Below are 115,343 nucleotides of genomic sequence, written 5' to 3'. Positions count from 1 at the left end.
GTGCAGCGCGGGAAGCATGCGGTCGGCGACTGATCCGTCGGACGCGTGCACGTGGGTCCTGCCGTAACCACTCGAGCACCGAAGATCATCGAATGCTGGCGAGCGGATGTGGTCTGTACCACACTGGTGGCAGAGTAAGGAGAGACCACCATGGGCACAACATCGACCGGCCGGGGAATCGTGGCGGGGATCGACGGCTCCGACAGCGCGCTCGGCGCGGCGCGCTGGGCCGCATCGATCGCGCATCGCCTCGGCGAACCCCTTCACCTGACACACGTCGTCCCGGAGCGACCGTCGAGCAACGGCACTGCCACAGCCACCGACGGGGAGGCCGCCCTCGATGCGGCGGAGGCCGCAGTACGTGCCGCACAACCCGAGGTCGTCGTCGAACGCCACATCGAGGTGGGTAAGCCCGCCCAGACCCTCGTGGAACTGTCGAACACCGCACGCATGATCGTGCTCGGCCACACGACGACGAGCGAGTTGCAGTCCATGTTCGCGCGATCCGATGTCGTGCACACCGCCAACCACGCGCGCTGTCCGGTCGTGTCGTGGCGCGGCGAGCCCGGCCCGTCCGAACTCGATGGCCAACCCATCGTCGTCGGGGTCGACGGCAGCTCTTTGAGCACGAATGCCATCGACCACGCCTTCGAGATCGCGGACAAGGTCGGCGCACCCCTGACCGCAGTGCACACCTGGACCGAGCAGTCCACCCTCACCTACGGGGAAGGGTCACGGTTCACCGACTGGGAGGCCTACCAGCAGCACCGGACCGCGGAACTCGCGGAGAGTCTGGCAGGCCACCGCGAGAAGCATCCCGACGTGGACATCTCGTACAGCGTCGAGCGCGGCAAACCCGACGTGCTACTCCTCGAGCATTCCGCACACGCGCAGCTCGTGGTCGTCGGCAGTCACGGCCGCAGCACCATCGCGTCCGCGCTGATCGGATCGACGAGTCAGAATCTGATCCACCACTCGATGTGCCCGGTGCTCATCTGCCGGAGCTGAGCCTTCCGCCTAGTCTGCGCTCACTCCGACGGGCTCCCCCGGCGCCGCGATGACCTGCGCGTACACCGTGTCGCCGGCCTTCATGTCCAGCGCACGCGCATCGCCGCGCGTGATCTGCGCGATGAACGACTCGCCGGTTGCGGCGTTCGTCAACTCGACGCGCACTTCGAATCCGAGGTGCACCACCCGCTCGACAGTGGCGCGGGCGACACCGAGAGCTTCCGTGCCGGACGCCCGCGCGATCTCGAGTCCGGGTTCGTGACCGAGCCTGATGTCGTGCGGCCGTACGAGCCTGCCGTTGAACTTCGAGACGTTCCCGAGGAACGACATCACGAACTCGTTCTCCGGCCGGTCGTAGAGATCCTCGGGGGTGCCGACCTGTTCGATCCTGCCACGGTTCATCACGGCAATGCGGTCGGCGACGTCCAGTGCCTCCTCCTGGTCGTGCGTGACCAGCACAGTGGTCACGTGAACCTCGTCATGGAGTCGGCGCAGCCAGGTCCGCAGGTCGGCACGTACTTTCGCGTCGAGCGCACCGAACGGCTCGTCGAGCAGAAGCACCTGGGGGTCCACCGCCAGAGCACGGGCGAGCGCCATGCGCTGCCGCTGCCCACCCGACAGCTGAGCGGGGTACCGATGCTGGAATCCATCGAGTCCGACAACCTCGAGGAGTTCGTCGACCTTCGCCGCGATCTGCTGCTTCGGGAGCTTGCGGATCTTCGGACCGAACGCGACGTTCTCCCGTACCGTCATGTGTTTGAAGGCGGCGTAATGCTGGAACACGAAGCCGATTCCGCGTTTCTGCGGCGACACGTGGGTGACGTCGTTGCCCGCGATGTGGACGGTGCCGCCGTCGAGGGACTCGAGCCCGGCGATCGACCGCAGCAGCGTCGACTTGCCCGAACCGGACGGGCCGAGCAGTGCCGTCAACGAGCCGGGCGGAATGTCGAGTGAGACGTCGTCGAGCGCGGAGAAGTCGCCGTAATTCTTGAACGCCCCGGTAACCGTGATCATGCTTTGGTGCTCCTCTTGCGGTCGAGCAAAGTCATCAGCAGCAGGACCACCACTGCGATGGCCATGAGCAGGGTGGCCGCGCTGTACGCGCCGAAGGTGTTGTGGTCGTCGATGTAGCGCGCGTGGACGAGCAACGTGAGGGTCTGGGATACCCCGGGGAACCCGGAAGAAACCATGATGACCGCACCGAACTCTCCGAGCGCGCGGGCGACGGTGAGCACGATGCCGTACGTCAATCCCCAGCGGATTGCCGGCAGGGTGATCCGCTGGAACGTCTGCCACGTGCCGGCGCCGAGTGTCGCGGCGGCCTGTTCCTGTTCCTCCCCGATCTCGTAGAGGACCGGTTCGACCTCACGCACCACGAACGGCAGGGTCACGAAGATGGTCGCGATGACCATGCCCGGCAGTCCGAAGATCACCCTGAATCCCAAGGATTCGAGTCCACCGAACCAGCCGCCCGCGCCCCACAGCATGATCAGTGCGACACCGACCACGATCGGCGACACCGCGAACGGCAGATCCACGACGGACTGCAGAAGTCCCCGACCCGGGAATCGTCCGCGCACCAGCGCGAGCGCAACGACGATGCCGAACACGACATTGACGGGGACGACGATCGCAACGATCAGCAACGACAGATTGAGCGCGGAGATCGCCGCGGGCGTCGTGATCGAGTCGACGAACGCCATCACACCGTTCTCGAAGGTGCGGTAGAGGATGATGCCGATCGGCACGAGCAGCAGGATCACCAGGTAGCCGAGCGCGATCACACGCAGCGAGATGCGCGAAAGCGGAGAAAGTTTCACGCGTCGTTCTCCTCACGGACACGGCCGCGATTCGCGACGAGCCGCAGCACGAACAGAGCCACGAACGCGATGAGCAGCAATGCCACCGAGACCGCCGCGGCGTTGACCGGCCGGTCGATCTCGATCTGCTGCTGGATGTACTGCGATGCCACCTGCGTCCGGCCGGGAATGTTCCCGCCGATCAGCACGATCGATCCGTACTCCCCGATGGCGCGGGCGAACGCGAGCCCGACGCCGCCGAGGATCGCGGGAGCGAGGGTCGGCAGCACCACGGTCCGGAAGATCGTGAAGTTGTCGGCACCGAGTGATGCCGCAGCCTCCTCGACCTCCCGATCCACTTCGATCAGGACGGGTTGAACCGACCGCACCACGAACGGCAGGGTGACGAACGCAAGCGCAACAACCAGACCCGGTTGTGTCGCATTGAGTTGGATACCGATCGGGCTCTGTGGTCCGTACAGCGCGAGCAGGACGATGCTCGCCACGATCGTGGGCAACGCGAACGGCAGGTCGATCAGCGCGTTGACGATCCGCTTACCCGGAAATTCGTCGCGTACGAGCACCCATGCAATCAACGTTCCCATCACTGCATTGATCAACGCCACGACGATCGACACGGTCACCGTGATGCGAAGGGTCGCCAGAGCGTTCGGTGCGGTGATGGCGTCCCAGAAGCCGCCGAGTCCTTCCGAGAAGGCCTCGGTCGCCAAGGCCGCGAGTGGCAGCAGGACGATGATGCTCAGCCACAGGGTGGCGACGCCGATACCGAGTGGGCCTACAGCACCTGTCACCCTCGCAGTGCGTCGACCGCGACTCCCCGGGGCTCGAGATCCCGACCCGGTGGTTAGTACGGGAGTACTCACAGTCGGTCTCTACTTCGTGGCGTTGTCGTAGATCACAGCGATGGCGCCGGTGCCTTCGGTGAAGAGCTCGTCATCGACGGTGCCCCATCCACCCAGGTCCTCGATCGTCCACAGCGTCTCGGGTTCAGGGAAATCCGCAGCGAACTCCTCGGCAACGGCCGGATCGACGGGACGGAAGCCGGCTTCACCCCACAGTCGCTGCGCTTCCTCGGTGTAGAGGAAGTCGAGGAACGCCTGGGCCTTCTCGGTGTTCGCCGAACCGCTGAGCACTGCAGCCGGGTTCTCGATCTTGAAAGTGGTCGGCGGTGTCACATGCTCGACGGGATCGCCGTTGCGCTCGATGAACAGTGCCTCGTTCTCGTAGCTGAGCAGCACGTCGCCGGTGCCCTGCAGGAAGGTTTCGGTAGCCTCACGACCGGATTTGGGCTGCACTTTCACGTGATCCTGGACGAGAGCCGTCACGTAGTCGAGACCCGCCTGCTTGTCCTGACCGCCATTGCTCTTCGCCGCATAGGGGGCGAGGAGGTTCCACTTCGCGGATCCCGAGCTGAACGGGTTCGGAGTGACGACCTCCACGCCGTCACGCAGCAGGTCGTCCCAGGTCTGGATGTTCTTGGGGTTGCCCTCACGCACGACGACCGTCACCACAGAACCGAACGGCAGGCCCTTGTCTGCCCCGGCGTTCCAGTCCTCGTCGACAAGACCCGCATCGACGAGTCGCGTGATGTCGGGTTCGACGGAGAAATTCACGAAATCGGCTTCGGCACCGTCGCGCACCTTCCGCGACTGGTCGCCCGAGGCGCCGTAGGACTGCTGGAAGACGACGCCTTCACCGGCCTCGGTCTCCTGGAATGCCGGGATCAGCAGGTCGAAACCGACCTTCGGCACCGCGTATGCGTACAGGTTGACGGTGCCGCCGGAACCGTCGGCGCCGGAATCACCGCCGACGGTGTCACTCGCCCCGCCGCCTGAGCAGGCAGTGAGAACGGTCGCGGTGGCAACGACGAGCGCTGCGGGTACGAGAAACTTGGAACGAATCTTCATCGAGGGGTGCCTTCTGCAAGCTGTTTCGGTCGGAACAGAGCGGATTGGTCTGGGATGCCGAAATGGATCGATGTCATAGCGCGACCGCAGTGGTGCCCGGCCGCAGAAGCGGCAGGGCATTCAGCGCCGTCCTGCAGAATTCCACTGGAGAGAGACTGCGGGCCGTACACCACGGAGACGCGGAACCCGGTTACCGGTGCGGTGAAACCGCTGACATCGGTGCGGGTGGATCAACGACAACAACAGTCGATGTCGGCAACAGACGGCATGCCGACAGCAATCAACGCCAATTCATGGCGGGCGCTGGGCAGTACGGTTGCAGACACGCGGGAGACTCTAGCAGAGCTCGGGCAGACGGCTGGCAGTGAGGACGCAGCAGCGAGATCTACAGAGTCAACAACCATGCGACGACGACGAGAACGAGCAGCGCGATGAGCGCCAGGGTCACCCGCGAGCGTGGCATGTCAACCGTCCTCCGTGTTCGGTACTGATGGCGCGGGTTTCCCGGTCGCTGCCGAGGGTACGGCTTCCCCGTTCCGCGGGGACGGTTCGGGTTCGTCCCGCCCCACCGCAGCGAAGCCGGTCGCGATGACGCGATCGAGCAGCCAGGCCACCGCACCACACAGTGGCACCATCACGATCAGCACCAACGCGGCCTGGGGTACGAACGACAGGCCCGTGAGCCACAGTTCGAACCCGTCCCACCACGATGCGACCCGTTCCATCCCGTCCACTGTAATGCGTCCCCTCATTTGCCCCTCGTCACACCCGGCCGGGGCCGATCATGGTGAGATGGCCCCCACCGAGCACCTACCGTCGTCCTCGCCGAGCCGTGCCCCCTTCCCACCGATCGGCGACTACGGGTTCCTGTCGGACTGCCAGACGTCATGTCTGGTCGCGCGCGACGGGTCCGTCGAATGGCTGTGTGTGCCGCGTCCCGACTCACCGAGTGTGTTCGGCGCACTTCTCGATCGCAGCGCCGGCCATTTCCGCATCGGACCGCACGACCGGACCGTGCCGGCCGCCCGCCGATACCTTCCGGGAGGGATCGTGCTGGAGACGACGTGGCAGACCGAAACGGGGTGGATCACTGTGCGTGACGCCCTGGTGATGGGACCGTGGTACGACCTCCACCAACGCTCCGCCACTCAACGGCGAACCCCGTCCGACTGGGAGGCCGAGCACATTCTCCTCCGTACGGTTCGGTGTGTGAACGGCACGGTCGAGTTGAACATGAGCTGCGAACCCGCGTTCGACTACCACCGCGGCGGCACTCGGTGGGCGTACACCGGCAAGGTGTACGAGGAGGCGACAGCCGTGTGCGCGGGCGCACCCGACGAGCATCCCCGGCTACGCCTGACCTCCAACATGCGCCTCGGTATCGAGGGCCGGGAAGCACGCGCCCGCACCCGGATGAAGAAGGGCGACAGCGTGTTCGTGGCCCTGTCGTGGGGTGAGTCGGCGCCGCCGCACACATTCGAGGAGGCCGCGGCGAAAATGCTCACGACGCAGGACTACTGGCGAGAGTGGGTCACGACCGGCCGGTTCCCCGATCACCCGTGGCGCAGCTATCTCGAACGCAGCGCACTGACCCTCAAAGGGCTGACGTACTCCCCGACCGGCGCGCTACTCGCCGCCGCCACCACATCGCTTCCGGAAACTCTTGGAGGCGAGCGTAATTGGGATTATCGATACGCGTGGGTCCGCGACTCCACCTTTGCATTGTGGGGTCTGTACACCCTGGGTCTCGACCGCGAGGCCGACGATTTCTTCTCGTTCATCCTCGACGTCTCGCAGGGCGCCGACGGCGAGGGCCCTCATCCCCTTCAGGTCATGTACGGCGTCGGGGGTGAACGTGTACTGAAGGAATCGACTCTCGACCATCTGTGCGGGTACGACAACGCCAGCCCTGTCCGCATCGGCAACGACGCGTACCGGCAACGCCAGCACGACGTGTGGGGAGCTCTGCTCGATTCGGTGTATCTGCACGTGAAGTCGCGGGAGCAGATCCCCGAATCGTTGTGGCCCCTGTTGAGCGGGCAGGTGGAACAGGCGGTCGAGCACTGGCGGGAACCCGATCGTGGATTGTGGGAAGTACGCGGTGAGCCGCAGCATTTCACGTCGTCGAAGGTGATGTGCTGGGTCGCCCTGGACCGCGGCGTCAAACTCGCCGTAATGCACGGTCAGCCCGACCACGCGGAGCGCTGGTCTGCGGTGGCCGACGAGATCAAGGCGGACATCCTCGAACACGGTGTCGACGAACGCGGCGTGTTCACACAGCGATACGGTCATCCGGCTCTCGACGCGTCGAACCTTCTGATCCCGTTGCTCCGATTCCTGCCGTCCGACGACCCCCGAGTGCGCGCAACGGTGCTCGCGATCGCGGACGAACTGACCGAACACGGTCTCGTCCTGCGCTACCGGGTCGAGGACACCGACGACGGACTCTCCGGAGAGGAAGGCGCATTCACGATATGCTCGTTCTGGCTGGTGTCCGCACTCGTCGAGATCGGCGAGGTGGAACGGGCATCCACTCTGTGCCGTCGGTTGCTCGATTTCGCCAGCCCGCTCAAGTTGTACGCCGAGGAGATCGACCCTGCGACCGGGCAGCATCTGGGAAACTTCCCCCAGGCCTTCACCCATCTCGCTCAGATCAATGCGGTCGTCCACGTCATCCGCGCCGAAGACCGCACCGAATCAGGTGAATTCAGGCCCGCGCACACGCGACACTGAGCTCGGTCACGAACCCGCGAGGGCCTCCAACTGCGGGCGGAGTTCGTCGAGCGCGTACCCGATCGACAACGACGAGGGAACATTGAATGCGACGACTGTGGGATAGTCGACCACGGCCAGCCCGCCGTTCGCCACCGACGGCAATCGATCGAACCCGGGCAGGGCCATCAGATCTTGCTCGGTCCCACCGTTGGGAAGGATGACCAGCAGGTCGGCGACGAGCGCATCGACACGTTCGGGACTGAGCATCACACGGCCGAATGCGACACCGGCCTCCTCGACCAGCGACTGCGGCAGGGTCATGCCCAGTTGTTCGAAGAGGGCCGACGCGCCGTCGGTGGGATCGGCGACGACGACGAACTGCTGATCGGCGAACATGAACTGCGAAAGAACCGCGGTCTTGCCCTCGAGCCCCGGGAGTGCGTACTCGTCGATCTCCGCGTTCCGCTCCGAGATGATCCGCTCGGCGTCGCCGGTGCGGTCGAGCAATGTTCCCAGGGCCCGGAGTTGGTCGTCCCAGTTGTCGACGCCCGTCTCGCCGAGCGGAGCGACCGTGGGCGCCACTTCGGTCAGGGTGCCGTACGAATCGGCGGAGGTGATCTGCCAGTTTCCGAGGATCAGATCGGGTTCGAGTGCCGCGATCGGTTCGACCGGAAGTGGCCCCTCCATCGTCGTGTCGTTTCCGGCCGTGAGGTCGACAGCGTCCGTCGATACGTCACTCTGCCACGGGTACAGGCCGCGCTCGTCGCCCGTCGACCCCGCGCTGATGTAACCGACGGGTTGGACACCGAGTTCGAGGAGTGCATCGACCCACTGACTCGACGTCGCGACGATGCGTTCCGGCGTCCCCTCGATCGTGGTCGTTCCGAAAACGTGCTCCACGGAGACGGACTCGGCGGTCCCGGCCGAGTCGATGTTCGCGTCGTCCGTGGTCGAACACCCGGCTACGCCGACACCGATCAGAACGACTGCGGCACACATCGACAGGAATCTCGCACGCATGAACAGGACCACCCCTCCACCTAAGGTGAGGCATACCTTAACCCTTGCGCGCCGCGAATGGAACAGCGTCAACGGAAGCGACCGAGCAGCTCCTCGGCCTGCACACCGATGGCGCGGATCACCTCACCTGCGGGGCGCTGCGCACGGACAAGGCCCGCCGCCTCACCCGCGTACACCACTCCGACGTCCGGATCGTCGGCGGTGTACTCGCCGGCGAGGGTCTGCTCGTCGGCTCCGCGACCGTGCCACTCCTCGGTGAACGAATTGACCAGGGCGCGGCCACCCCATCGTGCAGGCCACGGCTGGTGGCGGGCCTTGTCGAACACGTCGGTGTAGACGGTGTCGGCGCTCCCCGCGGCGATCAGCCGGTCTCGCGCATAGTCCGGTCCCACGGTTTCAGGGCTGGCCAACAGTGCCGTGCCCACCAGGGCACCGACTCCCCCCGCCGCGAGCACGGCGGCGAGCCCGCGGCCCGACGCGATACCACCCGCGGCGAGTACAGGAAGTTCGGTGCACTCGAGTACTTCCTGCAGCAGCGGCAGGGTCCCGATCCTCCCGGTGTGACCGCCTGCTTCGTGCCCCTGCGCCACCACCGCGTCTACGCCGGCCGCCTCGACGACCCGAAGATCCTCGAGGGTGTTGATCTGAGAGATCACGACGGCGCCGGCGTCGTGGACTCGCTGCACGTACGGAGCGGGGTCGCCGAACGACAACGCCACCACCTGCGGGCTGTGTTCGAGAACCGTGCGGAGAAGCGAGTCGTCGTCGTGCAGCGACCACGTCATGAGCCCGAATCCGAGAAGCCCGCCACCGATCTCACGCGCGGTGCGCGCTTGATCGTCGAGCCATTCGGCGGTGTTGTACCGGGCCGCCCCGATCAGGCCGAGCCCGCCGGCGCGGGTCACCTCACCGGCAAGCGAGCCACCGGCCCGGCCACCCATCGGCGCACCGACCAGTGGAATCGTGATTCCGAGTTCACGGGTCAACCAGGTCTCGAGCACAGGCGGGTCCTTTCGCCGAGCACTTACTTCTTGGGCTTGTCCGAGGCCGCATCCGACGACAGAGCTGCCACGAAAGCCTCTTGCGGCACATCGACGCGACCGATCGTCTTCATGCGCTTCTTACCTTCCTTCTGCTTCTCGAGCAGCTTGCGCTTACGACTGATGTCGCCGCCGTAGCACTTGGCAAGAACGTCCTTGCGGATAGCGCGGATGTTCTCGCGCGCAATGATCTTCGAGCCGATCGCGGCCTGCACCGGCACCTCGAACTGCTGACGCGGAATGAGTTCCTTGAGCTTGGTCGTCATCTTGTTGCCGTATGCAGCGGCGGCGTCCTTGTGCACGATCGCACTGAATGCATCGACCGCCTCACCCTGCAACAGGATGTCGACCTTGACCAGTGCCGCTTCCTGCTCGCCGGCCTCCTCGTAGTCCATGCTCGCGTATCCGCGAGTACGCGACTTGAGGGAGTCGAAGAAGTCGAAGATGATCTCGGCCATCGGCAGGGTGTAACGCAGTTCGACACGGGTCTCGGACAGATAATCCATCCCCCCGAGTTCACCGCGCCGCGACTGGCACAATTCCATGATCGAACCGATGAACTCGCTCGGCGCGATGATCGTGCACTTGACGATGGGCTCGTAGATCTCGCGCGCCTTGCCCTCCGGCCAGACCGACGGATTGGTGACGACGACCTCCTCTCCGCCCTCGAGCACGACGCGGTAGACGACGTTCGGGGCGGTGGAGATCAGGTTGAGCCCGAATTCGCGTTCGAGTCGCTCGCGGGAGATTTCCATGTGCAGGAGGCCGAGGAACCCGCACCGGAATCCGAAACCCAACGCGACCGAGGTCTCCGGTTCGTAGGTGAGTGCGGCGTCGTTGAGCTGAAGCTTGTCGAGGGCATCGCGCAACACCGGGTAGTCGGAACCGTCCACGGGGTACAGGCCGGAATAGACCATCGGTCGCGGTTCGCGGTAGCCGGTGAGCGGTTCTGTGGCTCCACCGCGCGCGAGCGTCACCGTGTCGCCGACCTTCGACTGGCGCACGTCCTTCACACCCGTGATCAGGTAGCCGACCTCCCCGACTCCGAGCCCTGCCGTCGCTTTCGGTTCGGGCGAGACGATCCCGACCTCGAGCAGTTCGTGGGTGGTGCCGGTCGACATCATCTTGATCTTCTCGCGCGGCATGACCTTGCCGTCGACGACGCGAACGTAGGTGACGACTCCGCGGTAGGTGTCGTACACCGAGTCGAAGATCATCGCGCGTGCCGGTGCGTCGGCATTGCCGACGGGCGCAGGAATCTGCCGGATGACCTCGTCGATCAGCGCGGGGACACCTTCGCCGGTCTTGCCCGAGACACGGAGGACGTCGGACGGCTCGCATCCGATGATGTTTGCGATCTCACCCGCGTATCGATCGGGGTCGGCCGCCGGCAGGTCGATCTTGTTGAGGACCGGGATGATCGTCAGATCCTTGTCGAGCGCGAGGTACAGGTTCGCCAGGGTCTGCGCCTCGATTCCCTGCGCGGCATCGACGAGAAGCACGGCGCCTTCGCATGCCTCGAGTGCGCGTGAGACCTCGTAGGTGAAGTCGACGTGGCCGGGGGTGTCGATCAGGTGCATGACGTAGTCTTCGCCGTCGAACTTCCACGGCAGCCGGACGTTCTGCGCCTTGATCGTGATGCCGCGCTCACGCTCGATGTCCATCCGGTCGAGGTATTGGGCGCGCATCTGCCGTTCCTCGACCACCCCGGTGAGCTGCAGCATGCGGTCCGCCAACGTCGACTTGCCGTGGTCGATGTGCGCGATGATGCAGAAGTTCCGGATCTTGGCGGGGTCCGTGAACGTGGTGTCGGCGAAACTGCTGATGTCGTGCTCCTGACTCGGGCCGGCAGCGGCCTGAGGCCGCGGTCACCTTGAAGAATATCCAAGACGCGCAACAACGGGGTCCTCGGCTGTGCCCACACGTGACTTGGACTACCTCGGGGCGTGGCTACACTGGCCGATCGTGGCTGGCAAGTGGATGCAGATGGGTAAGCAACTCGGACGACTCGCGGTCGAACACGGCCCGCGGTTGTACAAGCAACTACAGCAGTCGGGAGCCCTCGACCGCGCGAAGGGGGCCGCGAAGGGGGCACTGGCCCAGCAGTCCGGCCGACCTGCACCCGCACCTGTACCCGGACGTCCTGTCGCTTCTCGCACGACCCCGACGGCCCAGCGTGCGCGGACGATCGACTACTCCCCCGCCCTCGACGGTCGAGCCGATCCGGGCGAGATCGTGTGGACGTGGGTGGAATACGAGGACGACGCGAGCCAGGGCAAGGACAGGCCGGTGCTCGTCGTCGGACGTGAGGGGTCGACGTTGCTCGGTCTGATGCTCTCATCGAACGGCGACCGTGACGGTCACCGCGATTGGGTCGGTATCGGCACCGGGCCGTGGGACCGCCAGAACCGCCCGAGCTGGATTCGCCTGGACCGGGTCCTCGACGTGCCGGAGGACGGCATCCGTCGCGAAGGTGCGATCCTGGACCGCTCACGTTTCGATCAGGTCGCACAACGGCTGCGCAGCGAGTACGACTGGGCCTGACGATTACGGCCGGTCCGGCCCGTCCGCTACGACTGGGCCGGCCCGTCCGCTACGACTGGGCCGGTCCGTCCGTGCGGTACTCGGACGGTCGCAGGCCCTGGGTGCGCCCGAACAGCAACGAGTACACCAGCGCACCCAGCGCACCACCGATCAACGGGAACACGATGAACAACCACAGCTGCACGGGCGCGCCGTCCTGGAAGAACGCGACGCCGATGCTGCGAGCCGGGTTGACCGACGTGTTGTCGATCGGGATCGCGACAAGGTGGATCACCGCAAGGGTGAAGCCGATCGCGACACCGGCCATCAGGACGTCGGAGATCTGATCGGTCGCGGCGAGCACGACGAACACCAGCACACCGGTGAGCAGGATCTCGATGATCATCGCCGCCCCGATGCCGTATCCGTTCTCGAGTACTCCGCCCAGCGGTCCGGTGATGGCGGACGGACTGTGCTCGCCCCAACCGTTCGCCCCCAGGCCATCGGTAGCCCGGTCGTAGGACGGAAGCGACGACGCCACCGCGAAAATCGTGACGCCGGCGACGAGACCACCGATTATCTGGGCGATCCAATACCCGATTGCGCGTACAGGGGTGACATGCCCGACGATGAGCTGCCCCAGGGTGACAGCGGGGTTGACGTGACACCCCGAGATCGGGCCGATCGTATAGACCAGGAACAGCAACGTCAGGCCGAACGCGAGAGCCACCCCGAGGTTGCCGACTTTCGCACCGGCGAACACCGCGGTCCCGACCGCACAGAAGACGAGCAGGAAGGTCCCGATCGCTTCTGCGACGAACTTCTTCGCGTCGGAGAACTCGACTGCCTCGGCTGCTTCGAGAGATGTTTCGTATTCGGGCCGCTTGTCATGTTCGGACGTCATGCCGCTAGTCTCGCTAGTCAGCGCTTCGACGGGGCGGGATTGCCGGACCTCGTCCGGAATATCCCGTTCCACCGGAGCTACCTACAACGCAGTCCACTTCCCGGTTTGAGCTTTGTGCAACGACGCTGGTATCGTTGACCTTCGTGCCGTAGTCCGGCACCCAGAGCTTTCCTATCAACTACCAGCAAGACGACAGGATTTTACGCGTGGCCAACATCAAGTCCCAGGTGAAGCGGATTCGCACCAACGAGCGCAGCCGGCTCCGGAATCAGTCGGTGAAGTCCTCGCTGCGTACTGCGATCCGCACCTTCCGCGAGGCCGCGGCCGCTGGCGACAAGGACAAGGCCGGCGAGCTCCTCGTCTCCACCAGCCGTCAGCTCGACAAGGCAGTGAGCAAGGGCGTCATCCACGCCAACCAGGCTGCCAACAAGAAGTCTGCTCTCGCAAAGCTTGCCAACAAGCTCTGAGCTCTCAGCTCCGAGGTAGAGGACGCAAGCTCTGCTGACCGAAGGCCGCTCCCTTTCGAGGGCGCGGCCTTTCGTCGTGCAGACACACGATGCGACGAATCGTCAGGCGACGAGTTCGGCGATGGTGCGGACGGCGGATTCCACCGCATAGTCGGCATCGGCAGCCGCGCCCTTGACGTCGGCGTTGAGTGCCGCGACCACCCCGAGTGCGATTCCGATCGATTCCGGGGCCCAGCGACGCGCCTGCCCCTGCGCCTTCTTGACCTTCCACGGCGGCATGCCGAGACCTGACGCCATCGAGAACGGATCTCCCCGCCCGGCGGATCCCACCTTGGCGATAGTGTGCACGGCATCGGCGAGGGCATCGGCCAGGAGGACGTGCGCGACCCCACGGTGCATCGCCCATCGCAGTGCTTCCATCGCGCCGGCGAGATCTCCCGCGACAGCCTTCTCCGCAACGTCGAAGCCGGTGACCTCGGCTTTGCCCGAGTAGTAACGACGGACAGCGTTCGCGTCGATCTTGCCGCCGGTATCGGCCATGAGCTGGCTGCACGCCGCCGCGAGCTCGCGCAGGTCGGATCCGACGGCATCGATCACGAGTTGTTCGACGTCGCCGGCGACCCGCACGCCGGCCGCCTGGAATTCCTCGTGCACGAATACGCGCACCCACTTCGCGCGCTCCCCTGCTTTGTCGGGAGCCTGGCATGCATGCTCTTCGGCGTCACACTTCCGCAGTGCCCCCACCATTGCCTTCGTGCGTCCTCCACCGGTGTGCAGGATGACCAGAGTGACCCCGTCGGGGGGTGCTGCAGCCGCGTCGAGTATCAACGACACCGCGTCCTTACCTGCGTCTGCGGCGGATTCGAGGATCACGACGCGCTCTTCCGCGAACAACGACGGGCTCAGGAGTTCGGCCAACTCTGGGACGCCCGCATCCCCCGCGCGCAGCCGCGAGACCGGAAGATTGTTGCCGGCGCCGCTCCGGGCGCGTACGTCCGCGATGATCTTCGTGACAGCGCGGTCGACGAGGAGTTCTTCGTCGCCGAGAACGAGGTGCAGGGGTGTGTCGCTCACGGACCGATCGTGCCACGTGAGCCCGACACGACGGCCAGTGCCCCGGACCCGGCCCGCACCACCGCGACGTCTCCGTGCAGGTCGGTACGCAGTATCCGGGAACCCACGTCGTTCAATACCTCGACGATCTCCGGATGCGGATGCCCGAACATGTTGTCGCGTCCCGCGCTGATCACCGCAACCCTGGGTCGTACCGCAGCCAGGAAGGCTTCCGACGTCGTCCGCGAGCCGTGGTGGGGAACCTTGAGGACATCGGCGCGCACGTCGACCCCGCTGCGCATCAACGAGTCGAGGGCCGGTGCTTCCGCATCGCCCGGAAGCAGGATGCGCCCCACTGTCGTCTCCGCGACCATCACCAGAGAAAGATCGTTCTCCGAATCGCCGGACCGCTCGGCTGCAGGCCCGAGGACTCGGATCGTCACCGCCCCGACGCGCAGCACCTCCCCAGGCACCGTCTCCCGGATGCTCACCCCGAACTCGGCGGCCGCGTCGGTGAGCTCTCCCGCCGTGTCGCGGGACACCGCACCCGGACCCACGACCACCTCCCCCACCCGCCGACCCTGAAGGACTCCGCGCAATCCGCCCATGTGATCGGCATGCAGGTGCGAGACGATCACGACCGGCACCGAGTCGATACGTAACCCACGCAGGCACCGATCGACCGGTGTGTCCTCCGGCCCCGCGTCGACGACCACTGCGCTCCCGTCACCGGCCGCGAGGACCACTGCATCGCCCTGCCCGACATCGCACGCCGCGAATACCCAACCGCTCGACGGCCAGCCCGGTGCGAGCAGGCGTGCGGGAACCCAGACCACGAGGGTCGACACCAATGCGATACCGGCAACGGCCCGTATTCTCCTGTAGCGCAGCACGACGCAGCCCACGAGAGCTGCGCCGCCGATCATCGCTGCTCCCAGGATCCCGTCCGGCATCGAGAATTCCGCCGAGGGTACCGACGCGGCTCGGGCGGCAACGGTCACCAACCACCACAACATCGGTGCTGCGCCGCGCGCGAGGAACTCGGCAAACCCCGGAACCACCGATGCGGTCGACGCTACGACCGAGCCGAGGACGGTCAGCGGCGCGAGAACCGGAGTCACCAGAACATTCGCTGCCACCGCAACGACACTGACGGTTCCCGTCGCCGCCGCGAGGATGGGTGCGGTCACGATGTACGCCGCACTCGACACCGCACACACCTCGGCCACGGCACGTGGCCATCCACGCGACTGCAGCAGGGCGACCCACACCGGCGCGACGAGCACGAGACCGGCGGTGGCCGTTGCGGACAGCGCGAATCCCACATCCGCCGCGAGGTCCGGCCACACCAGGATCAGGATTCCGATCGCTGCGCAGAGCGCGGGGAGCGCCTGACGCTGCCTGCCGACGACGAGCGCGAGGAGTGCAACCGCTCCCATCGCGGCAGCCCGCAACACGCTCGGCGACGGACGGACGACGATCACGAACAGCACCAATGCCACACCCGCCAGAAGAGCGCCCGTCCGGGGGCCTATCCCGACGAACCTGACCAGCAGCAGGACCGCGCCGAGCAGGATGCTCACGTTCGCACCCGACACCGCCGTCAGATGTGTCAGGCCGGACACCCGGAAGTCCTCGCGCACGTCGTCCGGGAGCCGACTCGTATCACCGACGATCAGTCCGGGGAGCAATCCGGCCTCCGAGGGCCCGAGCGCCCGTGCGGACACCGCGGCGAGATCCTCGCGAATGCCTCCGGCCCAGTCGGCAAGGGCCGAGGGTGCTTCCGTCGCGCGCGGAGGCCCGTCGGCACGGACCACCGCCACCGTGGTCCCCGGGTCCGCGTCTCCCGAGGCCCGATTCTCGGAAACCCGCCCCCGCACGGTGACTCGTTGCCCCGGCAACAGATGCCGCCACCCGTCTGCGGGAGCGAACACGACCGCCCGGCCACCGACCGTCATCGACTCGCCGCCCAGCGTCACATGGTGCACAGCGACGGGAATGCGTACCTGTGGCTCACCTCCGAACGGTGAACTCCGCACTTCCCGTGGATCATCGGTCGGTTCCACCACTACGGTGGCCCACGCACCCGCCGGAGCCGTCGCGAGCGGATGATGCTCGACGAACCACATCCGCACCGCGACGGCTCCGCCGAATCCCGCGGTGACGACGAGAACGGCGAGCACCGCCCGCACTGCCCCGTCCCGTGGTCGCGAATGCCCCCTGCACTTTCGCGACCACGGGACGGCGGTCCTGGTTCCCGACAGCACGACGACCAGCGCCGCCGGCACCGCGATCGCGGTCACGAGGAGCGAGGCCCTCCAACCCGTGTACAGACCGACCAGGGTGACCGCCCAGGCCGCGACGGTGCACGGCAGAAGTCGGGCGTCGACACCGACCGGTGCGGTCACACGGTCACCAACTCACGTAGCCGGGCCAGCCTGGCGGGGCCTATCCCGTCCACCTCCGACAGTTGCTCGACGTCGGTGAACGGCCCGTTGTCGCGGCGCCACGCGACGATCGCCGATGCGGTGACCGGCCCCACTCCGGGCAGCGCATCCAGGGCAGCTTCATCGGACGTGTTGAGATTCAACTGATTCTGTCCCGGCTCCGAATCTCCTCCGACCTCCCCCGCATCGCCGGTTCCGGTCGCCGATACCGCACTGCCCTCCGGAACCGGGTGTGGCGGTGCGACACCGACGATGATCTGGTCACCGTCCGCGACCCGCCGAGCGAGGTTGAGGCCCAGCAGGTCTGCGCCCTCACCGGCCCCACCCGCCGCGTCGAGTGCGTCCGCGACTCGCGCACCCTGCCGCAGGTGTACCAGCCCCGGTTTCGCCACGAGCCCGACCACACTGACCACCACCTCCGCCGGCTGTTCCGGAACCGGAGCACGGGACGACGCCGCCACCACCTCGACGGCGGGCAACGGCGGAACGGCTTCGGGCACGGGTCGATCTCGCCACACGACGACCACTGCGACGAGAACCGCCACGACGGCCACCCCGGCAAGCGCCATACTGCCGCCGCGTCCGGTGTCCCAGCGTGCGGAGCGCATCCGTTCGATCACGCTCTGCGCCCCGGCCTCGCCGTGTCCGGCGCGGTCCGGGATCAGGTCGTCGTACTCGTCCGCTTCGACGTTCCCGACTCGTCCGATCGTGTCGGATCGCACGATCGCATCCAGCCGCGTTCTCGCGAGGTCCCCGTCGCTGCCCATGCCGCGACGCTAATGCCGTCACGAACGCAGAAAGGCTCGGAGACGGCTGTGACGGCTGATCTGGGGATGAATGGGACGGCTGTGGATAACCGTCCGCTCAGCGGCGCGCGACGACGATCCCGATCGCCCCAGGACCTACGTGGGCCCCGAGCACTCCGTCGATCTCGCAGGTGAGGAGTTCGGCCGCGTCGGGGATCCGCTCGGCGAGTTGCTCTGCGAGCAGGTGCGCGCGCTCGGGTGCTCCGCGATGATGCACCGCGAGGAGCGGGGCGGGTCCGGCCTCGGAGACGACGCCGTCGACCAGTTTCGCCAGCGCCTTGGTCATCGTCCGTGTCTTCTCACGAAGCACGAGTTTCCCGTCGACGAGATGAAGGACGGGCTTCATTGCGAGAGCTGTACCGAGCAATGCGGTGGCCGTACCTATTCGGCCGCCGCGCCGCAGATGGTCGAGTCGGTCGACGACGAGGAGGGTGCGTCCGGACGCCGCCACCTCGACGGCCCGCGAGTACACGGCGTCGAGGTCGGCACCGGACTCGGCTGCACGCGCCGCTTCGAGTGCGGCGAATCCCAGGCCCATCGCTGTGTTCTGCGAATCGATCAGGCGAACCTGATCGCCCAGTGAGTCGGCGGCGTGCTTCGCCGCCTCCCAGGTACCCGACAACAGCCGGGACAAGTGCACCGCCACCACGCCGTCACCGTCACTGTCGGCGAGAGCGCGTGAGTAGACCTCGAGCAGTTCGGCCGGGGACGGACCGGACGTGGTGACTCCCGAGAGGTCCTCGGGTAGCTCGTCGATACCCTCTCGAAAATCTTGCCCATCAGAGATCACGTGCAGGGGAACGATCCGGATGTCGTGTTGCTCCGCCATCTCCGGATCGAGACAACACGACGAATCGGTGACCACCACTACTGACACGGCACCTACAGTATGCCGTCCGCGGTGGGTTGCGCATCCGGGCGAGCCATCCGCACCGCGTCGATCATCGCGTCGGCAACCTTGCGATGCCCGTCCCACCCCCAATGGATACCGTCGGGGTTCGCGGCGTCCGAGAAGATGTTCTCCCGCACGGCTTCACCCAGATCTACCAGGGGAACCGACTTTTCGACTGCCCACTGCGAAATCGCCCGGGCGGCAGGTCGACGCCCGTGATGCACCGACCGGTACTGCTCGCTGTCATGCACGGACGGCAACGTCCCGATCACGGGCAGGTCCGGTCGCATGTATGCGAGGGAATCCCTGATGGTTTCGAGATACTCCACACTCACCCGAGGAGGAAGCGCGACCGGCCAACCGAGCGGTGACAACCGCGGTTGGGCCCAGCCGTATGCGGTACGCACGGTCCTCCGCAGCGAGGCAGGCCGGACATAGCGCATGCTTTCCCGCAGGGCCGTAGGCAACGGCGACGGCAGCGTGTCCATCCCGCCGACGGCGAGCACGACCGCACCGGCGCGTGGAATGGCTGCCCACACACGCGGATCCTGCGTCATCGCCCACCACGCGTCGCGGGTGGTCCAGCCGATGCGCGCGATGAGTTCGACGTCCCAGCCGAGCGCTGCTGCCGTGAGATTCGGCCAGATCCGCGGATCATCCGCGGGCAGGCCGCCTTTCGGTCCGTAATAGCTCAGGGAGTCGCCTATCACCAGCAGCGAGGGCCGCGGCGAGGCCACGTCGGGTTCAGAGGACGTCATCGGGTGACACCGTTGCCGACGCGTTCCACACATCGAGTCTCCAGGTCGGCGACTCACCGTAACCGCTGAGCTGCGCCCAGCCGGTGTTCCCGATGCCCCCGAGGACCGGCCAGCGATCGACCGGCAGCTCGAGCAACGCCGCGGTCAGCGCAGCGATCAACCCGCCGTGGGCGACGAGCACGATCGGCCGGTCGCTCCACTGTTCGTGCTTGGCGAGCAACTCGTCGACGACGGGTCGACTCCGCTCGGCGACGTCGACGCGACTCTCACCGCCGGGCGGTGCCCAGGTCGCGTCTCCTCGCCACTGTGCACGCGCGCCAGGGTGGCGTGCATCGACTTCGGAGTGGGTCAGGCCCTGCCACTGTCCCAGGTGCGTCTCACGCAACCGCGGATCGATCTCGACCGGCAGGCCCGCCCGGTCGCCGATCGCCGTCGCGGTGTCGTACGCGCGCCGAAGATCGGACGACACGATCGCGATCGGGTCGAAGTCGGCGACGGTGTGGGACACGGTCAGCGCTTGACGACGACCGAGGTCCGACAGGTCGGTGTCGAGCTGACCCTGCATCCGGCTGGTCGCGTTGTATTCGGTTTGCCCATGGCGCAGCAGGATCAGACGCCGCACCCGCACCGGCGCACTCACTCACCCTCCGCATCGTCGTCGGCGGCGGACCGCGGGCCGCCGACACCGTCGATCTGGATCGTCGGACAGTCCTTCCACAAACGCTCGAGAGCGTAGAAGTTCCGCTCCTCCTCGTGCTGGACGTGTACGACGACGTCGATGTAGTCGAGCAGGGTCCACCGTCCCTCACGAGTGCCCTCGCGGCGGACCGGCTTGTGGCCGGCCTCGCGCAGTTTCTCCTCGACGTTGTCGACGATGGCGTTGACCTGACGTTCGTTGGGTGCCGATGCGATGACGAAACAATCGGTGATCACCAACTGCTCCGACACGTCGAGCACCACGACGTCGGTCGCCAGTTTCTCGTCTGCTGCGAGGGCCGCGATGCGGGCCATCTCGAGGGCTTCTGCCGTTGCGCTCACTACGTGCTCTTTCTCTCGTTGTTCAAGTGGATCGATGTCGGTGCGCCCACGTAGAGATGACGCTTGCTGATGTACTGCACCACACCGTCGGGCACGAGGTACCAGACCGGACGGTGATTGTGGACTCGTGTGCGGCAGTCCGTCGAGGAGATCGCCAGCGCAGGGATCTCGACGAGGCTCACCGCCTCGGGTGGCAACCCCTCGAGGTGCGGAGCGAGGTGCTCGACGCTGAGGTCGTAGCCAGGGCGGGACACCCCGACGAAACGCGCCAGCTCGAACAACGTCGGCCAGTCCTGCCACGACAGGATCGATGCGAGGGCGTCGGCGCCGGTGATGAAGTACAGCTCCGACTCAGGATACTGTTCCCGCAGGTCGCGGAGGGTATCGACGGTGTAGGTCGCGGCGCCGCGGTCGATGTCGACGCGACTGACGGTGAACCGGGGGTTGGACGCTGTCGCAACTACGGTCATCAGGTACCGGTCCTCCGCGGCACTGACCCGACGTCCGGATTTCTGCCAGGGCTGACCTGTCGGTACGAAGATCACCTCGTCGAGGCCGAACCTGTCTGCGACCTCACTGGCGGCGACGAGGTGCCCGTTGTGGATGGGATCGAAGGTACCGCCCATGACGCCCAGACGTCGCGGGGACTCCGGGTATCGATCGGATGGCTGAGGCACGGTTGTCCAGCTTACGGGGTCATACCGGCAGCAGAGCGGCCACCACCTCGGCCAACTGTTTCGCCGAGCGACATTCGTGCATCGTGATGACCTCGCCGTACACCCGCGCCGCCGAATCTCCGGAGCCCCACTGCCCACGCGGCTCGGGGTTGAGCCAGTGCGCGTGCCGCGCCACCTGGACCATGTGCCCGAGAGCATCGATGTTGGGGTTGCGGTAGTTGTTCCGCCCGTCACCGAGAATAAGCAGGGAACTTCGGCTGGTGAGGCTGTGCGCGTGCTTCTCGTTGAAGGTGGCGAAGGCGTTGCCGTAGTCGGAGTGGCCGTCGTACGTGATCAGCTCCGCTTCGCGCAGCATCTGGGACATCGCCGTCCCGAGGTCGATGCCCGCCGCGAAGTGGTGGGTCACCTCGTCGGTGGTGTCGATGAACGCGAACACCCGGACCCGGGAGAACTGCTCACGTAGCGCGTGCACGAGCAGCAGGGTGAAGTGCGAGAACCCCGAGACCGAACCCGAGACATCGCACAGCACGACGAGTTCCGGCCGTGCCGGGCGTGGCTTGCGATTGATGAGGTCGATGGGCACACCGCCCGTCGACATCGACTTGCGCAGTGTCCGCCGCAGATCGATGGCGCCGGCGCGGCTCCTGCGCCTGCGTGCGGCGAGCCGGCTCGCGAGAAGCCGAGCGAGCGGCATCACCTGGCGGCGCAACGCGACGAGCTCGGCGTCGGACGCACGCAGGAAGTCGACCTCCTCTGCAAGCTTCGGAACCCCATACTTCTCCACACGTTCGCGACCGAGTTGTTCTGCGGTGCGGCGGCGGGTCTCCCGTTCGATCATCGCCCGGAAATCGGCGATCCGTCGGGCCGCGGTCTGCCGCGCGACCTCGGTCTCGTAGTCGCCGGTGTCGCGGTCGTCGCGCGACGCGTTGCCGAGGAGCCCCTCGAGAATCCGGGTGAGCAGGGTCTCCGGGGAGACGTCACGCAGGGTCTGGTACGCCGAGAACGACGGCCCGTTCGACGACTTGTACTGGCCGAGCTCTTCGACGAGCTGTGCGGTGAGCATCTCGGTGGTGGCGAGTGCGTCCGGGGAGTCATCGGCGAGGAGTTCGGCGATCAGGTCGCGCACGGCCTCGAGGTCGATCTCGCCGGAGGGTGTGCGGGGTAACGTGAATTCGGCGTCTTCGGCACCGCGCCGGCCGATCGCCGCGGGGAACCACAGATCGAACAGCGCGTCGAAGGTCGGCCGGTGAGTGGACCGGCGCAGCAGTGTGCACGCCAGACCCTCACGCAGCATCTCCCGGTCGAGCAGGTCGACCACCGTCATCACTCGGCCCGCGTCGACAGTTTCGGACGGCCCCACCGCGATGCCGCGACGCCGCAGTGCTTCGACGAATCCGACGAGATGACCGGGAATTCCGTGCGGCGCCTTCAGCGTTCCGCCCGGACCGGATGTCGGTGCCCCGGCCATGTCAGTTCAGCCGGAGCTCGGCGGCCGCACGATCCTGATCGGACCGATGTTTGAGGACGACGCCGAGCGTGGTGCGCACGGCCGCATCGTCGAGGGTGTCCATTCCCAGCGCGAGCAACGTTCGGCCCCAATCGATGGTCTCGGCGACCGACGGCACCTTCTTGAGCTGCATGCCGCGCAGCACGTGGACGGTACGGACGAGTTGTTCGGCGACCGCCTCGGACAGCTCGGGTACCCGGCTCGCGAGGATCCGCCGTTCGAGGTCGGCGTTCGGGAAATCCAGGTGCAGGAACAGGCACCGTCGTTTGAGAGCCTCGGACAGTTCGCGGGTCGCGTTGGATGTCAGGACCACGAAGGGCTTGCGGGACGCCCGGATGGTGCCGAGTTCGGGGACCGTGACCGCAAAGTCGCTGAGGACCTCGAGGAGCAGTCCCTCGATCTCGACGTCGGCCTTGTCGACCTCGTCGATCAGCAGAACGGTCGGGTCGTCGCGCCGGATCGCGGTGAGCAGTGGACGCGACAGCAGGAACTCCTCGGAGAACACGTCCTCCTTCGTCGAATCCCACGATTCGCCTGCCGCGGCGTTCGCACCGGCCGATTGGATGCGCAGGATCTGTTTGGCGTGGTTCCACTCGTACAGCGCGCGGGATTCGTCGACGCCCTCGTAGCACTGCAGCCGGACCAGTTCGGCGCCGGAGGTCTGCGCGACGGCGCGCGCCAGTTCGGTCTTGCCGACACCGGCCGGGCCTTCGATCAGCAGCGGCTTGTCGAGCCGGTCGGCGAGGAACACAGACGTGGCTGTGGCCTTGTCCGCGAGGTAACCGGTCTCCGCGAGCCGGTCGATCACATCCTGGACGTCCGCAAAGATCGGCGGAGTGGTCGGCAGCGCACGATCCACGCTGTGTCCTTTCGTCGTGCTGATCGGTCGAGTCGTCGGTCGAGTCGTCGGTCGAGTCGTCAGGCGGGGCGCGTGTGGCCGTCGCCCCACACCACCCACTTGGTGGAGGTCAGTTCGGGAAGTCCCATCGGGCCACGAGCGTGCAGTTTCTGAGTGGAAATTCCGATCTCGGCGCCGAACCCGAATTGCTCGCCATCGGTGAATGCGGTGGAAGCATTGACCATGACGGCCGCCGCGTCGACCCGCGCGGTGAATTCACGGGCCGCCGCGAGGTCGGACGTGACGATGGCCTCGGTGTGGCCCGTGCCATAGCTGTCGATGTGCTCGACCGCGGCGTCCAGACCATCGACAACCGCGAGTGCGACGTCGAGGGTGAGATATTCTTCGGCCCAGTCATTTTCGGTTGCGGGAACGAGCCCGGGCAGGTCTCCGTGGACGGTGACACTGTGAGACTGCAGGACCTGCAGCAGCTTCGGTACGGCGGTGTCGGCGATGGCTTTGTCGACGAGGATCGTCTCGGCGGTGTTGCACACGCTGGGGCGGCGAGTCTTGGCGTTGACGACGATCTTCTCCGCCATCACCAGATCGGCGGCGGAGTGGATGTAGACGTGGCAGTTGCCCACACCGGTTTCGATGGTGGGCACCGTCGCGTCGCGGATCACCGCAGAGATCAGGCCGGCGCCGCCTCGCGGAATCACCACGTCGACGAGCCCGCGGGCCTGGATCAGGTGCGTCACCGAGGACCGGTCGGCGCTCGGCAACAACTGCACGGCATCTTCGGGTAGGCCCTGAGCGGCGAGTGACCCCCTCAGCGCCTCGACGAGCGCCGCATTCGAGTGTGCCGCGGACGACGAACCACGTAGCAATGCTGCGTTACCCGACTTGAGCGCGAGACCGAACGCGTCGACGGTGACGTTCGGACGCGCCTCGTAGACCATGCCGACCACGCCCAGCGGCACGCGGAGCTGGCGGAGTTCGAGCCCGTTGGGCAGTGTCGACCCGCGCACCACTTCACCGACCGGGTCGGGCAGTCCGGCGACCTGCCGCAGACCCGACGCGATGCTCTCGATGCGGGCCTCCGTCAGACGGAGTCGATCGAGGAGCGATTCCTCGGTACCACCCGCACGCGCCGCGTCGATGTCGGCAGCGTTGGCCTCGAGTACCGCGTCGGACGCAGCAAGAACCGCGTCTGCTGCCGCGTGCAACGCTGCATCCTTCTGCGCGGTCGTGAGCAGAGCAAGACGCCTGGAGGCGACACGGGCTCCGCGCGCAGCAGCGTGCACCGCCTCGCGAGAGTCGATCGCCTGGGTTTCCGCGGAGTCGGATGCGCTGGAGTCAGGGGTCACGGCAGTCATGGCCACAGCTTAGTCGCGATGGTGACAGAGCCGACACGCAGCTCGGGCCGGAACGGGCTCAGCGCAGTCCGGTGCCCCGCGCGAGTGCAGTGCGGATCAGGGTGGACACGAGCTCGCGGTTGTCGACGCCGGCGGCCTCCCACATCCGCGGATACATCGAGATCGAGGTGAACCCGGGCATCGTATTGATTTCGTTGATCACCGGACCGTTCTCCGTGATGAAGAAGTCCACCCGGGAGAGTCCCTGGCAGTCGAGTGCGCGGAAGGCGCGCACCGCAAGCTCGCGGATCTGGCCGGACACGTCGTCGTCGAGCTTGGCCGGGACGTCGAATTCGCACACGTCGTCGAGGTATTTGGTGTCGAAGTCGTAGAACGCGTCGTGATTGCCCGACGAATCAGGCATGCGGATCTCGGCGACGACACTGGCGCGGACTTCTCCGTCCGGGAACTCGAGGACGCCGCATTCGACCTCGCGACCGAGGATCGCCGATTCGACGATGACCTTCGGGTCATGCCGGCGTGCCTTGTCCACCGCGGCGTCGAACGACGACCAGTCTGTGACGCGGCTGATACCGATCGACGATCCACCGCGCGCGGGCTTGACGAACACGGGCAGACCCAGGCGGGCCTTCTGCTCGTCGGTGAGCGTCGAGGTGCCGGGGCGGAGCACGATCTGGAAGCCGACCGGCAGGCCTTCGGCCGCGAGCAGCTTCTTCGTGAATTCCTTGTCCATGCCGGCGGCGCTGGCGAGTACGCCCGGCCCCACGTAGGGGATTCCGGCGAGCTCCAGCAGGCCCTGGAGGGTGCCGTCCTCACCGTTCGCACCGTGCAGCACAGGAAACACGACGTCGACCGACGCGAAGACCTTTCCGAAGTCGTTCTCGTCGAGAGCGACGAGGTCGCCGTTTCGGGTCGGGTCGGCGGTGAGCACCAGCGCGGACCCGGTCGAGTCGACGACGGGCAGTTCACGCCCCGCCATGGCGAGCTTTTCCGGATCGGAGCTTGCGAGTACCCAAGCACCATCCACGGTGATCCCGACCGGGACGGCTTCGTAGAGGTCGGGATCCAGATTGCGCAGGACGCTGCCTGCCGAGACACAGGAGACGGAATGTTCGTTGCTGCGGCCGCCGAACACGACAGCCACCCGGGTGCGGGGGTTACTCACGGCACACACCGTACCGGTAAGGGTGGTCTTCGCCCCAGCCGGTTTCCGTCGTTCACGAGCTGTGCAGCGCCGCATCGAGATCTGCGAGCAGGTCGTCGGTGTCCTCGATACCGCACGACAGGCGCACGAACCCCGGCGCCACCGGATCACCCCAGCGGGCACGCCGATCCGCTGTGGTGTGAATCCCGCCGAAGCTGGTTGCAGAGACGACCAGCTCCGACGCTCGAACGAAGCGGTGGAAATTGTCGGCGTCGTCGAGCCGGAAGGTGACGAGGGGGCCGAACCTGCGCATCTGCGCCGCAGCGACGGGGTGAGCAGGGTCCGTCGGCAGGCCCGGATAACGCACGCTCGCGGCAGCAGGATGCGCTGTCAGCATCTTCGCGACTGCCAGCGCGTTCGCGCACTGCCGCTCGAAGCGCAGACCCGCGGTACCGAGACTTCGATGGGCGAGCCAGGTCTCGAACGGGCCCAGTACGGTCCCCGACAACAATCGCTCACGATCGAGGTGCGGAAGCAGCGTGTCGTCGCGCACGGCGATGTACCCGAACAGCAGATCGCTGTGCCCGCTGAGCGATTTGGTGCCGCTGGCCACCACGACATCGGCGCCGAGACCGAGTGGCTGTTGGCCGAGGGGTGTGGCCGTGGTGTTGTCGACGAGCAGGAGCGCGCCGGCCGCACGACACCTCGCCGCGGTCGCCGCCAGGTCCACGGTATCGAGGCCCGGGTTCGACGGAGTCTCGACGAGGACCACCGCACCTTCGGGCGCATCCGCGAGCACGGTGCCGAGCGTGCCGTCGCCGAACTCGGACACCGACAGTTCGCGAACCGCCGCACCGAACGGTTCGAGACAGTCGCGCGCATACATCCGCACCTGGTAGTACCCGTCCGACGGGACCACGACCACCCCGGCGGGACGGGCGAACGCCCGGAGCGCGACGGTGATCGCGGACATTCCGGAGCCCACGACGCGAGCCGCGGACGCGCCCTCGAGGGTCGCGAGCGCCCGCTCGAGGTCACGCCACCCGGGATTCGACGCCCGCGCGTAGGTGTCGGACCCAGCGACTTCGTCCTCTCCGAGTCGATACGGCGCCGCGAACACCGGCCCCGGCTGCAATGGATCTCCCGGGGCTCCCCCTACAGCAACGGCTTTCACGCACCGTGTCGAATCGCCGAGCATCCTGATCACTCCGGCTTCACACGGCGACCGAGGAGCAGCCCGATCGCATCCTGAACCGACATGCCCTCGTGACAGACGCGATGCACCGCGTCGGTGAGGGGCATCTCGACGTCGTAACTGGCGGCGAGTTCCCGCACCGACGTGCAGGATTTGACTCCTTCGGCCACCTGACCGTGCGTGGCCTCCTGCGCGCTCTCGAGCGTCCCACCTCGGCCGAGGCGCTCGCCGAAGGTCCGATTGCGCGAGAGCGGCGACGTGCAGGTGGCGACGAGATCGCCCACCCCCGCCAGACCTGCCAAGGTTCCAGGCTTGGCTCCGAGCGCGGTTCCCAGCCGGATGATCTCGGCCAGACCGCGGGTGATGATGCTTGCCACGGTGTTGTCGCCCAGCCCCACACCGGCTGCCATGCCGCACGCGAGCGCGATGACGTTCTTGCACGCGCCACCTATCTCACACCCGACGACGTCCGTGTTCGTATAGGGGCGGAAATATCCTGTGGCACAAGATTTCTGAATCTGTATCGCCCGGGTCGAATCGGGGCACGCGATTACCGTGGCGGCGGGTTGCCCCGCAGCGATCTCACGCGCGAGGTTCGGCCCGGACAGTACCGCGATCCGATTCCGGTCTGCTCCCGTGACCTGACCGACCACCTGACTCATCCGCATCAGGGTGCCGCTCTCGATCCCTTTAGCAAGACTGAGCAGAGTCGTATCGGGGGCGATGTCGTCCCGCCACTGCGCGAGATTGACCCGCAGTGTCTGCGACGGGACCGCGAGAACGACGAAATCGGCGCCCTCGAGCGCCACCCGATGATCGGAGGTGGCCGCCAGGGTCGCAGGCAAACCGACGCCGGGAAGATAGTCAGGATTCTCGTGCTGCTCGTGAATGGAGCGCGCCATCTCCTCCCGACGCGCCCAGACGGTCACGTCGGTACCCGCCTCGGCGAGAACCTTGGCGAATGCCGTCCCCCATGAACCCGCCCCCAGAATCGCTGCTTTGGTCACACGGTCCCCTTACTCGTCTCGTCGTGCAGCCGTCTCGCTGCGCCGTCGTCCCACCGCATCCGTCCCACCGCATCACGGCCCCGCCGGATGCATCTCCACCACGGGTGCGTCCAGTATCGCCCAAACCGCTCGAGTGCACCGCGGGACGGGACGCCGGAATGCATCCCGTCGTGCAACTGGCAGAATCCCAGGAATGACCGCTCTGCACGTGCTTGTCCCCGTCAAGGCATTGAGCCTGGCGAAGACACGGCTCGCGCACGTCTTCGACCCGCCTACACGCTCCGACCTGGTCGTCGCGATGCTCATCGACACCCTCGCCGCCGCTCTGGGACTACCGGGTTCGGTCGCCACCGTGGTGACCTCGGATCCTGTCGCGGCCGAAGTCGCGTTCGCACACGGCGCCCGGGTACTGCCCGATCCTGTGCATCGCGGCGAGTCCGATCCCCTGAACGCAGCCCTCGATGTGGCCGCCGTACGCATTCGCGCGCAGTCACCGGGTACCGATCTCGTCGCACTCCAGGCAGATCTTCCGGCGTTGCGTACATCGGAACTCACGGCCGCACTCACCGAAGCACGGCTGTTCGGCCGAGCGATCGTCGCGGATCACACCGGCGACGGAACGGCAGCGCTGTTCCAGTGCACACCGGATCGTTCACTCGAGCCGATGTTCGGCGTCGACTCCGCGCGACGGCACGTCCGATCCGGGGCGACGGCACTGAGGGAACCTCTGGACGGACTGCGCTTGGACGTCGACACCATCGGCGATCTCGAGGCCGCTGTCCGGCTCGGCACGGGCGCCGCCACGAGCCGCGTCCTCGACCGGATCGGGTTCGCACTCCCGGAACGATCATCCGGCGTCCACTGAGTCACGGATCCATGATGTTCCTGCAACAATGAAGTAGTGACCCACGGCGATACCACCGACTCGAACGTCGAATCCGAAGATGCAGTCCCGGCCCGCGCCGTTTCCCGATCAGTGCGAGGCACCGCAACACCCGCAGCACCACCCGCCGCGGCCGAACATCGCGCCCTGGGTGCGGATGGGCTCCCGGCCGACCGATACCTCAACCGCGAACTGAGCTGGCTCGATTTCAATGCGCGCGTACTCGCCCTCGCCGAGGACAAGTCGATCCCGCTTCTCGAACGAGCGAAGTTCCTGGCGATCTTCGCGTCCAATCTCGACGAGTTCTACATGGTTCGTGTCGCCGGCCTCAAACGCCGCGCAGAAACAGGGCTGTCGGTACGGTCTGCCGACGGGCTGTCGCCGAGGGCGCAACTCGCACTGATCGCGTCGAGCACACAGGAACTCGCAGGTCGCCAAGCCCAGGTCTTTCTCGAGACAGTGCTTCCCGCCCTTGCCGCCGAAGGCATCTCGATCATCCGTTGGTCGGATCTGGACGAGCCCCAGAAGATACGGTTGACCCGATATTTCGCCGAGCAGATCTTCCCCGTCCTCACCCCGCTCGCCGTGGACCCCGCCCATCCGTTCCCGTACATCAGCGGGTTGAGCCTGAATCTTGCTGTCACCGTGAAGGACCTGAACTCCGCGGGCGAGCATTTCGCGCGGGTGAAAGTCCCCGACAATGTCGACCGGTATGTCCGAGTCGACCAGGTCGACGGGTCGCACGAGATTCCCCTCTTCCTCCCTCTCGAAGAGCTGATCGCTGCGCACCTCGACGTTCTGTTCCCCGGAATGGAGGTCGTCGAGCATCACGCGTTCCGAGTCACCCGTAATGCGGATTTCGACGTCGAGGAGGACCGCGACGAAGATCTGCTGCAGGCCCTCGAACGCGAACTCGCGCGCCGCCGCTTCGGTTCTCCCGTGCGCCTCGAGGTTTCCGACGACATGACCGAGCACATGCTCGAATTGCTCTTGCGTGAGCTCGATGTCGATCCGTCCGACGTGGTACAGCTGCCGGGTCTGCTCGATCTGTCCAGTCTCTGGCAGGTACACGCCGTGGACCGCCCGGATCTCAAGGATGCTCCGTTCGTGCCCGCGACGCACCCGGCGTTCGGCGAACGCGAGACTCCGAAAAGCGTGTTCTCGACGCTGCGCGAAGGCGACGTGCTTGTTCATCATCCGTACGAGTCGTTCTCGACGAGCGTGCAGCGTTTCATCGAGCAGGCGGCCGCCGACAGCCAGGTGCTGGCAATCAAGCAAACGCTGTATCGCACGTCGGGCGACTCCCCTATCGTCAATGCGCTCATCGCCGCCGCAGAGGCCGGCAAGCAGGTCGTCGCACTCGTCGAGATCAAGGCGCGGTTCGACGAACAGGCGAACATCCAGTGGGCCCGCAAGCTCGAACAGGCCGGCGTCCACGTCGTGTACGGACTGGTGGGTCTCAAGACCCACTGCAAAACCTCGCTCGTGGTCCGTCGTGAGGGGTCGACGATCCGGCGCTACTGCCACATCGGCACCGGCAACTACAATCCGAAGACTGCTCGGCTGTACGAGGACGTGGGTCTGCTCACCTGCTCACCCGAAATCGGCTCCGACCTGACCGATCTGTTCAACACCCTCACCGGTTACTCCAGAAAGGCGCAGTACCGCAATCTTCTCGTGGCTCCGCACGGAGTACGCAAGGGCATCATCGAACGCATCGAACGCGAGATCGAACATCATGCGATGGGCAAGCCCACCGGGATTCGTCTCAAAGCCAACGCGCTCGTCGACGAACAGGTCATCGACGCGTTGTACCGCGCTTCCCGCGCCGGTGTCTCCGTGGAGATCGTCGTTCGCGGAATCTGTGCGATCAAGCCGGGTGTGCCGGGGCTGAGCGAGAACATCACCGTACGATCGATTCTGGGACGATTCCTCGAACACTCCCGCATCCTCCATTTCCGTGGCAGCAACGAGTTCTGGATCGGTAGCGCCGACATGATGCATCGCAATCTCGACCGGCGCGTCGAGGTGATGGTCCAAGTGAAGGATCCTCAACTGTGCCTGCAGTTGGGCCAGATCTTCGACTCCGCGCTGGATCCCGCAACTCGATGCTGGACCCTGGAATCCGATGGCGCCTGGTCTGCGAGCCCCGCGCCGGGGACTGTCGCACGAGATCATCAGGTCGAGCTCATGCGGATTCGCACTTCGTGACTGGAGGACAGGTGAGCACATCGGACGAATCGTCGGCCACGGACATCTTCGCGGCGGGGACGGTGCTCTGGAGGCCGAGCGACGGAGGCCTCGAACTGGCACTGATTCACCGGCCGAGATACGACGATTGGACTTTCCCGAAGGGCAAACTCGATCCCGGGGAGACGGCGATCGTTGCGGCGCTCCGGGAAACCGAGGAGGAGACCGGATTCCGGGCTGTGCTCGGGCGTAGCCTCGGAAGGGTGGCATACCCCATACCGGGTGCCGGGGCGAGCGAAGCGACGGGGGATGCCGGGGCGAGCGAAGCGACGGGGGGTATCACTGCCCCGCGCAAGCAGGTCGATTACTGGGCGGCGCGGTGCGAGTCCGGCGGATTCGTCGCGAACGACGAAGTGGACGTCCTCCGATGGGTTTCGCCCGACACTGCCTTCGACGAGCTGTCGTATTCGATGGACCACACGGTGTTGCGCCGATTCCTGGAATTTCCTTCCGATACCCGGACAGTGCTCGTGGTGCGCCACGCGAAGGCGGGCAGTCGTAAGAACTACGACGGTGACGACCGGGAGCGCCCACTCGAGGAGAAGGGGCTCAGGCAGGCATCGGCGCTGGTGCCCCAGCTGTCTGCGTTCGGCGCAGATACTCTTTTCTCGGCCGACCGTGTGCGGTGCATCGAGACCGTTCAGCCGCTCGCTGATTCCCTCGACGTCGACATCGCTCTGGAACCATCACTGGCGGAAGAGGAGTACACAGCCGACCCCGCTCTCGCCCATAAGCGGATCGCGGATGTCATCGAGAGCGGGAAGGTTCCTGTCCTGTGCAGCCAGGGCGGTGTGATTCCGAATCTATTGCAGTGGTGGTCGGAACAGTCGGGTTTCGACCTTCCCGAAGGTAGCACTCGCAAGGCGAGCACGTGGGTCCTGTCGTTCCTCCGCGGGCGGCTCGTGGCGGCCGAATACCTCGACACTCCACTCGCATCCGACCACACCTGAGCACTACCAGGTTTCGGGCATTGCAAGGTCGGTTCTTCTCCGCCTCCAGACAATGCTTCGGCGGCTACCGGAATTTCCGGTAGCCGCCGAAGCGCCCAGCCCGTGTGCACGGGCCGTTTCAGATGTCGAACAGACCTACTTCTTGGCGGCGGTCTTGCGAGCCGTGGTCTTCTTGGCCGGGGCCTTCTTGGCCGCGGTGGTCTTCTTGGCTGCCGCCGTGGTCTTGGCCGGAGCCTTCTTGGTCGCGGTGGTCTTCTTCGCTGCCGCGGTGGTCTTCTTGGCTGCCGCCGTGGTCTTGGCCGGAGCCTTCTTGGCCGCGGTGGTCTTCTTCGCTGCCGCGGTGGTCTTCTTGGCTGCCGCCGTGGTCTTGGCCGGAGCCTTCTTGGCCGCGGTGGTCTTCTTCGCTGCCGCCGTGGTCTTGGCCGCGGTGGTCTTCTTGGCCGCCACAGTCTTGGCCGCGGTGGTCTTCTTCGCTGCCGTGGTCTTCTTGGCTGCAGTCTTCTTCGCAGCCTTCTTGGCAGCAGCAGACTTCTTCACTGCCGCAGCCGCACCGCGCTTGACGGCCGGGCCGCTTGCGGGAAGCTTCTGCGTGCCGGCGATGACCGCCTTGAACTGTGCACCCGGGCGGAACGCCGGAACCGACGTCGGCTTGACCTTGACGGTCTCACCCGTCCGGGGGTTGCGAGCAACACGAGCCGCGCGGCGACGCTGCTCGAACACACCGAAACCGGTGATGGTGACACTGTTGCCGGCGTGCACAGCGCGAACGATCGCGTCGACGATGTGCTCGACAGCGTCCGTCGCGGTGCGCCTGTCCGAACCGAGCTTCTCGGTCAGAACGTCGATCAATTCTGCCTTGTTCATTGATTTCCTCCGCATTTCACGGTCCACCGTCAGACCGACTCGAGTCCACGGTAGCCCCGCAAACGGTCAAGAGTCTATGTGCCACGCCAATTCTCATGCAAATACACGGCGGGTCCGAGCCGAATTTCGCTTCGGTTCGGACCCGCAGAGCGGTGTCGGAGGTCTCTGTCAGGCCGTCGGTACGGTGCGCGGTCTCCAAGAAGGCCTTGCCTTCTCGTACTCGGAAATGGCCTCTACCTGGCGTAATGTCAGCCCGATGTCGTCGAGACCCTCCATCAGACGCCACCGCGTGTAGTCGTCAATGGTGAACGGCACCACGGTTGTTCCGGCGGTCACAGTCCGGCTTTCCAAACTCACTTCGAGTTCGAGGCCGGGCTGCTGTTCGATGAGTTTCCAGAGCAATTCGACGTCGTCCTGGCCCACCTGAGCGGCGAGCACTCCGGCCTTTCCTGCGTTGCCGCGGAAGATATCGGCGAACCGAGGCGAGATCACAACCCGGAACCCGTAATCGGACAGGGCCCATACGGCATGCTCTCGAGAAGAGCCTGTTCCGAAATCAGGGCCTGCGACGAGAACGCTGCCGCGGTCGAACGGTGGTGTGTTGAGGATGAAGGCAGGATCGGTGCGCCATCCGGCGAACAGTCCGTCTTCGAATCCTGTGCGGGTGACCCGCTTCAGGTACACCGCGGGAATGATCTGATCGGTATCGACGTTGGACCGGCGCAACGGAACGCCGATGCCCTTGTGAGTAGTGAAGGCTTCCATCGAATTCTCTCCTCGTCCCGTGCTCTAGTCCAGATCCGCCGGGGCGGACAGTGTGCCGCGGACGGCTGTGGCGGCAGCCACATCCGGGGACACAAGGTGTGTTCGCCCACCCTTGCCCTGGCGGCCTTCGAAATTGCGATTCGACGTCGATGCGGAACGCTCCCCCGGCGCAAGCTGATCGGGGTTCATTCCCAGGCACATCGAGCAGCCTGCCTGACGCCATTCCGCGCCTGCCGCAACGAAGATCTCCCCGAGGCCTTCGGACTCGGCCTGAGCACGAACACGCATCGATCCGGGAACGACGAGCATCCGAACACCCTCAGCCACCTTGCGGCCCTTGAGAATGTCGGCAACCGCCCGCATGTCCTCGATGCGGCCGTTGGTGCACGATCCGACGAAGACGGTGTCGATCTTGATCTCGCGCAAGGGCATACCCGGCTCGAGGTCCATGTAGCGCACTGCCTTCTCTGCGGCAAGGCGCTCCGTCTCGTCGGCGATCTCCTCCGGTACCGGCACAGACCCGCCGAGCGGAAGCCCCTGCCCCGGATTGGTTCCCCACGTGACGAACGGGGTCAGCACGCCGGCGTCGATGTGTACCTCGGCGTCGAAAACTGCATCCTCGTCGGTCTTCAGCTGCTCCCACGCCGCCACAGCCGTGTCCCAGTCAGAACCCTGCGGTGCGTGCGGGCGTCCCTTCAAGAACTCGTAGGTGATCTCGTCGGGTGCGATCATGCCCGCTCGCGCGCCCGCCTCGATCGACATGTTGCAGATCGTCATCCGAGATTCCATCGAGAGCTTGCGGATCGCCTCGCCGCGGTATTCGAGCACGTAGCCCTGGCCGCCACCGGTACCGATCTGCGCGATGATCGCGAGAATCAGATCCTTGCTCGTGACTCCCGGAGGCAGTTCGCCATCGACGTTGATTGCCATCGTCTTGAACGGACGCAGCGACAATGTCTGGGTCGCAAGGACGTGCTCGACCTCGCTGGTGCCGATACCCATTGCGATCGAGCCGAACGCACCGTGAGTGGCGGTGTGGCTGTCGCCGCACACCACCGTCATGCCGGGCTGGGTCAGTCCGAGCTGAGGCCCGACCACGTGCACGATGCCCTGCTCGAGGTCGCCCATCGGATGCAACCGCACGCCGAATTCTTCACAGTTCCGACGCAGCGTCTCGACCTGCGTGCGCGACACAGGATCAGCGATCGGCTTGTCTATGTCGACCGTCGGAACGTTGTGATCCTCGGTCGCAATCGTCAGATCGAGGCGACGCACGCCTCGTCCGGCCAGCCGCAGACCGTCGAACGCCTGCGGGCTGGTGACCTCGTGTACGAGATGCAGGTCGATGTAGATCAGGTCCGGCCGACGCGCCGAGCCCTCCCCTTCACCGCGCACGACCACGTGCTGGTCCCACACCTTCTCTGCCAGAGTCTTTCCAGCCATTCTCTCCACCTGTCGTACGTGCCGTACGCGAACCCGGATCTCGGGGGCTGTCCGAGTCGCGTCTGGTGCCGTCTCCGTCCTGAATCGGATGCGCTATGCTTCCCACTATGCGAGACGGAGGTATCGACCTATGAGACAGCATAGCGGGATCGGCGTGTTGGACAAAGCGATGACGGTCCTCCACACGGTGGCAGAGCAACCATGCAACCTCAACGAGTTGTGTGCGCGCACCGGCCTACCGCGTGCAACAGCACACCGCCTCGCGGTCGGACTCGAGGTCCATCGCCTTCTCATGCGCGACGGCGACGGTCAATGGCGACCGGGCCCCGGTCTCGCCGAACTGTCTGCAGGCGCGGGCGATACGCTCGTGGAGGCCGCGTCCCTCGTCCTCCCCCGGCTTCGCGAAATCACCGGCGAGAGCGTGCAGCTGTATCGCAGAGACGGCACCCAACGCGTCTGCATCGCCGCGCTCGAACCTCCCACCGGCCTGCGCGACAGCGTTCTCGTGGGCGCTCGCCTGCCCATGACGGCCGGATCCGGCGCCAAAGTTCTGCTCGCGTGGGCCGATACGGCCACCCAGCGCACCCTCCTTCCCGAGGCCGCGTTCGGGGAACGCGTGCTCTCCGAGGTCCGCCGACGCGGATGGGCGCAGAGCGCAGCCGAACGCGAACCCGGTGTCGCCTCCGTGGCTGCACCCGTCCGCGACGGCAATGGCGCGGTGGTGGCGGCGATCTCGGTCTCCGGCCCGATCGACCGAATGGGCCGCCGACCGGGTGCCCGCTGGGCCGCCGACCTACTCGCAGCCGCAGACGCACTGCACAAGCGTTTGTAATCCGCAGGCTTCGCCCTACCGGAGACAAGTAGAATTGGTGGCACACCCCGACGGGGTGTGCCACAGTTCTGCGCATGGGAACGAACCGCCGCGCAGAGATCGCGATGACAGAGCCGGAGATCAGCGACTTCCTCCACCAGAACCGCGTTGCCACACTGGCGTCGCTGGGATCTCAGGGCACACCGCACCTGGTGGCCATGTGGTATGCCGTGCAGGGCGGCGAGATCTGGTTCGAGACGAAAGCGAAATCGCAGAAGGTCGTGAATCTTCGCCGCGACGATCGCATCACGGCACTCGTCGAATCCGGCGACACCTACGACCAATTGCGCGGCGTCTCGATCGAAGGTCGCGCCGAGATCGTCGAAGACCACGACATCCTGTTCGACGTCTGCCGAGACGTCTGGGAGCGATACACCGGCCCGTACACGGACGATATGCGCCCCGCCGTGGAACAGATGATGCACAAGAGGGTAGCGGTACGTGTGGTGCCGCAACGCATTCGGTCCTGGGACCACCGCAAGCTCCGTATGCCCGCCGTCCCGCTCGGTGGCACGACCGCCGCGTATCTTCCTCACATCGGTCGTTGACGGCGAAATTCACGCGACAAGCCGGTCCTGACGCGCTACATTCGCCATCAGGAGGGAGGTAGGACATGGCCGACCCAGCAAAAGAACGCATCAAAGCAGAGTTCCTCGCAGCACTCGAACGCAAGAAGCAGGGCAAGGGCGGCGGCACCGCACACCTCGACGCGACGTCGAAAGCCCACGGTCCGCACGCCAACGCAGACCACCACCGCCAATTCCGGCGCAAGAGTGGCTGAACAACGAAAACAAGGAAGACCCTCCGGATTTCCGGAGGGTCTTCCTCAGTTGTAGCCCCGATGGGATTCGAACCCACGCTACCGCCGTGAGAGGGCGGCGTCCTAGGCCGCTAGACGACGGGGCCAGGAACTTACCCGGATTCGATCCGCCCGTTTCCGGTGATCGAACCCTACAGAAGAAGAATCCCTCCGACCCGGAGGTCGGAGGAGATCCATGGTAGCCCCGATGGGATTCGAACCCACGCTACCGCCGTGAGAGGGCGGCGTCCTAGGCCGCTAGACGACGGGGCCAGGATCTTCTTCTGTGTACGCTTCCCGGAGGAAGCTCAGCCAGCGTAAACCGACCGAGATACGATAGCAAATCACCGTATCGCAGCTGGGGTACCAGGACTCGAACCTAGAATGGCTGAACCAGAATCAGCTGTGTTGCCAATTACACCATACCCCAATGGTTTGTTCCTTCGGCCCGCACTGTTCGTGCTACGGCCTCCGTTCCGAACCGAGAAGAAGATTAACACCAAGGGGGTGCAGAACTACAAATCGCCTGGTCAGAGCGCATAACTTCACGCAGTCCACGGTCCGGACGAAACACTCCGGGACGGAAACAGAAGGAGGCACCCGCCGTGATGGCCGGTGCCCCCTCATGCTGGTCCGATCATGCCGGCCCGAGCGGACTCGCTCAGGCGATGGTGGCGCGGGCGGCCCGCAGCCGCGCGAGCGACCGCTCGCGACCGAGCAGTTCCATCGACTCGTAGAGCGGCGGGCTCACATGCGAGCCCGTCACGGCGACGCGGACGGGCGCGAATGCCTTCCTGGGCTTGAGGCCGAGATCGTCGATCAGCTTCGCTTTGAGCGCACCTTCGAGCGCCGGAGTGGTCCACGCGTCGAGGCCCTCGACGGCCACAATCGTCGCGTCGAGCACCGCCGCGGCATCCTCCTTGAGGTTCTTCGCGGCGGACGCCTCGTCGAGTTCGAAGTCCGCCTCGTCGACGAAGAGGAACTTCAGCAGACCCCATGCGTCACTGAGGACGACGATGCGGGTTTGGACGAGGTCGGCTGCCACAGCGAAAAGCTGATCATCCACGTCCGGGGTGATGTGGCCGTGTTCGACAAGGAAGGCCTTCAGGCGCGCCGCGAAGTCTGCGGGTTCGAGCAACCGGATGTGCTCGGCATTGATCGCGTCGGCCTTCTTCTGGTCGAAGCGGGCCGGGTTCGAGTTGACCTTGGAGATGTCGAATGCTGCAACCATCTCGTCGAGGGAGAACACGTCACGGTCGTCGGCGAGCCCCCAGCCGAGGAGCGCGAGATAGTTGAGCAGGCCCTCCGGAATGAATCCGCGATCCCGATGAAGGAAGAGGTTCGACTCCGGGTCGCGCTTGGACAGCTTCTTGTTGCCCTGACCCATCACGAACGGCAGGTGCCCGAACTCTGGAGTGAAGTCGGCCACGCCGATACGCTGCAGTGCGGCATACAACGCGAGCTGACGGGGCGTCGACGAGAGCAGATCCTCACCGCGCAGCACATGAGTGATCTTCATCAGGGCGTCGTCGACGGGGTTGACGAGCGTGTACAGCGGGATGCCGTTGCCGCGCGTGAGCGCGAAGTCGGGCACGGTGCCCGCCTTGAACGTCGTCTCACCGCGCACGAGGTCGTTCCATCGCAGATCATCGGCCGGCATCCGGAGCCGCACGACCGGTTTGCGCCCCTCGTCGAGGTAGGCCTGCCGCTGCTCCGAGGTGAGGTCGCGGTCGAAATTGTCGTACCCCAGCTTGGGGTCGCGACCAGCCGCCTTGTGCCGTGCCTCGACCTCCTCCGGCGTCGAGAACGACTCGTACGCCTCACCGGCTTCGAGGAGCTTCGCTACGACGTCGAGGTGCAGATCCCGTCGCTGCGACTGCCGATAGGGCTCGTAGGGGCCACCCACCTCGGGCCCCTCGTCCCATTCGAGACCGAGCCAGCGCAACGCGTCGAGGATCGCCTGGTACGACTCCTCGCTGTCCCGGGCGGCGTCGGTGTCTTCGATACGAAAGACGAACGTGCCGCCGTGGTGCCGGGCGAATGCCCAGTTGAACAGGGCGGTACGCACGAGGCCGACATGCGGGGTGCCGGTCGGGGACGGACAGAAACGGACGCGAACTTCGCTGGTGGTCATCGGCTCACTCGGGTCGAGGGACGGAAATCAAGACCCTCTCAGGTTAGTCCCCGACCGCGCCACAGGAACGGCGGACCGACAGCTCAGGCGCCCTTCGCGATGACGGGGTTGGTGAGCGTGCCGATCTTCTCGACCGTCACCGAGACGGTGTCGCCGGCTTCGATCGGCCCGACTCCTTCCGGCGTGCCCGTGAGGATGACGTCGCCCGGCAGCAAGGTCATGACCGCCGATACCCATTCCACGAGTGCCGGAATATCGTGCACCATCATCGAAGTCCGGCTGCGTTGACGGGGCTGCCCGTTGACCTCGGCGGAGATTTCGAGGTCGGAGGCATCGAGATCGGTTTCGATCCAGGGGCCGAGGGGACAGAACGTGTCGTGCCCCTTGGCACGTGCCCATTGGCCGTCCTTCGCCTGATGGTCGCGGGCGGACACGTCGTTGGCGACCGTGTACCCGAGGATCGCTTCGCGGGCCTTCGCCGCGGTGACGTCCTTGCACGGTCGTCCGATGACCACCGCAAGCTCGGCCTCGTGATGTACCAGCGAGGTGTTCCGCGGAATCACGATGGGCGCACCGGGGCCGATGATGGATGTATTGGGCTTGAGGAAGATTACGGGCTCGTCAGGCACCTCGTTGCCCGATTCCGCCGCGTGGGCCGCGTAATTGCGCCCGACGGCGATCACCTTGCTCGCGAGGATCGGTGCGAGCAGCCGCACATCCGCGAGCGGCCAACTCCGGCCGGTGAAGGTGGGGGTACCGAACGGATGCTCGGCGATCTCTTTCGCGATCGCGGAGTCCCCCTCCCCTTCGATACTGACGAAAGCGACACCGTCCGGACTAGCGATTCGACCAAGGCGCATGCGGGGAGTCTATCTGTGGCCGTGCACTCCGATCGATCTGCCGGTCGCCGGGGTATAGAGTTCCCGTAGAATTTCATTCTACGGGATATATTTCTCAGATAGTGAGACGTCATGGTGGACACCCTCACCCTCGGGAACCGACGGTGGCTGATCCTGGCGCTGGGCGTCTTCGCCCAGACTGCGCAGGCGACGGTCGTCAACGGTGCCGCATTTCTCATCCCGACCTGGCACGACGAGACCGGATTCACCCTCGCGCAGGCGGGAACCCTCGCCGCCGCACCGCTGTTCGGCGGCATGTTCACGCTCGTCGCATGGGGAGCCCTCGCCGATCGTTTCGGCGAACGGCTCGCATTGTCTGCCGGCATGGCCATCGCCGCGGCCGCAGTCACCGCTGCGATGTTCACCACGTCTTCCGCCGTCCTGGGGGTGCTGCTCGCGTGCGGCGGTGCGGGAGCGGTGAGTGCCAATGCCGCCAGCGGGCGCGTGGTCGTCGGCTGGTTTCCGATGCATCAGCGCGGGCTCGCGATGGGCATCCGTCAGATGTCTGTGCCGCTCGGCGTGGCAGCGTCCGCACTCGTCATTCCACACCTGGCACGCGATCACGGGATCGCTTGGGCACTGGCGTTTCCCGCGATCGTGTGCGGCGTCGCTGCGGTGGCCTGCGCGATCGGGATCATCGACCCGCCGCGTCCCGACCGGGCCGAGGCCGCGCGCACCGGAGCGCTGGCGAACCCGTACCGAACCAGCGCTGCGCTCACCCGTATCCACGTCGCGTCGATCCTGCTGGTGATTCCTCAATACCTCGTGTGGACATACGCATTGGTCTGGTTGATCGTCGACCGTGGCTGGGACGAGACCGGCGCCGGCCTGGTGATCACCGCGGCACAGATTCTCGGCGCGCTGGGCCGCGTCGCCGCGGGAGCATGGTCGGATCGTGTCGGTAGCCGACTGGGCCCGCTGCGGATCGTGTCGGCGATCACCGCGGTCTCGATGGTCGTACTCGCGGCGACCTCGCTCTTGGACTCCCCCACCGCCGTTGCCGTGCTACTCGTCGCATCGGTCGCCTCGTCGAGCCCCAACGGCCTCGCGTTCACCGCAGTCGCCGAGATCGCCGGACCCTATTGGGGTGGGCGGGCACTCGGCATTCAGAACACCGGTCAGTTCGTCTTCGCGGCGGCCGTGGGCCCTGTGTTCGGTGCTCTCATCGCCGCGGTCGGATTTCCCGCAGCGTTCGCACTCTCGGCGATCGCCCCTGCAGCGGCCGTACCGATGGTGCCGAAGCACAACTGACGTCGTGCGTGGTTCCGGTAGCACGTGCTACCGGAACCACGCACTGCCGATCAGAGTGCGGCGGTGATGCGGTCGCCGATCTCGGTGGTCACGATCGGCGACTCGCCGCGCGAAGCGAGATCCTCCTCGACAGCGGTCTCGACACGCGCTGCGTCCTCGTCGCGACCCAGGTGGCGCAGCAACAACGCGGTGGACAGGATCGCGGCCGTCGGGTCGGCGATACCCTTGCCTGCGATGTCCGGTGCGGAACCGTGGACAGGTTCGAACATCGACGGATTCGTTCCCGAGGCATCGATGTTGCCACTCGCGGCCATGCCGATACCGCCGGTGACTGCACCTGCCAGGTCGGTGATGATGTCGCCGAACAGGTTGTCGGTGACGATCACATCGAAACGCGCCGGGTCGTCGACCATGTAGATGGTCGCGGCGTCGATGTGGCAGTACGCGGTCTCGACCTCCGGGAAATCCTTGCCGACGGTCTCGACAGCGCGGGTCCAGATCGCGCCGGCGTTGGACAGCACGTTGGTCTTGTGGATGAGCGTGAGGTGCTTGCGACGGGTCTGCGCGAGCTCGAAGGCGTAACGCACGACACGCTCGGCGCCGAACCAGGTGTTGACCGACACCTCGGTCGCGATCTCGTGCGGCGTGCCGACACGGATTGCGCCACCGTTCCCGGTGTACGGGCCTTCGGTGCCCTCGCGCACCACGACGAAGTCGATGTCGGGGTTCGCAGCGAGCGGCGACTTCGATCCCGGGTACAGCCGCGACGGACGCAGGTTGACGTGGTGATCGAGAGCGAAACGCATGTTCAGCAGGAGGCCACGCTCGAGAATGCCGGGAGTGACCGCGGGGTCGCCGATCGCGCCGAGGAGGATCGCGTCGTGCTCACGGATTGCCGCAAGATCGGCCTCGGGCAGAAGTTCGCCGGTCGCGTTGTACCGGCGCGCGCCGAGATCGTATTCCGTCGTCTCGAGATCCGGAACGAGCTTGTTCAGGACCTTCAGCGCCTCGGCCGTGACCTCGACACCGATACCGTCACCGGGGATGACCGCAAGTTTCATTTTCTGTGCTCTCTTCCTGTGCGACAGTGGCCACGACCGTGCCAGACGGTCGCGGCCACCGAACGGTGCAAAAGCGATGATCAGGACAGGTCGACCTGCGCGACACGCGCATCGAGCTGCTCGACGATCTGGGCGACCTCGGCGTCGGCGACGACACGGTCGACACGCAGGATCACCGTCGCGCCGGGCCCTTCGGCATCCTGGCTGAGCGCTGCGGCCTGAATGTCGATGCCGGCGTTGCCGAGGACGGTACCCAGAGTGCCGAGAACGCCGGGACGATCCTGGTAGTGCACGATGAAGTTGTGACCTTCGGCACGCAGATCGAAGCTGCGGCCGTTGATATTGACGATCTTCTCGACCTGCTGCAGGCCGGTGAGCGCGCCTGCCACGGTGGTGACGCCACCGTCGGCTGCCACGGCGCGCACCTCGACGGAGCTGCGGTGGGTCTGAGCCTCGCTGACGCTCTCGACCTCGACGCTCACGCCACGCTGCTCGGCGAGCTGCGGAGCGTTGACAAAGGTGACGGGCTCGTCGCTGCTGGCGGAGAACAGGCCGCGGAGCGCAGCCAGACCGAGGATCTCGGTGTTCTCGACGGACAACTCACCACTCGCGACGACCTGCACGTTCTGCACGGCCTCGGGCGAGAGGGTGCCGGCGAGAAGGCCGAGCTTGCGCACGAGTTCGAGCCACGGTGCGACCTCTTCTCCGACCGGGCCACCGGAGACGTTGACAGCGTCGGGGACGAACTCGCCGGCAAGGGCAAGGAGCACACTCTTGGCGACATCGGTGCCGGCGCGGTCCTGCGCCTCGGCGGTCGAGGCACCCAGGTGCGGGGTGACGACGACGTTGTCGAGGTCGAACAGCTTCGAATCGGTGCAGGGCTCGGTGTTGAACACGTCGAGTCCGGCAGCACGGACCTTGCCGGAGGTCAGCGCGTCGTACAGCGCGTCCTCGTCGATGAGACCACCGCGGGCGGCGTTGACGATGATCACGCCGTCCTTGGCCGTGGCCAGACGCTCGGCGTTGATCAGACCTGCGGTCTCCTTCGTCTTCGGGAGGTGCACCGAGATGAAGTCGGCGCGCGAGACGAGCTCGTCGATGTCGACCAGTTCGATGCCCAGCTGCGCGGCGCGCGCGGCGGGCAGGTAGGGGTCGTACGCGATGACGTGAGTCTCGAACGCGGCGAGCCGCTGGGCGAACAGCTGGCCGATCCGGCCGAGACCGACGACACCGACCGTCTTGCCGAGGATTTCGGTGCCGTTGAAGCTCGAGCGCTTCCAGGTGCGCTCACGCAGCGTGCGGTCGGCGGCGGGCACCTGGCGCGCAGCCGACATCAGCAGCGCGACGGCGTGCTCCGCGGCCGAGTGGATGTTCGAGGTGGGAGCGTTGACGACCATCACGCCACGCTCGGTGGCGGCGGCGATGTCGACGTTGTCGAGGCCCACACCCGCGCGGCCGACGATCTTCAGCTTGGGAGCCGCGGCGAGGACCTCGGCGTCGACGGTCGTGGCCGACCGCACCAGCAATGCGTCCGCGTCGGGCACAGCGGCCAACAGCGCCGGGCGGTCCGGGCCGTCCACCCAGCGCACCTCGACTCCGTCACCGAGGGCATCGACGGTCGATTGCGCAAGCTTGTCGGCGATCAGGACTACTGGACGGCCATTCTGGCTCACGTGCAAACTCCCTGTGTCGTGGATGTGGTGAGTAGTCGACGGCGCGGGCACCTGACGGTAGGCGTATCGAAGCCGTGACCGCCCATAGTTTAGTGCCCCGACGGTCTCCGCGGGCCCACGGGGATGCGGCCACTACTCGCTGGTACTCACTGGAACGACACGAACACCGGTTTCGGCTCGATGGCCATGGTCTGATCCGGCGTGAACGTGGGCAGATCCTCGTCGTAGAAGTTCTTCCATGCCATGTGGATCTGCGGCGGGAGACCGCTCTGCAACGCACCCCACGTGTCGAACTTCTGAGCCGGTGAGCCGTGTCCGTCCGCGTGCAGGACCACCGCGACTTCCGGCCTCCCGGCATCGACGAACTCACGTCCGGTGATCATCGAACTGCGGAACTGATGGAGAACGAGCATCTTCTGTGGCAGATCATGCCGCTGCACGAGGTCGGTGAGGTAGGCCACCACTTCGTTGATCTCGGCCGAATCGACGGAGCCGATATGCACCATGTGCTGCTGCCCCGGTGCCAGCCGCCACTCCGGGTCGAGTGCGAGACCGACGTTCGGTCGCGCGAGGAACTCCTCGTATATCAGGGCCTGCTCGAGGAAGTGCGTGTGACCGGGCTGAAGATCCAGGACGACGTAGACACCGGCCGCCTCCGCTTCGTCGATCACAGGCCGCAACTGATCAGGTGGTGTGATGCGCGAAAAGCGCCCGTCGGTACCGGGATCGGAGGATGCGACGGTCGCGATGATCTCGAATGCGGGCAGCACCGGCTCCGCCGAGAACTGCTGATACTGGGCCGCGAGGTCGCGCACGCGCGTGATCGCACCGGCGGTGTCCTGTTCTCCGAAGGCCCCGAGCGCGGGTCCGCCGGGGTGTCCGTACAGCGCCACGAACCTCCTGTCGGGAAACAGGTTTCGCCCACCACCGAACAGCTCCGAGCGAGCCGGGGGAAGAACATCCCCCATCGTGGGGACCTCGACGCCGGGGATCACGATGCCCGGCAATGCCGGTTGGGCGCCCGCAGAAGCCGTGGCGCCGCCGACACACAGTGCCGTCAGGATCACCGCTCCTGCCACTGTTCTCAGACTCCGTCCCATGTCGAAACCGTACGAGAATCAGCCGGCCGAACCCAGGTGCCACACCAGGCACACTGGTCACAATTCGGACACCTCGAACCGTCGAGGTCATCCTTCCTCGTCCGACACCGGGTCTCCTCGCAACTGGGTTCCGTCGACGACATCTCGCGGAGGGGCATCCACATCTCGACGATCGACGTCGTCCTTGCGATGACGGAATGCGATGACCGCGGTGCGGACGGTCGGATGGAACCGCTCCTCATCGAAACGGCCCTGGGTGACCATTCGATTCAACCGATCCTTGACAGGTCCCTTCATGGCCGCGAAGCCGAGACGGATTCCCCTACGGTCGAGATACTCGTCGAGTTCCTCGATCGCCTCCACCGCGGTGGTATCGAGATCGGTGATCGGCTCCGCCGCGAGCACCACCCAGTGCACCGGACTTTCGGCATCGCGCACGAGTTCTCGTACGTACCGGGTGAGGATCGATCCGTTCGCGAAGAACAACGGTGCGTCGAACCGCACCAGGACGAGCCCATCGATTCGATGCCCCTCGGGGTGCCGCTCCGCGTCGTGATATCCGGCGACATCGGGCAATTCGACAAGCTCGGTGCGGTGCGGCTGCCATGCACGCACCAGCACGACGATCAGCGACAGGCCGATGGCGACGAGTACGCCGCGCAAGACCCCTGCAAGCGCGACACCGGCGAATGCCGCGACAGAAAGCCCGAATTCGACCTTGCTCACCGTCCACAGACGCCGGAGCGCACTGAGGTCGATCAGGGAACTCGCCGCCACGATCACAACCGCTCCGAGCGCTGCCTGCGGGAGATAAGCGGTGAGCCCCGGCGTGACCAACAGGAACACCAGGACGGTCAGCGCGCCGACCACACCCACGAGCTGTGTACGACCCCCGGCTTCCTCGACGACCGGAGTGCGACTGCCGCTACCGCACACCGGAAATCCACCCGTGACCCCCGCCGCGACGTTCACCGCACCGAGTGCGCGCATCTCGGAGCTACCGTCGACCTGCTCACCGTGCCGCATCGCGAACGTACGGGACAGGACCGCCGTATCCGCGAACGCGATCACAGCAATCGCGACGGCGGGCCCGAGCAGCTCGGCGGCGTCCTCCCATCCGACACCACCGAGCGCGGGCGCCGGGAAACCCGAAGGCAGTGCGCCGACCATCGCCATCCGGTCCGTCAGGGAGAACACTGCCGTCGCCACGACCGCGCCGACGACGGCGATCAGCACACCCGGGACGACGGGAACGAGTTTCCGAGCAGCGACGATCACAGCGATGCACGCGGCCCCCATCAGAAACACCGGTAGGTGCACACCGTCTTCGAAGACGTCGTCGACGACGTCCGCGAGCTCGGCGAGCACACCGGTCTCGTCGTCCTCGGTACCCACCAGCAAAGGCAGCTGTCCCACGATGACGATGACCGCAATCGCGTTGAGGAATCCGAGGCGGATCGGGTTGGACAGCAGTTCGGTGATGAACCCGAGACGGAGGATTCCCCCGATCAGGAGAATCAGGCCGACCAGCACGGACAGCACACCGGCGAGCGCGATCGCCCGCTGTGGGTCACCGTCCGCTGCAAGTGGGATCACCGCCGCCGCGATGAGGGGGGCAAGCGCGGAATCCGGTCCGAGCACGAGGATTCGAGAGGGTCCGACCAACGCGTACACCAGCATCGGCACGATCGTCGCGTACAGGCCGGTGTACGGGGGCAGGCCCGCAGCCTGCGCATATCCCATCCCCGCGGGAACGAGGAGCGCGCTCAGTGCGAGCCCGGCGCCGATATCGCTCCTCAACCAGCCGCGCTGGTACGCACGTGCGGTGGCGATACCCGGTAACCGACAGAGCCCGGTCCAGAGCGACATTCGTCCAGTATCGCTCCCGAGCGGCCGGGGCGCGGGTGGTCCGCAGACACCGGAGGCCCGGTACACCTCGAGGTGTACCGGGCCTCCGGGAGAAGTCCGAAACGATCAGGCGGTTTCGGTGATCGGGCGATCGACCCAGCTCATGAGGTCGCGCAGCTTCTTGCCGGTGACCTCGATCGGGTGCTCGGCGTTGGCCTTGCGCAGGCCCTCGAGCTCGGTGTTACCGTTCTCGACGTTGGCGACGAGACGACGGGTGAACTCACCCGACTGGATGTCGGCCAGGATCGCCTTCATGCGCTCCTTGGTGCCGGCATCGATGACGCGCGGGCCGGAGAGGTAGCCACCGAACTCCGCGGTGTCGGACACCGAGTAGTTCATGCGGGCGATGCCACCCTCGTACATGAGGTCGACGATGAGCTTGAGCTCGTGGAGAACCTCGAAGTAGGCCATCTCGGGGGCGTAGCCCGCCTCGACCATGACCTCGAAGCCCGTCTTGACCAGTTCCTCGGTGCCACCGCAGAGCACTGCCTGCTCGCCGAAGAGGTCGGTCTCGGTCTCTTCCTTGAACGTGGTCTTGATGACGCCCGCGCGGGTGCCACCGATGCCCTTGGCGTAGGACAGCGCGAGGGCCTGGCCCTCGCCCTTCGGATCCTGATCGATGGCGATGAGCGCCGGGACACCCTTGCCGTCGACGAACTGACGACGCACGAGGTGACCGGGGCCCTTCGGCGCAACCATGCCGACGGTGACGTTGGCCGGAGCCTCGATCAGCTTGAAGTGGATGTTGAGGCCGTGACCGAAGAACAGCGCGTCGCCGTCCTTCAGGTTGGGCTCGATGTCGTTCTTGAAGATCGACGCCTGAGCGGTGTCAGGAGCGAGCACCATGATGACGTCGGCCCACTCCGAAACCTCGGCCGGGGTGCCGACGGTCAAGCCCGCTTCTTCGGCCTTGGCCCGCGACTTGGAGCCTTCCTTGAGGCCGATGCGAACCTCGACGCCGGAGTCGCGCAGGCTCAGCGAGTGCGCGTGTCCCTGGCTGCCGTATCCGATGACCGCGACCTTACGGCCCTGGATGATCGACAGGTCGGCGTCGTCGTCGTAGAACATCTCGACTGCCACAGTGGTTACCTCTTTCAGAAAATATGGGTGTGTTCAGGCTAACGGGTCGCCGTGATGGACTTCGGACCGCGTCCGACCGCCACGACTCCGGACTGCACGATCTCGCGGATGCCGTGCGGTTCGAGCATCCGCAGCAGCGCATCGAGCTTCGAGCGGGTACCGGTGGCCTCGATGGTCAACGATTCGGGTGAGACGTCGATCACCTTGGCGCGGAACAGGTTCACCGTCTCGATGACCTGCGTACGCACGCTGGCGTCGGCGCGCACCTTGATCAGCAGGAGCTCGCGGGCGACGGACGCCTCGTCCTCCTGCTCGACGATCTTGATGACGTTGACGAGCTTGTTGAGTTGCTTGGTGACCTGCTCGAGCGGGAACTCGTCGACCGTCACGACGATCGTCATCCGGGAGATCTCCGGAATTTCGGTGCCACCGACTGCGAGCGATGCGATGTTGAACCCGCGCCGCGAGAACAGCGAGGCGACCCGGGCCAGCACGCCCGGCTTGTCCTCGACGAGAACACTGAGGGTGTGGCTCGTGCTCACTTGGTTTCCTCCTCGGCGGCAGCCTGCTCGCTGCGCGCACGGTCGCGCTCGATGGTCTCGTGGATCACGGTGGGGTCGTCGGCGGAGTCGTCGTCGAACAACGGACGGATGTCGCGGGCGGCCATGATCTCGTCGTTGCTGGTGCCTGCTGCGACCATGGGCCACACCTGGGCATCCTTGCCGACGATGAAGTCGATGACGACGGGACGGTCGTTGATGGCCTGAGCCTGACGGATCGCGTCCTCGACGTCCTCCTCGCGTTCGACGCGGATTCCGACGCAGCCGAGAGCCTCTGCCAGCTTCACGAAATCGGGGATACGCAGTGAGTGGGTGGACAGGTCGGTGTTCGAGTACCGCTTCTCGTAGAACAGCGTCTGCCACTGACGGACCATGCCGAGGTTGCCGTTGTTGATCAACGCAACCTTGATCGGCACACCCTCGACCGCGCAGGTCGCGAGTTCCTGGTTGGTCATCTGGAAGCAGCCGTCGCCGTCGATCGCCCAGACCTCGGCCTCGGGCTTGCCCATCTTGGCGCCCATCGCGGCCGGCACGGCGTAGCCCATCGTGCCGAGGCCACCGGAGTTGAGCCACGTGCGCGGCTTCTCGTAGTCGACGAACTGCGCAGCCCACATCTGGTGCTGACCGACGCCGGCACAGTAGATCGCATCGGGCCCGGCGAGCTTACCGACGGCCTGAATCACGTACTGCGGCGAGAGAGTGCCGTCGGTGTGTCGATCGTAGGACAGTGGGTAGGTGCTGCGGAGATCGTCGAGGTAGGACCACCACTTCGAGTACTCGAGTGCGGTGCCCGTGGCGAGGTCGGCGCGCACCGCTTCGAGCAGCTCGACGATGACCTCCTTGCAGTCACCGACGATCGGCACGTCTGCGTGCCGGTTCTTGCCGATCTCCGCCGGATCGATGTCGGCGTGGATGACCTTCGCATCAGGCGCGAACGTGTCGAGCTGACCGGTGACGCGATCGTCGAACCTGGCGCCGAGGGTGATGAGCAGGTCGCTTCTCTGCAACGCCGCGACGGCTGCGACGTTGCCGTGCATGCCGGGCATGCCGCAGTGCAGCTCATGACTGTCGGGGAATGCACCGCGCGCCATGAGGGTGGTGACCACGGGAATACGGGTCAGTTCCGCGAGCTCGAGCAGCTCAGCGGACGCGTCGGCCTTGATCACACCGCCGCCGACGTACAGGACGGGATTCTTGGAGTCGGCGATCAGGCGCGCGGCCTCGCGGACCTGCTTGCCGTGCGGCTTGGTGACCGGACGATACCCGGGCAGGTGCATCTCCGGCGGCCAGCTGAAGGTGGTCTGCGCCTGCAGGATGTCCTTGGGGATGTCGACGAGCACAGCACCCGGCCGTCCCGAGGATGCCAGGTAGAACGCCTCCGCCAGGATGCGCGGGATGTCGGCGCCTTCGGTGACGAGGAAGTTGTGCTTGGTGATGGGCATGGTGATGCCCGAGATGTCGGCTTCCTGGAAGGCATCCGTACCGATCAGCGGGCGCCCGACCTGACCGGTGATCGCAACGACCGGGACCGAATCCATCTGGGCATCGGCGAGCGGGGTGACCAAGTTGGTCGCGCCCGGGCCGGACGTGGCCATGCACACACCGACCTTGCCGGTGGCCTGCGCGTATCCGGTCGCGGCGTGGCCGGCGCCCTGCTCGTGACGGACGAGCACGTGGCGCACGCCCTTCGAGTCGAAGAGCGGGTCGTACACGGGAAGGATCGCACCGCCGGGAATACCGAATACCGTGTCGACCTCGAGCTCTTCGAGAGCACGGACAACGGCCTGGGCGCCGGTGACCCGCTCGGGGGCCACCGAGCGTCGGCCGGCGGGCTGCGTCGCGGCCGCTGCGGCAGTCGGGGTAGCAGACCCCGGCTTCCGCGGCGAGGGTTGAGGTCGTGCGGTTGGTGCGCTCACTACGAATTCCTCTGATTCTGGCTCCGGGCAACAAAAAACCCTCGTCAGCATTGTGCTGTACGAGGGTGGCGCGTCGTGGGCGAGTTGCTGTAAGCGGCTCAGGCGACGACGCGCCGGCCGATTACGAGCAACCCATTCTGATTCACGCGCTCGACGGTAGGCGCGTGGAGTACGAACAGTCAACTTGGTACGGTCACTGTCCCAGAATGTGAGATGCCATGGCTGCGGTGAGAAGATGGTGAGGTGTCATCTCCACAGCAGCCCGTGCCACCGGTCCCATCCTCCCACACTCCCGAACCGACGACGCAGGTCATCCAGATCTCGCGGCTCTCCTTCCTCGCATGCGGGCTCCTGTTCCTTGCGGTGCTCTCCCCCGCGATGGCATGGCCCGCCGCGTTCTCGTGGATGTTGGTGATCCCGCTCCTGGTCGTCGCCTGGGTACTGCGAGTACGCACCGTCGTCGGCCCCGACGGCATCGTCGCTCGCGCGACGTTCACCACGACGACGATCGGCTGGGATTCACTGAAGGGCATCCGATTCCCCAAGCGCGGCTGGGCGCGCGCGACCCTCACGGACGACACCGAGGTCGCGCTTCCCGTCGTCACCTTCGGGCGCCTGCCGCAACTGGCCGAAGCCAGCGGCGGACGGATCACCGACCCATACGCGGCCGCTCGCGAAGCTCAACTGGCCGAAGCGGAGAAGGAACCGAACGACGCCGACGTGATATCCGATACACCTGCCGACACCGAGTCGGATCCCGACACGAAGTAACACGCGGGTAGATTCGATCCTGCTGCGCCCCTGTACCGCCGCGTCCTGCACCGCCACAGCCCGGCGGCCGGGCCGCACCAGGTCACCGCACCCGCACCACCAGCCCCGTCAAGGAAGTCAGCCCATGCCCCCGTTGAGGTCACGCACCACCACCGTCGGACGTAATGCAGCCGGCGCGCGCTCCCTGTGGCGCGCCACCGGCCTGACCGATTCCGATTTCGGCAAGCCGATCGTCGCCATCGCGAACTCGTACACCCAGTTCGTGCCCGGCCACGTCCATCTCAAGGACGTCGGCGAGATCGTCGCCGAGGCGGTGCGGGCCGCCGGTGGCGTCGCGCGTGAGTTCCACACGATCGCCGTCGACGACGGCATCGCCATGGGCCACGGCGGAATGCTGTACTCGCTGCCGAGCCGCGAGATCATCGCCGACTCCGTCGAATACATGGCCAACGCCCACACCGCCGACGCACTCGTGTGCATCTCCAACTGCGACAAGATCACACCCGGAATGCTCAATGCGGCCATGCGCCTGAACATCCCGACGGTGTTCGTCTCCGGCGGCCCGATGGAGGCAGGCAAGGCCGTCGTCGTCAACGGTGTCGCACAGGCACCCACCGATCTGATCACCGCGATCTCCGCCTCTGCCAGTGAGGCTGTCGACGACGCCGGGCTCGACGAGGTCGAGCGGAGCGCGTGCCCGACGTGCGGTTCGTGCTCGGGCATGTTCACGGCGAACTCGATGAACTGCCTCACGGAGGCACTCGGGCTCGCGATGCCGGGCAACGGATCGACACTGGCGACCCACGAGGCACGGCGCGCACTGTTCGAGCGGGCGGGCACCACCGTCGTCGAGGCGGCGCTTCGCTACTACCGCGACGAGGACGAGTCGGTCCTGCCACGCAACGTGGCCACCCCCGCGGCATTCCGCAACGCGATGGCACTCGACGTCGCGATGGGCGGTTCGACCAACACGGTGCTGCACGTCCTCGCCGCCGCGCAGGAAGGTGAGGTCGACTTCGATCTCACGACGATCGACGCGATCAGCCGCAAGGTGCCGTGCCTGTCGAAGGTCTCGCCGAACTCCGATTACCACATGGAGGACGTGCACCGGGCCGGCGGCATCCCCGCGATCCTCGGCGAACTCCGTCGCGGTGGCCTGCTCGAAACCGACGTGCACACCGTCCACACCGAGAGCTTCGACCAGTGGCTCGACGACTGGGACATCCGCTCCGGCAAGGCCACGGACGAGGCACTCGAACTCTTCCATGCCGCCCCCGGCGGAGTGCGCACCACCGAACCGTTCTCGACGGACAACCGGTGGTCGTCGCTCGACACCGACGCTGCGGGCGGGTGCATTCGCGACGTCGAACACGCCTACACCGTCGAAGGCGGACTCGTCGTGCTGCGCGGCAACATCGCCCCGGACGGCGCGATCCTCAAGACCGCGGGCATCGACGAGGACCTCTTCCACTTCGAAGGGCCCGCGCTCGTCGTCGAATCCCAGGAGGAGGCTGTCTCGGTCATCCTCGGTAAGAAGGTCAAGCCCGGCGACGTCGTCGTTGTGCGATACGAGGGGCCGGCGGGAGGCCCGGGCATGCAGGAGATGCTGCATCCCACGTCGTTCCTCAAGGGTGTCGGCCTCGGCAAGGTGTGCGCACTGATCACCGACGGACGCTTCTCCGGTGGCACGTCGGGTCTGTCCATCGGCCACGTCTCCCCCGAGGCGGCGTCGGGTGGCGTCATCGGCCTGATCGAGAACGGCGACCGGATCCGCATCGACGTCGCCACCCGCGCGCTCGAGGTGCTCGTCGATGACGATGTGCTCGCCGAGCGTCGCGCGAAGATGGAAGCATCGGAGCGCCCGTGGCAGCCCGTCAACCGTGAACGCACGGTTTCCAAGGCACTACGCGCCTATGCAGCACTGGCCACGTCCGCAGACAAGGGCGCGGTCCGGCAGGTGCCGTAGACCGCTCCGCAGACGAACAGGCCGCCGCGATCATCAGATCGCGGCGGCCTGTTCTCGTCCGGTCGGTCTCAGCGACCGAAGATCCACAGACACACGCCCGCCGCGACACCGAGCAACAGTGCGACGAACGACCCGACGAACGGCCGTGTCGCCCACTTACGCGGACCGTCCACGGCAATCCTTCCCGGTCCGGTGAGCGTGAGCGACACCGCAGCTGCAGCGAGAAGCACCTCGAATTCGAATCCCGACTGCTCGCTCGCAAAGAACTGGACACCTGGTTCGAGTTCGTGTTTGAACAGCACCGCGTTGATCATGATTGCCACGATCGCGGCCGCGGCGAGCGGCGTGAGCAGACCGAGAACGAGGAATGCTCCGGCCGCGAGCTCACCGGCCGCGCCGACGATCGCAAGTATGCCCGGTTGCTGGTAGCCCGCCTCACGGAGCAACTCCTCGTACCCGTCCAGGCCCGGACCGCCCCACAGACCCACCAGCTTTTGCAGCCCGTGGACGATCAGGATTCCACCGACAGCGAGCCGAAGTACCAGAAGCCCCAGGTCGAGAGTCCCGCGGCGGGCTTTGGCGACCGGTGCGGGCTCCACGGCTGTACCCGATTGATCGGGACGGTAGATCTGCTCGGTGGGTGCCGCGTAGGCCGCACCGCCATACGCCGCACCGTCGTACACAGGGCCGGAGCCATCCAGGGTGGAATTGTCGAAGCCGAGGTCGTCGTCGGATTCGAGCATCGAAGGTCGATCCCGGCGCATCGACAGCGTCGGATCGTCGTAGGGACTCGAACCCGTGTCCGGCTCGCCGCCGGTCTCCTTGTCGGTCACTCTTCCAGGGTAGGTCTCCGGGCCTCCCGTACCCGGCATACTCGCCGCCGCGCGTCGTCCCGGTAACGTCTGCTGCATGACGAGGGGCGCGCGGTCGGCAGGTTCGTGGAAGTTGTGTACGAGCGCGGTGGCCGTGGCGATCGGGGTACTTCTCGTTCCGTCGTGCGCACGATTCGACGACGCAGCCACCACACCGTTCACCTCCGCACCGTCGTTCGACGCGGGCGGCGTCGGCCCTGAGGAATCGCCCAGCACAACCACCACTCCGAGCACACCGCCCGTCCCTCCGGGTCCGTGTGTCGATCCCGATCCCGCAGTGATCGCGACATGCCTCGACACCACCGGCGGCCTGATCGCCCTTCCCGACGGGAATTCCGCGCTCGTGACCGAGCGCCGCACGGGCCGCATCATGAGAGTCGCGGTCGGTGAGGAACCCGTCGAGGTGGCGACAGTGCCCGTCGACGGCTCGGGTGACGGTGGGCTGCACGATGTCGTCCTGTCTCCCACCTACAACGAGGACCGTCTGCTCTACGCCTACATCACCACCCCGTCCGACAATCGGGTCGTGCGGATCGCGGCCGGCGATGTTCCCAAGGACGTGCTGACCGGGATCCCGCGCGGCGCCACCGGGAACTCGGGTGCGCTCGAATTCGTCTCGCCGACCGAACTGGCGGTTCTCACTGGCAATGCGGGGGATCCGGCCGCTGCGGACAATCCTTCGTCACTGTCCGGCAAGCTGCTGTCGCTTCCGCTGCCCGCACCCGGCGCACCGGCGGCGCCGACGGTGACGCTGTCCGGTCTCGGTGAAGCCGGCGACGTGTGCCGTGATCCGAACGGCAGCCTGTGGGTCACCGACCGCACCGTGCTCGAAGACCGGTTGCAGCGGGTGAGCATGGACGGCGCGGTCGCTTCCGGGCCCGCCTGGACCTGGCCGGATAAGCCCGGAGTCGCCGGCTGTGCCGCTGCCCCCGATGGTCTCGCGGTGTCGCTCACGGGCGGGAAGGCGGTCGCGGTGCTGTCGATCGATCCCGGAACCGGCGCTGTGACAGCTGCACCGACGGTGACGCTCGAAGATCGCTACGGGATGCTGCGTGGTGCGTCCGCCGGACCCGATGGGCTGCTGTGGGTTTCGACGGTCAACAAGTCGGGCAACGAACCCGGTCCCAACGACGACCGAGTCATCCGAATTCAGTTCCCTGCCGGTGGTGGCGGATTCGACTGACCGTCCGCGCCGACCGTTTCCCGACGCTCGGGTAACAGACCAGCGAGCGTCGGCATGATCAGCACGGTGATCGCTCCCGCCGCGACCAGGATCGACGCACTGGCGTTGGACATGTGCCCCGCCGCCACCGCCACGCCGGTGACCGCGACGATCAGCGGCAGGCCGGTCGTGGAGTACAACGCGATCTGCAGCTGCTCCGACGTATCGAACCGGGTGCCGTCGGGCGCATGGTCGAGACGCGATGCGACGAACACCGGTACACCGCGCACCAAGACCAACAGTACGAAGAATGCGACCAACACCCCGGGCGCATCCGCAACAGCGTGTACATCGATCGCCATTCCCGAGGTGACGAAGAAGATCGGGATCATGAACCCGTACGCGAGTCCGTCCAGTTTCGACTCGAGTTGCTCGTCGCCTTGCGGCACTGCCCGTCGCAGGATGAAGCCGGCGGCGAACGCCCCGAGGATGACATCCAGATCGAATACTGCCGCGACCGCGATGAGACCGACCAACAGCAACATCACCAGCCGGACCGGTGTCTGCGCAGTCGTGTCCGAGGTGCTGCGGACGAACTGCAGGAACTGCGATCCTTCTCGCATGAACCACCGAGGGAGCAGCGCGACGACCGCGGCGACGACCGCGAACAGACCCAGGACGATCAAGGATCCGACGGCTCCACGGGTTCCCAACAGGACTGCCATCGCGATCACAGGCAGGAGTTCTCCGACCGCTCCGTGGTTGAGTACTGAACGGCCCAACCCGGTCGCGACGAGACCGCGGTCGGCGAGGATCGGCAGCAGCGTGCCCAGTGCCGTCGACGTGAGCGCGATCGCCACGGCGACTCCGGCGTGCACTACGCCCAGTGCGGCCAGCACAGCCACCGCTCCGACTGCGAGACCGAAGCACACGATCCAGGTGACGAGGGCGCGGCGTCCGCCGCGCCCTGTCAGTTCCTTGGGATCGATCTCGTAACCCGCAAGCAGGAACAGCAGTCCCAGCCCGAGTTCGCGCAACATCTCGATCTCGCTGTCGACCGACGCGATCTCGAGTACGTACGGCCCGATCAGGACACCGGCGACGAGCAGCAGCACGACCTCGGGTACGAGTCGACGCGGCAGCGCACCGGCGATGAGCGGTGCGAGGACCGCCGCCACCGTGATCCAGAGAAGCGAGGTGGCGACGGCAGCGTCCATGGATCGCTACATTAGCGACACCGGATCAGCTGCACGCGGCGATGACGAGTTCCTTGACGCGGGCGGGGTCGGCCTGACCACGGGTTGCCTTCATGACGTCCCCGACGATCTTGCCGGCCGCGGCAACCTTGCCGGAGCGGATCTTGTCGGCGATGTCGGGGTTCGCGGCGAGCGCCTCGTCGACGGCGGCCTGGAGCTTGCTGTCGTCCCGCACGACCACGAGTTCGGGATGCGCCTCGAGGATCTGCGCGGGCTCGCCTTCGCCTTCGAGAACGTAGTCGACGACCTTGCGCGCGAGCTTGTTCGTCAGCGTGCCCTCGGCGACCAGCGCGATGACCTGCGCCAGCTGCGCCGGGGTGATGGGCAGTTCGACGAGTTCGACGCCGCGAGTGTTGGCCTGCTGTGAGAGATAGGCGACCCACCACGAGCGTGCCTCGGATGCCGGGGCACCCGCGTCGACGGTCGCGATCACCAGGTCCAAGGCGCCGGCGTTGACGAGGTCGCGCATCTCCTCGTCGGAGACACCCCAGTCGGCCTGGATACGAGCGCGGCGCAGCCACGGCAGCTCGGGCAACGTCGCGCGCAGTTCTTCGACCCACGCGGCGTCGGGTGCGACCGGCTCGAGGTCGGGTTCCGGGAAGTACCGGTAGTCTTCGGCGGTTTCCTTGCGACGCCCCGGCGAAGTGGTGCCGTCGGCTTCCTGGAAGTGGCGCGTCTCCTGGATCACTTCGCCGCCACCGACGAGAACCGCTGCCTGCCGGCGCATCTCGTAGCGCACCGCGACCTCGACCGATTTGAGGGAGTTGACGTTCTTCGTCTCGGTGCGGGTGCCGAGTTCCTTCGCGCCGATCGGCATGAGGGAGATGTTCGCGTCGCAGCGCATCGATCCCTGATCCATCCGGACGTCGGACACATCGAGTGCCTTCAGCAGATCGCGCAAGGCCGTGACATAGGCACGGGCCACCTCGGGAGCGCGTTCCCCTGCCCCGGAGATCGTCTTGGTGACGATCTCCACCAGCGGGACCCCTGCACGGTTGTAGTCGAGCAGCGAGTGGCTGGCACCGTGGATCCGGCCGGTCGCGCCGCCCACGTGCAGCGACTTTCCGGTGTCCTCCTCCATGTGGGCTCGCTCGATCTCGACGCGCCAGGTGGTGCCGTCGTCGAGCACGACGTCGAGGTAGCCCTCGGTGGCAATCGGCTCGTCGTACTGCGAGATCTGGTAGTTCTTCGGCTGGTCCGGGTAGAAGTAGTTCTTTCGCGCGAACCGGCCCCACGGGGTGATCGAGCAGTTCAGCGCCAGACCGATGCGGATCGCGGATTCGACCGCCTGCTGGTTGACCACCGGCAATGCGCCGGGAAGCCCGAGGCACACCGGGCACACCTGGGTGTTCGGTTCGGCGCCGAATTCCGTGGGGCACGGGCAGAACATCTTGGTGGCCGTGTGCAACTCGACGTGCACCTCCATGCCCATCACAGGCTCGAACTTCGCGAGCACGTCGTCGTAGGCGAGCAGGTCAGCAGACACGGAGGCAGTCATGTCCACGATTTTAGACGGCGACCACCGCCCGTCGGCACCGCCTCAGCCGAAGATGACCCGCATCTCCTGGTAGCGCTCGTCCGGCACGTACTTGGGGTCGGCGAGAGCCTCCTCGAATCCGACCCGCGCGATGTCGGTTCCGTGCAGGGCCACCATGTGCCCCCATTCCTCGTCGGCCACCAGGTCGGTGACGGCCATACCGAGCCGTGTGGCGAGGACCCTGTCGAACGCGGTCGGGACACCACCGCGCTGAATGTGCCCGAGCACCGTCGCGCGTGTCTCGATCCCGGTGTGCTCTTCGATGAGTGGGGCGAGGAGCTCTGCGATACCCCCCAGTCGGGGCCGGTCGAATCCGTCGAGGCCCTTCGTCGAGTGCGCTTCCGTCATCTCGGGCAGGGTGAAACCTTCGGCAACGACGACCATCGGTGCGCGTCCCCGGTCGCGCACACTGGTGACCCACGCGCAGATCTGCTCGAGGCTCTCGGGGTGTTCGGGGATGAGGATGGCATGTGCTCCCCCGGCTGTACCCGAATGCAGTGCGATCCATCCGGCGTGGCGGCCCATCACCTCGAGCACCATGCAGCGCTTGTGGGAGTTACCGGTGGTGCGCAGACGGTCGATCGCGACTGTGGCGATCTCGACCGCGGTGTCGAAGCCGAATGTGTAGTCGGTCCGGCTGAGATCGTTGTCGATGGTCTTGGGGACGCCGACGATCCTGATGCCTTCTTCGAAGAGACGTTTCGATGCGGACGCCGTCCCCTCACCACCGATCGCGATGACGGCGTCGATCCCGAGCCGGTCGAGTGTGGCCTGAATGTTCCGCGCTCCCCCGTTCGGTCCCTGGTAGGGGCCGAACCTGCTCGTACCCAAGATGGTGCCGCCCTGTTGGGCGAGGCCCCGAACCCGACTGCGGTCCAAGGGAATCACGTCACCGTCGACGAGTCCTCGCCAGCCGTCGAGGAATCCGATGAACTCCTGCGCATGCACCTCGGTGCCCTTGAGGACCGCCCCGCGGATCACCGCGTTGAGGCCGGGGCAGTCGCCGCCGCTGGTGAGAATGCCGATCCTCGTCATCCGCTACCTTCCGCTGGAGTGCGTTCGTGCCGTATCGCCATCCTGCCTGCATCAGGCGCAGCCGGCATGCCGATCGAGCGCGACCCCGGTCGAGCGCGCGCTGACCAGCTTCACGCGACTGCAGTTGCTGATGTGGGAAGTCGACGACTGCGCGGGAAGGTTCAGCCCGGGGTGACGACGCCGGACTCGTATGCGAGGACCACGGCCTGCGCGCGGTCGCGGAGGTGCAGTTTGCCGAGCACCTTCCCGACGTGGGTCTTCACCGTCTGCTCGGCGACGAAGAGTTTCGCGGCGATCTCCTGATTCGACAGGCCGTGGGCGATGAGCTCGAGAACCTCGAGTTCACGTGGGGTCAGGACGTCGAGCGCACGGGCGCGACCACGCGCAGGCGCACGCCGACTGGTGACGTCGGCGATCAACCTGCGGGTAACCGTCGGCGCGAGTAGCGCCTGTCCCTCGGCGACCACGCGGACGGCGCGGACGAGTTCGTCGGCCGGTGCGTCCTTGAGCATGAACCCGCTCGCGCCCATGCCGAGCGCTTCGTACACATACTCGTCGAGGTCGAACGTCGTGAGCATGAGAACGCGGGTCTTCGGCTCGCGGGTGTCGGCGAGGATCCGCCGTGCTGCGTCGAGACCGTTCATCTCGGGCATCCGCACATCCATCAACACGACGTCGGGGCGTAACCGCGCGACCTCCGCGACCGCGATGCGCCCGTCGGGCGCATCGCCGACGACACTGATGTCGTGCTGCGCCGCGAGTAGTGCGCCGAAGCCCTGCCGCACCATGGCCTGGTCGTCGGCTATGAACACCGTGGTGGGTGCGGATGCTGTGGTGAGAGTGGTCGACTCGGGCACGGTGACAGCCTAGTACCACGGCCGCGAGTTGATCTTGTTGAGGTTTCAGTGCGTGTGAGAGGTGGGACGTGGAACGACAGCTCTCACATCTGCCCGTTCCCGCGGGCGAGCGCAAGGAAAGTGCGAACGCCGTGCAGAAGTGCGCGCTCGTCCAGATCGAAATCCGGTTGGTGCAACTCATGCGGGTCGTTCGTGCCGTCCCACACGCCGAGCCGGCCCAGTGCCCCCGGTACGTGTTCGAGGTACCACGCGAAGTCCTCACCGCCGCTGGATTGCTGGGCCTCGGCGAGATTCTCGGGCCCGACGGCCGACGCAATGGCCTCCCGCAACTCTGCCGAGCAGTCCCGATCATTGACGACGGGTGGAACGCCCTGCTGGTAGGCGAGTTCGTATCTCACGTCGTACGGGGCGAGCAGTTCACCGATCGTGCGCTCCACCATCGGCTCGAGGGTCGCCCACGTCTCACGGGATGCACTACGCAGAGTGCCCACCAGTTCGCCGGCCTCAGGAACGGAGTTACCGACCTTCCCCGCGTCCACCTTGCCCCAGGTCAGGACTGTCGCGGTACGGGCATCGATGCGCCGGTCCAGTACCGAGGCCAACCCGGTGACCAGCACCGCGGTCGCGTGAATCAGATCACCGGTCAGGTGCGGCCGCGCGGTGTGGCCGCCCGCCGACCACAGACGCACGGTCACCGACGCGCTGGAGGACGTGATCGGTCCGGTGCGCGTAGCGAGTGAGCCCACCTCGAGCTGCGGATCGCAGTGCAGAGCGAAGATCCTCGACACTCCTTCGAGCGCTCCGGACTCGATGGCGTTGAGCGAACCGCCCGGGCTGGTTTCCTCCCCGGGTTGAAAGATCAGTCGCACCCGGTGTGGCGGCGGCGTCGACGCGAGTACCGTCGCCGCGCCCATGAGCATCGCGGTGTGCGCATCGTGGCCGCAGGCGTGGGAAATCCCTGGGATGGTGGACGCGTAGGGCAGGCCGGTGGTCTCGGAGACCGGAAGCGCGTCGAGGTCGGCGCGCAACGCCACCGCTTCGTCCGTCGGCGGCCCGACATCGCACCACAGGCCGGTGCCACCCGCCAGTACGACGGGTGCCAGCCCGAGGCCGATCAGATGTCGACGCACCACGTCGGTGGTGCGGTGTTCTTCGAAGGACAGTTCCGGATTCGCATGGAAATCCCGGCGCCAGGCGATCAGTAGCTGCTCGTCGATCGAGGTCGGGGCCATCGGATGTGGTGGCCGTCCGTGGCGAATTCGATGCTGCGGCCCGGTGACGCGGCGGCCACCCGTCCGAATCGTCTTCTCGGTTTCCGGCAGAGTCGTTTCGTGGCCGACGGTCTCGGCAAGCAGCAGATCGACCACATCGGGTAGGCGTCCTCGTCGGTCCAGTGCACGGCGCTGCCGCGCCGCCGAGGTGCCGCGCGCGATCGCGTCTGCGGCGAGTTCCGATACGAGTGCCCAGTCACCTGCTTCCTCGAGCTGGGGGCGCAGTGAGCGCACGAGGTGATCGACGATGTTCGCGGCCGGGCGGGGTTCGGGGACCGTCACGTCCACCAGATCCGCTTCGAGCCCCGACCGAGCGGCCCTCCAGAGCGCAGCACGGGTGAGTGTCGGCGCGATCTCGACTCCCTCCGTACCGGCATACAGACCGGTCACCTCTCGTTCGACGAGGGCCCGGAAGAGTGCCGCGACGAGAAGCACCGTGTCGAGTTGTGGGCAGCTGTCGCACACGCGCAATTCCAGGGTCGGCAACTTCACTGCCGGGCGTACGTCGAAATACGCCATCCCGGGATCGCCGATCACGCCACTCGATACCAGATCGTCGACCATCGAGTCGTACTCGGCCGACGAGGAAGCAGGGGCTGCCGGACCGCTGCTGGGCCAGCGTCGCCACAACAACGACCTGACGCTTGCGTAGCCGCTGTCCGCACCGTCGGCGCTGAACGGCGAACTGGCACTCAAGGCCAGCAGGACCGGTAGGTACGGCGCGATACGTGTCGCGACCCGCACGGCGTCGTCCCGATTCTCGAGGTCGACGTGCACCTGTGTACCGCAGGTCAATTGTTCCCGTGCGAGCTGTTGGTAATCGGCGAGCATGCGCTGAGAGCGCGGCGAGCCGGTCACCTCCATCTCAGTGGGCAGAGCAAGGGGCACTGCGCCCGCGGCAACCACACCTACCCCGAGGGCACTGCCTGCAGCAGCGAGCAGTTTCCGATGCCGATCCAGGCCGGACCGCAGTTCGGCGAGGTCGGTATATACACCGCTGTTCACCTCGACCACGCACCGCTGCAACTCGCCGAAGTGGACCTCATCCGGTAACCGCACCAACAGTTCCGGCGCGCGAGGGGCCAGGCGTCGGGTTTTCAGGTCGACGAGGTGGAACTCCTCCTCGACCCCCACCTTCCGAGGGCTGTGACCTGGCACCCTCTGAGCGTAGACCGCAGATGGGCCGACGGGGGCGAGATCTCGTCCCGAAGGCGGGCACCTCGACCGGTTGCCGTGCGGCTGTCACCTTCCGACGTGTCCGACACGCGAACCTACGCGCGAACAGCATTGTGAGACAGATCAGTTCGCGTTCAATTCGTGCCGCGCCGAGTCGTGTCGACTATCCCGTCGAGCATGGGTCGCCCGGTTCTTTCACGGCGGCACATCCGGACACGGTCGAGGCGGTGAGTTCGGCGACCACATCCTGTACGTCACCACCGGCAGCGAGGACGCGGCGCTGACGCATCGCCCCGTTCCCGGAGCACATCACCGAACGGATCCCCTCGGTGACGAGCAGTCGGGATCCGAGGTCCTCGAGCGCCGGGTATACATGCTCCACCAATGATTCGAGCCGGTGCGCGATGGGCTGACGCTCAGACCTCGGTAACGCGATCCCGTCGCCGTCGAGACCGTCATGTGCGCCCCGCCAGTACGCCGCGCGCAGGAGTTCGGGTGACACCGGGAACGCTGTGTGTCCGCGGTCGAGATCGCGCAGCGCGGTGAGAACAAGGGCCCGTATGAGGCTCGCGAGCAGCACTGATTCGGCCACGGTGGCAGGGACGTCGCAGACACGCACCTCCACTGTGGGGAACGTCGCCGAAGGACGTACGTCCCAATAGACCATGCCGTCGTCGAGCATGCTCCCGGTCTCCTGCATGGCCTCGACCGTTCGGTCGAAGTGCTGGGCCGACTCGAAATAGGGTGGCGGTCCGGCACTGGGCCACCGGGACCAGAGCAGTGTTCGCCAGCTCGCATATCCGGTATCGATATCGCGATGGATCGGCGAGTTGGCCGACAACGCAAGCAGTGTGGGTAGCCATGGACGCAGGTGGTTGCTCACCTGGATCGCGGTCTCCCGATCGGGCACACCCACATGTACATGGCATCCACATATGCCCTGCTCGCGTGCGATGAGCCCGAATTCGCGCTCCATCCGCAGGTAGCGGGGCTTCGCAGTGACCGGCAGTTCCCGCCATCCGAGGACCGGAACTCCGACGGCGAGCAACCGTGATCCGTGCCGGCGTGCGGCGTCGGCAGCGATCGATCGGGTGGTAGCAAGATCGACGCGGAGCTGTTCGCCGTCCGAACAGACCGCCGAGGCCGTTTCGACCTGGCAGCGGTCGAGTTCGTACTGCAGCTCCAGGCCGTGCTTCGCAGCTTCCGCGACCACGACGGCATTGTTGACGGTCGGTGCCCCTGTCTCGGCGTCGACGAGCAGGAACTCCTCCTCGACTCCCACCGTGCACAGCTCGTCCGTGGTGGACATCTCGCCTCCCACTCCCTGCACTGGCCTGCGCCGCCGCGAAACCCGACGACGTCGCACCTGGTGCAGGTACCCAGCTCGGAGGTGTCCTACACCTCGCGTCGCACGCGTGGGTGTCGGAGCCATCGTCTCGCAGCGGGAACGACAGTGATCAAGGTGAGCCGCGGTTCAGGTAGGACGGCGGACAGGTCATACGGCGACGACCGTCGGCAGAACCGCATGTACCTCGAATCCGCCGTCGGGCCGCGGATGCGCGACGAGCCGCCCACCGACCGCTGCTGCCCTCTCTCCCATACCCCTGATACCACTGCCCCCGTTCCGATCCGACGGCACCACCGCCGACGCAGCCTCCGTACGCGGACCGTTGGTCACTGCCATCTCCACTGTGCCCGGGCTCCATCGGATGCGGACGTCGACCGCTGCGCCCGGCGCATGCCGAGTACTGTTCGTCAACGATTCCTGGAGGATCCGGTACACCGCCAGGCCCACACCGTCGCTGACGCCCACCGGCTCACCCGCGATCTCGGTGTGCAGCAGGACACCGGCACGTTGCGTCGCGGCAAGCAGTTCACCGATTCGCTCGACGCCGGGTTGTGGTTCGTTCTCCGGGGTGTATCCGTCGCTGCGCAGCACGCCCAGCAGGCTGCGTACCTCGTTGAGTGCTTCGCGGGCGGTCGCGCCGAGGGAGTCGAATTCGGCACGTACCTCGTCGGAGACGTCGGTCAGCCGGTAGGGGGCGCTCTGCGCCTGGACGACGACCATCGACATGTGGTGGGCGACGATGTCGTGGAGGTCCCGAGCGATGCGTGCCTTCTCCTCGAGTACAGCGCGACGGGCGCGCTCGAGTTCACTGATCTCCTCCTCGTGGGCCAATTGCCGTCGCGAGATCACCAGCCAGCGCACCAGCAGACCGAACACGACGAGGGCGGTGAGCCCGACCATCCATCCCCACCCGTCGTCCCCCGGCATGTACACGAAGAACAGCAACACAGTCGCGACCCACACCACCAGCACGACGCGGATCTCTTCCAGAATGGCCACGGCCAGGACGAGCGAGAGAAGCACGATGATGTGCACGACCTGCCACGGATAGGTGTAGTCCCCGATCCGGTCGAACGCCAGCGGGATCACCAGCGCAGCGAGCGCGGTGACGGCCCAGCCCAGCGCAGGGCGGCTGAACACCAACACGAACGGGAAGACCGCGAATCCGGCGACGAGGGGCATCAGTGGCGCCGACACGTCGTGCGTGACCTGTAGCGTCGGCCACGCGATCGAATACAGAATCAGCGTCACGACCACCGCGACGACGGTCGGCCACCTGCCGCGCCCCTGTTTCGCGGAGCTCTTCACTGCGGCGGTCATTCCGGCACGCATCATCGGTTTCACATCCACCACGCTAGGAGCCTGTCTCTCGACTGTCCTCATACCTGAGAGTGAGTTCACTGCCGCTCTCCGGTCCGAGAGCGCCCTCACGGAACCACTCCGGCGCGTGATCCCGCGGAGTGGGTGCCGTTCATAGCGTCTGAACCATGATCAACCGACCCGCAACACGCCGCGTGGCGACCGCCGTACTGCTCGGCGCCGGAGCTGCCCTCTGCGTCGGCGCCGCGTCTCCCGCGAGTACCGCAACGACCGAGGACCCGGCAGTTGCGGCCACCGTCACCGCACTGGTCGCCGACGATACCGCCGGTGCGCTCGCGGCGTTCCCGGACGGCTTCGCCGCGGTGATGGGGTATCAACCATTGATCGAACCGGGCACCACGGCCGAGGGAGTACTCACCGACCCGGACGGCGACTGCTCGTCACCTGTCTCTCTCCCCTCGGCATTCGAGCCCGCGTGCCGTATGCACGATCTGGGGTACGACCTGCTCCGGTATGCACGGGACACCGGAGGCGAGCTCGGGCCACAGGCCCGGCGCGACCTCGATGCGCACCTGCAACGAAACCTCAATACCGCGTGCATGACTGATGCCGGCACGGAACCCCGGTGCGACGTGATGGCGGGAATCGCGTCCGCGGCGGTGCAGATCAACTCGTGGCGCCAGGGTTACCGCCTGCCTGAATCCGAATCGCCGATGCCGTATCTGGCCGCAGCCGGCGCTGCAGTGGTCGCGGGCAGCACTTTCCTGAGGAGAACGAACCGATGACGATCCACCTGGTCGACCCCGCACCGACGTCGGATGACCCCGACGAGAATACCCGACACTCTCGTATCCTCCTCCCCCGCAAGACCTTCGGCCCACGATTCGGCTCGACGGCGACCGTGGCGATCGCGGTTGCCGTCTCGCTCGCACCGTCGCTGCTACCGAGAGCATCCCTGATCCAAGGGGTTCTCTCAGGGGTCCTCATCGCAGTCGCACTGGCCGTCACTGCGCTGGGTCGACGCCTTGTACCCCAGCGGGTTCGAGCGCAGCACGGTCCACGCGAGGCGGAGGCCCGCTGGCTCGCAGCAGCAGTCGCGACTGCGATGGTCGCGGCGAGTGCGACGTGGGCGCATCACTGGCAGAACACACTTCGTGCCGCGATGGAGGTGGCACCGATCGGATTGCACTACTGGCTCGAAGTCCTCGCCGGATCCGTCGTGACGGCAACGATTCTCGTGGGAGGCGCCACAGGCATCCGTGCCCTGATCCGAATGGCCGGTCGTGCGCGCTCGGTCGCGGCGCTGGCGGCGGCAGCGATCCTTCTCGCGTGGGGAATCACCTCGGTTGTCTCTCCGTCGCCGGATACGGCATCTGCCTCCACTCCGGTAGCCACGCTCGACCCCGGGATGTCCGGCTCCCCCATCTCACTGGTGAACTGGAACAATCTCGGCACGCAAGGGCGACGATTCGTATCGATCGAATCCTCGGGATCACCCGTGCGGGTCTACGTCGGGTTGGCTGCAGCCCCGGACGATCAGTCGCGCGCGGACCTCGCGGTCCGTGAACTCGAACGCACCGGCGGGTTCGAACGGGACCACCTTGTCGTTGCGGTTCCCACCGGGTCGGGGTGGGTCGATGCCAATGCTGTGCAGGGATTCGAGGACCGCTGGGGCGACGACGTCGCCATCGCGGCACAGCAGTACTCGGACACACCGAGCTGGGTCACGTTCGTCTTCGACCGCGACGCAGCCTCCCGGTCCGCTCGGGCGCTTGTCTCGGCCGTGCGCGAACACATCGCAACGATGCCGCCCGATCAGCGACCCGACCTGCACGTATACGGACAGAGCCTCGGTTCGATCGGTGGCAGCGCCGCGTTCGACGACATCCAACCGGGCCTGTGCGACGCACTGTGGGCGGGTCCGCCGGCCGGATCGGTGCGCACCGACGGGGCGACGGTGCTGGCGAACACGTCGGACCCCGTCGTGTGGTGGCAGCCGTCGCTGTTGTGGTCGCCGCCGGATCTGTCGCGTGCGGTGCAGGACGCGCCCGTACCGACGTGGCTGCCGGTGGTCGGGTTCCTGCAGACCACCGTCGATCTGTTCACCTCACTCGACTCGGCCGCGGGGCATGGGCACCGGTATGGGCCCGAGCAGGCGCAGTGCGAACCGGCGGTGTCGTAGGCATTTGCCCACGGCACCGCCGGTCGGTGAATCAGGCGTCAGGCGAGGATCGGTCCGCGCGCAGCCTCGAATGCAGCGCCCACACGGTAGAGCCGCTCATCGGCCAGTGCCGGAGCCATGATCTGCAGCCCGACGGGAAGGCCGTCGTCGGCCGACAGGCCCGACGGCACCGACATCGCGCAGTGCCCCGCGAGGTTCGTGGGTAGCGTGCACAGGTCGGACAGGTACATCGCGAGCGGATCGTCGACCTTCTCACCGAGCTTCCACGGGGTGAACGGGCTGGTGGGCGAGATCAGGACGTCGACCTGTTCGTAGGCCTTGTCGAAATCCCGCGCGATGAGCGAACGCACCTTGAGCGCCTGGCCGTAGTAGGCGTCGTAGTAGCCCGACGACAGTGCGTAGGTGCCGATCATGATGCGGCGCTTGACTTCCTTGCCGAACCCGGCAGCGCGGGTCGCGGCCATGACCTGCTCGGCGCTCATCGAACCGTCGTCGACGCGCATGCCGTACCGCATCGCGTCGAAGCGAGCGAGGTTGGACGACACCTCCGACGGCAGGATCAGGTAGTACGACGCGAGTGCATATTCGAAGTTCGGGCACGACACCTCGACGACCTCGGCACCGAGTTTCGTGAGGGTCTCCACGGCCGCATCGAACGACGAGATCACGCCGGGCTGATAGCTGTCGGAGTGCAACTCCTTGACGACACCCACCTTCACGCCCTTCAGATCACCCGCCGCACCCTGTCGTGCGGCGTCGACCACGGGCCGGACCGCGGCGACGACGGAGGTACTGTCCCGGGGGTCGTGACCGGCAATCACCTCGTGCAGGAGCGCGGTGTCGAGCACGGTGCGCCCGCAGGGGCCTCCCTGATCGAGCGACGATGCGCACGCCACGAGACCGAACCGGGAGACCGTTCCGTACGTGGGCTTCGTACCGACCGTCGCGGTCACGGCCGCGGGCTGACGGATCGAACCACCCGTGTCGGTGCCGATCGCAAGCGGTGCCTGGTACGACGCGAGTGCCGCGGCGGAACCGCCACCGGATCCACCGGGAATGCGCGTGGTGTCCCACGGGTTGCGGGTGGGTCCGTACGCGGAGTTCTCGGTGGATGATCCCATCGCGAACTCGTCCATGTTCGTCTTGCCGAGGATCGGGATGCCGGCCAGGCGGAGCTTCGTCGTGAGTGTCGCGTCGTACGGCGAGACCCAGTTCTCGAGGATCTTCGATCCGCACGTGGTGGGCATGTCGGTGGTGGTGAACACGTCCTTGAGCGCGATCGGAACGCCCGCGAGGGCCGACGCCGGCTTCTCGCCTGCAGCCACCGCACGGTCGACGTCAGCTGCGGCGGCAAGTGCCTGCTCGGAGCCGACGTGCAGGAACGCGTTGTATTCACCGTCGACCTCGGCGATCCGGTCGAGGTGCGCCTTCGTGACCTCCACGGAGGAAACCTCGCCGGCGTGGATGCGTGATGCGAGCGTGGCGGCGTCGAGCTTGGTGAGATCGGTGCTCATTCGCCCTCCCCCAGGATCTGCGGGACAGCGAAGCGTCCTTCTTCGACGGCGGGAGCGCCGGACAGAGCCTCGTCGGGTGTGAGCCCGGGTAGCACGACGTCAGGACGGGTCACATTGGTGACTGCGTTCGGGTTCGCCATGGGCGCCACGTCGTCCGCGGCAACCTCGGAGACCGCCTTGACGTGGCTGAGGATGGAATCGAGCTGGCCGGAGAACTCATCGAGCTCCGCGTCGGTCAGCGCAAGACGGGACAACCGGGCGAGGTGCGCAACCTCGTCACGGGAAATGGCAGGCACCGTAGGTGGCCCCTTTCCAATGGTGATGGAACATCTGGCGATCGAACGTCCTGTCCAGGGTAATGCCCCGCGGTGAGGGCCGTGTACTCGGTTCGATCCCCGCCGGGGTGGGCACGCCGCGTTGCGTGTGTGCGAAACCCTTGTTGCATTCATGTGAATACGCCGCGGGTGACCGGGCATTTTCCTTCACTGCATCACGATTCGTGGTCGGGAGGTCACAACAGACCCTCCGAGAGTGAAAAGATGAACGACGCCGGGGGTTCATTGTCGCCCCTGGGCCGGCGGGTGTGCACTCGCCGGCAGTAAATGTGGGAAAGGACGCACGTGTCGTACCTGCTGCGTGTCCAGCTTCCCGACCGTCCCGGAAGCCTCGGCGCGCTCGCGTTGGCTCTCGGCTCGGTGGGTGCGGACATCCTGTCGCTGGACGTGGTCGATCGTGGAGCCGGTTTCGCTATCGACGATCTCGTGGTCGACGTGGAGCCGGGAAGGCTCCCGGACACCTTGATCACCGCGGCCGAAGCCCTGGACGGTGTCACTGTCGACTCGATCCGTCCCTACGCGGGCATCCTCGACACTCATCGCGAACTCGAACTCATCGATCAGGTCTCTGCGGCGCGCGACGACCGCCTCCAGGTCCTCGTGGACGGAGCTCCCCGGGTACTGCGCGTGAGTTGGGCGACGATCCTCGGGATCGGCCCGCACGGCGCGTATCGAGTCGTCGGCAGTCCGGGCGCCCCGGAGACACGGCCGGCAGAAACTCCATGGATGCCCCTCGAGAAGCCGATGCTGCTCGATCACGAAGCCGACTGGGTGCCCCGACTGTGGCGGGATATGGACACGATGCTCGCGGCGGCACCCCTCGGCTCATCGGATCGGGTCCTGATGTTGGGCAGACCCGGCGGGCCCGAGTTCCGGCCGTCCGAGGTGGCACGGATGGGTTATCTCGCAGGCATCATCGGCACGGTTCTCGGCTGACGGACTCAGTCGAGAACCACCAGGCGAGCGGCGGCGATTGCATCCCCGCGTGAGTGCACGCCCAGTTTGCGGTACAGCGAACGCAGTTGAGTCTTCACCGTGTTGAGGCTCACGAACTGAGTCTCGGCAATCGTTCCCGCGCTGCCTCCCGCGAGCAGCCCATCGAGAACGGCGCGCTCGCGTGGGGTCAGCCGCACGACAGGGCGAGACGGGCGGAAAGTCACGAACTCGGCCGCGATCTGCGCCAGATCCACAGGCAGCTCCACGCCGAGTGCCGCGACCTCCCGGGTCATCGAAGGAGCGAGACCGGTGAACGGCCGCAGCATCCCGGTCTGTCGAGACCGCGCGGCCGCACGGGACATGTGGCGCCGGGCATCGGCTCGCCGCCCCAGTGAGCACGCGGCGGCCGCACCGATCACGAACAGCTCCATGGACACCCGGAGCGGGCACTGCGGATCTTCTCCGTAGCTATAGACGATCGTTTCGGCTCCGACGAAGTCTCCCGTGAGCAGACAGATCCGGGCACGAACGGCCGCGGTGAGCGGGTCGGTCGACCGACCCACCAACTGTGCCGCCTGGTCCGGATGACCGAGTGCCAGATTGAGATCGGCTCGGACGGCATCCAGAAGCTGTCCGGAGATGCCGCCGTACGCCCGGGAGAATGTCCGCATCTCCGACTCCACGTAGCGGAGACCGTCGGCGGGCAGGCCGGCAAGAAGCGCATATTGCCCACTCGCATACAGCACGAAAGCCCACAGCTCCTCGGTCTCGCGGGGAACACCGAGCTCGACGAGCGATCCGAATGCGCGATCAGGAAGGAGTCGGTCCAGCGCAACAAGTGCGGAGGCGACGAGGCCCGCCGTCTTCGCCTGCGCCCCCGAGGTCTCGGACAACAGAGAACGCTGCTCCCGCTCGGCATCGATCCAGAGCTGAGCGTCGTAGGTTGCGCCGCGCACCGCATGGGTGAGAGCAAGTGTGCCGGCAGCGTCGCGTTCGACGGACGTGCCGGCCCCACTGATGTGAGCGCGACGGAGCATGATCGTGGCCTCGCCGGTTCGGTCGGCCAGCAAGTACGAGATGCCGATGTGCAGGTAGCAGAATGCGTGGGCATACCTCGCCGTGTCGTCGAGCTTCTCGAACACCGGGACCGGCTCGGACGCGAGCGCATCGCAGACCTCGGCCGCCTCGTCGAATTGCCCGCCGACGCGCAGATTCATCGCGTGCATGATCGTCGCGTCGGGCTCGCGCGAGGCGTCGGCAGCCATGCCGGAACTATCGACCGCGGTGGGAACATCACGGGGAGAAGCACATTTGCGGTGCAGCCGGCGGATCGCTGCGACTGCGGGATTGCTGTCGACCACCTCGGCAGGAATCCCGTCGATCGACGCGTCGCCGAGCGGCGCAAGAAATCGCCCGGGGCAGCGCGCGTCTCCCCGATCCAGCGAGTACCGGACCAACGTGACCCGGGCAGCCTGTAGTTCGTCGGGGCACTCGATGGCGGCCGAACGCAGCAACGACTCCTCGACAGCGACCGGATACCTCCGCGTCGGTTCGTCGGTTCCTGGTTCCGACTCCACCAAACCCGCGGATTCCAATGTGTCAACGAAGCCGATCGGGTCGGTCACCTGCGGTAAGGCGACGGCAGACGACACCATCGAGGGCACTACGTCGGGCGACACCGGAGTTGCCCGGAACAATGGGTCCAGGACGGGATCGGTGGCTACCGTCCGCAAGACCAGAGTGTCGACGGTGGAGTCGACGAGGACGTCGAGCCGCTCGGGTTCGTTCGACGTCTGCACACCTTCGGCCTTCAGCGCCTCGCACACGGCCGCGATCAGAGCCGGCAGCCCTCCGGTCCGTCGCGTGATCCGGTCGACCACTCTCAGGCTTCGGGGTACCGCGGAAGCGCGGAGAAAGGCTTCCGTCTCCTCCACGGTGAACGAGAGGGCATCCGAACTGATCATCGTCCGATCCGGCCGCCCACGAATACATCGATGCCACCTACCCCCGATGCGTGTGGTCACGATGATCCGTAGCTGCGCACCGCACTCGAGAAGTTCACCGACACGATCCTCGGCCGACTCGACAGCATCGAGCCCGTCGAGCATGAGAACGATGGGAACATTCTGCGCGGCGAGAGCCGAACTCAGAGTGTCGAAGTTGTTGCGGCCGTGTGGAATCACCGTGATTCCCGCACATGCGCACACACAGGAGAGCACCCTGCCCCAATACTGGTCGCTCGTGATGCCCCCCGGGGGCAACTCGACGAACACCGGGACGGCGGCGGGAATCGGATCCGTCATCAGCCAGGTCCGGACCAGCGTGGTCTTTCCCGAGAACCGACTCCCGTGGACGACCACCAGATCGTCCGAGCCCGACAGAATCGAAAACAGGCGACCTCGGAACAGTGGCAGTTTCTTCGGCACCGACGCGACGCCCTCTCCGCTTCCAAGGACGCGCGACACCACCACAGGTTTCGCGTCCCCCCCCCGAACAACCATAATCAGACTTACGTGAATTTTAACAGCATTATGAAAGCGAGGTGAGGAAAAGAGACAAAGCCGGAGGCGCCGAAATCACCGAGCGAATTGCCCACCATCCTTCGCACCGCACCGATACCGAGAGCAGGGCGGCCGAAATTCGATCACACCGATTCGGCCGCCCTGCTTCGCTGTTCGGAAACTCGATCCAGCGTGAATCGTCAGTGCGCGAATCCCCGCGCAGTATGCCCGGTGCCCACACCTGCGCGCAGTCGATCGACGACATCCGTGATTGCTTCGGACAACTTGTACGCGAGGTCGCGACTGAAGCCTTCGCGCAGAACCACCCGAAGCACCGCGATGTCCTCCGCATCTGCCGGCATCGTGTAGGCGGGAACCTGGAAACCACGGGCGCGCAGTTCGTGCGAAATATCGAAGACGGTGAACCCTGGATCCCCGACCACCTGGAACGACAGCACCGGAATCGCAGACCCGTCCGTAATGATCTCCATGTTGTCGATCTTCGAGATCTGCTCGGACAGCATCAGAGCGGTGTCCCGCAACGACTCCATGATCTGGGTGTAGCCCGCAACCCCGAGCCTGATGAAGTTGTAGTACTGGCCGACCACCTGATTGCCGGAACGGGAGAAGTTCAGCGTGAAGGTCGGCATGTCACCGCCGAGATAGTTGACGCGGAACACAAGTTCCTCGGGGAGGTGTTCCTTCGAACGCCACACAACGAATCCGATGCCCGGATAGGTCATACCGTATTTGTGGCCACTGACATTGATCGATACAACCCGAGGAATCCGGAAATCCCACTTCAACTCCGGGTGCAGGAAGGGTACGACGAAACCCCCGCTCGCCGCGTCCACATGCAACGGGACGTCCGGACCCCCGCCGGCAGCAATCTCGTCCAGGGCCTCAGCGATTTCCGCGACCGGTTCCAACTCGCCGGTGAAGGTCGTCCCGAGAATTGCCACCACACCGATGGTGTTCTCATCCACAGCATCGCGGACCTGCTCCGGAGTGATGACATACCGTCCGTGCTCCATGGGCAGATACTTGGGTTCGACGTCGAAGTACCTGCAGAATTTCTCCCAGACCACCTGAACGTTGCTGCCCATGATCAAGTTCGGCTTGGTGGAGTCCTTGCCTGCGGCGTCGCGAGCCTGCCGCCACCGCCATTTGAGGGCGAGGCCCCCCAACATCACTGCTTCGGACGAGCCCACGGTCGACACACCGGTCGCGGATGTCGGATCTGTAGGGGAGAGAGCCTCGGCATGGAAGAGCGCAGCCACCATGTTGACGCAGCGGGTCTCGATCTCTGCCGTGGCCGGGTACTCGTCCTTGTCGATCATGTTCTTGTCGAAAGTCTCCGCCATGAGGCGGTCGGCCTGCGGATCCATCCAGGTGGTCACGAACGTCGCCAGGTTCAGGCGCGAGCTTCCGTCCAGCATCAACTCGTCGTGGATGAACCGGTAGGCCGCTTCGGGTTCGGTTTCCGATTTGGGCAGCCGCAGCGCAGGAATCGGGTCGGTTCCGAGCCTGCCGGTGTATGCGGGCGCGAGTGTCTCTGTAGGGGCGGCAATGGGGTCTGACATCTCTTCCTCCGATACTTGGTGCATCGAACACTCATCCCATCCGATGACAACTATGAACTGACTTTCGGCTGAATTGGGTTACTTCCGATCAGACCTCGATCGGCGGGTAGAGCCTTTCCATCGTGTAGCGACGGTTTCGCCGGACCGAGAGGGCACTCGCGGTCAGTGACCCGAGCAGGATTCCCGTGAGCACCGCGATCGCGATCCACAACCGTGAGTCGATCTGATCAGCCACGGTGAGCTGACGGAGTCCGTTGACCGTGTAGGTCATCGGATCGAACGGGTGGATGTACTGGAACGGCTTCGCGGTGGTGGGCACCGGGTAGATGCCACCGGCCGACACGAGCTGCAGCATCAGGAACGCGAGCGTGACGACACGTCCGACCGCGACGCCGAACACCGCGTTGAATGCTTGGATCATCGCCAGGTACGTCGCGGAGACCAGCATCAGGAACAGAATCGTCCCGGCCACGTGCTTGACGTCGAGACCCACTCCGAAATGCACGACGGTGTACATGACGATGACCTGGAGAACACCGACCAGAAGCGCGGGCCAGTACGACGCCAGAACGGTTCGATACAGTCCGAGCCCGCTCACCGTCGGCCTGGACTGCAGCGGTGTCAGCAGCATCCAGGTGATGATGCCGCCGACGAACAGGGCCAACGAGAGGAAGAACGGAGCGAATCCGGTACCGAACGTCGATGCCTCGTTGTTCGTGTTCTGCTGAAGCGCCACGGGCGTCGACAAAGTGTCTGCAGTCGCGGTGCGCTGTTGGTCGTTCCAGCTGGGGACCTCTTGTGCTCCCTGAGCGAGCGCATCCGCCAACTCGTGGGATCCGGACTGCAGTTCGACCATTCCGGAGGAAAGCTGGCCGGCGCCGTCCGACAGTTGGAAGCTGCCGTCGGTCAGCTGGATCAGGCCCGAATGCAGAGTTGCCGCACCTGAGTTCAGCTCGTTCACACCGCTCTGCAGCTCGCCGACTTCGGCCGCGAGCCCGCCGCCCTGGAGCATCGCCAGACCGCTCTGGAGCGGGCTGCTCGGATCGTTCAACTCATACTCCAGAGCTCGCGCATCCCCTTGCAGTCGTACGATCTCGGCGCGCAACGCCTCCGTATCGGAGACCACCTCCTGTGCAGTGAACGGCGTCAATGCGGTGATGGCCTGCTGGACGATCGGGTCCGAACTCCGTCCCAGGATGTCGATGACCTGTTGAACCGCGATCCCCGCCGAGGCCTGCGCCGGTTGAGGTATCCGGTCTTCCAGCGCGACGATCGATGCCCGAAGCTCCGAGGCCTGACTTCCGACGCTCGACAACTGCCCGCTGTCGAGAGCGTTCAGGAGTGGACCGGTGACACCGTCGATTGCGGTGGCGAGCTGATCCGCACCGGCCGCGAGCTGAGCCGACCCGTCGCGCGCGGTGACCATGTTGTCGGAGAGTTCGGTCGCGCCCGAACTGAGCTGGTCGGCACCCGACTTCGCCGTGTCGATTCCATCCGCGAGAGTTGTCGCGCCGTCTGCGGCCTGCTTCAGCCCGGAGCCCGCGGTCTCCAGACCGGTGAGCACCTGTCCGACGCCCTGGGCACCGATCGTCGAGTTGACCTGGCCGATCACCTGCTCCGACGCATCCTGCCCGATGATCGTGGCGAGGTAGTTGTTCGCATCGTTGAAGGTGAAGGTCAAATTCGCCTTCTCGGGGTTGTCACCGTTCGGCGACTCCACCGCTTCGGTGAAGTTCTCGGGAATGGTGATCGTGTAGTAGTACTTTCCGTGTGCGAGACCGTCGACCGCCTCGCTCTCCGACACCTCGTCCAGATCGAGTTGACCGGACGCGATGAGCGACTTGACGACCTGGTCGCCGGCATCGACCTGCTCGCCGGTCGACGATCGACCGGTGTCGTTGTTGACGATCGCAGCCGGAATCCTGTCGACCGCACCGAACGGATTCCAGAAAGCCCACAGGTACATAGCGCCGTACAGAAGCGGCATGAGGATGATCGTGGCGATCGCGATGCGCGGCATGGTGCCGCGGAAGTAGCGTTTCGAATCGCTACCGAGAGAGATTCCTGCCAGCATGGGTCACCTCACCTCGGTCATGACACCGATGTCTCCGGGGCCGAGAAGTCCGTGCATGTCGACCACCGCTCGCACTCCCGTACCCGGTTCGAGCGGGTTCACGTCGGCGGTGATCACCGATTGCTGCTCTCCGAGCGCAACCAGCCTTCCCAGCAATGTGGCACGCTCCCTGTCGTCGGCGATCTTGTCGATCCGCCCGACCACCAGCAGCGGAGGCCGGCGCGTGTTCGCAACCGCAATGCGCAGCAGCAACTGTTGGATCTCGGGCAGATCGTCGACGAATGCGTTGAGCCGTGGAAGCGGTACCTCGCCGAAGACCTCGGCACACATGTCGGCGACCCCGCCCTCGTCGACACGCGGAACGATCTTGTACCACGGTGAATCCCAGCGCTTCTGCTCGGTCACTAGGTCGCGCACGGTGACCGACGGCAGCACGTCGTCGAGCTCGTTCATGCACGCGATGGCCGACTGAGCGAACACCTTCGTCGGTTTGTTCTTGAAACCGAGGACGGTGAGCGATCCCCGAGTCAGCCGCATCCTGCCGCACAGCGCCATCATGAGCGCGGTACGGGCTGCACCCACCTGTCCCGACACGACCGTCACACCGCCCTCGTCGATATCGAGGTCGAGTGGACCGAACACGGGACCCCACGGGCCGTGAAGTTCGATGCCTCGGGCCGACACCAGGCTGCCCGGGATCTGACGCCACCCGGATTCGGGTCTATCGGAGGCCTCGGAGGTCTCGTAGTCCTCGGATTCATACTCTTCGAGATGTGTATCGGCCACTGGTCACCCACACTTCCTCGTCGCTTCAGCGACGACATCCGGGCACGCCCCAGCGGGTGACATCGCGCGCGGCGTCACTTGTCGGGGCGACGCGATCAGAGCTGGTTCTTGACTATTCGACCGTTCTTGACGATCACCGACAGGTTCTTGCCCGGGTCCGCCAGCAAGTTCAGGTCGTCGAGCGGGTTGCCATCGACGAGGAGCACATCGGCCCAGGCCCCTTGTCGGATCACTCCGAATTCGGCTTGGCGGTACGGATCCCGTTCACCTGCGAGCCTGAACAGTTCGGCGTTGCCCGACGTGAGCATCGTCAACGACTCCAGATTGGTGTAATGGTCGCCCAGACGAGCGGCCATCTCGCTCTGCCGCGGCGCGATCTGCGGCTCGAGCAGAAGATCGGTACCCCATGCAGTCTTGACGCCGTGCTTCTTCGCCCACTCGTAGACGTGGTCCACACCCGTGCAGATCTCCCGGTCCTTCTCCGCGCGATCCGGGTCGGGATAGTGGTGGTCGCCGAGAGCGAAGGGCTGCATCGACAGCCACACCTCCTTCTCCGCAATCAGCGCGATGGTCTCCTCGTCGGCAAGATGGCCGTGTTCGATGGACCGAACACCCGCCGCGAGTGCGCGCCGAATCCCGGTGACGTTGTACACGTGGGTCGCCACGTAGGTGCCGTAATCGGTTGCTGCGTTCACCGCGGCTCTGAGTTCCTTGTCGATGAACTGCACGGTGTACAGCGGGTCGTACATCGACGCCGCACCGCCGCCCACCATCAGCTTGATCTGCGACGCACCCTTCTTCAGCTGCTCGCGCACACCGGCGAGGACCTGATCTTCCCCGTCCGCGACCCGCATGAACCCGATCTGTTCGGCACGGCTCTGGTCGCCTCCGAACACCGTCGGGCAGTCGTAGACGAATCCGAAATCACCGTGCCCGCTCGTCTGCGAGAGGGCGGCTTGTGACGGGTAGATCCGTGGGCCTTCGAACAGTCCCCGGTCGATCACCGACTTGATGCTGGCCGTATCTCCGGCCATGTCGCGCACCGCCGTGAACCCGCGGTGCAACATGTTCTTTGCCTCTGCGAGCCCGTTCAGCGCGATGTGGGACTCGGAGCCCATCACCATGTCGACGTAGGAATTGGCGTTGCCGACCAGGTGGACGTGGGCATCGCTCATGCCGGGCATCAGTACTCGGTTGGCACCGTCGACGACGACGGTCTCGCGGCCCGGTTCGTCGCCGATCGGCGACGTCGATACCGCGGCGATCCTGTCCCCATCCATCAACACGTCGCCACCGACCAGATCACCGGAGTGACCGTCGAATACGCGAACGTTTCGGAACAACAGGCGCTTGCTCGAATCCGGGGTTGCCGTCATGAGCCGGACGTTAATCCGGATATTCTCGGCGCGCGCCCGATCCCGCGGCCGGTCGACAGAATTCACCCTCCGGTTTCACCCTCGTACCGATGTCGGTGAAAAGATGCTCCCGAGCAGGGGATTTCACCCTCTGCCACGCGTATCCGTATTGGATACGAGACGCCCTGCGGTGTTCTACACTGCCGCCATGGTGATCCGCCCGACCTTGCGTATGCAGTCCTGGGGATTCGTTGTCGGGGCCTTCCTCTTCGCACTCGGTTCGGCCCCTGGAATCTCGAGCATGCTCGGCACCGCGGGTGCAAATACGTCGTTCTTCGTCGGCTCGTGGTTTTTCACGGGCGCTGCATTCGTACAGTTGATGTTGAGCGGCGCCCCGACGGTCGCGGACAAGCAGGGGATCGGGATCCGTGCCGAGTGGCTTTCGGCACTGGTCCAATTCATCGGCACGCTTCTGTTCAACGTGAGCACCGGAGCAGCTCTGCACGCACACACCGTCAAAGGTGAGAAGCACTTGGTGTGGAACCCGAATCTCGAGGGGTCCCTGTGCTTTCTCGTCTCCAGTGCGCTCGCCGTGCTGATCCTGTGGCGCGCGAAGTCGTACTGGGCACCGCGCTCGAAGGACTGGCAGAGCGTCTGGCTCAACATGCTCGGGTCCATCGCCTTCGGTGTGTCCGCCGTCGGGTCGTTCGTCCTCGCAACCGGCAACACGCTCGATCCGAGTCTCGCGAATGTCGGAACGTTCGTCGGGGCGCTGTGCTTCCTTTTCGCATCGGCCGTCTATCTCGGCAGACAGCGCGCGCCCGAACCGGTGCCTTCGGCCGCGTCCTGATGGCCGTTGTGCACCCGACGGTCGCCGCCGCGGTTCCGCGCGGCGTCAGGACTCGGGTGGGCCTAGAACCGCGTCGGGTCCCTGTTCCAGGAGGACACGGAACGCGTCCTCCTCGAGAATCGGAATACCCAGGTCCGAGGCCTTGTCCGCCTTGGAGCCCGGATTGTCGCCGACCACGACGAAAGCGGTCTTCTTCGACACCGAGCCTGCGGCCTTGCCCCCGCGGGCGAGGATCGCTTCCTTCGCTTCGTCGCGGGAGAGCCCGGCCAGCGTGCCGGTGACCACGATGGACATGCCCTCCAGGGTGCGCGCGATGGATTCGTCACGCGCGTCCGCCATACTCACACCGGCCGCGGCCCACTTGTCGACGATCACGACGTGCCAGTCGACGGTGAACCATTCGACGACGGCGGTCGCGATCGTGCCCCCCACACCCTCGACCGCGGCGAGTTCCTCGAGAGACGCCGCCCGGATACGGTCGAGGCTTCCGAATTCGGTGGCCAGAGCGCGCGCCGCGGTGGGCCCGACATGCCGGATCGACAGAGCCACGAGGACCCGCCAGAGCGGCTTCTCCTTCGCCTTCGCGAGGTTCTGCAGCAGTCGCTCCCCGTTCTTCGACAGCACGCCCTTGGCGGTCTTGAAGATCGACGTGCGCATCAGGTCGTCGGCGGTGAGCGAGAACAGGTCACCTTCGTCGCCGATCGCCTCGGATTCGAGCAGGGCCGTTGCCGCCTCGTAGCCGAGGGCCTCGATGTCGAATGCGCCGCGTCCCGCGACATGGAACACCCGCTCACGCAGCTGGGCCGGACAGTACTGCTGGTTCGGGCAGCGCAGGTCGACGTCGCCTTCCTTCGCCGGCGCGAGGGGGGTCGCGCATTCGGGGCACTCGGTAGGCATCACGAATGCGCGTTCGCTGCCGTCGCGGACATCAACAACGGGTCCGAGCACTTCCGGGATCACATCGCCTGCCTTGCGCAGCACGACGGTGTCGCCGATGAGAACACCCTTGCGTGCCACTTCGGAACCGTTGTGCAGAGTCGCGAGCGACACCGTGGACCCGGCGACCGACACCGGTTCCATGTATGCGAAGGGAGTCACGCGACCGGTGCGCCCCACGCTGACCCGGATGTCGAGAAGTTTGGTTGTCACTTCCTCGGGCGGGTACTTGTACGCAATTGCCCAGCGTGGGGCCCGCGACGTCGCCCCGAAGCGGCGGTGCAGGGCCATCTCGTCGATCTTCACTACGAGTCCGTCGATCTCGTGCTCGATGTCGTGGCGGTGCTCGCCCCAGTACTTCATCCGGTCGATGACCGCGTCGGCGCCGGTGACCCGCAGGGTGTGCGGTGAAACAGGTAGGCCCCAGGCAGCGAGCGCATCGTAGGCATCGGATTGAGATTCGGGACGGAAGCCTTCGATCCGGCCGAGGCCGTGACAGATCATGCCGAGCCGGCGCTTCGCCGTTACTGCGGGGTTCTTCTGACGCAGCGACCCCGCCGCCGAATTCCGAGGATTGGCGAACGGTGCCTTGCCCTCGGCGACGAGACTTGCATTGAGCGCCTGGAAATCTTCGAGCCGGAAGAACACCTCTCCGCGAACTTCGAGGACCGAAGGAATCGGGTATTCGTCTGTGGCAGTGAGTTGTTCCGGAATGGAGTCGATGGTCATGGCGTTGAGCGTGACCAGTTCCCCGGTGCGTCCGTCGCCGCGCGTGGCCGCGCGCACGAGCCGCCCGTCCTCGTAGACGAGGCTCAGTGCGACACCGTCGATCTTCACCTCGCACAGGTAGTGCAGATCCGATCCGGCCTCGGATTCGACGCGGGCGAGCCAGGCGCGCAGTTCGTCCTCGTCGAAGACGTTGTCGAGGCTGAGCATCCGCTCGAGGTGATCCACAGCCGTGAAATCGGTGGCGAAACCGCCACCGACGAGCTGTGTCGGCGAATCGGGGGTGCGAAGGTCCGAGTACTCGCCTTCGAGCGCGTTGAGTTGCCCGAGCAACTGATCGAACGCGCCGTCGGAGATGATCGGGGCGTCGCGCACGTAGTAGCGGAACTGGTGTTCGCGCACTTCCTCCGCGAGCTGCTGCCAGCGCTCGCGCACTTCTGCTGGAGCTGTGGGGGCCACGTCCGTCGGTTCACTCACAGCTTGCAAGCGTAGTCGAGGGGACCGACCGACTTCGTCAGAGTGATTCGGGGTCTTCCGAAAACGCCGCGGAGATGTCGTTCGCCAATCCGAGCGCGGTCCGTGCCCAGTCGGGATCGGCGTTCGCCAGACCGCACGTCGGGGTGACCGATACCGAACGTAGCGTGGTGCGCGCGAATCCGAGCCGGTCGATCAGCGCCACGGCCGGTGACGCCAGCTCCCGCCAGGTCGGATACTGCTCCGGTGCGGTCACCGGGATCAGGCCCAGCAGCAGGGTCGTGCCCGAATCGAGCAGTTCGCCCACCGCGTCGAAGTCTGCGCGGGTGAGCTGCGTGAGGTCGAACGACACGGCAGCGGCTGCACTGCGCCGCAGCAGGCCTGCGGGCAGTGCGGCCGAGCAGCAGTGCACCGCGGTCGGGAGCCCGAGGGCGGTGAGGGTTGCATCGAGGACATGCTGGGCCTCGGGTTCGGGCACAGCCGGTACGGTTTCGAGCATGGTGCGTCCCCGCAGCGACCCGGCGAGCACGGCCGGTAGTGCCGGTTCGTCGAGTTGGACGACCGTCGAGACGCCGAGGCGCCGCCGGAGTTCGGCGGCGTGCCGTGCGAGACCTTCCGCGAGAGATTCCGACAGGTCGCGGACCGCACCGCGGTCGACGAGAGCGCGTTTGCCCGTCGCAAGCTCGGTATGCGCGGCGAGCGTCCACGGTCCGATCGACTGCACCTTGACGGTGCGATCGGACCCGGCTCCGGCGAGTTCCCACGCCTCCTCGAATGCGTCGAGGTCCTGCTTCAGCAGGTCCTCGGCGACACGTGCGACGGCACCGCGCCCGGCCCGCAGACGGTAGCCCGTGGTGGTGGCATCCAGATGCATGTCGACGAGCAGTGCGCTCGCGCGGCCGATCATGTCGGCTCCGAGCCCCCGTGCAGGGAGCTCGACCAGGTGAGGCAGCGCCGGAAGTTCTCCGATGATCACCGCGGCGGCCTCCCGGGCGTCGGTGCCCGGCCATGATCCGATTCCGGTGACCAGCCCCGCCCAGGGACTCGCACCGACCTGCTCTGTCGTCACTGTTCTCCGGCCGTGTCGGTGGTGGCGATCGTGCCGCTGCCGAGGACGATGTCGCCTGCCGGGTCGGGGCGGTAGAGAACCGCCGCCTGGCCTGCCGCAACACCGGTGAGCGGTTCGCGAAGCGAGATCTCGATGCCTCCGTCGCGGTTCACGACATCGTCGACGCTGCCGACAGCTTCGGCGACCGCCTCGGCGAGGCCTCCGTGCGCGCGGACCTGTACGACGCATTCGATCGGCCCGACCGGCGCGGAACCCGACGTCCACACGGCACGTTCTGCTCTGATCGACGACACCTGCAGACGTTCGGCGCCGCCCACCTTCACGGTGCCGGTCTCTGGTTCGATCTCCGTGACGTAGCGGGGGCGCCCGTCGGCGCCGGGCCCTGCAATCCCGAGGCCCTTGCGCTGCCCGATCGTGAAGCCGTGCACACCTTCATGTTCGGCGAGAATCTCACCCGAGTCGGCGTCGACGACGGAGCCGGGCCGGACACCGATCCTGGCTCCGAGGAATGCGCGGGTGTCGCCCGACGGGATGAAGCAGATGTCGTGGCTGTCGGGCTTGTTCGCCACCGCCAGGCCACGCTCGGCGGCCTCTTCGCGGATCTGCTCCTTCGGGGTGTCGCCCACGGGGAACATCGCACGCGAGAGCTGTTCCGCGGTCAGCACTGCCAGCACATAGGACTGGTCCTTGTCTGCGTCGACCGCGCGCCGCAACACCCCGCCGTCGAGCCGCGCATAGTGGCCGGTCGCGACGGCGTCGAACCCGAGGGCGATGGCGCGATCCGCCAGCGCCGAGAACTTGATCTTCTCGTTGCAGCGCAGGCACGGGTTCGGGGTCTGCCCGGCAGCGTAGGACGCCACGAAATCGTCGATCACGTCTTCTTTGAAGCGGTCGGCGAAATCCCATACATAGAACGGAATTCCGAGTACGTCGGCGGCGCGGCGCGCATCGCCGGCGTCTTCCTTGGAACAACATCCACGCGATCCGGTGCGCAACGTACCCGGCGCCGTCGACAAGGCCAGATGCACACCGACCACCTCGTGGCCCGCATCGACGGCACGGGCCGCAGCAACCGCCGAGTCCACACCGCCGCTCATCGCCGCAAGAATCCTCATCCCCGGTCACCTCCTCGTCCGCCGACGCTCGCCATTCCGGCAGCGCGCGCTCTCTCCACCACCTGCGGCAACGCCGCAAGCAGAGCTTCGATATCCCCCCGGGTCGTGGTGTGCCCCAACGAAAATCGTAGGGATCCCCGAGACGTGGCCGGGTCGCATCCCATTGCGACCAGCACATGGCTCGCCCGTGCCACCCCCGCAGTGCATGCCGAACCCGTCGAACATTCGATCCCGGCAGCATCGAGCAACATGAGCAACGAATCGCCTTCGCACCCGGGGAATGTGAAATGTGCATTGCCCGGCAACCGATCGGCTCCGCGCAGCCCGTTGAGCACCGCATCGGGCACGACCCGTTCGACGCCGGAGATCAGCGCATCGCGCAGCGTCCCGAGTTCGGCGGCCTGTTCCTGCAGTTCGGCGGTCGCGTGACGAAGAGCCGTCGCCATACCCACGATCGACGCGGTGTCCTGGGTCCCGGATCGCACGTCGCGTTCGTGGCCGCCGCCATGTGCCAGCGGAACACACGGCACCTGCCGGCCCAGCAGTAGCGCGCCCACGCCCTGAGGTCCGCCGAACTTGTGTGCGGCCACGGTGAGGGCAGACAGGCCGCTCGCCGCGAAGTCGACAGGAAGGTGCGCCACGGCCTGGACTGCGTCGCTGTGGATCGGAATGTCGAACTCTGCGGCCACTGCCGCGAGCGAGGCAATCGGCATCACGGTACCGACCTCGTTGTTCGCCCACATGACGGTCACGAGCGCGACCTCGTCGGCGTGCGCCTCGAGCTCCTCGCGCAACGTGCGCGGATCCACTCGCCCTGCCTCGTCCACGGGCAGCCACGTCACGTCCGCGCCCTCGTGCTCGCAGAGCCATTCGACGGCATCGAGCACAGCGTGGTGTTCCACCGCGCTCGCGATGATGCGGCGGCGGCGCGGATCCTGAGCGCGCCGACCCCAGTAGATGCCTTTGACAGCAAGGTTGTCGCCCTCGGTACCACCCGAGAGGAAGATCACCTCGGAGGGGCGTGCGCCGAGATCGGCCGCGATCGACTCACGGGCCTCTTCGATCCGGCGTCGGGCAGCCCGACCGGAACCGTGCAGGGACGACGCGTTTCCGACTGTCGCGAATACTTGCGTCATCGCCTCGATCGCCGCAGGCAGCATAGGCGTGGTCGCGGCGTGGTCGAGGTAGACGGTCTTCGGGGTGCCGGACGGACCGGCGGCGGGCAAGGTCATGACCGATCCAGGATAGCCGGTCCGGTCGAGTGAGCGCTGCGGTCACCCCGGTGACGGTGCGCTCACTTCCGCAGGTGTTGTCGGCACCGCCCCGGGAGCTGTTGTCCGCACCACGTGCGGGACGGCAATCCGTTCGGTCGGCCGTACCGCCCGCTCGCACCGGGCAGCGAGGTCGCGGCGATCGGTACCCGGCCACTCGAGCGGTGCGAGAGTCACCGACGCGACCAGCCCCCGCGAGCGCACGAGCCGGGCGATCGACGCTCCGATCGTCTCCTCACCCACGAATGCCGGACCGGTGGTCCGGACCCCCGTGTGATCGAGGTAGACGAACCCGATGGGCTGTACCGGGCATTCTGCGTCGATGGCCGCCTCGAACAGTGCCGAGCGGAAACCCCCGTACGCGCGACCACACCAGGTCGTCCCCTCCGGGAAGACCGCGACGCGCTCGCCGCTGTCCAACCGTGACCGCACGATGTCGACGACACCGGGTAGAGCACGCAGGCGTTCGCGCTCGATCGGGATCACCCGCATCCGCCGCGCCAGCGACCCGAGCGCACCCCACTCGAGCAGGTCTGCGCGCGCCACGAACCCGGCTGGGGCCACAGCCATGACCACCAGCACGTCGGTCCACGACACGTGTGGTGCCACGACGAGGAGCCCTCCGTCGTATCCACGCCGGTCGCGGAGGTCGGTGACGACGACCCGCATTCCCACGCATCGCAGCAGGCCGCGGGCACCCGCGCGCAGGAGTGTTTCTCGTGCAGAGACCGGGACGAGGCGGGCCACCACGAGGATCGGCGCACAGGCGAGGACTGCTATGAACGTGAAGGCGCGCGTGACGACGGTCGGCCACGAGACTCGGGGCGACGTCGAGGGAAGGCAGCCGTCGCCGCACGGGCTCGCGGGCATCCACGCGTGCGCGCGCCGGGTCATCCTTCGCTGCTCTCAGCGGCGGCTCGAAGGCGTTCGAGGTAGCGGATGTTCGCGTCGTGCAGGCTCAGCATGGCGACGAAGTCCGCCACGCCGAAATCCGGATCGTGTGCGGGATCACCACAGATCTGCGCGCCCAGTCGCAAATATCCGCGCATGAGCGGGGGAACGACGACCCGTGCAGGCCCGTCGATCTCGTCGAGGAATCGGCCGTCGACCAGCACCGGCTTCAGGGGGCGGGCCCGACGCTCCGGCTCGATGCCGTGGCGTTCGAGCACCATGTCCCGCACGCCGCGCACGTTTGCTCCCACAGCATCGCCGGGATGGAGCTGCATCGGCACCGAGACGCATCCGATGACCCGGTCGTGGCCCGTCAGTTCGAGGTAGCGCAGGATCCCGGCCCACATGAGTGTCAGGACGGATCCGGAGCGGTGCGCCGCATCGACGCATGCTCGGCCCATCTCGACGGCACGCAGGCGGTAGGGGTCGAGCGCAGAGAGGTCGAATTCGGTGGCCGTGTAGTAACCGCCGGCCTCGCGCGCGGCGAGGGGCTGCATCATCCGGTAGCAGCCGACGAGTTCGCCGGTGCTGATCTCGTGCGCGAGCAGGTGGTCGCAGAATTCGTCGAACGGATCGACGTCGAGGTCACTTCCGTCCGCTGGGAGTGTGAAACCTGGTTCGGTGGCGAACACCCGGCGCCGCAGCCGCTGCGCCGCTTCCCGGTGGTGTGACTCGGTGGAGATACTCAGGGAGTACCGCGGCCCGGACAGCACCGGAACCGTGAATTCTCGTGTGTGCGACAGCACCGCTGATGTGGTCATGTTGCAGGTGTAGCGCGGCGGTGCGGCACGACGGCAGCGCGGCGGTGTCTCGTTCGTGAACAAGGCGGAACAACCGCGCGGCCCCATCCCGGAAGTCCGGGATGGGGCCGCGCGGAACTACTACGTGGAGACCGATCAGCCCTTGTGCTTCTTGACGGCCTCGGTCAACTGCGGCGCGACGTTGAACAGGTCGCCCACGACGCCGTAGTCCGCGATCTCGAAGATCGGAGCCTCTTCGTCCTTGTTGACCGCGACGATGGTCTTCGACGTCTGCATGCCGGCGCGGTGCTGGATGGCTCCGGAAATGCCGAGCGCGACGTACAGCTGCGGCGAGACGGTCTTGCCCGTCTGACCGACCTGGAACTGGCCCGGGTAGTAGCCGGAGTCGACTGCGGCGCGGGAGGCACCGACTGCGGCGCCGAGCGAATCGGCGAGATCCTCGACGACCGAGAACTTGTCGGCGCTACCGACGCCGCGGCCACCGGAGACCACGATCGTTGCCTCGGTGAGCTCGGGACGGTCGCCACCGACGACGGGCTCACGCGAGGTGACCTTGACAGCGTTCTCTTCCTGCGCCGGAACCTCGACGTCGACGCGCTCTGCGGCACCGGCCTGCGGAGCGGACTCGATGGCACCCGGGCGCACCGAGATGACCGGAACCTCGCCGTTGGCCTTGGCATCGACGGTGAACGCGCCACCGAAGATCGAGTGGACGGCCGAGCCGTCGCCCTTGACGTCGACGACATCGACGAGCAGGCCCGAACCTATACGCGCGGCGAGACGGCCCGACACCTCCTTGCCCTCGACCGAGGCTGCGGTGAGAACCGCTGCGGGGCTGGTGGATTCGACGAGGGCAGCGAGGATGTCGACCTTCGGGGTCACCAGGTAGCCGTCGACGATGTCGGACTCGGCGGCGTAGACCTTGGCGGCACCGGCCGCGGCGAGGGCTTCCTGCAGCTTGTCTGCGGTGCCGGCAGGACCGGCGACGACGGCGGACGGCTCACCGAGCGCACGTGCGGCGGTGATGAGCTCGACGCTGACCTTCTTCAGTGCACCCTCGGCGTGCTCGACGAGCACAAGTACTTCTGCCATTGCTTGCTTCTCTCCCTAGATATGTCTGCTGTGTGCCGTGGGGCGCGATCAGATGATCTTCTGGCCGACCAGGTACGTGGCGATCAGGTTGCCGCCCTCGCCCTCGTCCGCGACGCGCTCACCTGCGGTACGCGGGGGCTTCGGGGTGACGCCGGTGACGGTGGTGGCAGCGTTGGTGACACCGAAGATTTCCGGGTCGAGACCGATCTCGGCGAGCGTGAGGGTCTGCACTTCCTTCTTCTTCGCGGCCATGATGCCCTTGAAGGACGGGAAGCGCGGCTCGTTGATCTTCTCGGTGACCGAGATGATGGCCGGCAGCGGAGCCTCGATGCTGAAGAGGCCCTCGTCGGTCTCGCGCTCGCCGGAAGCCTTGCCGTCGGCGACGGTCAGCTTGCGCAGGTGGGTGAGGTGGGGAAGACCCAGGTACTCGGCGATGATCGCCGGCACAGCACCTGCGCGACCGTCGGTGGCCTCGTTACCTGCGATGACCAGCTCGACACCCTCGATCTGACCGAGCGCAGCAGCAAGCGCGTACGAGGTCTGGATGGCGTCCGAGCCGTGGAGAGCAGGATCGTTGAGGTGGATGGCCTTGTCAGCACCCATCGACAGCGCCTTGCGGATCGCATCGGTGGCGCGGTCGGGACCGGCCGTGAGAACGGTCACCTCGCCGCCGTCGCGCTCCTTGATGAGCAGGGCCTCTTCTACGGCCCGCTCGTTGATCTCGTCGAGCACGGCATCGGCTGCTTCACGGTCGAGAGTGAAGTCGCCGTCGGTGAGCTTGCGCTCGGACCACGTGTCGGGGACCTGCTTGATCAAAACGACGATGTTCGTCATGGGTCTACGTCGACCTCCTGTGTGTAGCTGCTTCGGATCGGAGCGGCGATGCCTGAACCGAGTACTCGTGCCTGTCGCACGGCGTGTGCGTCAGATTACCAAACGCTAAGTTACCCAGTGGTAACTTAGCGGAATTCCCGGTTCACCATAACCGCAGACGAGGAGCGAGATGGCTGTGATCTGGACCACCGAGTCCGACACCACAGACGGTGGGTCTACTCTCGGGGCGGTGAGTGACTCCACCGTCCGCGCCGACGGCGCGCAGCAGCTGCCACTGACCGGCGAACGGACAGTCCCCGGCATCGCCGAAGAGAACTATTGGTTCCGCCGCCACGAAGTCGTCTACCGCGACCTGCTGCACCGATGCGCCGATCGCGCCGTCCTCGAGGCCGGCGCCGGCGAGGGTTACGGGGCCGACATGATCGCCGACGTCGCCACGCGCGTCATCGGACTCGACTACGACGAGAGCGCCGTCGCGCACATCCGCGCCCGCTACCCGCGCGTCGACATCCGCCAGGGAAACCTCGCCGCACTCCCCCTCGACGACGCATCCGTCGACACGGTCGTGAATTTCCAAGTCATCGAACACCTCTGGGACCAAGCGCAATTCCTTCGGGAATGCCACCGTGTGCTGACGCCCGGGGGCGAACTGCTCATCAGCACCCCCAACCGCATCACCTTCTCCCCCGGACGCGACACACCGCTCAACCCGTTCCACACTCGTGAACTCGACGCCGCCGAACTCACCGAACTCCTCGAGGAAGCAGGTTTCCGCGTCGAACTGGTCACCGGCGTCCACCACGGCACCACCCTGCGTGCACTCGACGCCAAGTACGGCGGCTCCTTCATCGATGCGCAGATCGAGCGCGCACTCGCGGGTGAACCGTGGCCCGACGCCCTGACCACCGACGTCGCGGCCATCACCTCGGACGACTTCGCGCTCTACCCCGAGAACATCGACGACAGCCTCGACCTGGTGGCAATTGCGGTGAAGGATCCCGCTCCGTGAGACCCGAACCGACACGCGAACCAGGAATGTTCGCCCTGGTCCTCCACTCCCACCTCCCATGGCTCGCGAACCACGGACGGTGGCCGGTCGGCGAAGAATGGCTGTATCAGTCCTGGGCCGCGACCTATCTGCCCGTCGTCGACGTCCTACGCCGCCTCACCGACGAGGGGCACACACGGCTATTGACCCTCGGAATCACACCCGTGCTGGCCGCACAGCTCGACGATCCGCACAGCCTCACCGGGATGCACCACTGGCTCGGCAACTGGAAGCTGCGCGCGCACGAGGCCGCCGGGATGGCCGAACCGTCCTATCGCGCACTCGGCGCCCGCGAGCATCGCGCCGCCGACTGGGCACTCGAGTCGTTCGAAACCCGGTGGCGGCACGGCGGATCACCCGTGATCCGCGAACTCATCGACGCCGACACCATCGAACTGCTCGGCGGACCGCTCGCCCATCCCTTCCAGCCGTTGCTCGATCCTCGCCTGCGGGCCTTCTCGCTGTCCGAAGGGCTCGAGGACGCGCACCAGCGATGGCACCACACCCCCCGCGGAATCTGGGGACCCGAATGCGGATTCACGCCGGGCATGGAGAAGGGTTACGCCGCAGCGGGTGTCGAGCACTTCATGGTCGACGGACCGGCGCTGCACGGCGACACCGCACTCGGGCGCACGGTCCGCGAGTCCGACGTCGTGTGTTTCGGCCGCGATCTGCAGGTCTCATACAGGGTGTGGTCTCCGAAGTCCGGATACCCCGGACATTCGGCATACCGCGACTTCCACACCTATTGCCACGACACGGGTCTCAAGCCCTCACGCGTCACCGGACGTACCGTCGCATCGGAGGACAAGGCCCCGTACGACCCCGACCTCGCGTCGGCGGCTCTCGATCGGCACGTCGAGGACTTCGTCGACACCGTCCGGAAGCGACTACGCAACGAATCGGCCCGCATCGGGCGCGACGCCCTCGTCGTTGCGGCGTTCGACACCGAACTGTTCGGGCACTGGTGGTACGAGGGACCGATCTTCCTCGAACGACTGCTGCGTGCACTGCCCGAAGCCGGGATCGAGGTCGGCACGCTCTCCGACGCACGCGATCGCGGATACGTCGGCGGACCGGTGGACCTCGAGGACTCGTCCTGGGGATCGGGGAAGGACTGGCGGGTGTGGGCCGGTGACCAGGTCTCCGATCTGGTCCAGCTCAACGACGAGGTGGTCGCCACCGCTCTCGACACCATCGACAAGTCCCGCGACACGCTCGGGTCGAACGCCGCGGACCTACGCAACCGGGTGCACGACCAGATTCTGCGTGAAGCACTGATGACCGTCTCGAGCGACTGGGCGTTCATGGTCAGCAAGGACACCGCGGCAGGCTACGCACGCGAGCGTGCCCACAAGCACGCCCATGCGACGCGGGAGATCGCAGCCGCCGTCGCCGAAGGTCGCGATTCCGCGGCGGCACGACTCGCCGACGCGTGGAACCGCGCCGACAATCTGTTCCCCGGACTCGACGCGCGGCGTCTTCCCGGACGACACGGAGGTCCCCTGTGACATCGACGAGTGCGCCGCGGCTGAAGATCCTCCTGGTGTCCTGGGAATACCCCCCGGTCGTGGTGGGTGGGCTCGGCAGACACGTCCACCATCTGGCGACCGAACTCGCCGCGGTCGGGCACGAGGTGGTGGTGCTGTCGCGGCGCCCCACCGGCACCGATGCGTCGACCCACCCGACGATCACCCACATCTCCGAAGGTGTCCTCGTCGTCGCGGTGGCCGAGGACGCGCCGCACTTCGAGTTCGGCACCGACATGCTCGCCTGGACTCTCGCAATGGGACACGCGATGGTCCGCGCGGGAGTCGGGCTCAGCCGCGGCGGCATCGGCGACGGGTGGCACCCCGACGTCGTGCACGCGCACGATTGGCTCGTCGCGCATCCCGCGATCGCCCTCGCCGAATACTTCGACGTTCCATTGGTTTCCACCCTCCACGCGACCGAAGCCGGCCGTCACAGCGGGTGGCTGTCGGGTCGCATCAACCGGCAGGTCCACTCGGTCGAGTGGTGGCTGGCCAACGAATCGGACGCGCTCATCACGTGTTCGGCGTCCATGCGCGACGAAGTCACCGAGCTGTACGGCCCCGCGCTGCCGAAGATATCGGTGATCCGCAACGGCATCGATATCACCACCTGGTCGTACCGCGAGCGGCAACCCCGGACCATGCCTGCACAACTGCTGTACGTCGGCCGGCTCGAGTACGAGAAGGGTGTGCAGGACGCAATCGCGGCCTTGCCGAAGATCCGGCGTTCGCATCCGGGCACCACGCTCGTCGTCGCCGGTGAGGGTACCCAGTTCGAGTGGTTGCGCGAACAGGCCCGCTTGCATCGGGTCGCGCGGTCGGTGACCTTCGTGGGCAACCTCGACCACACCGAACTGCTCGGGTGGCTACACGGCGGTGACGCCATCGTCCTGCCCAGTCGCTACGAACCGTTCGGGATCATCGCCCTCGAAGCGGCGGCAGCGGGCATCCCACTCGTCACGTCCACCGCGGGTGGTCTCGGTGAAGCGGTGGTCGACGGCGCGACCGGACTGTCGTTCCAGCCCGGCGATGTCGCAGGCCTGGTGTCCGCGGTCCGCGAGACCCTCGACGATCCGCTCGCGGCACAGGAGCGGGCACGTGCGGCCCGAGAACGGCTCACCGACGACTTCGACTGGGGCGTGGTCGCCGAGGAGACCGTCCAGGTATACGCCGCCGCGAAACGCCGGGTCCGGCACCCGATGGCGCGGCCGACGATCCCGCAGCGCCCCCTGCCGGATCGCGGCTGAACCATCGGTTCCCCGGGTCGGGGCTATTTCTGGTACACGTCGGGTGCAGGTAACAACGGTGGCTGCCTGTCGAACCACGGGCTCGCCTGTTCGAGTTCGGCGGCAAGTGAGAGCAGCAGCGCCTCACCGCCGAGCGGGGCGACGAACTGCACACCCAGCGGCACTCCTTCAGCTGTCCAGTGCAACGGAACCGAGATCGCCGGGCGCCCGGTGATATTCGCCAGTTGCGTATAGGGGGTGCGACCGAGGTTGTCGTCGATCACCTTGTCGATCAACCCACTCCAGCGCGCAAGTCGCCCCATCCGGGTCGTCATGAGTACCGACCCGAGCGCCCGCATCCACATCGGCGTGGCCAGTTCACCGACCCGCGCCGGCGGATACGCCAGAGTCGGGGTGAGCAGCAGATCGTAGCGTTCGTGGAACGCGGCGAGGTCGCGAATGTAATCCGCCCATCGGGCATGCGCGGCAAGATAATCCGGCGCCGACACCGACCGGCCCAGTTCGGCCAGCATGCGGGTGTCGAACTCGAACCCGCCGGGCCCACACCCGGTGCGATGCCGGGCATCGTCCACCTCGAGTGCGAGCGACGCGAACCACATCGTCAGGAAGTCGGCAGCGAGTCGCCGCTCGTCGATTCCGGTCTCGGCGGGCTCCACCCGGTGCCCGAGTTCGTCGAGCAACACCACCGCGCGGTCGACTGCAGCAACGGCCTCGGGATCGACGCCGGTACCGATCGGCGAGGCGGTCCCGTAGCCGATCCGCAGGCGTCGCGGCGGCGTACTCACCACTGCAGCATAAGAACCGGGAATACCACCTACCGCGTAGGGCGCCGCAGGATAGGCGCCGGCCATCACGTCGAGCATCGCGGCCGAGTCGCGGACCGTCCGGCTGATCACACCATTGGACACTGCGCCGTGCAGCGGCTCCCCACCGACCGGCCCCGTGGGTACCACGCCCCGACCGGGTTTGAGGCCGACCAGGCCGCAGCATGCCGCCGGAATCCGGATCGAGCCGCCACCGTCGTTGGCACCCGCCACAGGTACGACACCCGCAGCCACGGCGGCTGCGGAACCGCCCGAGGACCCGCCGGGTGTGAGCTCAGGGTTCCATGGATTGCGGGTTGCTCCACCCGCCTCCGGTTCCGTGATTCCCTTCGCCCCGAACTCGGGCGTGTTGGTCTTGCCGAAGATCACCAACCCGGAATCGAGCCAACGGTCGACCACCACGGAGTTCTGCGCCGCCGGGAGTTCGGCGAGGGCTCGGGAGCCGCTCCCGGTGGGCGTTCCGATCACATCCTGCAACAGGTCCTTGACCAGGAACGGCACACCTGCGAACGGCCCCGACAGGGGCCCGTCGGCGCGGACGCGGGCACGCTCGTCGAGACGGCGCACAACCGTGTTCAGCGTCGGATCGACAGTCTCGAGGCGTGCGAGTGCCGTATCGAGCAACTCGACCGGCGACACCTCACCTCGGGCGACCAGTCCTGCAAGACCCACCGCGTCGTAGCGGCGATACTCGGCGTACTCCACGGCCGTTCCCTCCTCCGAGGCCCGTCAAGGCGCGATATTCGCATCGACGGGCGGGTCACCCGCCTTCTTACGCGCGATGTCTTCGAGCGCCGCGACGTAGGCCGCCCGATCGGCGGCGCCGGCCTCCCACGCGTCCTTGCGGTTCTTCACGACCCTGGCCGGGGAGCCCACGGCGATGCCGTAGTCGGGGATGTCACCCTTGACGACGGCGTGCGCTCCCAGGACGCACCCGCGTCCGACCCGGGTGCCGCGCAAGACCGAGACCTTCGCGGCGATCCAGGTGTCGGGACCGATCCGGACGGGGCTCTTCACGATGCCCTGATCCTTGATCGGATAGGTGATGTCCTCGGTGCGATGGTCGAAGTCGCAGATGTAGCACCAGTCGGCGACCAAGGTCGATGCGCCGATCTCGATATCGAGGTAGGTGTTCACCACATTGTCCTTGCCGAACACGACCTTGTCGCCGATACGTAGGGATCCTTCGTGGCACCGGATGGCGTTACCGTCGCCGATGTGGACCCACTTGCCGATCTCGAGTCGCGCCAGGTCCGGTGTCGCGTGGATCTCCACATTCTTCCCCAGGAAGACCATCCCGCGCAGCACCACATGCGGATTCGCCAGCTTGAACTTCGCCAGCCGGTAGTACCGCACGAGGTACCACGGGGTATACGCCTTGTTGTTCAGCACCCACCGCAGCGATGCCGGTGTCAGGAATCGGGCCTGCTCCGGATCGCGGCGTCGCGATCCACGCCACCTGGTGCTCAACGGTGCACCCCACATGCTCGTCATGGCACGCAGCGTAACGGTCTGCCTCGGTCGGCACGTGAAACACCCGGCCCGATACGCTGGCGAGTCGAATCCGACAGTCCTGAAGGAGTTGAGCGATGCGGGGTGCCCGGCGAGCTGCGGTGCTGACGGCGACGGCAGCACTGGCGTTGAGCGGGTGCGGTGGCGATAACGGTGGACCGTACTCCGCGGGCGCGTGGCCTGGACGCCATTCGGACGCGCGCAACAGCAATACGACCGTCAGCGACGGACTCGACGACGTCGCATCGTCGTGGTCGCGGGCGACCGGTGGCACTGTCGGTTCACCGGCGACGGTAGCAACGAACGGCCAGATCACCGTCACCTCGGCCACCGACGCGGGCTGCAACATCTTCTCGTACCAGATGGACAACGGGCGCAAACGCTGGTGCACGCGTCTCGGCCCCGGGGTGGCGGATATCAGCCCGGTGGCGGACGATGTCGCCAATGTGTACGTCGGCGAGGCCGGTGGCCTGTACTCGTTCACCGAGAACGGCCAGCGCCGGTGGCGGATACCGGTGAGCGGCACTCCCCGCGCGGTGCAGTTCGCAGGCGACGGAAGCCTCGTCGTGGTCACCCATTTCGGTCAGGTCAACATCGTCGATCCTCAGACCGGGATGCTCCGTGCACCCCTGTTCGATCTGGTCCCGATCCCCGGGGTCGCAGACGGCACGAACATTCCGCGGCAGGATCCCGACCACGGCCTGGCCGGATGCTTCGGCGGCTCCCCCGACTGCCCCGTCGCGACCACCCCCGCCATCGACCAAGGCACCGGCCGGATCTTCACCACAGTGTGGCGCACCGGCGCCGACCACGCTGCACTGGTCGCCCTGCGGTACCCGGGCGGCAACAACCCGGTGGTCACCGAGGAATGGTCGAACGTCGACCTTCCGGGCGGCGCCACGACCAGTCCGGCGCTCTCGGCCGATGCCACCACCGTCTACGTCCACGACGGCGAGGGCGCGTTGTGGGCGATCGATGCCGAGACGGGGCAGCCCCGATGGAGTCACGAACTCGGATACACCCCGGCGACAGGCCCTGCGGTCGCCGAAGACGGGCTGCTCGTGTTGTCGGCCGGTGGCCCCTCCGGTGCACTGACCGCCCTGCGCGACACCGGCGACGGCGTCGAGGCCGTGTGGGAGCGCGACGATGTCCGGCAGGCCGGTGTACCGGCGCTCACGGCGAACGGTCGCGGCTACACGATCACCCAGAGCGACGACGGCCTCACTGCGCTCGTGTTCGACGTGGCCGACGGACAGTCCCTCGACGAAGAGCCACTCCCCGAGGCGACCGGATTCTCGGTGGGGACAGCGGTCGGGCCGGACGGCCAGTTGGTCGCAACGACCGTGCAGGGTGAGATCTACGTGCTGGACGGCTCCGAGGACTGAGTGCACGGGTACACCGCGAACATGTCAGCGGCTCGGTGTGCACACGAACGCCACCGGTGTCCGGCCGACACGGGTGAGCACGACGCTCAGCGCGCGGTCGCCGCGCAGCTTCAATCGCGGGCGTAGCTGCGCGGGGTCGACGTCGACCCCGCGCACCAGGATCTCGGCCGAACCACACTCGTGGCGGGTCAGGGCCTGCCGCAGGTTCTTCTCCGAGTACTTCAGCTGCTCGAGAATCCGGAAGCCGCGCACTCCGTCGGGAAGTGCGTCGCCGGTGAGATAGGCGATGCGTGGATCGAGTTGCCACAGACCGTGTGTCGCGGCGTAGTGCCGGACGAGACCTGCTCGTACGATCGCGCCGTCCGGGTCGATGATCCACTCCCCCGGCGCCTGTTCCGGGATGTCGTCGTCCATCGCATCGGTGACCTCGAAAGCCGACCCGTCCGACCTCAGAACAGCGGCGCGGCGGCGGATCCCGGGCTCACTCAGGCCGGGTGAGTAGAGGCAGGCTTCCCGCACACCCGAGTCCAGCGACACGATCTCGACCTCGCCGGCCCAGCCGAGCTTGTCGAAGTCGAGCCCCGGAGCGCACTTCACGGCGAGGTCGCGGCCGGCATAGACATCGAGGAGATCCGGCAACGGCGGTTGCAGCGCGGCCGGATCATGGGTGCGCCGGCCACCGGATCTGCGCGCCGGATCTGCGATCACCGTGGTCCCGCGCGTCACCGGTCGCAACGCATCGGCGCGCACCACGCGGGCTGCCGGCACATTGTGCACTGCCATCGCGAGGCGCACCTCGTCGAGGTCGCTCCCCACGACGGTGGACGCCACACCGACCAGGGCCGCCAACTCGGCTCCCACCGAACAGGTCACGTCGTGAATCTGCCGACCTGCGAGCCGACGCGCTCGGTGTGAGGCGACCGGTGACGGTGTCGCCTGTTGCACAGCGTCATCGGTCAGCAACCATTCGTGCGCCCCCTCGAGCTTCGTTGCGGCCTTTCGACGTGCCAGCACCGTCTCGACGAGCGGCGCCGCACGATCACCGAAACGCGCACGCGCCCAGCCGATATCGGACAGACGCGTCCGTGTCGACAGTTCCCGGCCGTCGACGGCGGACAATGCCTCGACACCCGGATCCGACCTCAGATACTCGACGTCGGCGAGCGTGAACTCGTAACCCAACTACTTGCCGGGCTTCACGCCGGTGATCATCACGTTGTAGAAGAAGCTGCGCGGGACGACGTGTTTGAGCACGTTCTCGTCGACCCAGCTCAGCGTCTTCCAGCCACCGAAGGCGAACTTGGCCCAGTTCCAGCCCAACTTCTCTTCGGGAACTGCTGCCTCGAACGTGCGGACCGGCCAACCGAGCAGCGCAGCGGCAAACTCTTCGCTCGATGCCTTGACCTCGATTGCGCCCGCCGACGTGGCGAGTTTCTCGAGATCGGCGGGATCGAACGTGTGCAGGTCGACGACCGCCTCGAGCGCCGCAGCGCGCGAGGACTCGTCGAGTTCGGTCTGCGGGCGACGCCAGTCGCTCAGGAACGGAAGCTTGGTGACAGTGGTGGTCGCCTCCCAGGTGATGCGACCCAGCCACCGCGCGTAGAAGTTACCGACGGTGCTGGGCTCACCCGCGAAGACGAAACGCCCGCCCGGCTTGAGCACACGCAGCACCTCGCGCAGCGACTGCTCGACGTCCGGAATGTGGTGCAGCACCGCGTGCCCGACGACGAGGTCGAAGGTGTCGTCCTCGTAGGGAATGGTTTCGGCGTCGGCGACCCGGCCGTCGACGTCGAGTCCGAGATTCTCGCCATTGCGCAACGCAACCTTGACCATGCCGGGCGACAGGTCGGTGACCGATCCACTCTTCGCGACCCCGCCCTGCATCAGATTGAGCAGGAAGAAGCCCGTGCCGCAACCGAGCTCCAGGGCGCGCTCGTACGGCAACTGCTGCTCGCCTGCCGCGAGGTCGAAACGGCCGCGAGCATAGTCGATGCAACGTTCGTCGTAGGAGATCGACCACTTCTCGTCGTAGGTCTCGGCTTCCCAGTCGTGATAGAGCACCTGAGCGAGCTTGGAGTCCTCGAGAGCAGCCGCGACCTGTTCTGCGGTGGCGTGCGGATTCGGCGCGGGATCGGTCCCGTCGGTCCTGCTTGCAGTCATGTCGCAAATCCTACCCGGCAGTAAGCTCACGACAAGTGGCCCGTCCCAACGATTACCTGCCCAGGAATTCGGCCTTGCCCGGTCCGTTCTCGATGAACGACTTCATGCCGATCGTACGGTCCTCGGTGGCGAACAGCGCAGCGAACACGTGCTGCTCGATCTTCAGGCCGGTATCGAGATCGGTGTCCAGTCCCTGATCGATCGCGGCCTTCGCTGCAGCGAGTGCGCGGCCCGCGCCCTTGGTGAACTGGGAGGCCCATGTGCGAGCAGCGTCGTACACGGCGTCGGGGGCGACCACCTCGTCGACGAGCCCGATCGCCAGGGCCTCGTCGGTTCCGACGAAGCGACCGGTGAAGACGATGTCCTTGGCCTTCGACGGCCCGACGAGACGCGCCAGACGCTGGGTTCCGCCGCCGCCGGGGATGATGCCGAGCAGCACCTCGGGAGTACCGAGCTTGACGTTGTCGCCGGCGATACGGCGATCGGCCCCGAGTGCGAGCTCGAGGCCACCACCGAGTGCGTACCCGGTGAGCGCCGCGACCGTGGGCTTCGGGATGTCCGCGACAGAACCGAGGGCAGACTGCAGTTCGTCGACGATCTTGCTCATCTGCACGTAGCTCAGGTCGGCCATTTCCTTGATGTCGGCACCGGCAGCGAAAACCTTCTCACCGCCGTACACGATCACGGCCTTGACGTCGTCGCGCACGGTGGCTTCACGCGCGGCTTCCCGGATCTCCTCCTGAACCTGACGGTTCAGGGCATTCATCGGGGGGCGGTCCAGTCGGATCGTGCCGATGCCGTCGGAAACCTCGAGTGTCACGAATTCAGCCATGCGCCTCAGCGTAGAGGTCCCCGGGTGTGCCGTCTCGACAAGGCCCGGTGCCGTCTCGACGAGTCGAGTCAGATGTCGTCCCGATTCGCCCAGGGGTGCGGGCCGCCGCCCTCGTAGTAGCCCTCGTCGCCGTCGAACGCGATGTGGATCCCGGTGTCGGTCCTCCGGCTCATGATCGGCAGGATCGTGGGGATCTCCGGTTCAGCAGCCAGGATCTCGGCAACCGTCGAGTACTTGGACAGCTCGGTGAGCTGAGCCCAGGTGGGGGGAAGCAACACCGACCGACCGGACCTCCATTGGTCGAGTGATTCTGCGGGGGTCTGCCAGAGCACGTGTTCGGCCTCGCTGGTCTCGCCGTCGGCGTTCTGCCCTTCCGGGGCTGCAGCCACGAAGAAGTGCGTGTCGTAGCGCCGCCGCTCGCCGAGCGGGGTGATCCAGCGTGCCCACGGGCGCAGTAGATCTGCGCGCAGGACCAGTCCTTCGCGAGTGAGGAAGTCGCCGAAGGACAGTTCGCGGGCCTCGAGTTGCCCGCGGGCCTGCGCGTGCGGTGCGGTGTCGACGAGCACCGATTCGGGGTCCTGACCGGCGAGCAGGACACCACACTCTTCGAAGGTCTCGCGCACCGCGGCCAGCACGAGCGCCTGTGCCCGCGCCTGCGTGACATCGAAACGCTGCGCCCACCACTCCACATCGCGCCCGGTCCACCGCACCGACGCCTCACTGTCACTGCGGTCGACACCGCCACCCGGGAACACGGTCATGCCGCCCGCGAAGTCCATCCCCACGACTCGCTGGAGGAGGAAGACTTCGACCCCCCGTACCGAGTCACGGACGAGCATGACGGTGGACGCATCCTTCACCGGCACGGATTCGGGGTCGAAGGTGGTTGCCGAGCGTTCGTTAGCCATGCTCGGAGCCTAATCGATCAGGCCTGTACGAACCCGCCCTGTCTCACCCGCGGCGGTGCCGCCCCGGCTCGCTCGTGCGGCGAGCGAAGAACCGGTCGTCGAGCCTCTCCAACGTGATCGACTGACTGAACGCCGCACTGAGGTTCTCCGCCGTGATCACGTCGTCGATCAGCCCCTGCGCAACGACCCCGCCCTCCTTGAGGAGCATCGCGTGGGTGAAACCCGGCGGGATCTCTTCGACGTGGTGGGTGATCAGGACGGTCGCCGGGGCGTCCGGATCGGCAGCGAGTGTCGCAAGCCGCGCCACCAGTTCTTCGCGCCCACCGAGATCCAGGCCGGCAGCCGGTTCATCGAGGAGAAGCAGTTCGGGATCGGTCATGAGGGCGCGGGCAATGAGAACCCGCTTGCGCTCCCCCTCGGAAAGCGTTCCGTAGGTGCGTTCGGCCAAGTGCTCGGCGCCGAGACTCTCGAGCATCTCCACCGCGCGCGAGGTATCGATCTCGTCGTACTTCTCCCGCCACCGGCCGAGCACGCCGTACCCGGCGGAGATCACCAGATCGACGACCGACTCGTCGCGGGGGACGCGATTGGCGAGCGCTGACGACGACAGTCCGATGCGAGGCCGCAGCTCCGACAGATCGGTGCGGCCGAACGTCTCGGCCAGCACGTGCGCGGTACCGGACGTCGGGAAGTCCTCGGCGGCCGCGACACGCAGCAACGACGTCTTACCAGCGCCGTTCGGGCCGAGCACCACCCAACGCTCGTCGAGTTCCACCTTCCAGGTCACGGGCCCGACGAGGACATTTCCGCCTCGCCGCACCAACACGTCTTCGAATTCGATGAGCAGATCGGGATCAGGTTGTGCCACGCCGTCCATCTTCGCTCACGCCCGGACTCGGGACACGGCAGGATCTCATTCGTGTCGTCATCCACTCGTGTCCACAGTCCCGCCGAACGCGCGGCCGAACCCGATCGGTCGCCGTTCCCTCTCGGCGCGACACCCGGCCGGGGCGGCACCCGCTTCGCTGTCCATGCTCCCGCTTGCGAGCGCCTGCAGGTGTGCCTGATCGACGACGACGGGCACGAACACCGCGTCGATCTCCCCGACCGCACCTTCGGGATCTGGCACGGCACCGTCCCCGACATCGGCCCCGGACAGCGATACGGATATCGCGCGTACGGGCCGTGGCGTCCACGCGAAGGCCTCCGCACCAATCCACACAAGATCCTGCTCGATCCGTGGGGCCGCCGAGTGACGAACACCGATCTGCGGCACGACTCCGCAGATCCATCCCGACTGCTCGCGTACGACGACGATCCCTTCGGCTCGATGTCCACCGTCGATTCACTCGGGCACACCCCGCTGTCCGTCGTCACCCCGGCCACCCCGTTCGATGCGACCTCCTTCGAGGCGGCCTCGATCGACAGGAGTTCGATCGATCGGATACCGCATCGGCGCCCGCGCATCCCGTGGGAGGACACCGTCATCTACGAACTACACGTCGGTTCATACACGGCCGGGCATCCCGGCGTGCCGAATACGCTTCGGGGTACCTATCTCGGACTCGCCGATCCAGCGGTGATCGGCCACCTCGTGCACCTCGGTGTCACTGCGGTCGAGCTCCTACCGGTGCATGCGTTCGTCACCGAATCCCCGGTGCAGGCGCGGGGAATGCGCAACCACTGGGGATACTCGACCGCGTCGTTCTTCGCGCCGCACCCCGGTTATGCCGTTACGCCCGGCAACGAGATCGCAGAGTTCCGCACGATGGTCGCGGCACTTCACGACGCGGGGATCGAGGTGATCCTCGACGTCGTCTTCAACCACACCTGCGAATGGTCGGTCGCGGGACCGAGCCTGTCGTGGCGCGGTCTCGATGCTCCCGGCTACTACCTTCTGGACGACGACGGCCACGACATCGATCTCACCGGCTGCGGAAACACCGTCGACGGTGCGTCGCCGATCACGGTGCGGATGGTGTGCGACAGCCTGCGCTACTGGGCGACGGACATGGGTGTCGACGGCTTCCGGTTCGATCTTGCGAGCGCCCTGGGCCGCCCACGCGGCGGCGCGTTCGATGCACGCGCCGCGTTGTTCACCGCCATCACCACCGATCCCGTGCTCACCGACTGCAAGCTCATCGCGGAACCGTGGGATGCGACAGCGGAGGGCTACCAGCTCGGCCGGTTCGGTGTGCAGTGGTCGGAGTGGAACGACCGCTACCGCGACGCCGTCCGACGCTTCTGGGCAGGGAATTCCGGAGTGCGTGAGATCGCATCGCGCCTGACCGGGTCCGAGGACCTGTATCGACGCCATGAACGTCAGCCGTGGATGTCGATCAATTTCGTCACTGCGCACGACGGGTTCACCGTCGCCGACGCGGTCTCGTTCACACACAAGCACAACGATGCGAACGGTGACGAGGGGCGGGACGGGTCCGACCACAACGAGTCGGTGAACCACGGCGTCGAAGGGCCGACCGACAACCCCGTGATCCTCGACGCACGCGCGCGCCACGTTCGCGCCCTGCTCGCCACGCTGCTTCTTTCGACAGGCACTCCGATGTTGCTGGCCGGCGACGAGTTCGGGCATTCCCAGAGCGGCAACAACAATGCGTACTGTGTTCCGGCCAGGACTCCGGTGTCCGAGGCGTGGCCGCTCGACTGGGTCCACGCCGACCACGAACGCATCGAGTACGTCCGTTCTCTGCTGGCACTGCGGCGGAGAGTGCCCGTGCTCCGGCAACGTCGGTTCTTCGATGGCCGGGCCCGCACCGTCGGCTATCCCGATCTGGTGTGGTTCGGAAGCGACGGCATCGAACTGCAGGATCCCGACTGGCACGACGACGACCGCAACACGGTACAGGCATGGCTGGACGGATCGGAGCTGGGAACGGTGACGGCGAGCGGAAGACCGTTACCGGACAGCAGCGGCCTGTTCGTCCTGCACGCCGGTGACGCGGCGGAGGTGACGTTGGCGGGCCCCGAGTGGTATCACGGCGACATTCGATGTGTATTCGATTCGTCCGCGGCCGACGGTATACCGGCCGGCTCGGCGGGTTACCGGGTCGGCTCGTCGTTCTCTCTGACGGGCCCGACCGTGCTGGTGTTCCGGATCGCAGGTTGACGACCGAGGTCGTGGACCGCGGTGTCAGGAGGCAGTGGCGATCAGGAGGCAGTGGCGATCAGGAGGCAGTGGCGATCACGGTCATCGAGCCCGGCTCGACCTCGGTGAAACCGGCGTCACGCACCGCGACGCCGGTGCCTTCGTGCACCCCGACGACGAGTGCGGCCCACCGGTCGGGATCCGCATCACGAACCGCGCACCGAAAACCTGTCGCCGCCCACGCCCGCGCCGAGCCGACGTCGAGGGCTCCGGCGAGCAGCATCGATGCGTGACCGACCTGCGCGGCAGCCTTGCCGACGGTCATCCCGAGCGAGGCGTTCACCCACAGGACCGGCACACCGACGGGGACATCGGCCGGGTCGTCGTGCGGGAGGTCCGTGCCACCGATCTGCAGTCGTGCGATCCGCGGATCGAGGTCGCCGACGGGGCCCGGGACGAGCGCGCGGGCCTGTGCGCCGCGCCGGTCGACGGTCACGCCGTCGACGTCCTGCGCGGCACGCCAGTGCGCTCCGCGGGCACGACGACTCACCTTGCGGATCCGGGCGTCGTTCCACGAGAGGAACGCGTCCTGCCACTCACCCGGTTCACCGTCCTCACCTGCACCGACCCGAGGATCCAGGCAGAGCGCCACCGTCGCGACGGCCGCCGCTTCGAGCAGCGCGCTGCGGTCGGGAGGCTCGGCCTTCGGGATGTGCAGCACGAGAGGCATCGCGAGCACCGCAGACGGATCGTCCGGGTCATCCCGGTCGCCGTACCCGTGAGCGAGTACGCCGTGCCTGGATTCGAATCCGGGATCGGCGAAAACCGGATGCGGCTCAGGCACCGTGCTCGAGCGGGACGCGCCGGAGGGTTCCGTCGCCGCGATCGGCTGCTTCGATCTCCTCGCGCGTCACGCCCAGGACGAACAGGACTGCGTCGAGGTACGGGTAGGACAGCGCGGTGTCGGCGACCTCACGGAGCGCGGGCTTCGCGTTGAAGGCGATACCGAGACCGGCTGCACTGAGCATGTCGATGTCGTTTGCGCCGTCGCCCACCGCCACGGTCTGCTCGATCGGGACGCCGGCGTCGTCGGCGAATTCCCGGAGCGCCCGTGCCTTCGCCGCGCGATCCACGACATCTCCGATGACCTTGCCGGTGAGCTTGCCGTCGACGATTTCCAGGGTGTTGGCGCGCACGAAGTCGAGTTCGAGATCGTGCGCGAGGCCTTCGATGACCTGACGGAATCCGCCCGAGACGACGCCGCAACGGAATCCGAGACGACGCAGCGTCCGGATCGTGGTGCGTGCGCCCGGCGTCAGTTCGATCTGCTCGGCGACCTCGTCGATCACGCTGGCGGGCAGCCCCTCGAGGGTGGCCACGCGCTGCTCGAGCGATTCGGTGAAATCGAGCTCCCCGCGCATTGCTGCTTCGGTGACGGCGCGGACCTTGTCCTCGACACCGGCATGGGCGGCGAGCATCTCGATGACCTCGCCCTGGACGAGGGTCGAGTCGACATCGAACACGATCAAGCGCTTCGAGCGGCGCGCGAGGCCCCCGCGTTCGACGGCGATGTCGATGTCGAGTCCCGCGGCGAGTTCCGCGAGTGACTTGCGCAATGCCTTGTCGGCGTCGGCGCCCTGGTCGGTGGCGGTGACCATCAGTTCCAGGCCGGTGAGCGGATAGTCGGCGATGCCGCGGATCGAGTCGATGTTCGCGCCGAGCGAGGCAAGAGTGCGGCCGACGGAGCGCATGGCGCGGGCGCTGACGGGACTTCCGAGCACGACGACAGCGTGAGTGGAGACCGCACGGCCGTTCTCGGGTCGGGCGCCGAGCTCGACGTCGGCGTGCATGCCGACGGTGGCCATCGCGGCCTCGACCTCGTCCTGCAGAGCCTCGGGGTCGCCGGGGCACACCACCACGACGCCGAGCGTGAGCCGTCCCCTGATGACGACCTGTTCGACGTCGAGCAGGTCCACGTCGTGGCGGCTGAACGCGGCGAACAGCACCGAGGTCACGCCGGGGTGGTCCGGGCCCGTCACCGTCACAAGCACAGTGGTCTCAGACGCCACTACGTCTCCGATCTTCGTCAGTCGAATCGTGCACGGGTCGAAGCACGTGCTCGTCTCATTGTTGCAGTCTCGCAGTCGTCCGAGGTCGCGGGGTTGCGCAGCTCCACTGCCTCGTTCCGTACCGCATGCGACAGGCCCCGCCCGTTGTCACGGGCGGGGCCTGTCATGCAGTGTTGCGCGCTGAGCGCCTGCTGTGAGGCTGGAGAGCTATTGGTCTTCGCCGGCGCGCGGGTGGTCGCCGGGTGTGCGATCGGCGCCCTCGAGCACGTTCACATTGTGCTTGTGACTGCCCGGACCGACGTGAGCCTCGGCGCGCATCCGTTCGACCATGTGCGGGTAGTGCAGTTCGAACGCCGGACGCTCCGAGCGGATGCGCGGAAGCTCCGTGAAGTTGTGGCGCGGCGGCGGGCAGCTGGTGGCCCACTCGAGCGAGTTGCCGTAGCCCCACGGATCGTCGACCGTGACAACCTGACCGTAGCGGTAGCTCTTGAAGACGTTCCACATGAACGGCAGCGTCGAGGCGCCGAGGACGAAGGCGCCGATCGTCGACACGATGTTCAGGTTGGTGAACCCGTCGGTCGGGAGGTAGTCGGCGTAGCGGCGAGGCATGCCCTCGTTGCCGAGCCAGTGCTGCACCAGGAACGTCAGGTGGAAGCCGACGAACGTCAGCCAGAAGTGCCACTTGCCGAGACGCTCGTCCATCATCCGGCCCGTCATCTTCGGGAACCAGAAGTAGATACCGGCGTAGGTGGCGAACACGACGGTGCCGAAGACCACGTAGTGGAAGTGTGCGACGACGAAGTAGGTGTCGTGCAGGTGGAAGTCCAGCGGCGGGCTCGCGAGGATGACGCCGGACAGACCACCGAAGAGGAAGGTGATCAGGAACCCGACCGAGAACAGCATCGGTGTCTCGAACGTGATCTGGCCTCGCCACAAGGTGCCGATCCAGTTGAAGAACTTCACGCCCGTCGGCACCGCGATCAGGAACGTCATGAACGAGAAGTACGGGAGCAGCACGGCGCCGGTGGCGTACATATGGTGCGCCCACACCGCGATCGACAGGGCCGCGATGGCGATCGTCGCGTACACCAGGCCGGTGTAACCGAAGATCGGCTTACGGCTGAAGACCGGGAAGATCTCGGAGACGATGCCGAAGAACGGCAGCGCGATGACGTAGACCTCTGGGTGGCCGAAGAACCAGAACAGGTGCTGCCACAGGAGCACACCACCGGTGGCCGGGTCGTATATGTGGCCGCCGAGATGGCGGTCGACGAACAGGCCCATGAACGCGGCGGTCAGCAGCGGGAAGACCAGAAGGATCAGGATGCTGGTGATCAGGATGTTCCAGGTGAAGATCGGCATCCGGAACATCGTCATACCGGGGGCGCGTAGGCAGACGACGGTGGTGATGAAGTTGACGCCACCGAGGATGGTGCCCAGACCCATGACACCGAGGCCGAGGATCCAGAAGTCCGCGCCGACACCCGGGGAGTGCAGTTCGCTGGTGAGCGGCGTGTATGCCGTCCAGCCGAAGTCGGCAGCGCCGCCGGGGGTCACGAAGCCGAGCATCACGATCGTCGCGCCGAACAGGTACAGCCAGTAGCTGAACGCGTTCAGTCGCGGGAACGCCACGTCGGGCGCGCCGATCTGCAGCGGCAGGATGTAGTTCGCGAATGCGAACACGACCGGGGTCGCGTACATCAGCAGCATGATCGTGCCGTGCATGGTGAACAGCTGGTTGAACTGCTCGTTCGACAGGAACTGCAGGCCCGGAACCGCGAGTTCGGTGCGCATCAGCAGGGCCATCAGGCCACCGATGAGGAAGAACGAGACCGAGGTGATCAAGTACATGATCCCCAGATCCTTCGGATCTGTGGTGGTGATCATCTTGTAGATGAACGAACCCTTGGGTCCCTGCCGCGGCGGGTATGGCCTTGCTGCAGCTATCTCTGGGACTGGCTGGGGCGCTACGGCAGTCACTAATCCTCCTGAATGCGCGCTCGACTCGGGCTGGAGGCGAACGGTCTCTCTGGCTTGCGCTCATCGAATCGTAGACCGTGCGCGCACCACTCGTTAACCGGGTCCTACTCGCTGTCGTACTCGGGCGTCACCCTACCGCCGAACCGGCAATCCACGCACGAGCGAATCGCCGCATCCAGCACGTCACGACAGTCGAGTGACGCACATCACCACATGCGGAGTCGGCCGCGTAGAGGACCGTTTTCCACTCGCCGCACTATGGCAGGATCGCCGGGACCTATCTGCACAAGCGATAGCCTGATTCGTCCCCTCTACAGGAAGTGGTGGAATTGCCCGCGCACCGTGTCCGCATCGTCGCTCTCGCCGCCGCCACGGCCGCCCTCACGCTCGCGGGCTGTTCCACCCCGGCCGACGACCCGGCCTCCGAGATCGTGCGCACCACCACCCGTATCGCGGGCGCCGCCGTGGTCGGCATCGAACGAGACACGACGACGGCATGCGCACTGCCGAGCCCCACCGACCCCGGTCTGCCCGCCGGCGGCACACACGGCGTCATCCACACGGCCGGTGTGTCCGAGATCCCGAACGATCCGCAGCGGATCGTCGTCCTCGACACCGCATCACTCGACGCCGTGTGCGCCCTCGGTCTGTGGGAACGCGTCGTCGGCGTCGGCGTCGACTCGGACGAGCGCCCCGAGTACCTGGGCACCGGTGTCACCGAGATCCCCACGATCGGTACGTCGGACTCCCCCGATCTCGATGCAGTCGAGCTGGCCCAGCCGGATCTGATCGTCGGCGCCGCGGCGGACCCGGGACTCTACGAATCGTTGTCGTCCGTCGCGCCGACCGTCGTCGTCGGGGCCGACCAGGTGTTCTGGCGGCAGCAGTTCGAGCGCGTCGGTGAGGCTCTCGGCCGTTCCGAGGCGGCGCGCAGTGCGCTCGAGCGGTATTCCGTCGCGGCGAGTGAACTCGGGCGCGAACTCACCTCGTCGCAAACACAGGCGTCGCTCGTGAGGTTCACCGGCGACGGTCCCACCATCGACGGCACCGCGTCGTTCGCCGGTCAGGTCCTCGCCGATGTCGGCGCAGAGAGGCCTGCGCCGCAGCGGTTCGGGGTCGAGGACGGCCGCGCATACCGACCACTCGACACGGAGGACCCCGTCGCCGCCGACGGAGATGTGATCTTCGTCCGATTCGACGGACAGGACGGCCTCGATCGGGGTACGGAGTACATGAACCGGGACGAGTGGCTCGATCTCGGTGCCGTCACCGACAACCGGCTGTTCTCCGTCTCGGACGAGGTGTGGTCCACGCCCGGCCCGGTAGCGGCCCATGCAGTACTGACAGATCTGAGGCAGTCACTCAATGGCTATTCGAACTGACATCGCTGCAGGTATCCGCAGGATCGGGATCACTCTGGCGGGCGCACTCACGCTGGGCACGCTGGTCGTCACGCCGGCAACCGCCCAGCCTGTCGACCAACCGGGCATCGAGGTGTTCGCCTCCGACGGTGTGACTCCGCTCGGCGACACCCCTGTCCACGAGGGAGACACGGTGGTCGTCCGCGGCACCGGATTCGACCCCGAGGCCAACCGAAACGGCGGGCTACCGGTACCGGTGCCGCCCGGTGTTCCACATGGCACCTTCGTCTCGTTCGGCGGCTTCTCCGAGCACTGGCGGCCGTCCCAGGATGCCCCTGGCGAGAATCGCGCCACGGTGCGCTCCACCAACGCGTGGGTGTTGTCGGAGCGCGCACTGAGCCAGGTTCCGGACCGGCCGTTCGACATGCGCCGCACGGTGCGCCAGCAATGGGTTCCGCTCGCCGACGACGGCTCGTTCACGGCAATGATCACCATCGACGCTCCCGAGACCGTTCCCGACGACGCCCGGTACGGCATCTACACCTTCGGTGCGGCCGATGCGGTCAACGCCGCACAGGAACTGTCGGTGCCGGTGAACTTCGATCACTCCCCCGGCCCGAATGCGCCGTCGGCGCCGTCCCCGGACCTCGTGTGGGGATTCGCACCCGGATACACCGATCTCGTCACGGGAACCACGCAGGGCTCGGTCGTCGGCAGCGAGGGCGCCTCGGTTCGCGACGACGGGACGATGACCTTCGAGCTCTCCGAAGCACGGATCGACACGGACACGGGCCTGGGACGCATCGAGTACCGCGGCACGGTCGTGTCGTTCACACGCTTCCATCTGCTCGAGATCGCGCTCGCGAATCCGTGGATCGAGTTCACCGCCGACGGCACCTATCTCACCGCGGAGTCCTCCACCGGCGATCAGGTGGGCACCGACTCGATGAGCCGCGTCACGCTCGCCCTGCTCGGCGCCCCCGCCGAGGCCGGACGCGCCGAGTGGAGCGATGTGCCGGCCCGGTTCACGGTGCCGCTGCAGCCGACCGTGCTACTGCCGTACTCGGGGCAGGCCGCCTCCCCTGTGTCGTTCCACTTCTGAGGTGTTGGGATGGACGCATGCCCATCCCTGATTTCGTCGCCGACCTCCGCGCTCACGTCGGGCACGATCCGCTGTGGTTGTCCGGCGTGAGCGCGATCGTCCTCGGCGACGACGGCCGCATCCTTCTCACCCGCCGCGCCGACAACGGCAAATGGGCGGTGGTGTCCGGCATTCTCGAGCCCGGTGAGCAGCCGGCGGTGGCCGCGGTCCGCGAAGTCGCGGAGGAAACCGGGGTCGATGCCGAGGTGCTACGGCTCACGAGCGTCGATGTCACCGAACCGATCACTTATCCCAACGGGGACGTCGCGCAATATCTGGACGTGTCCTTCGTGATGCGCGCGACCGGCGGATCCGCCCGGGTCGGCGACGACGAGAACCTCGAGGTGGCATGGTTCGCGCCCGACAACCTGCCCACCCCGCTCACCGCAACGTCAGCACTGCGGCTGGAGAAAGCGCTCGCCGATCGCCCTGAAGCGTGGTTCCGGAGGCCGTGACACCGCTCCGAACAGCGCTCCGGCCGAATGTCGTCCGCCAAGCGCGACATTCGGCCAGAGCGATGCATCAACCGGATACGGGAGTCGGACTAGAAGTCCCAGTCCGCGTCCTCTGTGACGACGGCCTTGCCGATCACGTACGAGCTACCCGACCCCGAGAAGAAGTCATGGTTCTCGTCGGCGTTCGGCGACAATGCCGACAGGATCGCCGGGTTGACGTCGGCCTCGTCCTTCGGGAACAGCGCCTCGTAGCCGAGGTTCATCAGCGCCTTGTTGGCGTTGTAGCGCAGGAACTTCTTGACGTCCTCCGTCAGACCCGCTTCGTCGTACAGGTCCGAGGTGTAGTGGGTCTCGTTGTCGTACAGCTCCAGCAGCAGATCGAAGACCCATTCCTTGAGCTCGTCGCGCTCTGCCTGCGTGACCTTCTCGAGGCCCTTCTGGTACTTGTAGCCGATATAGTAGCCGTGCACCGCTTCGTCACGGATGATCAGCCTGATCACGTCGGCGGTGTTGGTGAGCTTCGCCCGCGACGACCAGTACATCGGCAGGTAGAAGCCCGAGTAGAACAGAAACGACTCGAGCAGTGTCGAGGCGGCCTTGCGCTTGAGTGGATCGTCGCCCTGGTAGTAGTCGAGAATGATCTGCGCCTTGCGCTGCAGGTTCTCGTTCTCCTCCGACCACCGGAACGCATCGTCGATCTGGCGGGTGGAGCAGAGCGTCGAGAAGATCTGCGAGTAGCTCTTGGCGTGCACCGACTCCATGAACGCGATGTTCGTCAGTACCGCTTCCTCGTGCGGGGTGACCGCGTCGGGGATCAGCGACACGGCACCGACGGTGCCCTGGATCGTGTCGAGCAGGGTCAGGCCGGTGAACACGCGCATGGTGAGCTGCTGCTCGTACTCAGTGAGCGTGCCCCAGGACGGGATGTCGTTGGAGACGGGCACCTTCTCGGGCAGCCAGAAGTTACCGGTGAGGCGATCCCACACCTCGGCGTCCTTCTCGTCGGGGACGCGGTTCCAGTTGATCGCCGACACGCGGTCGATCAACTTGATCCGGGCCCCGTCTGCGGGTGAATGCGATACAGAGGTCATCGGTTACCTACCTGAATGTCTTCGTGGGACGGGAGCGGCCAGGGCTGGATCAGAGCATGCACGAGACGCAGTTCTCCACCTCGGTGCCCTCGAGCGCCATCTGACGCAGCCGGATGTAGTACAACGTCTTGATTCCCTTGCGCCACGCGTAGATCTGGGCCTTGTTCACATCGCGGGTGGAAACCGTGTCCTTGAAGAACAGAGTCAGAGACAGACCCTGGTCGACGTGCTGTGTGGCCGCCGCGTAGGTGTCGATGATCTTCTCGTACCCGATCTCGTACGCGTCCTGGTAGTAGTCCAGGTTCTCGTTGGTCAGGTACGGCGCGGGGTAGTAGACGCGACCGATCTTGCCTTCCTTGCGGATCTCGACCTTCGACGCCACCGGGTGGATGGAACTGGTGGAGTTGTTGATGTACGAGATCGACCCGGTCGGCGGGACAGCCTGCAGGTTCTGGTTGTAGATGCCGTGCTCGCGGACCGATTCCTTCAGGTCACGCCAGTCACTCCGAGTGGGGATGGTCACGCCGGCATCGGCGAACAGGGCGCGCACGCGATCCGTCTCCGGCTCCCATGCCTGCTCGGTGTACTTGTCGAAGAACTCACCCGATGCGTACTTCGACTCCGGGAACCCCTTGAAATGGGTTCCGCGTTCGATGGCGATCCGATTCGATGCACGCAACGCGTGGAACAGCACCGTGTAGAAGTAGATGTTCGTGAAGTCGATGCCTTCGGCCGAGCCGTAGTAGATGTGCTCGCGCGCCAGATACCCGTGCAGGTTCATCTGTCCGAGGCCGATGGCGTGGGACTCGTTGTTGCCCTTCTCGATCGACGGCACCGACGTGATGCTCGTCTGATCGGACACCGCGGTCAGACCACGGATCGCGACCTCGATGGTCTGCGCGAAGTCCGGCGAGTCCATGGCCTTCGCGATGTTGAGCGAGCCCAGGTTGCACGAGATGTCCTTGCCCACATGACTGTAGGACAGGTCGTCGTTGAACTCCGACGGCGTCGAGACCTGGAGGATCTCGGAGCACAGATTCGAGTGGGTGATCTTGCCCGCGATGGGATTCGCCCGGTTGACGGTGTCCTCGAACATCACGTACGGATAGCCGGACTCGAATTGCAGTTCGGCGACCGTCTGGAAGAACTCACGTGCCTTGATCTTCGACTTGCGGATGCGCTTGTCGTCGACCATCTCGTAGTACTTCTCGGTCACGTCGATGTCAGCGAACGGCGTCCCGTAGACACGTTCGACGTCGTACGGCGAGAACAGGTACATGTCCTCGTTCCGCTTCGCCAACTCGAAGGTGATGTCGGGGATCACGACGCCGAGCGAGAGCGTCTTGATGCGGATCTTCTCGTCGGCATTCTCACGCTTGGTGTCGAGGAACCGGTAGATGTCGGGGTGATGGGCGTGCAGGTACACCGCGCCGGCACCCTGGCGTGCGCCGAGCTGATTGGCGTACGAGAACGAATCCTCGAGCAGCTTCATGATCGGGATGACACCCGAAGACTGGTTCTCGATCTTCTTGATCGGCGCACCGTGCTCGCGAATATTGCTGAGCAGCAGTGCGACTCCGCCACCTCGCTTGGACAGCTGAAGTGCGGAGTTGATGGAGCGGCCGATCGACTCCATGTTGTCCTCGATACGGAGGAGGAAACAACTCACCGGCTCGCCACGTTGCTTCTTGCCGGAGTTCAGGAACGTGGGGGTCGCCGGCTGGAATCGACCGGAGATGATCTCGTCGACGAGGTGCCGGGCGAGGATCTCGTCGCCGTCGGCGAGGGTCAGCGCAACCATGCAGACACGGTCCTCGAACCGTTCGAGGTAGCGCTTACCGTCGAACGTCTTGAGTGTGTACGAGGTGTAGTACTTGAACGCACCGAGGAACGTCGGGAAACGGAACTTCTTCGAATATGCCTGCTGGAACAGCGATTTGACGAATTCGCGCGAGTACTTGTCCAGAACCTCGGGCTCGTAGTACTTCTCCTCGACGAGGTAGTCGAGCTTCTCGTCGATGTTGTGGAAGAAGACGGTGTTCTGATTGACGTGCTGAAGGAAGTACTGGCGCGCGGCAGCCACGTCCTTGTCGAACTGGATCTCGCCGTTGGGGCCGTACAGGTTCAACATCGCATTGAGTGCGTGGTAGTCGAGCGACTCGTCGGCCGCGGCGCTCGTGGTCCGAGCGGGATCGGTAATGGTCACAGTGCTGCCCCTACATATCGGAAGGTATGAAATCAGCCGCGCTGCCGGCAGGCCCGCGGTACTCGAGAACTGCGGGCCGAGACCCGCCTGTGCGTTATGCCGTCTGGAGGCTCTGCCCCCAGAATTGTGCGAGGCCATCCCGGACACGCTCCACGTCGTCGGCCGTGCCCATCAGTTCGAACCGATACAGATACGGGACCTTGCACTTTCGTGAAACGATATCGCCTGCGAAACAGAACGATTCGCCGAAGTTCGTGTTTCCCGCCGCGATCACCCCGCGGATCAGACTCCGGTTGTGCTCGTTGTTCAAGAAGCGGATCACCTGCTTGGGCACGAAATTCGTGTCGCGACCTGTGATGGTGGTGCCGCCGCCGTATGTGGGCAGGATCAGCACGTACGGATCATGGACCTCGAACGCACCCTCACGGTCGTGCAGCGGGATCCGGACTGCGGGAATCCCGAGTTTCTGCACGAACCTGTGGGTGTTCTCGGATGCGCTCGAGAAGTACACCAGAGACGTCCCCGGGGTAGACCCCTGCGAGGTCATCGGTACTCACCAACTTTTCGGTCGATTACGAAGGCCGGCCCGTCGTACAGTGCCGTTTCTGCTGCAGCGATCCGCGTGGGATCAGGCAGCGACCGCGAGAGCCTTGATGCGATCGGGACGGAAGCCCGACCAGTGATCCTCGCCCGCCACGACGACGGGCGCCTGGAGGTAGCCCAGAGCCATGACGTAGTCGCGGGCTTCGGGGTCCTCGGAGATGTCGACGACCGCGTACTCGATTCCGGCCTTGTCGAGGGCTCGATAGGTGGCGTTGCACTGGACGCAGGCAGGCTTGGTGTAGACGGTGATGTTCATGGGATTCCCCTCTTCAACACGGCCGTGACGGGCCGGACGACTGACTGCTGCGCGATGCTCGAATGCCCATCGAACCGGCTCGATCTCACTTCCCCGAGAGATCCATGCCGTATGGGATTCCAACGGTCTCGACACTACACCTTGTGCCCGATAGATACATAGAACCCAGGATGTTGTGAGTTACATTCTTGATATTCCCAGGTCGCCTCACTTTCGCACTGCGGAAAGGACGCGTCTGCGGCGTGTCGAGGGCCGCCTTCGCGGTGCAGTTCCACACAGTGTGACGCGACCCACCGACAAGTACCGGTGGGCCGCGTCACGGAACGATCAGGGCAGCGCGCCGGACACATCCTCCAGGTGCGCCGGAAGGTTCCTCACCCGGACTCCCGTCGCATGCCACAGCGCGTTGACAACAGCCGCCGCGCTGCCGACGATGCCGATCTCACCGACACCACGTGATCCCGTCGGAGTGGCCCGCATATCGTCCTCGTCCAGCCATGCGGCGTCGACGTTGCCGACGTCGGCGTGCGTGGACACGTGATAGTCGGCCAGATCGTGATTGACGACGTGTCCGAAACGGCCGTCGCGAATGCTCTCCTCGAACAGCGCCATGGAGATCCCGAAGCACATCCCACCGATGAACTGCGAGCGGGCAGTGCGTGGATTGATCACCCTCCCCACCGAGAATATTCCCAGCATCCTGGGCACCCGGATCTCACCGGTATCGGCATCGACGCCGACCTCCGCGAAATGCGCGCCGTACGACTGTGCGCGGTAGTGTTCGAGCTCCCGATTCTCGCCTGCAGCCGCAGTCGTTTCCGCGCCTGCCTCGGGACTGTCGCCGAATCGTTTCCGGAACTGCTCCGCCGCGGTCATGATCGCGGTACCCCACGACGAGGTACCCGACGAACCGCCTGCGACCGTCGCATTGGGCAGCGCGCTGTCGCCGATCTCGACGCGCACGTCGTCGACGCCGCACCCGAGTGCATCCGCGGCGATGAGGGTCAGTGCAGTCCATGCACCTGTGCCGAGGTCTGCGGCACCGATCTGCACGGTGAAACGGCCGGCTCCGTCGTGCCGGATCGTCGCCTCCGAACCGGGATTGACCATGTGCGGATATGTGGCGACCGCGACGCCGGTCCCGATCAGCCACCGACCGTGA

101 protein-coding genes and 3 tRNA genes (2 of these 104 running past the window's edge) are annotated in these 115,343 nt (G+C 66.1%); 27 read left to right on the top strand and 77 right to left on the bottom strand.

The window, feature by feature from the left end:
• Together ppk2 and ACZ46K_RS16095 are read left to right on the top strand one after the other, a co-directional pair.
• Positions 1–33, top strand: partial view of a polyphosphate kinase 2 gene (gene ppk2 / locus ACZ46K_RS16100; RefSeq protein WP_054806035.1) — the final stretch only. 858 nt of this gene lie to the left of the window's left edge; only the last 33 of its 891 coding nucleotides appear in the window; the start codon falls outside the window, past its left edge; the stop codon is at positions 31–33.
• Between the two features lie 117 nt (positions 34–150).
• Positions 151–1,008, top strand: coding sequence for a universal stress protein (locus ACZ46K_RS16095; RefSeq protein WP_464749204.1), 858 nt, complete (start codon positions 151–153; stop codon positions 1,006–1,008).
• Between the two features lie 9 nt (positions 1,009–1,017).
• Here the strand turns inward: ACZ46K_RS16095 and ACZ46K_RS16090 are convergent, their stop codons facing one another.
• The 6 genes from ACZ46K_RS16090 to ACZ46K_RS16065 all read right to left on the bottom strand — a co-directional run bounded on the left by ACZ46K_RS16090 (position 1,018) and on the right by ACZ46K_RS16065 (position 5,460).
• A complete protein-coding gene (locus ACZ46K_RS16090; RefSeq protein WP_054806034.1) occupies positions 1,018–2,022 on the bottom strand; it encodes a sulfate/molybdate ABC transporter ATP-binding protein in 1,005 nt (334 codons plus the stop codon).
• Positions 2,019–2,828, bottom strand: coding sequence for a sulfate ABC transporter permease subunit CysW (gene cysW, locus ACZ46K_RS16085; RefSeq protein WP_054806033.1), 810 nt, complete (start codon positions 2,826–2,828; stop codon positions 2,019–2,021). Before cysW ends, ACZ46K_RS16090 begins: the two co-directional genes overlap by 4 nt.
• Positions 2,825–3,619, bottom strand: a complete 795-nt coding sequence (gene cysT / locus ACZ46K_RS16080; protein WP_464749203.1) for a sulfate ABC transporter permease subunit CysT — start codon at positions 3,617–3,619, stop codon at positions 2,825–2,827. Before cysT ends, cysW begins: the two co-directional genes overlap by 4 nt.
• 81 nt (positions 3,620–3,700) lie before the next feature.
• Positions 3,701–4,735 carry a sulfate ABC transporter substrate-binding protein gene (locus ACZ46K_RS16075; RefSeq protein ID WP_054806032.1) on the bottom strand — a complete coding sequence of 345 codons (1,035 nt, stop codon included), beginning with the start codon at positions 4,733–4,735 and terminating at the stop codon, positions 3,701–3,703.
• Between the two features lie 230 nt (positions 4,736–4,965).
• Positions 4,966–5,139, bottom strand: a complete 174-nt coding sequence (locus ACZ46K_RS16070; RefSeq protein ID WP_464749202.1) for an Ms4533A family Cys-rich leader peptide — start codon at positions 5,137–5,139, stop codon at positions 4,966–4,968.
• Positions 5,140–5,199: 60 nt separating this feature from the next.
• A complete protein-coding gene (locus tag ACZ46K_RS16065; RefSeq protein ID WP_054806031.1) occupies positions 5,200–5,460 on the bottom strand; it encodes a hypothetical protein in 261 nt (86 codons plus the stop codon).
• A 67-nt stretch (positions 5,461–5,527) separates the two neighbouring features.
• On the opposite strand from ACZ46K_RS16065, the gene ACZ46K_RS16060 reads away from it, so the two are divergent.
• Positions 5,528–7,468 carry a glycoside hydrolase family 15 protein gene (locus ACZ46K_RS16060; RefSeq protein WP_464749201.1) on the top strand — a complete coding sequence of 647 codons (1,941 nt, stop codon included), beginning with the start codon at positions 5,528–5,530 and terminating at the stop codon, positions 7,466–7,468.
• A gap of 6 nt (positions 7,469–7,474) precedes the next feature.
• Here ACZ46K_RS16060 and ACZ46K_RS16055 read toward each other — a convergent pair whose 3' ends face one another.
• From ACZ46K_RS16055 to lepA, 3 genes are all read right to left on the bottom strand, one after another.
• Complete coding sequence (locus tag ACZ46K_RS16055; protein WP_464749200.1) at positions 7,475–8,470, bottom strand: ABC transporter substrate-binding protein; 996 nt, start codon at positions 8,468–8,470, stop codon at positions 7,475–7,477.
• Between the two features lie 68 nt (positions 8,471–8,538).
• Positions 8,539–9,471: an NAD(P)H-dependent flavin oxidoreductase gene (locus tag ACZ46K_RS16050; protein WP_464749199.1), complete on the bottom strand. Its 933-nt coding sequence runs from the start codon at positions 9,469–9,471 to the stop codon at positions 8,539–8,541.
• Positions 9,472–9,494: 23 nt separating this feature from the next.
• A complete protein-coding gene (lepA, locus tag ACZ46K_RS16045) occupies positions 9,495–11,336 on the bottom strand; it encodes a translation elongation factor 4 (protein ID WP_464749342.1) in 1,842 nt (613 codons plus the stop codon).
• 139 nt (positions 11,337–11,475) lie between these two features.
• On the opposite strand from lepA, the gene ACZ46K_RS16040 reads away from it, so the two are divergent.
• Entirely contained in the window at positions 11,476–12,054 is a 579-nt protein-coding gene (locus ACZ46K_RS16040; RefSeq protein ID WP_054810518.1) for a type II toxin-antitoxin system PemK/MazF family toxin, read from the top strand.
• Between the two features lie 49 nt (positions 12,055–12,103).
• On the opposite strand, the gene ACZ46K_RS16035 is transcribed toward ACZ46K_RS16040, so the two are convergent.
• On the bottom strand, positions 12,104–12,937 hold the full coding sequence (locus ACZ46K_RS16035) for an aquaporin (RefSeq protein WP_054806028.1): 834 nt from the start codon (positions 12,935–12,937) through the stop codon (positions 12,104–12,106).
• A gap of 206 nt (positions 12,938–13,143) precedes the next feature.
• Between ACZ46K_RS16035 and rpsT the strand changes: the two genes are divergently transcribed.
• Positions 13,144–13,404 (top strand): 30S ribosomal protein S20, encoded by a 261-nt coding sequence (gene rpsT, locus ACZ46K_RS16030; protein ID WP_054806027.1) that lies wholly within the window; start codon positions 13,144–13,146, stop codon positions 13,402–13,404.
• Positions 13,405–13,506: 102 nt separating this feature from the next.
• On the opposite strand, the gene holA is transcribed toward rpsT, so the two are convergent.
• The 14 genes from holA to ACZ46K_RS15960 all read right to left on the bottom strand — a co-directional run bounded on the left by holA (position 13,507) and on the right by ACZ46K_RS15960 (position 28,142).
• A complete protein-coding gene (gene holA / locus ACZ46K_RS16025) occupies positions 13,507–14,478 on the bottom strand; it encodes a DNA polymerase III subunit delta (RefSeq protein ID WP_464749198.1) in 972 nt (323 codons plus the stop codon).
• On the bottom strand, positions 14,475–16,865 hold the full coding sequence (locus ACZ46K_RS16020; protein WP_464749197.1) for a DNA internalization-related competence protein ComEC/Rec2: 2,391 nt from the start codon (positions 16,863–16,865) through the stop codon (positions 14,475–14,477). Before ACZ46K_RS16020 ends, holA begins: the two co-directional genes overlap by 4 nt.
• Positions 16,862–17,671 (bottom strand): ComEA family DNA-binding protein, encoded by an 810-nt coding sequence (locus ACZ46K_RS16015; protein ID WP_464749196.1) that lies wholly within the window; start codon positions 17,669–17,671, stop codon positions 16,862–16,864. Before ACZ46K_RS16015 ends, ACZ46K_RS16020 begins: the two co-directional genes overlap by 4 nt.
• A gap of 97 nt (positions 17,672–17,768) precedes the next feature.
• Positions 17,769–18,587: a DegV family protein gene (locus ACZ46K_RS16010; protein ID WP_464749195.1), complete on the bottom strand. Its 819-nt coding sequence runs from the start codon at positions 18,585–18,587 to the stop codon at positions 17,769–17,771.
• 5 nt (positions 18,588–18,592) lie between these two features.
• Entirely contained in the window at positions 18,593–19,360 is a 768-nt protein-coding gene (gene octT, locus ACZ46K_RS16005) for a diglucosylglycerate octanoyltransferase (protein WP_464749194.1), read from the bottom strand.
• A complete protein-coding gene (locus ACZ46K_RS16000; RefSeq protein ID WP_464749341.1) occupies positions 19,347–19,925 on the bottom strand; it encodes a histidine phosphatase family protein in 579 nt (192 codons plus the stop codon). The genes octT and ACZ46K_RS16000 overlap by 14 nt, the downstream gene beginning before the upstream one ends.
• Positions 19,926–19,996: 71 nt before the next feature.
• A complete protein-coding gene (rsfS, locus tag ACZ46K_RS15995) occupies positions 19,997–20,398 on the bottom strand; it encodes a ribosome silencing factor (protein ID WP_054807542.1) in 402 nt (133 codons plus the stop codon).
• Positions 20,398–21,075: a nicotinate-nucleotide adenylyltransferase gene (gene nadD / locus ACZ46K_RS15990; protein WP_464749193.1), complete on the bottom strand. Its 678-nt coding sequence runs from the start codon at positions 21,073–21,075 to the stop codon at positions 20,398–20,400. The genes rsfS and nadD overlap by 1 nt, the downstream gene beginning before the upstream one ends.
• 19 nt (positions 21,076–21,094) lie before the next feature.
• Positions 21,095–22,543 (bottom strand): vWA domain-containing protein, encoded by a 1,449-nt coding sequence (locus tag ACZ46K_RS15985; protein WP_464749192.1) that lies wholly within the window; start codon positions 22,541–22,543, stop codon positions 21,095–21,097.
• Between the two features lies 1 nt (position 22,544).
• Complete coding sequence (locus tag ACZ46K_RS15980) at positions 22,545–23,441, bottom strand: AAA family ATPase (RefSeq protein WP_464749191.1); 897 nt, start codon at positions 23,439–23,441, stop codon at positions 22,545–22,547.
• Between the two features lie 59 nt (positions 23,442–23,500).
• Positions 23,501–24,796 carry a glutamate-5-semialdehyde dehydrogenase gene (locus ACZ46K_RS15975; protein ID WP_464749190.1) on the bottom strand — a complete coding sequence of 432 codons (1,296 nt, stop codon included), beginning with the start codon at positions 24,794–24,796 and terminating at the stop codon, positions 23,501–23,503.
• 58 nt (positions 24,797–24,854) lie between these two features.
• The gene (locus tag ACZ46K_RS15970) at positions 24,855–25,961 is read right to left on the bottom strand and encodes a D-alanine--D-alanine ligase family protein (protein WP_054810650.1); all 1,107 of its coding nucleotides are present in this window, start codon (positions 25,959–25,961) and stop codon (positions 24,855–24,857) included.
• A 52-nt stretch (positions 25,962–26,013) separates the two neighbouring features.
• The gene (locus ACZ46K_RS15965; RefSeq protein ID WP_464749189.1) at positions 26,014–27,138 is read right to left on the bottom strand and encodes a cystathionine gamma-lyase; all 1,125 of its coding nucleotides are present in this window, start codon (positions 27,136–27,138) and stop codon (positions 26,014–26,016) included.
• A gap of 5 nt (positions 27,139–27,143) precedes the next feature.
• Positions 27,144–28,142 carry an NAD(P)H-dependent glycerol-3-phosphate dehydrogenase gene (locus ACZ46K_RS15960; RefSeq protein ID WP_054810376.1) on the bottom strand — a complete coding sequence of 333 codons (999 nt, stop codon included), beginning with the start codon at positions 28,140–28,142 and terminating at the stop codon, positions 27,144–27,146.
• A gap of 193 nt (positions 28,143–28,335) precedes the next feature.
• On the opposite strand from ACZ46K_RS15960, the gene cofC reads away from it, so the two are divergent.
• Genes cofC through ACZ46K_RS15945 form a run of 3 tightly spaced genes read left to right on the top strand, consistent with a single transcriptional unit; the run spans position 28,336 to position 32,225 of the window.
• Complete coding sequence (cofC, locus tag ACZ46K_RS15955) at positions 28,336–29,007, top strand: 2-phospho-L-lactate guanylyltransferase (RefSeq protein WP_054806721.1); 672 nt, start codon at positions 28,336–28,338, stop codon at positions 29,005–29,007.
• A gap of 36 nt (positions 29,008–29,043) precedes the next feature.
• On the top strand, positions 29,044–31,236 hold the full coding sequence (locus ACZ46K_RS15950; RefSeq protein ID WP_464749188.1) for an RNA degradosome polyphosphate kinase: 2,193 nt from the start codon (positions 29,044–29,046) through the stop codon (positions 31,234–31,236).
• Positions 31,237–31,247: 11 nt separating this feature from the next.
• Positions 31,248–32,225 (top strand): NUDIX hydrolase, encoded by a 978-nt coding sequence (locus ACZ46K_RS15945; RefSeq protein ID WP_054810377.1) that lies wholly within the window; start codon positions 31,248–31,250, stop codon positions 32,223–32,225.
• Between the two features lie 135 nt (positions 32,226–32,360).
• Here the strand turns inward: ACZ46K_RS15945 and ACZ46K_RS15940 are convergent, their stop codons facing one another.
• From ACZ46K_RS15940 to leuC, 3 genes are all read right to left on the bottom strand, one after another.
• Positions 32,361–33,089: an HU family DNA-binding protein gene (locus ACZ46K_RS15940; RefSeq protein ID WP_464749187.1), complete on the bottom strand. Its 729-nt coding sequence runs from the start codon at positions 33,087–33,089 to the stop codon at positions 32,361–32,363.
• Between the two features lie 168 nt (positions 33,090–33,257).
• Entirely contained in the window at positions 33,258–33,854 is a 597-nt protein-coding gene (gene leuD / locus ACZ46K_RS15935) for a 3-isopropylmalate dehydratase small subunit (RefSeq protein ID WP_054807720.1), read from the bottom strand.
• Positions 33,855–33,878: 24 nt separating this feature from the next.
• Positions 33,879–35,297, bottom strand: a complete 1,419-nt coding sequence (gene leuC / locus ACZ46K_RS15930) for a 3-isopropylmalate dehydratase large subunit (protein ID WP_464749186.1) — start codon at positions 35,295–35,297, stop codon at positions 33,879–33,881.
• 130 nt (positions 35,298–35,427) lie between these two features.
• On the opposite strand from leuC, the gene ACZ46K_RS15925 reads away from it, so the two are divergent.
• The 3 genes from ACZ46K_RS15925 (at position 35,428) to ACZ46K_RS15915 (ending at position 36,949) form a co-directional block, all read left to right on the top strand.
• The gene (locus ACZ46K_RS15925) at positions 35,428–36,129 is read left to right on the top strand and encodes an IclR family transcriptional regulator (protein ID WP_464749185.1); all 702 of its coding nucleotides are present in this window, start codon (positions 35,428–35,430) and stop codon (positions 36,127–36,129) included.
• 74 nt (positions 36,130–36,203) lie between these two features.
• Entirely contained in the window at positions 36,204–36,716 is a 513-nt protein-coding gene (locus ACZ46K_RS15920; RefSeq protein WP_054807986.1) for a pyridoxamine 5'-phosphate oxidase family protein, read from the top strand.
• A 65-nt stretch (positions 36,717–36,781) separates the two neighbouring features.
• A complete protein-coding gene (locus ACZ46K_RS15915) occupies positions 36,782–36,949 on the top strand; it encodes a DUF5302 domain-containing protein (protein ID WP_464749184.1) in 168 nt (55 codons plus the stop codon).
• A 52-nt stretch (positions 36,950–37,001) separates the two neighbouring features.
• Here the strand turns inward: ACZ46K_RS15915 and ACZ46K_RS15910 are convergent.
• The 5 genes from ACZ46K_RS15910 to ACZ46K_RS15890 all read right to left on the bottom strand — a co-directional run bounded on the left by ACZ46K_RS15910 (position 37,002) and on the right by ACZ46K_RS15890 (position 39,961).
• A tRNA-Glu gene (locus ACZ46K_RS15910) sits at positions 37,002–37,074 on the bottom strand.
• Positions 37,075–37,164: 90 nt separating this feature from the next.
• Positions 37,165–37,240, bottom strand: a tRNA-Glu gene (locus ACZ46K_RS15905).
• 85 nt (positions 37,241–37,325) lie between these two features.
• Positions 37,326–37,397 (bottom strand) — tRNA-Gln (locus ACZ46K_RS15900).
• Positions 37,398–37,628: 231 nt separating this feature from the next.
• Positions 37,629–39,101 carry a glutamate--tRNA ligase gene (gltX, locus tag ACZ46K_RS15895; protein WP_464749183.1) on the bottom strand — a complete coding sequence of 491 codons (1,473 nt, stop codon included), beginning with the start codon at positions 39,099–39,101 and terminating at the stop codon, positions 37,629–37,631.
• Positions 39,102–39,184: 83 nt separating this feature from the next.
• Complete coding sequence (locus tag ACZ46K_RS15890) at positions 39,185–39,961, bottom strand: fumarylacetoacetate hydrolase family protein (RefSeq protein ID WP_464749182.1); 777 nt, start codon at positions 39,959–39,961, stop codon at positions 39,185–39,187.
• A 111-nt stretch (positions 39,962–40,072) separates the two neighbouring features.
• On the opposite strand from ACZ46K_RS15890, the gene ACZ46K_RS15885 reads away from it, so the two are divergent.
• Positions 40,073–41,251, top strand: a complete 1,179-nt coding sequence (locus tag ACZ46K_RS15885; RefSeq protein ID WP_464749181.1) for an MFS transporter — start codon at positions 40,073–40,075, stop codon at positions 41,249–41,251.
• Positions 41,252–41,301: 50 nt separating this feature from the next.
• Here the strand turns inward: ACZ46K_RS15885 and ACZ46K_RS15880 are convergent, their stop codons facing one another.
• From ACZ46K_RS15880 to ACZ46K_RS15850, 7 genes are all read right to left on the bottom strand, one after another.
• Complete coding sequence (locus ACZ46K_RS15880) at positions 41,302–42,312, bottom strand: 3-isopropylmalate dehydrogenase (RefSeq protein WP_054807731.1); 1,011 nt, start codon at positions 42,310–42,312, stop codon at positions 41,302–41,304.
• Positions 42,313–42,392: 80 nt separating this feature from the next.
• Positions 42,393–43,985: a phosphoglycerate dehydrogenase gene (gene serA, locus ACZ46K_RS15875; RefSeq protein WP_464749180.1), complete on the bottom strand. Its 1,593-nt coding sequence runs from the start codon at positions 43,983–43,985 to the stop codon at positions 42,393–42,395.
• Between the two features lie 146 nt (positions 43,986–44,131).
• A complete protein-coding gene (locus ACZ46K_RS15870; protein WP_464749179.1) occupies positions 44,132–45,085 on the bottom strand; it encodes a hypothetical protein in 954 nt (317 codons plus the stop codon).
• Between the two features lie 87 nt (positions 45,086–45,172).
• Positions 45,173–46,954: a SulP family inorganic anion transporter gene (locus tag ACZ46K_RS15865; protein ID WP_054810556.1), complete on the bottom strand. Its 1,782-nt coding sequence runs from the start codon at positions 46,952–46,954 to the stop codon at positions 45,173–45,175.
• Between the two features lie 105 nt (positions 46,955–47,059).
• Positions 47,060–48,061: a ketol-acid reductoisomerase gene (gene ilvC, locus ACZ46K_RS15860; RefSeq protein WP_464749340.1), complete on the bottom strand. Its 1,002-nt coding sequence runs from the start codon at positions 48,059–48,061 to the stop codon at positions 47,060–47,062.
• 50 nt (positions 48,062–48,111) lie between these two features.
• Positions 48,112–48,615: an acetolactate synthase small subunit gene (gene ilvN / locus ACZ46K_RS15855; protein ID WP_054807244.1), complete on the bottom strand. Its 504-nt coding sequence runs from the start codon at positions 48,613–48,615 to the stop codon at positions 48,112–48,114.
• A complete protein-coding gene (locus tag ACZ46K_RS15850) occupies positions 48,612–50,549 on the bottom strand; it encodes an acetolactate synthase large subunit (protein ID WP_464749178.1) in 1,938 nt (645 codons plus the stop codon). Before ACZ46K_RS15850 ends, ilvN begins: the two co-directional genes overlap by 4 nt.
• Before the next feature lie 264 nt (positions 50,550–50,813).
• Between ACZ46K_RS15850 and ACZ46K_RS15845 the strand changes: the two genes are divergently transcribed.
• Both ACZ46K_RS15845 and ilvD read left to right on the top strand, forming a co-directional pair.
• Positions 50,814–51,320, top strand: a complete 507-nt coding sequence (locus tag ACZ46K_RS15845; RefSeq protein WP_464749177.1) for a PH domain-containing protein — start codon at positions 50,814–50,816, stop codon at positions 51,318–51,320.
• A 124-nt stretch (positions 51,321–51,444) separates the two neighbouring features.
• A complete protein-coding gene (gene ilvD / locus ACZ46K_RS15840) occupies positions 51,445–53,286 on the top strand; it encodes a dihydroxy-acid dehydratase (RefSeq protein WP_464749176.1) in 1,842 nt (613 codons plus the stop codon).
• A gap of 68 nt (positions 53,287–53,354) precedes the next feature.
• Here the strand turns inward: ilvD and ACZ46K_RS15835 are convergent, their stop codons facing one another.
• On the bottom strand, positions 53,355–54,119 hold the full coding sequence (locus ACZ46K_RS15835) for a DoxX family membrane protein (protein WP_054807546.1): 765 nt from the start codon (positions 54,117–54,119) through the stop codon (positions 53,355–53,357).
• 76 nt (positions 54,120–54,195) lie between these two features.
• Here ACZ46K_RS15835 and ACZ46K_RS15830 point away from each other — a divergent pair, with 76 nt between their 5' ends.
• On the top strand, positions 54,196–55,341 hold the full coding sequence (locus tag ACZ46K_RS15830) for a PQQ-dependent sugar dehydrogenase (RefSeq protein WP_464749175.1): 1,146 nt from the start codon (positions 54,196–54,198) through the stop codon (positions 55,339–55,341).
• Here ACZ46K_RS15830 and ACZ46K_RS15825 read toward each other — a convergent pair.
• The 7 genes from ACZ46K_RS15825 to ACZ46K_RS15795 all read right to left on the bottom strand — a co-directional run bounded on the left by ACZ46K_RS15825 (position 55,308) and on the right by ACZ46K_RS15795 (position 65,132).
• Entirely contained in the window at positions 55,308–56,537 is a 1,230-nt protein-coding gene (locus ACZ46K_RS15825; protein ID WP_054810316.1) for a cation:proton antiporter, read from the bottom strand. The two genes, ACZ46K_RS15830 and ACZ46K_RS15825, sit on opposite strands and share 34 nt — an antisense overlap.
• 25 nt (positions 56,538–56,562) lie before the next feature.
• A complete protein-coding gene (gatB, locus tag ACZ46K_RS15820) occupies positions 56,563–58,074 on the bottom strand; it encodes an Asp-tRNA(Asn)/Glu-tRNA(Gln) amidotransferase subunit GatB (RefSeq protein ID WP_464749174.1) in 1,512 nt (503 codons plus the stop codon).
• 42 nt (positions 58,075–58,116) lie between these two features.
• Entirely contained in the window at positions 58,117–59,148 is a 1,032-nt protein-coding gene (locus ACZ46K_RS15815; protein ID WP_464749173.1) for a 6-phosphofructokinase, read from the bottom strand.
• Positions 59,149–59,309: 161 nt separating this feature from the next.
• Positions 59,310–60,005 (bottom strand): response regulator, encoded by a 696-nt coding sequence (locus ACZ46K_RS15810; RefSeq protein ID WP_464749172.1) that lies wholly within the window; start codon positions 60,003–60,005, stop codon positions 59,310–59,312.
• An 83-nt stretch (positions 60,006–60,088) separates the two neighbouring features.
• Positions 60,089–62,434, bottom strand: coding sequence for a glutamate--cysteine ligase (locus ACZ46K_RS15805; protein ID WP_464749171.1), 2,346 nt, complete (start codon positions 62,432–62,434; stop codon positions 60,089–60,091).
• Positions 62,435–62,615: 181 nt separating this feature from the next.
• A complete protein-coding gene (locus ACZ46K_RS15800; protein ID WP_054805488.1) occupies positions 62,616–63,761 on the bottom strand; it encodes a carboxylate-amine ligase in 1,146 nt (381 codons plus the stop codon).
• Positions 63,762–63,947: 186 nt separating this feature from the next.
• Positions 63,948–65,132, bottom strand: coding sequence for a sensor histidine kinase (locus ACZ46K_RS15795; protein ID WP_464749339.1), 1,185 nt, complete (start codon positions 65,130–65,132; stop codon positions 63,948–63,950).
• Positions 65,133–65,287: 155 nt separating this feature from the next.
• On the opposite strand from ACZ46K_RS15795, the gene ACZ46K_RS15790 reads away from it, so the two are divergent.
• Together ACZ46K_RS15790 and ACZ46K_RS15785 are read left to right on the top strand one after the other, a co-directional pair.
• On the top strand, positions 65,288–65,905 hold the full coding sequence (locus tag ACZ46K_RS15790; RefSeq protein WP_464749170.1) for a hypothetical protein: 618 nt from the start codon (positions 65,288–65,290) through the stop codon (positions 65,903–65,905).
• The gene (locus ACZ46K_RS15785) at positions 65,902–67,302 is read left to right on the top strand and encodes an alpha/beta-hydrolase family protein (protein WP_132470857.1); all 1,401 of its coding nucleotides are present in this window, start codon (positions 65,902–65,904) and stop codon (positions 67,300–67,302) included. The genes ACZ46K_RS15790 and ACZ46K_RS15785 overlap by 4 nt, the downstream gene beginning before the upstream one ends.
• A 38-nt stretch (positions 67,303–67,340) precedes the next feature.
• Here the strand turns inward: ACZ46K_RS15785 and gatA are convergent, their stop codons facing one another.
• Positions 67,341–68,816 (bottom strand): Asp-tRNA(Asn)/Glu-tRNA(Gln) amidotransferase subunit GatA, encoded by a 1,476-nt coding sequence (gene gatA / locus ACZ46K_RS15780; RefSeq protein WP_054805484.1) that lies wholly within the window; start codon positions 68,814–68,816, stop codon positions 67,341–67,343.
• Entirely contained in the window at positions 68,813–69,112 is a 300-nt protein-coding gene (gatC, locus tag ACZ46K_RS15775; protein ID WP_054805483.1) for an Asp-tRNA(Asn)/Glu-tRNA(Gln) amidotransferase subunit GatC, read from the bottom strand. Before gatC ends, gatA begins: the two co-directional genes overlap by 4 nt.
• A 324-nt stretch (positions 69,113–69,436) precedes the next feature.
• Between gatC and ACZ46K_RS15770 the strand changes: the two genes are divergently transcribed.
• Positions 69,437–70,087, top strand: coding sequence for an ACT domain-containing protein (locus tag ACZ46K_RS15770; protein WP_464749169.1), 651 nt, complete (start codon positions 69,437–69,439; stop codon positions 70,085–70,087).
• Positions 70,088–70,092: 5 nt separating this feature from the next.
• Here ACZ46K_RS15770 and ACZ46K_RS15765 read toward each other — a convergent pair whose 3' ends face one another.
• The 5 genes from ACZ46K_RS15765 to ACZ46K_RS15745 all read right to left on the bottom strand — a co-directional run bounded on the left by ACZ46K_RS15765 (position 70,093) and on the right by ACZ46K_RS15745 (position 78,407).
• A complete protein-coding gene (locus ACZ46K_RS15765; protein ID WP_464749168.1) occupies positions 70,093–72,552 on the bottom strand; it encodes a helix-turn-helix transcriptional regulator in 2,460 nt (819 codons plus the stop codon).
• Positions 72,553–72,788: 236 nt separating this feature from the next.
• Entirely contained in the window at positions 72,789–74,171 is a 1,383-nt protein-coding gene (locus ACZ46K_RS15760; protein WP_464749167.1) for a glutamate decarboxylase, read from the bottom strand.
• Between the two features lie 88 nt (positions 74,172–74,259).
• Complete coding sequence (locus ACZ46K_RS15755) at positions 74,260–76,245, bottom strand: YhgE/Pip family protein (RefSeq protein ID WP_054810266.1); 1,986 nt, start codon at positions 76,243–76,245, stop codon at positions 74,260–74,262.
• Between the two features lie 3 nt (positions 76,246–76,248).
• Positions 76,249–77,031, bottom strand: a complete 783-nt coding sequence (locus ACZ46K_RS15750; protein ID WP_464749166.1) for a P-loop NTPase family protein — start codon at positions 77,029–77,031, stop codon at positions 76,249–76,251.
• A 95-nt stretch (positions 77,032–77,126) separates the two neighbouring features.
• A complete protein-coding gene (locus ACZ46K_RS15745; RefSeq protein WP_464749165.1) occupies positions 77,127–78,407 on the bottom strand; it encodes a metal-dependent hydrolase family protein in 1,281 nt (426 codons plus the stop codon).
• 187 nt (positions 78,408–78,594) lie between these two features.
• Between ACZ46K_RS15745 and ACZ46K_RS15740 the strand changes: the two genes are divergently transcribed.
• Positions 78,595–79,236, top strand: coding sequence for a hypothetical protein (locus tag ACZ46K_RS15740; protein ID WP_054805486.1), 642 nt, complete (start codon positions 78,595–78,597; stop codon positions 79,234–79,236).
• A gap of 45 nt (positions 79,237–79,281) precedes the next feature.
• Here ACZ46K_RS15740 and ligA read toward each other — a convergent pair whose 3' ends face one another.
• From ligA to ACZ46K_RS15700, 8 genes are all read right to left on the bottom strand, one after another.
• Positions 79,282–81,375: an NAD-dependent DNA ligase LigA gene (gene ligA, locus ACZ46K_RS15735; RefSeq protein ID WP_464749164.1), complete on the bottom strand. Its 2,094-nt coding sequence runs from the start codon at positions 81,373–81,375 to the stop codon at positions 79,282–79,284.
• A gap of 37 nt (positions 81,376–81,412) precedes the next feature.
• A complete protein-coding gene (locus ACZ46K_RS15730) occupies positions 81,413–82,441 on the bottom strand; it encodes a methionine synthase (RefSeq protein WP_464749163.1) in 1,029 nt (342 codons plus the stop codon).
• A complete protein-coding gene (gene mnmA, locus ACZ46K_RS15725) occupies positions 82,438–83,556 on the bottom strand; it encodes a tRNA 2-thiouridine(34) synthase MnmA (protein WP_054810631.1) in 1,119 nt (372 codons plus the stop codon). The genes ACZ46K_RS15730 and mnmA overlap by 4 nt, the downstream gene beginning before the upstream one ends.
• Complete coding sequence (locus ACZ46K_RS15720) at positions 83,553–84,788, bottom strand: cysteine desulfurase family protein (protein ID WP_054806867.1); 1,236 nt, start codon at positions 84,786–84,788, stop codon at positions 83,553–83,555. Before ACZ46K_RS15720 ends, mnmA begins: the two co-directional genes overlap by 4 nt.
• Before the next feature lie 42 nt (positions 84,789–84,830).
• The gene (locus tag ACZ46K_RS15715; protein ID WP_464749162.1) at positions 84,831–85,721 is read right to left on the bottom strand and encodes a lysophospholipid acyltransferase family protein; all 891 of its coding nucleotides are present in this window, start codon (positions 85,719–85,721) and stop codon (positions 84,831–84,833) included.
• Positions 85,718–86,539: a GNAT family N-acyltransferase gene (locus ACZ46K_RS15710; protein WP_054806868.1), complete on the bottom strand. Its 822-nt coding sequence runs from the start codon at positions 86,537–86,539 to the stop codon at positions 85,718–85,720. Before ACZ46K_RS15710 ends, ACZ46K_RS15715 begins: the two co-directional genes overlap by 4 nt.
• A gap of 135 nt (positions 86,540–86,674) precedes the next feature.
• Entirely contained in the window at positions 86,675–87,631 is a 957-nt protein-coding gene (locus tag ACZ46K_RS15705) for an electron transfer flavoprotein subunit alpha/FixB family protein (RefSeq protein WP_054806869.1), read from the bottom strand.
• Between the two features lie 48 nt (positions 87,632–87,679).
• Positions 87,680–88,465 carry an electron transfer flavoprotein subunit beta/FixA family protein gene (locus ACZ46K_RS15700; RefSeq protein WP_054806870.1) on the bottom strand — a complete coding sequence of 262 codons (786 nt, stop codon included), beginning with the start codon at positions 88,463–88,465 and terminating at the stop codon, positions 87,680–87,682.
• A 175-nt stretch (positions 88,466–88,640) separates the two neighbouring features.
• Between ACZ46K_RS15700 and ACZ46K_RS15695 the strand changes: the two genes are divergently transcribed.
• The 3 genes from ACZ46K_RS15695 to ACZ46K_RS15685 are packed head-to-tail and all read left to right on the top strand — an operon-like array spanning position 88,641 to position 92,292.
• Positions 88,641–89,474, top strand: coding sequence for a class I SAM-dependent methyltransferase (locus ACZ46K_RS15695; RefSeq protein ID WP_464749338.1), 834 nt, complete (start codon positions 88,641–88,643; stop codon positions 89,472–89,474).
• 26 nt (positions 89,475–89,500) lie between these two features.
• Complete coding sequence (locus ACZ46K_RS15690; protein WP_464749337.1) at positions 89,501–91,024, top strand: 1,4-alpha-glucan branching protein domain-containing protein; 1,524 nt, start codon at positions 89,501–89,503, stop codon at positions 91,022–91,024.
• Positions 91,025–91,044: 20 nt separating this feature from the next.
• Entirely contained in the window at positions 91,045–92,292 is a 1,248-nt protein-coding gene (locus tag ACZ46K_RS15685) for a glycosyltransferase family 4 protein (protein ID WP_464749336.1), read from the top strand.
• Positions 92,293–92,315: 23 nt separating this feature from the next.
• Here the strand turns inward: ACZ46K_RS15685 and ACZ46K_RS15680 are convergent, their stop codons facing one another.
• Together ACZ46K_RS15680 and ACZ46K_RS15675 are read right to left on the bottom strand one after the other, a co-directional pair.
• Positions 92,316–93,821, bottom strand: coding sequence for an amidase (locus tag ACZ46K_RS15680; RefSeq protein WP_054810850.1), 1,506 nt, complete (start codon positions 93,819–93,821; stop codon positions 92,316–92,318).
• Positions 93,822–93,845: 24 nt separating this feature from the next.
• The gene (locus tag ACZ46K_RS15675) at positions 93,846–94,610 is read right to left on the bottom strand and encodes an acyltransferase (protein WP_464749161.1); all 765 of its coding nucleotides are present in this window, start codon (positions 94,608–94,610) and stop codon (positions 93,846–93,848) included.
• A 95-nt stretch (positions 94,611–94,705) separates the two neighbouring features.
• Between ACZ46K_RS15675 and ACZ46K_RS15670 the strand changes: the two genes are divergently transcribed.
• Complete coding sequence (locus tag ACZ46K_RS15670) at positions 94,706–96,013, top strand: outer membrane protein assembly factor BamB family protein (RefSeq protein ID WP_464749160.1); 1,308 nt, start codon at positions 94,706–94,708, stop codon at positions 96,011–96,013.
• A 24-nt stretch (positions 96,014–96,037) separates the two neighbouring features.
• On the opposite strand, the gene ACZ46K_RS15665 is transcribed toward ACZ46K_RS15670, so the two are convergent.
• From ACZ46K_RS15665 to ACZ46K_RS15645, 5 genes are all read right to left on the bottom strand, one after another.
• On the bottom strand, positions 96,038–97,195 hold the full coding sequence (locus ACZ46K_RS15665) for a THUMP-like domain-containing protein (RefSeq protein ID WP_054807094.1): 1,158 nt from the start codon (positions 97,193–97,195) through the stop codon (positions 96,038–96,040).
• Positions 97,196–98,173, bottom strand: a complete 978-nt coding sequence (locus ACZ46K_RS15660; protein ID WP_054807095.1) for a methyltransferase domain-containing protein — start codon at positions 98,171–98,173, stop codon at positions 97,196–97,198.
• A gap of 52 nt (positions 98,174–98,225) precedes the next feature.
• Positions 98,226–99,005 carry an enoyl-CoA hydratase-related protein gene (locus tag ACZ46K_RS15655; RefSeq protein ID WP_054807096.1) on the bottom strand — a complete coding sequence of 260 codons (780 nt, stop codon included), beginning with the start codon at positions 99,003–99,005 and terminating at the stop codon, positions 98,226–98,228.
• A 68-nt stretch (positions 99,006–99,073) separates the two neighbouring features.
• Positions 99,074–99,913 carry an NUDIX hydrolase gene (locus ACZ46K_RS15650; RefSeq protein WP_464749159.1) on the bottom strand — a complete coding sequence of 280 codons (840 nt, stop codon included), beginning with the start codon at positions 99,911–99,913 and terminating at the stop codon, positions 99,074–99,076.
• 43 nt (positions 99,914–99,956) lie between these two features.
• A complete protein-coding gene (locus tag ACZ46K_RS15645) occupies positions 99,957–100,790 on the bottom strand; it encodes an ABC transporter ATP-binding protein (protein WP_054810461.1) in 834 nt (277 codons plus the stop codon).
• Positions 100,791–100,832: 42 nt separating this feature from the next.
• Between ACZ46K_RS15645 and glgX the strand changes: the two genes are divergently transcribed.
• Positions 100,833–103,040, top strand: coding sequence for a glycogen debranching protein GlgX (gene glgX, locus ACZ46K_RS15640; RefSeq protein WP_464749158.1), 2,208 nt, complete (start codon positions 100,833–100,835; stop codon positions 103,038–103,040).
• Positions 103,041–103,098: 58 nt separating this feature from the next.
• Here the strand turns inward: glgX and ACZ46K_RS15635 are convergent, their stop codons facing one another.
• The 3 genes from ACZ46K_RS15635 to ctaD form a co-directional block, all read right to left on the bottom strand.
• Positions 103,099–103,863 (bottom strand): peptidyl-tRNA hydrolase, encoded by a 765-nt coding sequence (locus tag ACZ46K_RS15635; RefSeq protein ID WP_464749157.1) that lies wholly within the window; start codon positions 103,861–103,863, stop codon positions 103,099–103,101.
• Positions 103,856–105,088 carry a phosphoserine phosphatase SerB gene (gene serB, locus ACZ46K_RS15630; protein ID WP_464749156.1) on the bottom strand — a complete coding sequence of 411 codons (1,233 nt, stop codon included), beginning with the start codon at positions 105,086–105,088 and terminating at the stop codon, positions 103,856–103,858. The genes ACZ46K_RS15635 and serB overlap by 8 nt, the downstream gene beginning before the upstream one ends.
• A gap of 207 nt (positions 105,089–105,295) precedes the next feature.
• Positions 105,296–107,068: an aa3-type cytochrome oxidase subunit I gene (ctaD, locus tag ACZ46K_RS15625; protein ID WP_464749155.1), complete on the bottom strand. Its 1,773-nt coding sequence runs from the start codon at positions 107,066–107,068 to the stop codon at positions 105,296–105,298.
• A 323-nt stretch (positions 107,069–107,391) separates the two neighbouring features.
• Between ctaD and ACZ46K_RS15620 the strand changes: the two genes are divergently transcribed.
• From ACZ46K_RS15620 to ACZ46K_RS15610, 3 genes are read left to right on the top strand one after another with little or no spacing between them, the layout of a single operon-like run.
• The gene (locus ACZ46K_RS15620) at positions 107,392–108,450 is read left to right on the top strand and encodes an iron-siderophore ABC transporter substrate-binding protein (RefSeq protein WP_464749154.1); all 1,059 of its coding nucleotides are present in this window, start codon (positions 107,392–107,394) and stop codon (positions 108,448–108,450) included.
• Positions 108,434–109,531: an HtaA domain-containing protein gene (locus ACZ46K_RS15615; protein WP_464749153.1), complete on the top strand. Its 1,098-nt coding sequence runs from the start codon at positions 108,434–108,436 to the stop codon at positions 109,529–109,531. The genes ACZ46K_RS15620 and ACZ46K_RS15615 overlap by 17 nt, the downstream gene beginning before the upstream one ends.
• Before the next feature lie 17 nt (positions 109,532–109,548).
• Positions 109,549–110,025: an NUDIX hydrolase gene (locus ACZ46K_RS15610; RefSeq protein ID WP_464749152.1), complete on the top strand. Its 477-nt coding sequence runs from the start codon at positions 109,549–109,551 to the stop codon at positions 110,023–110,025.
• A gap of 89 nt (positions 110,026–110,114) precedes the next feature.
• Here ACZ46K_RS15610 and nrdF read toward each other — a convergent pair whose 3' ends face one another.
• From nrdF to ACZ46K_RS15585, 5 genes are all read right to left on the bottom strand, one after another.
• Positions 110,115–111,116: a class 1b ribonucleoside-diphosphate reductase subunit beta gene (gene nrdF / locus ACZ46K_RS15605; protein WP_464749151.1), complete on the bottom strand. Its 1,002-nt coding sequence runs from the start codon at positions 111,114–111,116 to the stop codon at positions 110,115–110,117.
• A gap of 49 nt (positions 111,117–111,165) precedes the next feature.
• The gene (gene nrdE / locus ACZ46K_RS15600) at positions 111,166–113,247 is read right to left on the bottom strand and encodes a class 1b ribonucleoside-diphosphate reductase subunit alpha (RefSeq protein ID WP_464749335.1); all 2,082 of its coding nucleotides are present in this window, start codon (positions 113,245–113,247) and stop codon (positions 111,166–111,168) included.
• A gap of 169 nt (positions 113,248–113,416) precedes the next feature.
• Positions 113,417–113,869, bottom strand: a complete 453-nt coding sequence (nrdI, locus tag ACZ46K_RS15595) for a class Ib ribonucleoside-diphosphate reductase assembly flavoprotein NrdI (RefSeq protein WP_054810287.1) — start codon at positions 113,867–113,869, stop codon at positions 113,417–113,419.
• 81 nt (positions 113,870–113,950) lie between these two features.
• Positions 113,951–114,181 carry a redoxin NrdH gene (locus ACZ46K_RS15590; RefSeq protein ID WP_054810288.1) on the bottom strand — a complete coding sequence of 77 codons (231 nt, stop codon included), beginning with the start codon at positions 114,179–114,181 and terminating at the stop codon, positions 113,951–113,953.
• Between the two features lie 327 nt (positions 114,182–114,508).
• A protein-coding gene (locus ACZ46K_RS15585) for a xanthine dehydrogenase family protein molybdopterin-binding subunit (RefSeq protein WP_464749150.1) crosses the window boundary here: on the bottom strand, positions 114,509–115,343 show its 3' end. Its footprint extends 1,256 nt past the window's final position; the window shows 835 of its 2,091 coding nt (coding positions 1,257–2,091); its start codon lies beyond the right edge, outside the window — the gene reads right to left on this strand; the stop codon is at positions 114,509–114,511.

The organism is Rhodococcus sp. JCM 9793, assembly GCF_055380405.1.
Note: the sequence above shows the minus strand (reverse complement) of the source record. Positions and strands in the feature narration are given on the sequence as shown.

Excerpts from the sequence above, each read along its gene's own strand:
- ACZ46K_RS16000 (WP_464749341.1), bottom strand. The coding sequence starts at position 19,925 with ATGCAGGGTCAGCTCGACACCGACCTGTCGGACCTCGGTCGTCGTCAA.
- ACZ46K_RS16035 (WP_054806028.1), bottom strand. The coding sequence starts at position 12,937 with ATGACGTCCGAACATGACAAGCGGCCCGAATACGAAACATCTCTCGAA.
- ACZ46K_RS15985 (WP_464749192.1), bottom strand. The coding sequence starts at position 22,543 with ATGGCCGGGGCACCGACATCCGGTCCGGGCGGAACGCTGAAGGCGCCG.
- gltX (WP_464749183.1), bottom strand. The coding sequence starts at position 39,101 with ATGACCACCAGCGAAGTTCGCGTCCGTTTCTGTCCGTCCCCGACCGGC.
- ACZ46K_RS15760 (WP_464749167.1), bottom strand. The coding sequence starts at position 74,171 with ATGTCAGACCCCATTGCCGCCCCTACAGAGACACTCGCGCCCGCATAC.
- leuD (WP_054807720.1), bottom strand. The coding sequence starts at position 33,854 with ATGGAAGCCTTCACTACTCACAAGGGCATCGGCGTTCCGTTGCGCCGG.
- ACZ46K_RS15660 (WP_054807095.1), bottom strand. The coding sequence starts at position 98,173 with ATGACTGCAAGCAGGACCGACGGGACCGATCCCGCGCCGAATCCGCAC.
- ACZ46K_RS15690 (WP_464749337.1), top strand. The coding sequence starts at position 89,501 with ATGTTCGCCCTGGTCCTCCACTCCCACCTCCCATGGCTCGCGAACCAC.
- ACZ46K_RS15965 (WP_464749189.1), bottom strand. The coding sequence starts at position 27,138 with ATGCTCGGCGATTCGACACGGTGCGTGAAAGCCGTTGCTGTAGGGGGA.
- ACZ46K_RS15865 (WP_054810556.1), bottom strand. The coding sequence starts at position 46,954 with ATGTCGCTCTGGACCGGGCTCTGTCGGTTACCGGGTATCGCCACCGCA.
- ACZ46K_RS15710 (WP_054806868.1), bottom strand. The coding sequence starts at position 86,539 with ATGACCACATCAGCGGTGCTGTCGCACACACGAGAATTCACGGTTCCG.
- ACZ46K_RS15705 (WP_054806869.1), bottom strand. The coding sequence starts at position 87,631 with ATGGCAGAAGTACTTGTGCTCGTCGAGCACGCCGAGGGTGCACTGAAG.
- ACZ46K_RS16065 (WP_054806031.1), bottom strand. The coding sequence starts at position 5,460 with ATGGAACGGGTCGCATCGTGGTGGGACGGGTTCGAACTGTGGCTCACG.
- ACZ46K_RS15745 (WP_464749165.1), bottom strand. The coding sequence starts at position 78,407 with ATGACGGCAACCCCGGATTCGAGCAAGCGCCTGTTGTTCCGAAACGTT.
- ACZ46K_RS15885 (WP_464749181.1), top strand. The coding sequence starts at position 40,073 with ATGGTGGACACCCTCACCCTCGGGAACCGACGGTGGCTGATCCTGGCG.
- ACZ46K_RS15815 (WP_464749173.1), bottom strand. The coding sequence starts at position 59,148 with ATGACGAGGATCGGCATTCTCACCAGCGGCGGCGACTGCCCCGGCCTC.
- ilvC (WP_464749340.1), bottom strand. The coding sequence starts at position 48,061 with ATGTTCTACGACGACGACGCCGACCTGTCGATCATCCAGGGCCGTAAG.
- ACZ46K_RS15645 (WP_054810461.1), bottom strand. The coding sequence starts at position 100,790 with ATGGACGGCGTGGCACAACCTGATCCCGATCTGCTCATCGAATTCGAA.
- ACZ46K_RS15870 (WP_464749179.1), bottom strand. The coding sequence starts at position 45,085 with ATGGGACGGAGTCTGAGAACAGTGGCAGGAGCGGTGATCCTGACGGCA.
- ACZ46K_RS15755 (WP_054810266.1), bottom strand. The coding sequence starts at position 76,245 with ATGCTGGCAGGAATCTCTCTCGGTAGCGATTCGAAACGCTACTTCCGC.
- ACZ46K_RS16090 (WP_054806034.1), bottom strand. The coding sequence starts at position 2,022 with ATGATCACGGTTACCGGGGCGTTCAAGAATTACGGCGACTTCTCCGCG.
- ACZ46K_RS15700 (WP_054806870.1), bottom strand. The coding sequence starts at position 88,465 with ATGACGAACATCGTCGTTTTGATCAAGCAGGTCCCCGACACGTGGTCC.
- ACZ46K_RS15925 (WP_464749185.1), top strand. The coding sequence starts at position 35,428 with ATGAGACAGCATAGCGGGATCGGCGTGTTGGACAAAGCGATGACGGTC.
- ACZ46K_RS15590 (WP_054810288.1), bottom strand. The coding sequence starts at position 114,181 with ATGAACATCACCGTCTACACCAAGCCTGCCTGCGTCCAGTGCAACGCC.
- ACZ46K_RS15890 (WP_464749182.1), bottom strand. The coding sequence starts at position 39,961 with ATGCGCCTTGGTCGAATCGCTAGTCCGGACGGTGTCGCTTTCGTCAGT.
- ACZ46K_RS15800 (WP_054805488.1), bottom strand. The coding sequence starts at position 63,761 with ATGTCCACCACGGACGAGCTGTGCACGGTGGGAGTCGAGGAGGAGTTC.
- mnmA (WP_054810631.1), bottom strand. The coding sequence starts at position 83,556 with ATGAGGATTCTTGCGGCGATGAGCGGCGGTGTGGACTCGGCGGTTGCT.
- ACZ46K_RS15715 (WP_464749162.1), bottom strand. The coding sequence starts at position 85,721 with ATGACCCGGCGCGCGCACGCGTGGATGCCCGCGAGCCCGTGCGGCGAC.
- ACZ46K_RS16015 (WP_464749196.1), bottom strand. The coding sequence starts at position 17,671 with ATGGGCAGCGACGGGGACCTCGCGAGAACGCGGCTGGATGCGATCGTG.
- ACZ46K_RS16055 (WP_464749200.1), bottom strand. The coding sequence starts at position 8,470 with ATGCGTGCGAGATTCCTGTCGATGTGTGCCGCAGTCGTTCTGATCGGT.
- gatA (WP_054805484.1), bottom strand. The coding sequence starts at position 68,816 with ATGAGCACCGATCTCACCAAGCTCGACGCCGCCACGCTCGCATCACGC.
- ACZ46K_RS15740 (WP_054805486.1), top strand. The coding sequence starts at position 78,595 with ATGGTGATCCGCCCGACCTTGCGTATGCAGTCCTGGGGATTCGTTGTC.
- ACZ46K_RS15795 (WP_464749339.1), bottom strand. The coding sequence starts at position 65,132 with ATGCGTGCCGGAATGACCGCCGCAGTGAAGAGCTCCGCGAAACAGGGG.
- ACZ46K_RS15655 (WP_054807096.1), bottom strand. The coding sequence starts at position 99,005 with ATGGCTGAATTCGTGACACTCGAGGTTTCCGACGGCATCGGCACGATC.
- ACZ46K_RS15940 (WP_464749187.1), bottom strand. The coding sequence starts at position 33,089 with ATGAACAAGGCAGAATTGATCGACGTTCTGACCGAGAAGCTCGGTTCG.
- ACZ46K_RS15675 (WP_464749161.1), bottom strand. The coding sequence starts at position 94,610 with ATGACGAGCATGTGGGGTGCACCGTTGAGCACCAGGTGGCGTGGATCG.
- ilvD (WP_464749176.1), top strand. The coding sequence starts at position 51,445 with ATGCCCCCGTTGAGGTCACGCACCACCACCGTCGGACGTAATGCAGCC.
- ACZ46K_RS15785 (WP_132470857.1), top strand. The coding sequence starts at position 65,902 with ATGACGATCCACCTGGTCGACCCCGCACCGACGTCGGATGACCCCGAC.
- cofC (WP_054806721.1), top strand. The coding sequence starts at position 28,336 with ATGACCGCTCTGCACGTGCTTGTCCCCGTCAAGGCATTGAGCCTGGCG.
- ACZ46K_RS15880 (WP_054807731.1), bottom strand. The coding sequence starts at position 42,312 with ATGAAACTTGCGGTCATCCCCGGTGACGGTATCGGTGTCGAGGTCACG.
- ACZ46K_RS15615 (WP_464749153.1), top strand. The coding sequence starts at position 108,434 with ATGGCTATTCGAACTGACATCGCTGCAGGTATCCGCAGGATCGGGATC.
- leuC (WP_464749186.1), bottom strand. The coding sequence starts at position 35,297 with ATGGCTGGAAAGACTCTGGCAGAGAAGGTGTGGGACCAGCACGTGGTC.
- octT (WP_464749194.1), bottom strand. The coding sequence starts at position 19,360 with ATGACGTCCTCTGAACCCGACGTGGCCTCGCCGCGGCCCTCGCTGCTG.
- ACZ46K_RS16070 (WP_464749202.1), bottom strand. The coding sequence starts at position 5,139 with ATGGTTGTTGACTCTGTAGATCTCGCTGCTGCGTCCTCACTGCCAGCC.
- ACZ46K_RS15720 (WP_054806867.1), bottom strand. The coding sequence starts at position 84,788 with ATGACCTTGCCCGCCGCCGGTCCGTCCGGCACCCCGAAGACCGTCTAC.
- nrdI (WP_054810287.1), bottom strand. The coding sequence starts at position 113,869 with ATGACCTCGCAGGGGTCTACCCCGGGGACGTCTCTGGTGTACTTCTCG.
- ACZ46K_RS16075 (WP_054806032.1), bottom strand. The coding sequence starts at position 4,735 with ATGAAGATTCGTTCCAAGTTTCTCGTACCCGCAGCGCTCGTCGTTGCC.
- ACZ46K_RS15670 (WP_464749160.1), top strand. The coding sequence starts at position 94,706 with ATGCGGGGTGCCCGGCGAGCTGCGGTGCTGACGGCGACGGCAGCACTG.
- ACZ46K_RS15610 (WP_464749152.1), top strand. The coding sequence starts at position 109,549 with ATGCCCATCCCTGATTTCGTCGCCGACCTCCGCGCTCACGTCGGGCAC.
- ACZ46K_RS15920 (WP_054807986.1), top strand. The coding sequence starts at position 36,204 with ATGGGAACGAACCGCCGCGCAGAGATCGCGATGACAGAGCCGGAGATC.
- ACZ46K_RS15915 (WP_464749184.1), top strand. The coding sequence starts at position 36,782 with ATGGCCGACCCAGCAAAAGAACGCATCAAAGCAGAGTTCCTCGCAGCA.
- nrdE (WP_464749335.1), bottom strand. The coding sequence starts at position 113,247 with ATGTTGAACCTGTACGGCCCCAACGGCGAGATCCAGTTCGACAAGGAC.
- nrdF (WP_464749151.1), bottom strand. The coding sequence starts at position 111,116 with ATGACCTCTGTATCGCATTCACCCGCAGACGGGGCCCGGATCAAGTTG.
- ACZ46K_RS15650 (WP_464749159.1), bottom strand. The coding sequence starts at position 99,913 with ATGGCTAACGAACGCTCGGCAACCACCTTCGACCCCGAATCCGTGCCG.
- ACZ46K_RS15975 (WP_464749190.1), bottom strand. The coding sequence starts at position 24,796 with ATGACTGCCGTGACCCCTGACTCCAGCGCATCCGACTCCGCGGAAACC.
- ACZ46K_RS15830 (WP_464749175.1), top strand. The coding sequence starts at position 54,196 with ATGACGAGGGGCGCGCGGTCGGCAGGTTCGTGGAAGTTGTGTACGAGC.
- ACZ46K_RS16095 (WP_464749204.1), top strand. The coding sequence starts at position 151 with ATGGGCACAACATCGACCGGCCGGGGAATCGTGGCGGGGATCGACGGC.
- ACZ46K_RS16060 (WP_464749201.1), top strand. The coding sequence starts at position 5,528 with ATGGCCCCCACCGAGCACCTACCGTCGTCCTCGCCGAGCCGTGCCCCC.
- ACZ46K_RS15790 (WP_464749170.1), top strand. The coding sequence starts at position 65,288 with ATGATCAACCGACCCGCAACACGCCGCGTGGCGACCGCCGTACTGCTC.
- gatB (WP_464749174.1), bottom strand. The coding sequence starts at position 58,074 with ATGACTGCCTCCGTGTCTGCTGACCTGCTCGCCTACGACGACGTGCTC.
- ACZ46K_RS15825 (WP_054810316.1), bottom strand. The coding sequence starts at position 56,537 with ATGGACGCTGCCGTCGCCACCTCGCTTCTCTGGATCACGGTGGCGGCG.